Source organism: Acidovorax sp. MR-S7 (assembly GCF_000400995.2).
In the GTDB taxonomy this organism is placed as follows: Bacteria; Pseudomonadota; Gammaproteobacteria; order Burkholderiales; family Burkholderiaceae_C; genus MR-S7.
The window spans coordinates 1-86,229 of record NZ_DF239007.1 but is presented as its reverse complement, the minus strand read 5'-3'; the positions used below and the strand labels follow the sequence as shown (position 1 = coordinate 86,229).

At 69.2% G+C, this 86,229-nt stretch carries 82 protein-coding genes, 4 pseudogenes and 2 riboswitches; of the genes and pseudogenes, 26 read left to right on the top strand and 60 right to left on the bottom strand.

The features are described 5' to 3' along the window. Positions 1–79 precede the first annotated feature (79 nt). A complete protein-coding gene (locus tag AVS7_RS23290) occupies positions 80–904 on the bottom strand; it encodes a sensor histidine kinase (protein WP_020230353.1) in 825 nt (274 codons plus the stop codon). A gap of 10 nt (positions 905–914) precedes the next feature. Continuing rightward, on the bottom strand, positions 915–1,631 hold the full coding sequence (locus tag AVS7_RS23285; RefSeq protein ID WP_020230352.1) for a response regulator transcription factor: 717 nt from the start codon (positions 1,629–1,631) through the stop codon (positions 915–917). Positions 1,632–2,272: 641 nt separating this feature from the next. On the opposite strand from AVS7_RS23285, the gene AVS7_RS23280 reads away from it, so the two are divergent. The 4 genes from AVS7_RS23280 to AVS7_RS23265 all read left to right on the top strand — a co-directional run bounded on the left by AVS7_RS23280 (position 2,273) and on the right by AVS7_RS23265 (position 6,405). Further along, entirely contained in the window at positions 2,273–2,887 is a 615-nt protein-coding gene (locus AVS7_RS23280; protein WP_024002177.1) for a hypothetical protein, read from the top strand. A 63-nt stretch (positions 2,888–2,950) separates the two neighbouring features. Next, positions 2,951–3,370: a hypothetical protein gene (locus AVS7_RS23275; protein WP_020230350.1), complete on the top strand. Its 420-nt coding sequence runs from the start codon at positions 2,951–2,953 to the stop codon at positions 3,368–3,370. 89 nt (positions 3,371–3,459) lie between these two features. Beyond that, a complete protein-coding gene (locus tag AVS7_RS23270) occupies positions 3,460–5,163 on the top strand; it encodes a DUF4384 domain-containing protein (protein ID WP_144425169.1) in 1,704 nt (567 codons plus the stop codon). Between the two features lie 30 nt (positions 5,164–5,193). Beyond that, positions 5,194–6,405, top strand: a complete 1,212-nt coding sequence (locus AVS7_RS23265) for a tetratricopeptide repeat protein (RefSeq protein ID WP_020230348.1) — start codon at positions 5,194–5,196, stop codon at positions 6,403–6,405. Between the two features lie 67 nt (positions 6,406–6,472). Here AVS7_RS23265 and AVS7_RS23260 read toward each other — a convergent pair whose 3' ends face one another. The 29 genes and pseudogenes from AVS7_RS23260 to AVS7_RS23130 form a co-directional block, all read right to left on the bottom strand. Further along, positions 6,473–9,667, bottom strand: a complete 3,195-nt coding sequence (locus tag AVS7_RS23260; protein ID WP_020230347.1) for an error-prone DNA polymerase — start codon at positions 9,665–9,667, stop codon at positions 6,473–6,475. Next, the gene (locus AVS7_RS23255; protein WP_020230346.1) at positions 9,664–10,995 is read right to left on the bottom strand and encodes a hypothetical protein; all 1,332 of its coding nucleotides are present in this window, start codon (positions 10,993–10,995) and stop codon (positions 9,664–9,666) included. The genes AVS7_RS23260 and AVS7_RS23255 overlap by 4 nt, the downstream gene beginning before the upstream one ends. Further along, entirely contained in the window at positions 10,958–11,722 is a 765-nt protein-coding gene (gene imuA, locus AVS7_RS23250) for a translesion DNA synthesis-associated protein ImuA (protein WP_020230345.1), read from the bottom strand. The genes AVS7_RS23255 and imuA overlap by 38 nt, the downstream gene beginning before the upstream one ends. A 52-nt stretch (positions 11,723–11,774) precedes the next feature. Continuing rightward, a complete protein-coding gene (locus tag AVS7_RS23245) occupies positions 11,775–12,245 on the bottom strand; it encodes a DMT family transporter (RefSeq protein WP_020230344.1) in 471 nt (156 codons plus the stop codon). Between the two features lie 48 nt (positions 12,246–12,293). After that, complete coding sequence (locus AVS7_RS24800) at positions 12,294–12,986, bottom strand: helix-turn-helix domain-containing protein (protein WP_020230343.1); 693 nt, start codon at positions 12,984–12,986, stop codon at positions 12,294–12,296. An 8-nt stretch (positions 12,987–12,994) separates the two neighbouring features. After that, positions 12,995–14,326 carry an HD-GYP domain-containing protein gene (locus AVS7_RS23235; protein WP_020230342.1) on the bottom strand — a complete coding sequence of 444 codons (1,332 nt, stop codon included), beginning with the start codon at positions 14,324–14,326 and terminating at the stop codon, positions 12,995–12,997. Positions 14,327–14,657: 331 nt separating this feature from the next. Further along, a complete protein-coding gene (locus AVS7_RS23230) occupies positions 14,658–14,903 on the bottom strand; it encodes a DUF2274 domain-containing protein (protein WP_015914701.1) in 246 nt (81 codons plus the stop codon). Further along, positions 14,900–16,171, bottom strand: a complete 1,272-nt coding sequence (locus tag AVS7_RS23225; RefSeq protein ID WP_015914702.1) for a TrbI/VirB10 family protein — start codon at positions 16,169–16,171, stop codon at positions 14,900–14,902. The genes AVS7_RS23230 and AVS7_RS23225 overlap by 4 nt, the downstream gene beginning before the upstream one ends. A gap of 2 nt (positions 16,172–16,173) precedes the next feature. After that, positions 16,174–17,166 carry a P-type conjugative transfer protein TrbG gene (gene trbG, locus AVS7_RS23220; protein WP_015914703.1) on the bottom strand — a complete coding sequence of 331 codons (993 nt, stop codon included), beginning with the start codon at positions 17,164–17,166 and terminating at the stop codon, positions 16,174–16,176. Then, positions 17,163–17,867 carry a conjugal transfer protein TrbF gene (gene trbF, locus AVS7_RS23215; RefSeq protein ID WP_020230340.1) on the bottom strand — a complete coding sequence of 235 codons (705 nt, stop codon included), beginning with the start codon at positions 17,865–17,867 and terminating at the stop codon, positions 17,163–17,165. Before trbF ends, trbG begins: the two co-directional genes overlap by 4 nt. Before the next feature lie 11 nt (positions 17,868–17,878). Further along, positions 17,879–19,231: a P-type conjugative transfer protein TrbL gene (gene trbL / locus AVS7_RS23210; RefSeq protein WP_020230339.1), complete on the bottom strand. Its 1,353-nt coding sequence runs from the start codon at positions 19,229–19,231 to the stop codon at positions 17,879–17,881. Further along, on the bottom strand, positions 19,228–19,536 hold the full coding sequence (locus tag AVS7_RS23205; RefSeq protein WP_015914705.1) for a hypothetical protein: 309 nt from the start codon (positions 19,534–19,536) through the stop codon (positions 19,228–19,230). Before AVS7_RS23205 ends, trbL begins: the two co-directional genes overlap by 4 nt. Before the next feature lie 11 nt (positions 19,537–19,547). Further along, positions 19,548–20,303, bottom strand: a complete 756-nt coding sequence (trbJ, locus tag AVS7_RS23200; RefSeq protein ID WP_015914706.1) for a P-type conjugative transfer protein TrbJ — start codon at positions 20,301–20,303, stop codon at positions 19,548–19,550. Further along, a complete protein-coding gene (trbE, locus tag AVS7_RS23195) occupies positions 20,300–22,771 on the bottom strand; it encodes a conjugal transfer protein TrbE (RefSeq protein WP_020230338.1) in 2,472 nt (823 codons plus the stop codon). Before trbE ends, trbJ begins: the two co-directional genes overlap by 4 nt. A 14-nt stretch (positions 22,772–22,785) precedes the next feature. Beyond that, positions 22,786–23,058, bottom strand: a complete 273-nt coding sequence (locus AVS7_RS23190; protein ID WP_020230337.1) for a VirB3 family type IV secretion system protein — start codon at positions 23,056–23,058, stop codon at positions 22,786–22,788. Beyond that, entirely contained in the window at positions 23,055–23,432 is a 378-nt protein-coding gene (locus AVS7_RS23185) for a TrbC/VirB2 family protein (RefSeq protein ID WP_034691484.1), read from the bottom strand. Before AVS7_RS23185 ends, AVS7_RS23190 begins: the two co-directional genes overlap by 4 nt. After that, complete coding sequence (gene trbB, locus AVS7_RS23180; protein ID WP_020230335.1) at positions 23,429–24,478, bottom strand: P-type conjugative transfer ATPase TrbB; 1,050 nt, start codon at positions 24,476–24,478, stop codon at positions 23,429–23,431. The genes AVS7_RS23185 and trbB overlap by 4 nt, the downstream gene beginning before the upstream one ends. Continuing rightward, on the bottom strand, positions 24,475–24,939 hold the full coding sequence (locus AVS7_RS23175; protein WP_020230334.1) for a ribbon-helix-helix protein, CopG family: 465 nt from the start codon (positions 24,937–24,939) through the stop codon (positions 24,475–24,477). Before AVS7_RS23175 ends, trbB begins: the two co-directional genes overlap by 4 nt. Further along, positions 24,936–26,945, bottom strand: a complete 2,010-nt coding sequence (locus AVS7_RS23170; protein ID WP_020230333.1) for a conjugal transfer protein TraG — start codon at positions 26,943–26,945, stop codon at positions 24,936–24,938. The genes AVS7_RS23175 and AVS7_RS23170 overlap by 4 nt, the downstream gene beginning before the upstream one ends. Before the next feature lie 216 nt (positions 26,946–27,161). Then, the gene (locus AVS7_RS24195; RefSeq protein ID WP_024002173.1) at positions 27,162–27,389 is read right to left on the bottom strand and encodes an EexN family lipoprotein; all 228 of its coding nucleotides are present in this window, start codon (positions 27,387–27,389) and stop codon (positions 27,162–27,164) included. Positions 27,390–27,402: 13 nt separating this feature from the next. Further along, positions 27,403–27,588: pseudogene (locus AVS7_RS25320) on the bottom strand (LysR family transcriptional regulator); the annotation flags it as partial. Continuing rightward, positions 27,575–28,087 (bottom strand): annotated as a pseudogene (locus tag AVS7_RS23165) (nuclear transport factor 2 family protein); the annotation flags it as partial. The pseudogenes AVS7_RS25320 and AVS7_RS23165, both read right to left, overlap by 14 nt. A gap of 2 nt (positions 28,088–28,089) precedes the next feature. Then, the gene (locus AVS7_RS23160; protein ID WP_020230330.1) at positions 28,090–28,872 is read right to left on the bottom strand and encodes an SDR family NAD(P)-dependent oxidoreductase; all 783 of its coding nucleotides are present in this window, start codon (positions 28,870–28,872) and stop codon (positions 28,090–28,092) included. A gap of 4 nt (positions 28,873–28,876) precedes the next feature. Continuing rightward, complete coding sequence (locus AVS7_RS23155) at positions 28,877–29,413, bottom strand: DUF3833 domain-containing protein (protein WP_020230329.1); 537 nt, start codon at positions 29,411–29,413, stop codon at positions 28,877–28,879. Next, on the bottom strand, positions 29,410–30,729 hold the full coding sequence (locus tag AVS7_RS23150; protein WP_024002171.1) for an MFS transporter: 1,320 nt from the start codon (positions 30,727–30,729) through the stop codon (positions 29,410–29,412). Before AVS7_RS23150 ends, AVS7_RS23155 begins: the two co-directional genes overlap by 4 nt. After that, positions 30,726–31,286 carry a chalcone isomerase family protein gene (locus AVS7_RS23145; protein WP_020230327.1) on the bottom strand — a complete coding sequence of 187 codons (561 nt, stop codon included), beginning with the start codon at positions 31,284–31,286 and terminating at the stop codon, positions 30,726–30,728. The genes AVS7_RS23150 and AVS7_RS23145 overlap by 4 nt, the downstream gene beginning before the upstream one ends. Before the next feature lie 77 nt (positions 31,287–31,363). Continuing rightward, on the bottom strand, positions 31,364–32,584 hold the full coding sequence (locus tag AVS7_RS23140; RefSeq protein WP_020230326.1) for a cyclopropane-fatty-acyl-phospholipid synthase family protein: 1,221 nt from the start codon (positions 32,582–32,584) through the stop codon (positions 31,364–31,366). A gap of 2 nt (positions 32,585–32,586) precedes the next feature. Continuing rightward, on the bottom strand, positions 32,587–33,411 hold the full coding sequence (locus AVS7_RS23135; protein ID WP_020230325.1) for a DUF1365 domain-containing protein: 825 nt from the start codon (positions 33,409–33,411) through the stop codon (positions 32,587–32,589). An 8-nt stretch (positions 33,412–33,419) separates the two neighbouring features. Continuing rightward, positions 33,420–34,724 (bottom strand): NAD(P)/FAD-dependent oxidoreductase, encoded by a 1,305-nt coding sequence (locus AVS7_RS23130; RefSeq protein ID WP_020230324.1) that lies wholly within the window; start codon positions 34,722–34,724, stop codon positions 33,420–33,422. A gap of 118 nt (positions 34,725–34,842) precedes the next feature. Here AVS7_RS23130 and AVS7_RS23125 point away from each other — a divergent pair, with 118 nt between their 5' ends. The 3 genes and pseudogenes from AVS7_RS23125 to AVS7_RS25315 all read left to right on the top strand — a co-directional run. Beyond that, on the top strand, positions 34,843–35,817 hold the full coding sequence (locus tag AVS7_RS23125; protein ID WP_020230323.1) for a cobalamin-dependent protein: 975 nt from the start codon (positions 34,843–34,845) through the stop codon (positions 35,815–35,817). Positions 35,818–35,835: 18 nt separating this feature from the next. Next, the gene (locus tag AVS7_RS23120) at positions 35,836–36,438 is read left to right on the top strand and encodes a lipocalin family protein (RefSeq protein WP_020230322.1); all 603 of its coding nucleotides are present in this window, start codon (positions 35,836–35,838) and stop codon (positions 36,436–36,438) included. A gap of 13 nt (positions 36,439–36,451) precedes the next feature. Continuing rightward, a pseudogene (locus AVS7_RS25315) lies at positions 36,452–36,787 on the top strand (deoxyribodipyrimidine photo-lyase); the annotation flags it as partial. A gap of 468 nt (positions 36,788–37,255) precedes the next feature. On the opposite strand, the pseudogene AVS7_RS24190 reads toward AVS7_RS25315, so the two are convergent. From AVS7_RS24190 to AVS7_RS23080, 8 genes and pseudogenes are all read right to left on the bottom strand, one after another. After that, a pseudogene (locus AVS7_RS24190) lies at positions 37,256–37,438 on the bottom strand (hypothetical protein); the annotation flags it as partial. A gap of 739 nt (positions 37,439–38,177) precedes the next feature. Then, positions 38,178–38,528 (bottom strand): DUF2958 domain-containing protein, encoded by a 351-nt coding sequence (locus AVS7_RS23110; RefSeq protein WP_015914738.1) that lies wholly within the window; start codon positions 38,526–38,528, stop codon positions 38,178–38,180. 299 nt (positions 38,529–38,827) lie between these two features. Then, the gene (locus AVS7_RS23105; protein WP_015914739.1) at positions 38,828–39,220 is read right to left on the bottom strand and encodes a vacuolar-type H+ATPase subunit A; all 393 of its coding nucleotides are present in this window, start codon (positions 39,218–39,220) and stop codon (positions 38,828–38,830) included. Between the two features lie 275 nt (positions 39,221–39,495). Beyond that, positions 39,496–40,005, bottom strand: a complete 510-nt coding sequence (gene radC / locus AVS7_RS23100; protein WP_020230320.1) for a DNA repair protein RadC — start codon at positions 40,003–40,005, stop codon at positions 39,496–39,498. Positions 40,006–40,330: 325 nt separating this feature from the next. Next, a complete protein-coding gene (locus AVS7_RS23095) occupies positions 40,331–41,500 on the bottom strand; it encodes a YhcG family protein (RefSeq protein ID WP_024002167.1) in 1,170 nt (389 codons plus the stop codon). After that, the gene (locus AVS7_RS23090) at positions 41,497–42,696 is read right to left on the bottom strand and encodes a site-specific integrase (RefSeq protein ID WP_020230318.1); all 1,200 of its coding nucleotides are present in this window, start codon (positions 42,694–42,696) and stop codon (positions 41,497–41,499) included. The genes AVS7_RS23095 and AVS7_RS23090 overlap by 4 nt, the downstream gene beginning before the upstream one ends. A gap of 236 nt (positions 42,697–42,932) precedes the next feature. Further along, a complete protein-coding gene (locus AVS7_RS23085; RefSeq protein WP_024002166.1) occupies positions 42,933–43,571 on the bottom strand; it encodes a 3-oxoacid CoA-transferase subunit B in 639 nt (212 codons plus the stop codon). A 3-nt stretch (positions 43,572–43,574) separates the two neighbouring features. After that, positions 43,575–44,282 (bottom strand): CoA transferase subunit A, encoded by a 708-nt coding sequence (locus AVS7_RS23080; RefSeq protein WP_020230316.1) that lies wholly within the window; start codon positions 44,280–44,282, stop codon positions 43,575–43,577. 83 nt (positions 44,283–44,365) lie between these two features. Here AVS7_RS23080 and AVS7_RS23075 point away from each other — a divergent pair, with 83 nt between their 5' ends. Further along, positions 44,366–44,911: a PAS and helix-turn-helix domain-containing protein gene (locus AVS7_RS23075; protein WP_020230315.1), complete on the top strand. Its 546-nt coding sequence runs from the start codon at positions 44,366–44,368 to the stop codon at positions 44,909–44,911. Between the two features lie 91 nt (positions 44,912–45,002). Here the strand turns inward: AVS7_RS23075 and AVS7_RS23070 are convergent, their stop codons facing one another. Next, the gene (locus tag AVS7_RS23070; RefSeq protein WP_020230314.1) at positions 45,003–46,283 is read right to left on the bottom strand and encodes an NAD(P)/FAD-dependent oxidoreductase; all 1,281 of its coding nucleotides are present in this window, start codon (positions 46,281–46,283) and stop codon (positions 45,003–45,005) included. Positions 46,284–46,445: 162 nt separating this feature from the next. Between AVS7_RS23070 and AVS7_RS23065 the strand changes: the two genes are divergently transcribed. Further along, a complete protein-coding gene (locus tag AVS7_RS23065; RefSeq protein ID WP_020230313.1) occupies positions 46,446–47,897 on the top strand; it encodes a catalase in 1,452 nt (483 codons plus the stop codon). 19 nt (positions 47,898–47,916) lie between these two features. Here the strand turns inward: AVS7_RS23065 and AVS7_RS23060 are convergent, their stop codons facing one another. Next, on the bottom strand, positions 47,917–49,104 hold the full coding sequence (locus AVS7_RS23060; protein WP_024002165.1) for a beta-propeller fold lactonase family protein: 1,188 nt from the start codon (positions 49,102–49,104) through the stop codon (positions 47,917–47,919). Between the two features lie 106 nt (positions 49,105–49,210). On the opposite strand from AVS7_RS23060, the gene AVS7_RS23055 reads away from it, so the two are divergent. From AVS7_RS23055 to AVS7_RS23045, 3 genes are read left to right on the top strand one after another with little or no spacing between them, the layout of a single operon-like run. Beyond that, positions 49,211–49,975 carry an IclR family transcriptional regulator gene (locus tag AVS7_RS23055; protein WP_020230311.1) on the top strand — a complete coding sequence of 255 codons (765 nt, stop codon included), beginning with the start codon at positions 49,211–49,213 and terminating at the stop codon, positions 49,973–49,975. Positions 49,976–50,033: 58 nt separating this feature from the next. Further along, positions 50,034–51,257 (top strand): alpha-hydroxy acid oxidase, encoded by a 1,224-nt coding sequence (locus AVS7_RS23050; RefSeq protein WP_024002163.1) that lies wholly within the window; start codon positions 50,034–50,036, stop codon positions 51,255–51,257. 14 nt (positions 51,258–51,271) lie between these two features. Continuing rightward, complete coding sequence (locus AVS7_RS23045) at positions 51,272–52,261, top strand: tripartite tricarboxylate transporter substrate binding protein (RefSeq protein WP_020230309.1); 990 nt, start codon at positions 51,272–51,274, stop codon at positions 52,259–52,261. Positions 52,262–52,269: 8 nt separating this feature from the next. On the opposite strand, the gene AVS7_RS23040 is transcribed toward AVS7_RS23045, so the two are convergent. The 14 genes from AVS7_RS23040 to AVS7_RS22975 all read right to left on the bottom strand — a co-directional run bounded on the left by AVS7_RS23040 (position 52,270) and on the right by AVS7_RS22975 (position 65,452). After that, on the bottom strand, positions 52,270–53,295 hold the full coding sequence (locus AVS7_RS23040) for an amidohydrolase family protein (RefSeq protein ID WP_020230308.1): 1,026 nt from the start codon (positions 53,293–53,295) through the stop codon (positions 52,270–52,272). Between the two features lie 8 nt (positions 53,296–53,303). Then, a complete protein-coding gene (locus tag AVS7_RS23035) occupies positions 53,304–54,278 on the bottom strand; it encodes a tripartite tricarboxylate transporter substrate binding protein (protein ID WP_034691490.1) in 975 nt (324 codons plus the stop codon). 100 nt (positions 54,279–54,378) lie between these two features. Beyond that, complete coding sequence (locus AVS7_RS23030) at positions 54,379–55,101, bottom strand: IclR family transcriptional regulator (protein WP_020230306.1); 723 nt, start codon at positions 55,099–55,101, stop codon at positions 54,379–54,381. Positions 55,102–55,104: 3 nt separating this feature from the next. Then, on the bottom strand, positions 55,105–56,013 hold the full coding sequence (locus AVS7_RS23025; protein ID WP_020230305.1) for an SMP-30/gluconolactonase/LRE family protein: 909 nt from the start codon (positions 56,011–56,013) through the stop codon (positions 55,105–55,107). A 13-nt stretch (positions 56,014–56,026) separates the two neighbouring features. Then, a complete protein-coding gene (locus tag AVS7_RS23020; protein ID WP_020230304.1) occupies positions 56,027–56,902 on the bottom strand; it encodes an amidohydrolase in 876 nt (291 codons plus the stop codon). Positions 56,903–56,907: 5 nt separating this feature from the next. Further along, positions 56,908–57,864, bottom strand: a complete 957-nt coding sequence (locus AVS7_RS23015) for a tripartite tricarboxylate transporter substrate binding protein (protein WP_020230303.1) — start codon at positions 57,862–57,864, stop codon at positions 56,908–56,910. Positions 57,865–57,898: 34 nt separating this feature from the next. Then, entirely contained in the window at positions 57,899–58,867 is a 969-nt protein-coding gene (locus AVS7_RS23010) for a tripartite tricarboxylate transporter substrate binding protein (protein WP_020230302.1), read from the bottom strand. 23 nt (positions 58,868–58,890) lie between these two features. Further along, positions 58,891–59,877: a tripartite tricarboxylate transporter substrate binding protein gene (locus AVS7_RS23005; protein ID WP_024002161.1), complete on the bottom strand. Its 987-nt coding sequence runs from the start codon at positions 59,875–59,877 to the stop codon at positions 58,891–58,893. Positions 59,878–59,889: 12 nt separating this feature from the next. Continuing rightward, on the bottom strand, positions 59,890–60,879 hold the full coding sequence (locus AVS7_RS23000; RefSeq protein ID WP_024002160.1) for a tripartite tricarboxylate transporter substrate binding protein: 990 nt from the start codon (positions 60,877–60,879) through the stop codon (positions 59,890–59,892). Between the two features lie 26 nt (positions 60,880–60,905). Further along, on the bottom strand, positions 60,906–61,823 hold the full coding sequence (locus AVS7_RS22995) for an NAD(P)-dependent oxidoreductase (RefSeq protein WP_020230299.1): 918 nt from the start codon (positions 61,821–61,823) through the stop codon (positions 60,906–60,908). Beyond that, a complete protein-coding gene (locus tag AVS7_RS22990) occupies positions 61,820–62,506 on the bottom strand; it encodes a diguanylate cyclase (protein WP_020230298.1) in 687 nt (228 codons plus the stop codon). The genes AVS7_RS22995 and AVS7_RS22990 overlap by 4 nt, the downstream gene beginning before the upstream one ends. Positions 62,507–62,538: 32 nt before the next feature. Next, complete coding sequence (locus tag AVS7_RS22985) at positions 62,539–63,537, bottom strand: tripartite tricarboxylate transporter substrate binding protein (protein ID WP_020230297.1); 999 nt, start codon at positions 63,535–63,537, stop codon at positions 62,539–62,541. 22 nt (positions 63,538–63,559) lie between these two features. Then, entirely contained in the window at positions 63,560–64,441 is an 882-nt protein-coding gene (locus AVS7_RS22980; RefSeq protein ID WP_020230296.1) for an amidohydrolase, read from the bottom strand. A 30-nt stretch (positions 64,442–64,471) separates the two neighbouring features. Next, positions 64,472–65,452, bottom strand: coding sequence for a tripartite tricarboxylate transporter substrate binding protein (locus AVS7_RS22975; protein ID WP_020230295.1), 981 nt, complete (start codon positions 65,450–65,452; stop codon positions 64,472–64,474). A 121-nt stretch (positions 65,453–65,573) separates the two neighbouring features. Between AVS7_RS22975 and AVS7_RS22970 the strand changes: the two genes are divergently transcribed. Both AVS7_RS22970 and AVS7_RS22965 read left to right on the top strand, forming a co-directional pair. After that, the gene (locus AVS7_RS22970) at positions 65,574–66,332 is read left to right on the top strand and encodes an IclR family transcriptional regulator (RefSeq protein ID WP_020230294.1); all 759 of its coding nucleotides are present in this window, start codon (positions 65,574–65,576) and stop codon (positions 66,330–66,332) included. After that, entirely contained in the window at positions 66,329–66,952 is a 624-nt protein-coding gene (locus AVS7_RS22965; protein ID WP_020230293.1) for a tRNA-uridine aminocarboxypropyltransferase, read from the top strand. Before AVS7_RS22970 ends, AVS7_RS22965 begins: the two co-directional genes overlap by 4 nt. Before the next feature lie 749 nt (positions 66,953–67,701). Here the strand turns inward: AVS7_RS22965 and AVS7_RS22960 are convergent. Together AVS7_RS22960 and AVS7_RS22955 are read right to left on the bottom strand one after the other, a co-directional pair. Continuing rightward, the gene (locus tag AVS7_RS22960; protein WP_020230292.1) at positions 67,702–69,450 is read right to left on the bottom strand and encodes a phosphoethanolamine transferase; all 1,749 of its coding nucleotides are present in this window, start codon (positions 69,448–69,450) and stop codon (positions 67,702–67,704) included. A gap of 46 nt (positions 69,451–69,496) precedes the next feature. Next, positions 69,497–70,195: a phosphatase PAP2 family protein gene (locus tag AVS7_RS22955; protein ID WP_020230291.1), complete on the bottom strand. Its 699-nt coding sequence runs from the start codon at positions 70,193–70,195 to the stop codon at positions 69,497–69,499. Between the two features lie 89 nt (positions 70,196–70,284). On the opposite strand from AVS7_RS22955, the gene AVS7_RS22950 reads away from it, so the two are divergent. Together AVS7_RS22950 and AVS7_RS22945 are read left to right on the top strand one after the other, a co-directional pair. Beyond that, positions 70,285–70,959 carry a response regulator transcription factor gene (locus AVS7_RS22950; protein WP_020230290.1) on the top strand — a complete coding sequence of 225 codons (675 nt, stop codon included), beginning with the start codon at positions 70,285–70,287 and terminating at the stop codon, positions 70,957–70,959. Beyond that, positions 70,956–72,287: a HAMP domain-containing sensor histidine kinase gene (locus tag AVS7_RS22945; RefSeq protein ID WP_020230289.1), complete on the top strand. Its 1,332-nt coding sequence runs from the start codon at positions 70,956–70,958 to the stop codon at positions 72,285–72,287. Before AVS7_RS22950 ends, AVS7_RS22945 begins: the two co-directional genes overlap by 4 nt. On the opposite strand, the gene AVS7_RS22940 is transcribed toward AVS7_RS22945, so the two are convergent. Then, entirely contained in the window at positions 72,288–72,707 is a 420-nt protein-coding gene (locus tag AVS7_RS22940; RefSeq protein WP_020230288.1) for a thioesterase family protein, read from the bottom strand. A 185-nt stretch (positions 72,708–72,892) separates the two neighbouring features. Between AVS7_RS22940 and AVS7_RS22935 the strand changes: the two genes are divergently transcribed. From AVS7_RS22935 to AVS7_RS22920, 4 genes are all read left to right on the top strand, one after another. Further along, entirely contained in the window at positions 72,893–74,599 is a 1,707-nt protein-coding gene (locus AVS7_RS22935) for an electron transfer flavoprotein-ubiquinone oxidoreductase (protein WP_020230287.1), read from the top strand. A 164-nt stretch (positions 74,600–74,763) separates the two neighbouring features. Then, positions 74,764–75,732, top strand: coding sequence for an ABC transporter substrate-binding protein (locus AVS7_RS22930; protein WP_020230286.1), 969 nt, complete (start codon positions 74,764–74,766; stop codon positions 75,730–75,732). A 72-nt stretch (positions 75,733–75,804) separates the two neighbouring features. Further along, complete coding sequence (locus AVS7_RS22925) at positions 75,805–76,689, top strand: ABC transporter permease (protein ID WP_034691476.1); 885 nt, start codon at positions 75,805–75,807, stop codon at positions 76,687–76,689. Between the two features lie 11 nt (positions 76,690–76,700). Further along, positions 76,701–77,495 carry an ABC transporter ATP-binding protein gene (locus tag AVS7_RS22920; protein WP_020230284.1) on the top strand — a complete coding sequence of 265 codons (795 nt, stop codon included), beginning with the start codon at positions 76,701–76,703 and terminating at the stop codon, positions 77,493–77,495. 59 nt (positions 77,496–77,554) lie between these two features. Here the strand turns inward: AVS7_RS22920 and AVS7_RS22915 are convergent, their stop codons facing one another. Then, positions 77,555–78,010, bottom strand: coding sequence for an Lrp/AsnC family transcriptional regulator (locus tag AVS7_RS22915; RefSeq protein ID WP_020230283.1), 456 nt, complete (start codon positions 78,008–78,010; stop codon positions 77,555–77,557). A 303-nt stretch (positions 78,011–78,313) separates the two neighbouring features. On the opposite strand from AVS7_RS22915, the gene AVS7_RS22910 reads away from it, so the two are divergent. The 6 genes from AVS7_RS22910 (at position 78,314) to gcvP (ending at position 86,009) form a co-directional block, all read left to right on the top strand. Continuing rightward, the gene (locus AVS7_RS22910; RefSeq protein WP_020230282.1) at positions 78,314–79,285 is read left to right on the top strand and encodes a TRAP transporter substrate-binding protein; all 972 of its coding nucleotides are present in this window, start codon (positions 78,314–78,316) and stop codon (positions 79,283–79,285) included. Between the two features lie 68 nt (positions 79,286–79,353). Beyond that, entirely contained in the window at positions 79,354–79,848 is a 495-nt protein-coding gene (locus tag AVS7_RS22905) for a TRAP transporter small permease (protein ID WP_024002156.1), read from the top strand. Then, the gene (locus AVS7_RS22900) at positions 79,845–81,122 is read left to right on the top strand and encodes a TRAP transporter large permease (RefSeq protein WP_020230280.1); all 1,278 of its coding nucleotides are present in this window, start codon (positions 79,845–79,847) and stop codon (positions 81,120–81,122) included. Before AVS7_RS22905 ends, AVS7_RS22900 begins: the two co-directional genes overlap by 4 nt. 10 nt (positions 81,123–81,132) lie before the next feature. Further along, a riboswitch (glycine riboswitch) is annotated at positions 81,133–81,222 on the top strand. A gap of 15 nt (positions 81,223–81,237) precedes the next feature. Next, positions 81,238–81,354: riboswitch (glycine riboswitch) on the top strand. 43 nt (positions 81,355–81,397) lie between these two features. After that, the gene (gene gcvT, locus AVS7_RS22895; RefSeq protein ID WP_020230279.1) at positions 81,398–82,519 is read left to right on the top strand and encodes a glycine cleavage system aminomethyltransferase GcvT; all 1,122 of its coding nucleotides are present in this window, start codon (positions 81,398–81,400) and stop codon (positions 82,517–82,519) included. Between the two features lie 85 nt (positions 82,520–82,604). Then, the gene (gcvH, locus tag AVS7_RS22890; RefSeq protein WP_020230278.1) at positions 82,605–82,979 is read left to right on the top strand and encodes a glycine cleavage system protein GcvH; all 375 of its coding nucleotides are present in this window, start codon (positions 82,605–82,607) and stop codon (positions 82,977–82,979) included. A 129-nt stretch (positions 82,980–83,108) separates the two neighbouring features. Then, positions 83,109–86,009 carry an aminomethyl-transferring glycine dehydrogenase gene (gene gcvP, locus AVS7_RS22885; RefSeq protein WP_020230277.1) on the top strand — a complete coding sequence of 967 codons (2,901 nt, stop codon included), beginning with the start codon at positions 83,109–83,111 and terminating at the stop codon, positions 86,007–86,009. 72 nt (positions 86,010–86,081) lie between these two features. On the opposite strand, the gene AVS7_RS22880 is transcribed toward gcvP, so the two are convergent. Next, the coding region (locus AVS7_RS22880; RefSeq protein WP_020230276.1) for a tyrosine-type recombinase/integrase at positions 86,082–86,229 on the bottom strand (148 nt) is incomplete at its 5' end.

The following is an 86,229-nucleotide window of genomic DNA, read 5'->3' as shown; positions in this document are numbered from 1 at the left end:
ATGGCAAACCCACTCCGTCAACGCGTTGGCCCACATACTACCAACACAGATTTGTGACAGAGCCAAACAAAAAGCACACTTACCCCGGCACGCGCACCTGCACCGCCGTGCCGCCGCCCTCGGCCGGCGCGAGCCGCAGCGTACCGCTCACGCTGGCCGCCCGGCGGTGCATGCCCGCCAGCCCGTGGCCCGACGGCCCGTGCGGCGCATCCATCGGCAGGCCCCGGCCGTTGTCCGCCACCTCCAGCCGCCATTCGCCCCCCTGCGGCGGTCCCGCGTGGCGCAGGGCGATGCGCAGCAGCGATGCGCCCGAATGCTGCAGCACGTTGCTCACGGCCTCCTGCACGATGCCCGTGAGCGCGCGCGCGGGCGCCCCGGTGGGCACGGCCACGCCGTCGGGCAGCGCAATGTCCCAGGCCAGCGCGATGCCGCGCCGGTCCAGCGCGGGCTGGATGCGGTGCCGCAGCCGTGCCAGGCAGTCGGGCAGCGCATCGTCGTCCCCATCCATGGAGTCCACCAGCAGGCGCAAGTCGAGCAGGCACTGCTCCAGCGCCCGCATCAGCGGCTGCGCCGTGGGGTCGCGCGCATCCACCAGCGCCATGGCATTGACGAGCTGCGATCCCACCTGGTCGTGCAGGCCGCGCGCGATGCGCTGGCGCTCCTGCTTCAGCTCCGGGCTGGGGCGCACGCTGCGCCGGGGGCGCCAGCGCAAGGCGCGCGGGAGCTGCCCCACCAGCAGCCCGCCCAGCAACGCGGCGCCGCAGGCATTCACGATCAGCCAACGCTGCGCCGCGTCGCGCTCCAGGCCGTCGCCGAAGAACAGCAGCAGCAGATCCAGCGCCAGTTGCACCAGCCACAGGGCCACGCAGACCAGCGCGAATGCGGGGGGCTGGAGGGCGAGCACGGCGCAGCCTTCAGAACAGGCCGCGCAGCGAGGCGAAGCGCACGGCCTGCGCGCGCGTGCGCACCTGCAGCTTGCGGTAGATGCTCTTGATGTGCGTGTTCACCGTGAGGCCGCTGATGAGCAGCCGGGTGCCGATCTCCGTGCTGGTGTAGCCGCTGGCCACCATGCGCAGCACCTCCTTCTCTCGCTGCGACAGGCGCTCGGTTTCGTGCTCCGCGCGCCGCGGCGCATGCGCCGCCGCCGAGGCGCCATTGCCGTCGAAGCGCTGCAGCAGCCGGCGCGCCAGGTGGGGCGTGATGGAGGCGCCGCCGTTGGCCACCTGCAGCACGGCCTGCGGGTAGTTGCCGAACCACGAGTTCTTGACCAGGTAGCCCGTGGCGCCCAGCTCGAAGGCGTGCAGCACCTGGTCGTCGTTCTCCATGATGGAGATGACGATGGCCTCGGCCGATGGCCGGATGGATTTAATGTAGTCGATCAGCGAGAGCCCCTCGCCGTCGCCCAGGTGGATGTCGGCCAGCATCACGTCGAATTCGTGCTGCTTGATCGCGCGGCGCCCTTCGCGCACGCTGGCGGCCTGCGCGACCAGCAGCGTGCGCGCATCAGCCATGAGTTCCTGCGCGATCACCTGGCGCATGTGCGCGTCGTCGTCCACCAGCAGCACGCGCACGGGCTTGGCCGTCTGCCCCGCCAGGAAATCCGGCCAGATGACCGGCGGGCTCTGGTGCATGGCGAACGGCCCCTGGTCCGGACTGCTTCTCGCCAGCGGTCCCAGGCCGCAAGCGTTGGTTCCCATCGAGCTCAGCATGTGGATCTCCCGCGGCGCACTTGAAAAAAGCACACAACACACAGTCCTGCAACACCGCGGAGCCCGCCGTCCCTGGCCGCGCGGCAGCAGAAATTACACCCGATGACAAGCGGCTGTGCCATGCGGCCCCGCGGGAGTTACGCAATTCACATTTGGAAAACACCATGAACGCGGGAGGCGGCCGCCCCGCCGCCTTTCAACCCTGGGCGCACAGCGGCGCCGCGCGCTTCCATTCGCGGTGGGTGGAGGAAAACACATCCCCTTTTCGGAGATGCGAACGTTACAGAAAGACACTACCTTCGCGGCGCGCGGGTCTTGTCCATCTGTTTCCTCTCTCACGAGCCGCCTCGCGGCAGCGCACGGGAGCAGCAAAGGACCCGCAACCGGCTACCCCGTTTCGGAGATGTTTGCGGCGCGCGGCATTGCAGACACTGGAACCAGACAAAGGGCAGACCCGCCGGCAACGGCAGACCGCCTCCTTGTCCAGGCCAGCCGCGGCGCCGGTGATGTCCCCCGGGACACTGGACGCTCGGCTTTTTCGACACGTTACAGGAGAGACAGTCATGAAAGTTCTTGCATTCTTTGCCTTGAGCGCCGTGGCAACCGCAGCGATGGCAGTCCAGCCCGCCAGCACCATCACGCTGAGCGGCCCGTCCACGCAGAACACCAGTGTCAACGGTGCGACTCTCACGAACACCTCGGGTGCGCGCAACGAAGCGATGCAAAACGTCGCATCGAACGCCGGTCCCGTCCAGGTGTTCGCCGGCGGTTCGTCCAACCAGCAGGCCAACCTGAACGGCGGCACCGTGTCCAACGAAGCCCGGGGCGACGACGCCGTAGCTCGGCAGAACCTGGCCAGCAACAACGGCGCAGTGGAAATTAAGAGCTCCTCCAACCAGACCGTGAACACGAACGGCGGCACCCTGAGCAACCTGGCCGACGGCAGCGGCGCCAAGGCCACGCAGAACATCGCCTCCAACTTCGGGCACGTGGTGGTGGCCGCGGCCTCCAACCAGACCGCCAGCTTCAACGGTGGCGGCAGCGCCATCAACAAGGCACTGGGAAGCAACTCCTACGCCGTGCAGAACATCTCCTCCAACGATGCCTGCGCCGAAGACCCCTGCCCTGGCGGCAACTGCGCTCCCACCAAGCCCGGCAAGCCTAGCGGCAAGTGGTAAGCCCGGAGGCGCCGGGCCCGGCCGGGCTCCGGCGCCATGTCGATCCACAACAGGAGAGTCGCCATGGACAGCCGCATCATGACCCGCCTGCTGCTCGGCGCCTGGGCGCTGGGCATGGGCGCAATGGCACCCGCATGGTCCGCTCCCGGCGAAGACCCGGTGGTCCTGCAGAAGAAGGTGACCGTGCAGATGCAGCCCTGGGGGTCCGAGACCCGGTCGGGCTACATCAACTACAACAACGGCCTGGCCGCCTGGCAGCAGGCGCGCCTCACGCGCTACGTGGCCAAGGCCTTTTCGGGCGACACCACCGGCATCCTGACCGAGAAGGACGTGGTCAACGCCGTGGACACCAAGGGCTCCAAGGTGGTGTGCTCGCAGTCGGTGGGCAGCACTAGCGGCGCGGCGGCCCCCACGGGCGCCGGCGGCAAGCCTACCGAACAGGTGGTGGTGCTGCGCGGAGACCTGGTCAACATCTGCTGGTGAGCCCGTTCTCCCCTGGCTGGCGCCGTGCGGCACCCGGCGCTGGCCAACAGGGTCCGATCACGCTGGTGCAGGGAAGAGAGGGCCTTGCCATGAACACCCGCCGTACACCCCGGATGCTGTGGCTGCTGCTGGCGGGCACGCTGCTCGCCGCAGGCTGCACCACCCCCATGGACCCGCGCAAGGACTCGCGCCTGCAGAACGCCGCCTACACCACGAACCGGCCCGTGGTGCGGCCCACGCGCTCGGTGTCGAGCTTTTCCGATTCGCTGATGTGCATGGACCACATGCTGCGCGCCGCGCAGGTGCCCACCACGCTCATCACCAGCAAGCAGGTGATCGACTATTCCAGCCGCGTGCCCGTGGCGGCCAAGGACATGATCGTCACCGCCCTCTCGCAGATGTCGCGCGTGTCCAATGCCTTCCGCTACGTGGACTACGAGGTGGACATCGTGCGCCAGGACACGGTGCAGAACCTCACCACCATCCTGCTCAACAACAACCTCATGCAGTTGCAGCGCCCGGCGCTGTACGTCTCGGGCGCCATCGCCTTCGTGGACCAGAACGTGGTCACCAACCGCTTCGACGCCGGCACCTCCGCCAGCCGCCTGGACACGGGCTACAGCCAGAACCGCACGGCCACCGTCATCGGGCTGGAGATGCACCTGGGCGACTTCCGCACGCGCACGCTCATCCCGGGCCTGGACTCGGCCAACGAGGTGGTGATCGGCAGCGGCAGCCAAGGCCTGGACGTGGCCGGGCGCATCGGCAGCTACGGCGTCAACTTCAACGTGGGGCGCGACTACGCCCTGGGCGCGGGCGGCGCCATGCGCACGCTGATCGACCTGGCCACCATCGAGCTGGTGGGCAAGTGGGCGCGCGTGCCCTACTGGCAGTGCCTGACGCTGGACCAGACCCACCCCGACTTCCAGCGCCAGATGCGCGACTGGTACGACGAGAGCGGCGGCGTGGGCCAGGCGCAGCTGGTGCAAAGCTCGCTCATCGCGCAGGGCTACCTGCAAACGGGCGCCGACGTGCTGGCCATGGACTCGCCCGCGCTGCGCACCGCGCTCGCCCAGTTCCAGATCGACAACCTGCTGGTGCCCACCGGCGTGCTCGACTTCAACACCTACGAGCGCGCGATGCGCCACTTCGTCGCGCTCGGCCCCGACGGCGCGCTGCAGCGCGTGGGGTGGGGCCCTTCAGGCCCCACCGGCTCCATGGCCGAGGCCAAGGCCGGCGCCGCGCCCGTGCGCACCTCCAGCCTTTCGCTCACCGCCACCGCGCCTCCGCCGCGCGTGATCGACATGCAGCTCGAAAACACGCTGCCGCCCGGCATGGAGCCCACCTTCGAGGTCGGCGAGCAGATCTTCGTCTCGGCCACGGTGTCGCGCACCTCGCACATGTACTGCTACTTCGCCGACGCCGGCGGCAACGTGATGCGGCTCACGCCCAACATGGTCACCCCGCACTCGCTGGTGGCGGCCCACCAGTCCGTGCGCCTGCCCGACTGGCTGGTGCCCAACCCTGCGTTCATCATGGACGCCAGCCGCCCCGGCACCGAGCGCGTCGCCTGCTTCGCCTCGGAGTCCGACGCCATGCCCCGGCTGCCCGCGCCGCTGCAGGGCTCGGCACTGGTCAACATCCAGGGCTACCGCTCCATCGAGGACGTGGCCAACGCCTTCGGCCAGGGGCTGGGCGAAGGCGGCTACGTGCAGTCGGGGCTGCACTGGAAGGTCATCCCCAAGAAGGCCCAGCCCGCCCCGGCCACGGCGCCCCAGGCCGCCACGCGCTGACCCGCACGCACGCCGCTGGAGGACGCCGCCATGACGCCCGCCCCCCTTGCCGCCTGCACCGCGATGTGTGCGATCGGCATCGCCCTGCTGGCGCTGCCGGCGCGCGCCCAGGCGCGCGTCGAGCCCGTGCTGCCGCCGCCGATGGAGCCGGCCGTGCAGGCTGCTCCCGCGCCGCCGCAGCCCGCGGGGCAGCCCCAGCCCGCGGCCATCCAGCCGTCCGGCTCCGCCACGGCGCCGCGCATCCAGCCCTCGGGCAGCCCGCAGACCGACCCACTGCGCCTGCCCGAGCCGGACGATGCTGCCGCGCAGGCGCAGCTACAGAAGCTGCGCGCCTCGGCCCTGGCCAGCGCCCGGCGCGGCAGCAGCGCCGAGAAGGCAGCCGCGCGCAGCGCTTGGCTGCTGGGCCTGCTCTACCTGCACGGAGAGCGCGTGCCCCTGGACCGCCTGCAGGCCCAGCGCTGGTTCGAGCGCGCCCAGGCGCTGGGCGAGCCGCGCGCCAGCGCCGGGCTGGCCTGGTGCCAGATCGACGGCTGCCAGGGCCCGTCCAACCTCGCGGCCGCGCGCCCCTGGATCGCCCAGCTGCGCTCCGTGGACGCGGGCCTGGCGCTGCTGCTGGAATGGTGGGTGGAAGAGCGCCTGGCGCCCCTGCACGTGCCCCGCCCGCACGGCGGGCCGCAGGCGGGCGCCGACGCCCATGCCCAGCTGCTGCAGCGCGCCGCCCAGGCGGGCAACGCCGACGCCATCAACGAGCAGGGCCTGGCCCACCTGACCGCCGCGCGCCTGCCCGAGGCCATGGCACAGTTCCGCGCGGCGGCCGGCCGCTCGCCCGCCGCCGCCTCCAACGCGCGGCTGCTGGCCAGCCGGCTGCAGCAGCAGAGCGCGCCCTCCTCCACCGCGCCGCAGGCTGCCGACGAGTGGCTCGCGCAGGCGCGCCGCTACCACCGGGGCGACGGCGTGCCCTCCAACTACACCGAGGCCATCCGCCTCTACCAGATCGCGGCGGCCAGCGGCAGCCGGCCGGCCAAGCGCATGCTGGAGCTGATCTATTCGCGCCCCGCGCCGGGCGGCACGATCGACGTGGCCTGGATGCGGCAGCTCGCCACCATGGAGGTGTCGCCCGAGGGGTCGGTACTCACGCTGCAGGCGCCGCCCACGCCGCAGCTGTTCGTGCGGGACCCGACGCCGCTGTTCGTGCTGATTCCGCAGGAGTGGCGGGCGGGGCGGGCCGTGGGGCCGCGGTAATCATTCAAGTTCGATAGCTGCTCGCGCTTGCCGGACAAGCGTTTGCGCCCTTTTTTTCATTGGGCGGTCAGTGGAAGTCCCGGCTTCCCTCCAGCACGCCCGCCAGCCGCCCCAGCATGCCCGTCAGGTCCCGGCACCGCTGCAGCACCAGGTGCCGCACGGGCACCCCCGCCCCCGGCGCCCGGGTGCACTGCCACACGCCCTCCACCGCCAGCAGTCGCGAGCGCAGCAGCGCCTCCCGCCAGCGCTCCAGCAGCGCCGGCCAGACGATCACGTTGACCGGCCCCGTCTCGTCCTCCAGCGTGATGAACATCGTGCCCTGCGCCGAGCCCGGCCGCTGGCGCACGGTGACGATGCCGCACGCGCGCACGCGCCGGCCCTGGGGCGCGGCGCGCAGTTGCAGCGCGGTGGCGACGCGCAGGCGCGCGAGCCGCTCGCGCAGCAGGGCCAGCGGATGGCGGCGCAGGGTGAGGCCGGTGGCGGCGTAGTCGAACAGGATGTCCTCGCCCTCGGGCGCGGCGGGCAGCGCCAGCGCGGCCTCGCCGAAAGGCGCGTCCTGCAGCAGGGGCGGCGCGCGCAGCTGGGCGGCCGCGTCCCACATCTGCTGCCGGCGGTGGCCCGAGAGCGCGCGCAGCGCGTCGGCCGCGGCCAGGGCCTGCATCTCGTGGCGGTCCAGGCGGGCGCGCAGGGCCAGGTCTTCGGCGCTGGCGAAGGCGCCGGCCTCGCGCGCCTGCACGAGCCGCCCGGCCGCCGCCCGGCCCAGCCCCGCCACCAGCCGCAGGCCCAGGCGCACGGCGGGCTGCGGCGCGCGCACGCCGCGCATCGGCGCCAGGGGGCCTTCGAGCGTGCAGTCCACGCCGCTGGCCACCGCGTCCACGGGCAGCACGCGCACGCCGTGGCGGCGCGCATCCTGCACGAGCTGCGAAGGGGGGTAGAAGCCCATGGGCTGGGAGTCGAGCAGCGCGGCGAGGAAGCACGCAGGCTCGTGCCGCTTGAGCCAGCTGCTGGCATAGGCCAGCATGGCGAAGCTGTAGGCGTGGCTTTCGGGAAAGCCGTATTCGCCGAAGCCCAGGATCTGCTGGAACAGGCGGTCGGCGAATTCCGGCGGGTAGCCCGCACCCTTCAAGCCATCCTTGAGCTTGTCCTCGAAGCGGTGCACGCCGCCCTTGCGCTTCCACGCGGCCATGGAGCGGCGCAGCTCGTCGGCCTCGCCCGCGGTGAAGCCCGCGCCGTCGATGGCGATCTGCATCACCTGCTCCTGGAAGATGGGTACGCCCAGCGTACGCTCCAGCGCATCACCCAGATCCGGAAATTCGATAGGAAACTGCGCGTCAGGATCCTCTTTCCTCAACTGGCGGCGGCGCTCGCGCGCCTGCAGGTAGGGCTGCACCATGCCGCCCTGGATGGGCCCGGGCCGCACGATGGCGACCTGCACCACGAGGTCGTAGAACTCGCGCGGCAGCAGGCGCGGCAGCATGCTCATCTGCGCGCGGCTTTCGATCTGGAACACGCCCACGGTGTCGGCGCGGCAGATCATGTCGTAGGTGGCCTCATCCTCGCGGGGAATATCGGCCAGGTCCCAGCGCTCGCCGCGCAGGGCGGCGCGCGCGTCGAAGCAGCGGCGCAGCGCGCTCAGCATGCCCAGGGCGAGCACGTCCACCTTGAGCAGGTCCATGGCGTCCAGGTCGTCCTTGTCCCACTGGATGATGGAACGTTTGTCCATGGCGGCGGGCTCCACGGGCACGAGGCGCGTGAGCTTGTCCTCGGTGAGCACGAAGCCGCCCACGTGCTGGCTCAGGTAGCGCGGCGTGCCGCGCAGCGCGCGCGCCAGCTCCAGCCACAGCGCCGCGGTGTGCGCGTCCAGGGGCTCGCCCAGGCCGGCGGCCAGCGCCTGCAGATGGTCCTGCGCGTGCACGTCGTCGAACCAGTGGTGCTCCTTGGCGAAGGCGTCCACCAGCGCGGGGGCCACGCCCAGGGCCTTGCCCACGTCGCGCAGCGCGCTGCGCGTGCGGTAGGTGATGACCACGGCGGCGATGGCGGCGCGCTCGCGGCCGTATTTCGCGTAGATGTACTGGATCACCGTCTCGCGCTGGTCGTGCTCGAAGTCCACGTCGATGTCGGGCGGCTCGCCGCGCTCCCTGCTGATGAAGCGCTCGAACAGCAGGCGTGTCCGCGACGGGTCCACCGCGGTGATGCCCAGGCAGTAGCACACGGCCGAGTTGGCAGCCGAGCCCCGGCCCTGGCACAGGATGCCCTCGCTGCGCGCGTAGCGCACGATGTCGTGCACGGTGAGGAAGTACATCTCGTAGCCGCACTCCGCGATCAGCGCCAGCTCCTTGGCAAGCTGCGCGGCCACGCCCTCGGGCACGCCCTGCGGGTAGCGGCCGCGCGCGCCCTCCCAGGTGAGCCAGGCCAGGGTCTGGCGCGCGCTCATGCCGGGCAGCACGGTTTCCCGCGGGTAGCGGTAGCGGATCTCGCCCAGGCGGAAGGTGCAGCGCGCCGCCACCTCCAGCGTGGCCGCCAGCAGCGCCGGCGGGTACAGGCCCGCGAGTTCGGCGCGCGGGCGCAGGCGCTTTTGCGCATGGGGCTGCAGCGCGAAGCCGCACTGCGCCACGGGGCGGCCCAGGCGCACGGCGGTGATCACGTCCTGCAGCGGCTTGGCCTGGCGCGAATGCATGTGCACGTCGCCCGCGGCCACCAGCGGCAGGCCCAGCCGCGCGCCGGCCTGCGCCAGCGTGCGCAGCCACAGCGCGTCGTCGCAGGCGCCGTGCAGCTCCACGGCGAGCCAGCAGTTTCCATAGCCAAACAGGCCTCTGGCGCTTTCCAGGCAAGCGCAAGCAGCTATCAAATCGGAAGCATCCGGCAGCGCCTCGCGGCACGGCGCCAGCAGCAGCTCGCAGCCGCGCAGCAGCGGCCAGGGCGATTGCGCGTCCACGCGGTAGCCGCCCTTGCCGGCCCGCGCGCGCGCGGCGGTGATGAATTCGCACAGATCGCCCCAGCCCTGCAGGTCGCGCGCCAGCGCCACGATGCACAGGCCGCCCCAGCGGAACTCGCTGCCCGCGATCAGCCGCAGCCCCGGCGTGCGCGCCGCCGCGAGGTGCGCGCGCACCACGCCGGCCACGGAGCATTCGTCGGTGATGGCCAGCGCCGTGTAGCCGAGCCGGGCCGCCCGCTCCACCAGCTCGGCCGGGTGCGATGCGCCGCGCTGGAAGCTGAAGTGGGTCAGGCAGTGCAGCTCCGCATAGCCCGGCAGCGCCGTCATGCGTACACCCCCTGCAGGAACCAGCCGCCCGTGGCCCGGTCGCGGAACACCCAGACCCAGCCGGCCTCTGGGCCGTGGGCCACGAAGTAGTCGCGCTGCGCCAGGCCCTCCTCGGCCTCACCAGGGGCCTCCCACCAGCCGGCTTCCACGCGCTGCGGGCCGGCCAGCAGGCGCAGCGGCTGGCCGTGCAGGCAGGGGCGGTCGCCCCGCAGCGCCAGCGGGCGCGGCGGGCGCACCAGCCAGGCCGGCCAGGGCGTGCCCGCCTGGGCGCCCTCGGGCAGGGCTGGCGCGCCGCCGGCCGGGGCCTGCAACGCGGGCTGCCAGCGCTGCATGCGCTCGGGGCGGTGGTCTTGCACAGGCTCGGGCACCTGCACGCATTGCGGCCCCAGGCGGGCCGAGAGGCGCTCGACCAGCTGGTGCCAGGGCTCGCCCGGCTGCGCCTGCCCCTGCGGGGGCAGCAGGCTGGCGCTGTCTTGGGGCAGCGCGGCCGTCTGCAGGCTGCGCAGGGCTAGGCGGTCGGCGGGAGCGGCGAGGCGCTGGCGCGCCAGGCGCTCGGCCAGCAGCCGGCGCAGGTGGGCCGTGCCCTGCACGGCCTGGGCGGTGCGCAGCTCCAGGCGCTGCCAAGCGGGCAGGTCCACGCCGTCGATGCGGCGCAGGTCGTGGTGCCAGGCCACTTCGAGGGCCAGCACGCCCTGGTGGCGCGCGCGCAGCCAGCCCTGCAGCGCGTCGAGCAGGCGCTGGCCGGCCCACAGCAGCGCGTCGGCCGTTTCGGCACGCGCGGGTAGCTCCACCTCCAGGTCGAAGCGCTCGGGCAGCACGATCCAGTCCAGCGGCAGCGGCCTGTCGCCCCAGCCCTGGTCCAGCGCCTCCAGGCTGGCAGCGCCGAAGCGCCGGGCCACGCCCGCACGGGGCAGCGCACGCAGCGCGCCCCAGGTGCGGCAGCCCAGGTGCTGCAGCGCGCCGGCGTGCGGGCGCAGCGCCGTCAGCGTGGCGACGGGCAGGTCGTGCGGCACCCGCCAGGGCGCGGGGCGGCCCGCGCGCCGCAGGCGCAGCAGCGCCAGGGCCTGCAGGGCCGTGGACGCCTCGGCCCAGTCCCGGTCGCCGAGGTCGCCCGGACCGTCTCCGGAGGGCTGCGGCGCCTGCTGGCGCAGCAGCGCGCGCAGGGCGCCGCGCCCGCCCCAGAGGCGCTCGGTGCCGCTCACTTCGAGCAGCAGGGCCTCGTCCAGCAACGCCACGCAGGGCGTGAAGCGCAGCGCCCACCAGCCCTGGGCGCCGGCGGGCAGGCCGGCGTCAGCGGCCGGCGGCAAGTGCCAGGCCAGCCAGTGCATGGCTTTCCTCCCGGGGCGGCGCCATGCCCCACGCCGCCATCTGCGCCTGCCGGCGCCGCCAGGCCTGCGCCTGCAGGGCGGCGGCCAGCCGCTCGCCGCGTGCGGGCAGCGCCACGGGCTGCTCCAGCGGCGGCCCGCGGCGCTTGAGCACATGCACCTGCAGCACGTCGCCGCGCGCCTGCAGCCACAGGCGCAGGGGCGCGGGGCTGGTCTGCTGGCGCATGCCCTCGGGGCGCACGACCCACAGCAGCCGCTGCTGCTGCGCGGCCGCCAGCTGCAGGCGGCGCAGCATGGCGGCGCTGGCCTGCGGCAGCCAGGCGAGCACGGCCCGCACGTCGGCGCAGCGCAGCGCCTGCTCGCAGGCCCAGGCGGCGCCCGCATCCCTGCCGCCCGGCGCGGGATGCACGCAGCACAGCCGCTGCGCCGCGATGCCGGCCTGCCGCAGCGCGGGAGCGAACGGCTCCAGCGGCGGCGCCACGAGCACGGCGCGCCCTGCCCCGCCCGCCAGGTGGGCGGCCAGGGCGGGCGCCAAGAGCGTCCATTCGTGGTGCGCCTGGGGCGGCTGCAGCACCTCGCTCAAGGCGCCCAGGGGCCAGCCGCCGCCGGGCAGCTGCGCGTTGAGGGCCGCGTGGCCCGTGTCCACGGTGCGCTGCTGTGCGTCCGCCCAGGCCTGGCCCCGCCAGACGCCGGGCAGCGCGCTTGGGCAAAGGGTGGGAGGGGCGGACATTGCGACGAAAATACTGTATAAAAATACAGTCTACCACCGCGCCTGTGTCCTGTCATGCGCGCACGAGCACAACGCCCAGGACCAGCAGCGCACCGCCTGCCAGGCGCTGCCCGCTGATCGGTTGCCGCGCAAGCCCGAAGCCGCCGAAATGGTCGAGGAGCAGCGAGCCCGCCATCTGCCCGACGACGATCAGGGACAGCACCTGGGCCGCGCCCAGCCGGGGCACCATCAGGATCGCCACGGCAATGAAGAACGCGCCGAAGAGCCCCCCGCACCACGCGACCCACGACGCAGGCGCCGGCGTCAGGCCCGCCAGGGACAGGCCGGGGCCGGGCGCTGCCAGCGCGACCGCGGCCATCGCGACGCACCCGACGAGGTAGCTGACGAATCCCGCCCACCAGGGCGAGCCGAGCTGCGTGCGCAGGCTGGCGTTGAGCACCTGCTGCAGGGCCACGCTCATGCCCGCCAGGACGACGAGCAGCGAAGACAGGAGAGGCGGGATGGCGGGAAGGAAGGTTTTCATGCATTCAAGCGTAGGGACCGTCCCCGGCCCCGTCTTGAACGCATGTGATCAGGCGCGGAGATAGCGCCCCGGGCTCACGCCGAATGCCTGCCTGAATGCGCGCGTCAGGTGGCTCTGGTCGGCAAAGCCGGCGCCCGCCGCGGCGTCTGCGAGGGCGGCCCCGGCGCGCAAGCCGCTGCGCGCCAGGTTCAGGCGCTGCAGCAGCCTGTGCGCCTGGGGCGCAACGCCGTGCTGCGCACGGAACATCCTCGAATAGTGCTCTCGGCTGATGCCGCGCGCGTTGGCCGCCGCCGCCACGCTCGCCGCCGGTGCGATCCACAGGCGTTCCGCGCGGTGCTCCCGCACGTCCGCTGGCACCGCATCCGCGCACCGGTGCGCCTGGGCCAGCGCCAGCACGTCTTGCCAATCTCCCACCCGGCCCGCGCGCCAGGCGCGCTCCAGGTCCAGGCGCAGGGCATGTCCATGGCACCCGGGCGGAAGGTACAGGTTCACGCAGCGGACGCCCTGCTCCTCCGCGAAGGAGCGATGGATGGCCCCGGCAGGAATGCAGAGCGCCTGGCCCGCCTCCACGCGATGGAGGACGCCGCCCACGGCGATGCGCCGCCGTCCCTGCAGCACGAGCACCCACTGGTCTCCTTCATGGAAATGGGGCGGCAGGGCCACCTGCCGTCCGGCCACGGTGCCGATCTCCACCGCGTGCGCCGCCGCCGAGGGGCGCCAATAGGACCAGGCGCCCGCCATGCCGCCGATCAGGCCGCGGCAGGCTTCAGGCGCGCGGTGCAGGCGTCGTGCCAGTCGGCGACGGCGGCGTCGCCGATGTCGGCGCGCTCGGCCAGCTTCGGCCAGCGGCCGTGGGTGGCGTCGAGGATGACCTGCAGCTGCCACAGCGCCTCGCGCCCCAGCAGGGCCAGTTCGGCCAGGCTCTGGCTGTCGCCCTGCAGGTGGGGCAGCGCCTCGGCCTGCTGCTCGGGATGGGAGCCGGCCTCGTAGAGGGTCTTCTGCAGCGCGTCCAGCCGCCGCGCCACGAAGGCGCAGGCGCGGCCGGAATCGGCGGCCAGCCATTCGGGCGGCAGCGGGGCGCACAGCGATTCCCAGGTGCCGAAGGCGTCGGACAGCAGCGCGACGATGTGCTCCACCTCGTCCAGGGCCACGTCCACCTGGGCCTGCACGGCCTTGATCTGCAGCACGGGCAGCAGGCAGGCCACCAGCGCGGGGGGAAACTTGCGGTGGTTCAGCCGCAGGGTGAGCGACAGGCGCTGGGCGGGCGCGTCGTCGGCGTATTTCTCGAAGAAGGCCGTCGCCACCTCGGACACGAGCAGGATCTGGCCCATGGGCGAGATCTCCTCCCCGCGCATGCCGCGCGGATAGCCGCTGCCGTCCATGCACTCGTGGTGCTCGAGCACCGCCTGCTCGACGGACTTGGGGTAGAGGCCCTGCGAGCGCACCACCACCATGGCGGTGACCGGGTGGGCCGTGAGCTGCTTGCGCCCCACGCCCGTGACCTTGTGCGTGGGGTCGTGCCAGACCGGGTCCATGTGCAGCACGCCGATGTCGTGCAGTAGCGCCGCCGTCGCCAGCGGCACGCATTCGCGGTCGCTCCAGCCGCTCTTGATGCCCAGGTACACGGCCATCAGCATCATGCGCACGCTGTGCTCGAACAGGGCCGGGTGCTGCTCGCGCATGACCGTGAGCTTGAAGGCCAGCGGCGGCGGCAGCAGCAGGCCGCGCAGCGGCACCAGCAGCCGGTCGCGGGCGCCCTCCTCCAGTGTGTGGACCAGCAGGTAGGCCAGGGTGTCGCTCTCGCACTGCGCGCTGGCCAACTGCACGAGCGCGGGCACCGTGACCGCGTTGTCCACCGCGAGGTGGCTGTCGATGCGCCCGCGCAGCTTGTAGCGCACCAGCCGGTCGTAGAGGCGGCTGTCCACGCGCGCGCCCTTGTCCACCAGCTTGATGCCCTTGTCCGTGTAGATGGCCTCGTTCGTCACCACGTTGCAGCGGTCTGCCATGTCGGTGACGGCGCGCAGGTAGTGCGGGTTGTCTTCGGCGCCATCGGGGGCGAGGGTCTGCTCGGGGGCGTTCATGCAGGGGGAAATGTCAGCGGATGTTGCCGCCGACTATAACGGCGGCGCCCATGAAAAATGTCCGCTGTCAAGTCTTTCATGCAGACATGCAACGGGGCAAAAGGTCTTATGGGGTAATAGGTTAGGCTAGATTTCAGCCGTTGTGTGCTCTTGCTGCTTTTCGAGCTAGGTGCCGCATAGGCGCTTCGCGGTGGTAAGCGCAAGGGCACCGCAGCAGGCAAGGTCGCATCGGTCATCATAGTCCTGCACTTCCAGAAGGCTCCTCAAAAGCGAAAGCGCAGCCAGTGGGCTGCGCTTTCTTGGTGAGCGGATGGCGGATACGCTCGTATCGTCAACCCGACTTCGGCGGTGCGGCCTTGCTCCCGCTTCCCTTCCTGAATCCCCGGTCGCCGGCCATGAATGCCTCCAGCATGTGGGGAATCAACGTCGTGGCATCGACCGCCTCGCCATACGCCTGCGCGTGCAGCGCGGCGTAGCGGTCGAGGTCGGCCTTGAGGCTGGCCGGGCAGGAGAACGTGAGCTTCGTGCTCTCGGTCTTGGGCAGCGGCCCGAGCCGCAGCTTCTTGGTCGTGCTCATTGCATGGCCCCCCGCTGGAAGAACATCGGCTGGTACGGCCGCAACACCAGATCGCGGTTGACGATGATGCGCACCGGCAGGCCCGGCCGCTCGGTCAGCGTCGACTGGATGTTCATGTTGCGCCGGGTCATCTCCTGTCCGACCTGATTGATGCTGTCCTGTGCGCTGTCGCGCCCAGCGATCACGATGCGATTGCCGTTCTGCCGGTTCTCCGGCGCGGCCAGTTCGGCGCCCACGCCCAGCAACGTGGTCAGCGCCGCACCGGCAAAGACGCGATCCCAATGCCAATCGACGCCATCCTCCAGGCCGGCGTAGCCGGCAGGGTCGGTGCCCGCCAGGTTGTCGAGCTTCAGCGATGACGTGTCCGGCAGGATGACGCGGTTCCACACCACCTGCACGCGGCTCTGCCCGTAGCTCACCTGGCTGTTGTACTTGCCCAGGATGCGCGATCCCTGTGGGATCAGCAGGAACTTGCCCGTAGCCGAGTCATAGACCGGCTCCGTCACCGTGGCGATCACGTCGCCCGGCAAATCGGACTTGATGCCCGTGACCAGCGCCCCAGCCATCACCGTCCCGGCCATTACCTGATACGGCGAGGACGGCATTTGCAGATTGCCGGAATTGCGGGTTTCCGTAGAGCCGCCTTTCAGGAAAGCCTCTTTCTGGTCTTGCCGGTTCTGCACGGCGGTCGGGTCGGATGACTGGGCCGCCGTAGAGGCCGGGCCAGCGGCCAGCGGGTCGAAGCCCGCCAAGGCACTACCGGGCGCAGCCGCAGCGGCTTGCGCCGTGACCGGCGCGGTGGCCTTGCCTTGGTTGCCCGAACGGAAGAACACCGACGAACCCGCCGCTGCATCGGCCTCCTTGCGCCGGGCGTCCGCCGGATCATGTCCCGGCGGTGCGTAGGCTGGCGTCACCGGCTGTTGAGAATGCACGATGGCCGGGCCGAGGTCGCCCGGCAGCGCCGGCCCCAGCTCAGGCACCTTCGGCGGCAGCTTCGAGTAGTCGGCAGGCAGTCCGTCCAGCCCTTCCGACTTCGAGACGCGATCGACGTTGTAAAGCTCGGTCTGCTCGCCCGCCCCGCGCCGATGCGGCTGCAACGACCAAATCGTGGCCCCGAGCACTGCGACCGACAGGCCGCCGACGAGAATGGCCAGCGTGCGCCGGTTCAAACGTGTGACCGGGCGCGGCTGGGCGCGCAGCGCCACCGCTTCGGGCGCGACCTTGCCCGCCTGTGGCGCGGCAAGGTCTGGAGTGTCGTCCTGGCTCATGGTCAGTTCCTCCGCGTGCCGTCCGTGCGCTCGATCCGCACCACATCGCCCTTGTCTCCGCCCAGGCGCAGCTCGGCCGCGCCAAACAGCCGATCCACGATGTAGTACGGCGCGCGGAAGCGGTAGTTCACCAGTTGCCCGTCGCCCTGCGCGCCGATCACGAACAGCGGCGGCAACTCGCCTTGGGCAATGCCCGGCGGAAACTGGATGTAGACCTTCTCGCCGTCGTCGAAAGCGCGCAGCGGCTTCCAGGGCGGATTGCTGCCGCTGACGGCGTAGCGGAAACGGATCTTCTCCAGCGACAGCCCGGCATCGACTGGCGCGGCGGCATTGGCCACCTGCGACTGGCGCTGCAAGGCCAGCATCTTGTCCTTCGGATACTCCCAGGACACCGACGCCATCCACGTCTTCTCGGTCGAGGTCAGCTCCAGCAGGTACGTCCTACGGCTGGTCGTGATGACCAGATTGGTCTTGAGGCCCGAGCGGATCGGTTTGACCATCACATTGACGCGCAGCGCATCACCGCTGCCGCTCGATGTGTCGCCCACGATCCAGCGCACGGTATCGCCTGCGGCCACCGTCACCAGTTCCTCACCGGGCTGGAGCGCGATCACGGTCACGCGGCCCACGGCCGCATAGACCTGGTACAGCGCGCCATCCGTGAAGGGCCACACCTGAATCGCATTGACGTAGCCTTCGCGCGTGGGCGCAATGCGCGCCTCGGCGTTGGCGCGGGACACCCGCAAGGTTTCATCGGCGGGTTCTGCGGCGGGCTTGGCATCCGGCACAGGTTTCATCTGCGCCGGCATCGGCAGCACCTGCGGCACGGCCACCACCTCCACAGGCGCAGGCGGCTCCGGCAGTGGCTGGGCCTGCACCGGCTCATCGAGCGAAATGGACGGCGGCGGCTTGCCCTGCGTGGCGCAACCAGAGAACAGCACGGTCGAAGCCAGAAGCATCACCGGCAAGGCGGATTTACGGAAAAGATCATTCATGGTTTTGCTCCTTCGTTTCCTTCCAGTTCGCGGCTCCACGACAGGCCGTTGACGTAGATGCCCAAGGGGTTCTTGCGCAGGCGCTGCTCGGTACGCGGGGTTTGCAGCACCGTGGAAACCACCGCGTTCCAGCGTTCGGTGCGATCCAGCGCGCCGTTCACAAAGCGCGTCTCCGTCCAGCGCACGTTGAACGACGTGTCGCTGGCGCGGGTCACACTGGACACCTGCACCGTCACTGACTCCTTGCCGATGCGCGCGAACGGGTCATTCGTGCGGGCGTACTCGTTGAGCACGACCGCGCCTTTGTCGGTCGTGTAGTCGTAGGCATCGAGCCAGTTCTGCCGCACCACGATGGGGTCGATGGACAGCGAGCGCACCAAGCCGATGAAGCGGCCCAGGTGGTAGGCGATCTGCGCATCGCTGGGCTTGTAGGGCGTGGCGGCTTCGCCGACGGCGCGCACCTGGCCCGCGTTGTCCACCTCGATAACGTAGGGCGTGACGATGGACTGCGCCGAGCGCCAGACCAGCCCGCCCGCCATCAGCGCGGCCAAGGTGAGGCAGCCAAAGGCCATGAAGCGCCAGTTCTTCGCCTGCACGCGGGCCGAGCCGATGCGCTCGTCCCAGACCTGGGCGGCGGATTGGTACGGGGTAGCAGGCTGCGGCGTATCGGCGTAGCGCACCTGCGGTCGTTTGAATCGCATGGGAGTTCTCCTTATGAATCGGAATCGCGCAAGGTCGGGCCTTGGCTGGAGCTGCCACCGTCGCCACCGCGCAGCGTGTGGGCGGCGGTCGTCGCGGCATGGGTGAGCTGCTGCCTGCGATGCAGGCGCTTGGCCCAGGCAGGCTGCGCAGTGGATGGGGTTGGCTCGTTTGCCGCCTGCGCGGCCCCGGCCCCCGACGCCGATCCGGTGTCGTCGGGCCGGAAGGCAGCGGCGACACGCTCTTTCATCGAGCGTGCGCCCTCGGCCACCTTCTGCCCGGTCGCCTGCGCGCCGGTCTTGGCGACATTGCCGACACCAGCGGCAGCGCCCTTGAGGCCGCCGCCGGCGGATGCAGAACCCGCCTGAAACGCTGACCGTGCGCTGCTAGCCGCTCCGGTAGCGGCCCGCGCTCCGCTGCCGGCCAGCTTGGCGGCTGCGGGCGCCATGCGTGCCCCGGCGGCGACCGCGCCGCCGACGCCCGTGGCCGCAGCGCCCACGGCAACAGCAGCACCGGCCGCGCCCAGCGCGGCACCGGCCATCGCACCCGCGCCGAGCTGCGGGCCGCCGGACACCAGCCCGGTCGCAATGACCGGCCCGAAAATGCCCAAGGCCAGCAGCGTCAGCGAGGCCAGCATCACGACCACGGAGTAGTCGATGGATGGCTCGGCCGGCTGCACCTGAAACTCGGCGAACAGCCCGGAGCCGATGCCGACGATGACCGCGAGCACCAGCACCTTGATGCCTGACGACACCACGTTGCCAAGTACCTTCTCGGCCAGGAACGCCGTCTTGTTCCACAGCGCGAACGGCACCAGCACGAAGCCCGCGAGCGTTGTTAGCTTGAACTCGATCAGCGTGATGAAAAGCTGGATCGCCAGCACGAAGAAGCACAGCAGGACGATCAGCCACGCGAGGAACATCACGACGATGGGCGTGATGTTCACGAACACTTCGGGAAAGCCCGCCATGTCGCCGATCTGTTTCAGGATCGGCGCCCCGGCGTCGATGCCGACCTTCGCCAGCCGGCCCGGTTGCAGGAAGTTCTCCATGCTCAAGGTCGAGCCGCTGGCCGTCAGGCCCAGCCCGGCGAAGGAGCGGAACACGATGCCGACCAACCAGTTGAAGTTGCCGATGATGTAGGCGAAGGCGCCGACGTACAGCACCTTGCGGATCAGCTTGGCGATCACGTCCTCGCCCTGGCCGGTGGCATGGCTCATCGCCCAGAACAGCCCGGCGAGCGTCATGTCGATGACGATCAGCGTGGCGGTCAGAAACGCCACTTCGCCGTGCAACAGGCCAAAGCCCGAGTCGATGTAGCGCGAGAAGGTGTCGAGGAAGCGGTCGATGACCGTCACGTCGTTCATGGCGAGGCCTCCTGCCCAAGCAGAGCGACTGCCGCACCGCCATCGGCGGGTTCATCGAAGCTGGGTGGGATCGGCGGCAGGTCGGCCAGCGTCTGGTACTCGTCCGGCCCGGCCTGGCCCGAGAGAAAGCGCCGCAGGTCGGCTTGAGCCACCTGCGTGCAAAACGCGCCGTCGTGCGCGCGCAGCGCGTGCAGCCGGGCCGGGTCGGCGGCGAGCGCGTTCACCGGCACCTGCTGCGGCCGGTCACAGCCGGCCAGCACCAGCGCATGAACGGCGAAGGCAAACACGACGGGCGTGCGTTGCATGGCAGCCTCCGTCAGCGGTTGTAGAAATTGACGGGCTGCGGCGTGTACGGCGTGCCTTCACCCAGGAAACGGCGCGTCACCTCGCGTCCGCGCTCCGTGGCCGCCGCTTGCCGAGCCAGTTCCAGCGAGGCCGCGCGGTCTTGCGTGATCTGGAGCCGCTGCGTCTGGATGGACTGCTTGGCCTGCAAGGCCAGCAATTGGTTCATGGCCTGCATCGCTTGCAGCGCGCCCTCGGCCGACTGGCTCTTGCCCACGAGGTCGGCCAGCACGCTTTCGTCATCGCTCAGGTTCTGCGACGCCTGGGCCTGCATCTGCATGGTGGTTTGCAGGCCGTTGAGCGTGTTCTTCCAACGCTCCTGCGCATCGAGGTACATCTGATTGCCGCTCACCGTGGCGGCGTACTTCTCGGGATACAGACGCGCGAATTCGCGGTCGATGCTTGTCACGTCGTAGGCCAAGCCCTTGGCCTGCGCGATCAGTCGCTGGGTGGTCGCCAGGTTCTCGCGCAACTGGCCGACCACACTGGACGGCAGGCTGGCCAGATTGCGCGCCTGGTTGATGAGCATTTGCGCTTCGTTCTGGAGCTGGCGGATCTGGTTATTTATCTGCTCCAGTGTGCGAACCGCCGTGAGCGTGTTTTGCACCAGATTGGTCGGATCGAGCACGATGTCGCCGACGCCGAACAGCGCGTGCGCAGGCTGTGCGATGCCGAAGGCGAGCACGCAGGCAGCGGTCAGCGCGGCGAGTTTGGGGGTATGCAATTTCATGGTTGGTTCTCCTGGGGGTGGTCAGCGGTACGGAGGGAACCCGGCGCGAGGCCGGGGAACGAGGGCAGCAGGTCAGCCGCCCAATCGAGGCCGCGATGGCGCAGCCAGGCGCCCGCGAAGCCGGACACGCCAGCGTCCTGCGGCACGCGGCCAAGAACCTCATCAATGGCGCGCTGGTCTTGCGGCGTGGAAGCGCCCGCGAAGGCCAGCGTCGCCGGCCCCAGGTCGAGGTCGAACACGCGGTTGCCGAGGCGGGATTGGTAGTAGTAGTCGCGCTTGGGCTGCGCGGTGGCGACAATCTCGATCTGTCGGCTGTTGAGGCCGAAGCCTTCGTAGATCGTGCGAATCTGCGGTTCGGTCGCTTGCGGGTTCGGCAAGAAAATCCGACTCGCGCAGCTTTCGATGATTGCGGGTGCGATGGCCGAGTCCTTCACGTCCGCGAGCGACTGCGTAGCGAAGATGACGCTGACGTTCTTCTTGCGCAGCGTCTTGAGCCACTGGCGGATGCGCGCCGCGAATACCGGGTCATCGAGGAACAGCCACGCTTCATCAAGGATCAGCAACGTGGGCGCACCATCCAGCCGCTCCTCGAAGCGCGCGAACAGATAGCGCAGCACCGCGAGCACAGCGGCCTTGCTGTGCATCAGCTCCTCCATCTCGAACGCCTGCACGTCGGCCGTGCCGAGGCGGTCGTGGTCGGCATCCAGCAGCCTGCCGTGCGCACCGCCCAGGACGTAGGGCGCGAGTGCCTGGCGCAAGGTGTTCGATTGCAGCAAGGCCGTCAGGCCCGTCAGCGTGCGCTGCTCCACCGGCGCGCTGGCCAAGCTCCCCAGCGCAGACCAGATGGCCGCCTTCTCGTCCGGGCCGACGGCCGCGCCTTCGTGCAGCAGGCGGCCTTCCACCCATTCGCTGGCCCAGGTGCGGTAGCCCTCGCGGTCGATGCGAGCCAGCGGCTGGAAGGCGATCTCGTCATCCGCGCCCAGGTCGTAGTGCTCGCCGCCCATTCCCAGGATGGCCGCACGGATCGAGCGCCCCATGTCGAAGGCGAAGATGCGCGAGCCGCGATAGCGGCGGAACTGCATCGCCATCGTCGCCAGCAGCACCGACTTGCCCATGCCGATGGGGCCAACCACCAGAGTGTTGCCCACGTCGCCGATGTGCGTCACCAGTCGGAACGGCGTGGCGCCATCGGTGCGCGTCACGATCAGCGGCGGGCCGTCGAGGTGATCGTTCTTCTCCGGCCCGGCCCATACCGCCGACACCGGCATCATGTGCGCCAGATTCAGCGTCGAGACGATGGGCTGGCGCACGTTGGCGTATGCATTGCCGGGGAGCGAGGACAGCCACGCATCCACGGCGTTGAGCGCTTCGGGGATCGTCACGAAACCCCGGCCCTGAATCACACGCTCCACCATCCGCAGCTTCTCGTCGGCCACGGCGGCGTCCGCGTCCATGACGGTGACGGTCGCCGTCAGGTAGCCGAAGGCGACTTGATCGCTGCCCAGTTCCTGCAAGGCAGCATCGGCGTCGGCGGCCTTGTTGTTGGCGTCGGTATCGACCAGCGGGCTTTCCTGCTGGAAGATCGTCTCGCGCAGCAGCGCGATGACGTTCTTCCTTTTCGCAAACCACTGGCGGCGCAGGCGCGTGAGTTCTTTTTCCGCCTCGGCTTTGTCCAGGCACAGAAAGCGCGTACTCCAGCGATACGCGAAGCCCAGGCGGTTGAGGTCGTCCAGAATCCCCGGCCAGGTCGAGGTCGGGAAACCGCGCACCGACACCACGCGCAGGTGCTGATCGCCCAGCATGGGTGCCAGGCCACCGACCAGCGCGGAGTCAGTCAGCAGCGCGTCGATGTGGAACGGCACCTCGGGCACGCCCACGCGGTAGCGGCGCGTCGAGACGGTCGAATGCAGGTAGGTCAACGTCTGGCTGTCATCGAGCCACGCGATTTCCGGCATCACGCCATCGAGCAGGTCGAAGATGCGATCCGTTTCAGCGACGAAGGCGTGCAACCGTTCGCGCCAATCCACGCCTTCGGTGGGCCGGTTTTCATACAGCAGGCCCGCGGCGCGGGCACGGGATTCCTCGGACGGCAGGTAGGCCAGCGTCAGGTGATAGCTGCTCTCGAAGTGGTTGCCCGAATCCTCGAAAGCGGCGCGGCGTTCTTCATCGACCAGCCAGGACAGCGGTTCAGGGAAATCGGAGTGCGGGTAGTCGGCGGCAGACCGGCGCTCGGCTTCGATGAACAGCGCCCAGCCCGAACCCAGGCGGCGCAGCGCGTTGTTCAAGCGCGCCGACGTGGCGATCAACTCGCCTTGCGTCGCGCTGTCGAGGTCGGGGCCACGAAAGCGCGCCGTGCGCTGGAAGCTGCCGTCCTTGTTCAAGACGACGCCCGGCGCCACCAGTCCGGCCCAGGGCAGCCAGTCGGCGAGCAAGGCCGGGCGCTGGCGGTATTCGGCGAGGTTCAGCATCGCGGCGTCCTCCCCTACACGTCCAGCAACGGGCGGTGCTTGATGTGCCGCGCGAACACGGCCATGAACTGCGGATCGACGCGCGCGCCCCACATCGCCAGCGAATGGCCGACGATCCAGAGCACGACACCGGGAATCCACAGTTGCAGGCCCAGCCCGACAGCGGCGGCCAACGTGCCGTTGGCGATCGCCACGGTGCGCGGTGCGCCGCCTAGCAAGATCGGCTCGGTGAGCGAGCGATGCAGCGGCACCTCGAACCCGGCCGCGAAGGTGTCCGGGGCACTCATACGACGGCCCCGCCGGAGAAGCTGAAGAACGACAGGAAGAAGCTCGAAGCCGCGAACGCGATGGACAGGCCGAACACGATCTGGATCAGCTTGCGAAAGCCGCCCGAGGTATCGCCGAAGGCCAGCGCCAGGCCCGTGGCGATGATGATGATGACCGCGACGATGCGCGCCACCGGCCCCTGGATGGATTCGAGGATGGATTGCAGCGGGCCTTCCCAGGGCATCGACGAGCCAGCGGCCTGCGCAGTGCCCGCAAGCAGCAGCATGAAGGCAGCGAGCATCAAGCCTTGCATAGTCGGGCGAGCCAGGCCATCCAACCGCGCGGGCCGGGGAAGCGGATTTACAGAAATACGGAAAGCATCAACGTGCGTCATGGCAGTTCTCCAGAAAGGTCGAGGGATGGGGAAGTCGCCGCAGCGGATGCGGCATCGGGAAGTGGCGGCAGCTCGGGAAACGGTGTTTCCATCGCATCCGCCAGTCGGTAGCCCACGCCGTCGAAGCCGACGACGCGGGCGATGCTCTCGATGCGGCGCTTGCGTCCGCGCCCGGCGATGTGGATCACCACATTGACCGCTTCCGCGATCAGCGCACGGGGCGGGTTCACCGCCACTTCGAGAATCAGTTGCTCCAGGCGCAGCAGCGCGCCGAGCGCGGAGCCGGCATGGATCGTGGCGATGCCGCCCGGATGGCCCGTGCCCCACACCTTGATGAGATCCAGCGCCTCGGCGCCGCGCACTTCGCCAACGACGACGCGATCCGGGCGCAGGCGCATGGACGAGCGCACCAGCTCGGTCATGGACACCACGCCCGCGCGCGTGCGCAGCGGCACGTGGTCGCGGGCCGCGCATTGCAGCTCCACCGTCTCTTCGAGTACCAGCACGCGGTCGCCCGTCGCGGCGATCTCGGCCAGCAGCGCATTGGCGAGCGTGGTCTTGCCGCTGCTGGTAGCCCCGGCGATCAACACGTTCTGCCGCTCGCGCACGGCGCGAACGAGAAAGCCCGCCTGCGCGCTGGCCATCATTCCGTCGATGACGTACCGCTCCAGCGGAATCACGCCGATGGCGCGCTTGCGCAATGCGAAGGCCGGCCCCGGCGCTGCCGGCGGCAAGATGCCCTCGAAGCGTTCGCCGGTTTCGGGCAGTTCGGCGGACAGCAGCGGCTGGCCGCGATGTACTTCTGCGCCAACGTGGGCGGCGACAAGGCGGATGATTCGCTCGCCGTCGGCCTCGGACAGCTCCACGCCCATCGGCGCGCGGCCCGAGGACAGGCGATCCACCCATAACGTCCGGTCGGGGTTGAGCATCACTTCCACCACGTCCGGGTCTTCGAGCGCGGCAGCGATCAGCGGCCCCATTGCCGTGCGCAGCATCTGGATGCGGCGGTCGAGCGAGGTGGCGAAGGACGAAGGCGCGGCGCTCATGAGGCGCGCTCCTGCGCTTCGGCAACTGCCGCCGCGTCATCCATCCGCATCGGATCGGGATGCAGTTCCTCCACCACGTCGCGCACCAGGCTGCGTCCGCGCATCAGGTGACGGCCCAACTGCTCCACGAACTGCTCGAAGCGCGCCTTGCCCTGGGCGCGCGCCGCTTCTTGGTGCGCCTCGGGAACTGGCGCGCTGACCGTGAGGTAGTAGCGGATGAACAGCGCCAGCGTTTCGATGGCGATGTTCTGGTCGCGCTCCATGCGCTCGGCATGGCGCGACAGGCGATCAAGCCGCTTGGCGATGGCGGCCTCGCGCTGGTCTGCCGCGTCCGGCGATAGCCAGGACGCCAAGGCAGCGGCGACGATGGACGACTTGGACACGCCTTTCTTGGCGGCCAGCTCGTCCAGACGCTTGGCTTGCTCCGGCTGGATGAACAGGTTGAGGCGGTAGTGGCTCATAGCTCGATTCCGTCGTTGGGGTCGAGGGAAGCCAGCCGGGCCGTGCGCTGCATGGCCGGATCAAGCTGGCGAGGAAGGGGAAGCGGCAGGTCGTCGTCGTCATCGAGCAACCCGAGGTCGGCTGCGGACGCGGCCAGCTCGGGGTCGTAGGCGACGGCTTCGGAAAGTTCGGGCTGACGGCGCGGGCCGCCGTCGTCGGCCGAACCCAAGTGCTCCAGGTCATCAGTAGGTGCAGTGGCCGGTGCGGCAGGCACGGCGGGAATCGCCAGCCCGCTCCAGTCGTCGGCCCGCGAGGGCGGCACGTCGGCATAGCGCCCGGCCGCAAGTACGGGCGGCGGCAGCACCCGCCGCTTGAAATTGGTGTCCGCGTAGTAGCGCAGCTTCTTGGCCTTGATGGGCGCCACGCTGGACACCATCACCACGGCTTCGTCGGGCGGAAGCTGCATCACTTCGCCCGGCGTCAGCAGCGGGCGCGCGGTTTCCTGGCGCGACACCATCAGGTGCCCCAGCCACGGCGCGAGCCGGTGGCCCGCGTAGTTGCGCTGTGCGCGTAGCTCGGTAGCCGTGCCCAGCGTCTCGGAAATCCGTTTGGCCGTGCGTTCGTCGTTCGTCGCAAACGTCACGCGGACATGGCAGTTATCGAGGATGGAATGGTTCTGCCCATACGCCTTGTCGATCTGGTTCAGGCTTTGGGCGATGAGGAAGCTGCGGATGCCATAGCCGGCCATGAAGGCCAACGCCGTCTCGAAGAAGTCGAGGCGCCCCAGCGCCGGGAACTCGTCGAGCATCAGCAGGAGCTTGTGGCGGCGATCGATGCCGTCGGAGCCATCGAGCGATTCCGTGAGGCGCCGCCCGATCTGGTTGAGGATCAGGCGAATGAGCGGCTTCGTCCGCGAAATGTCCGAAGGCGGCACCACCAGATACAGCGACACCGGATGCTCGGCCGCAATCAGGTCGGCGATGCGCCAATCGCAGCGCGACGTGACTTCGGCCACCGTGGGATCGCGGTAAAGGCCGAGGAACGACATGGCCGTGGACAGCACGCCCGAGCGTTCGTTGTCGCTCTTGTTGAGGACTTCACGCGCCGCCGATGCGACGACCGGATGCGGCCCATCGCCGAGGTGCGGCGTGGTCATCATCCGATGCAGCGTCAGCTCGAATGGGCAAGCCGGATCGGAAAGGAAGTTAGCGACGCCGCGTAGCGTCTTGTCCTCGCCGGCATAAAGCACATGCAGAATGGCCCCGACCAGCAGCGCGTGCGAAGTCTTCTCCCAGTGATTGCGCCGCTCCAGCGCGCCTTCGGGATCGACCAGGATGTCCGCGATGTTCTGCACGTCGCGCACTTCATGCGCGCCACGCCGGACTTCCAGCAGCGGGTTGTAGGCTGCCGACTTCGCATCGGTGGGGTTGAACAGCAGACAGTGCGAGAAGCGCGAGCGCCAACCTGCGGTGATGCTCCAGTTCTCGCCCTTGATGTCGTGGATGACGGCGGACGCAGGCCAGCTCAACAAGGTCGGCACTACCAGGCCGACACCTTTGCCGCTGCGCGTGGGCGCGAAGGTCAGGACGTGTTCCGGGCCTTCATGGCGCAGGTACTGGCGATCATGCTGACCGAGGAACACGCCGGCCGGCTGCGTGAGGCCAGCCTTGCGAATGTCATCCGCGTTCGCCCAGCGTGCCGAGCCGTAGGTCGTGACCAAGCGCGATTGGCGCGAGCGCCAAATCGACATGCCGATGGCAACCAGCACGGCCACCAAGCCATTGCCGCCCGCGATGGCGCCGCCGATGTCAAAGACGCGCGGCGCGTAGGCATCGAAGAAGAACCACCACTCGAACAGCCGCCAGGGGTGATAGACCGGCGTACCGAAGAAGTCGAACCAGGGCGAGCCAAGGCGTAGCTGATAGCCCAGGGCGGCGGCTGTCCATTGTGTGGCCGCCCACACGCCGGCGATCACGATGCCGAATACCACGGCAATCTGACCGAACAGCACGTTCGTCCCTTGCATAACCTCGCCTCCGATCACGACACACGGAGGTGCCGCAGCACCGAGGATCAAGGCGCGCGGATAGGCCGGTCAAAGGCCGTTATGGCGGGAATTCAGGCCGAAAAAGCCAGATTTCTTGCAGGGGCGAAAGTAATAAAAACGCCGCAAGCGCGAGCGCATTGCGGCGTGGTTAGGTAACAGCGAGAAGTTTGTCGCTGCGAAACGACTGCGAAGGGACTACTTGGATTTTTGCTCGGGCCGATCCCCGAAGAAACGCCGATTGGCAGCTTCGGCGGCACGCACACAAAGTTCGTCGCCGACCTTTGTGCGATCTTCCTTGCATTGCCGTTGAATCTCCTTGATGCGCTCGGGATTGGCGACGAGCGTGTCCACGGTTTCCGAGGGGTGAGAGGGGCCGCATGCAGTCAAGGTGGCGGCCAACATCAGCAACATCACTTTGTTCATGGTTCCAGTCCTTTCATTGGATGGGGTAGGAGTCCTCGGCGTCGAGGCTATCCGCCGAATCAATGAAGGCCACTCGTTCGATGAACCGAGCCAGCACCTCGGAAGGCTCCGCATGGCTGCGCAGCAGATAGGTCGTGAGCATGGGGGGCGTGCCCGCCAGGCGTCGAGCCACGACACCTGGCTCGCGGCTGGAAGCGATAAGCATGGGGCACCTTGGTGGTTGAAGTAGCCGAGGCGGATCGGCGCAGCCAGCGCATCAGGCCGCCCAGCACGGGCAGTTTCTCGTACAGCTCCTGGGCGGCATCCCAATAGTCGCGGTGCAGCGCCACGCGGCCCTGGGCGTCAAAGCGCACCAGGGTGGCACCGTGGATGCATTGCTCCACCTGCGGGCGCCAGCGGCGCATGCGAAAGCGGAACTCCCAGCCCAGAAAGGCCTGGTCGCCCTGCACGATGTGCTGGGTGACGGCAAAACGGGGCTGATCCAGCGTGGCGAACATGTGCGCAAAAATCTGCGCGATGGCGGGCACGCCGCGCACGTCGTTGAAGGGGTCTTTGAAGTGCGCATCGCTCGCGTAATAGGCGTCCAGCGTGGCCAGGTGCGCCGGCGAGAGCTGCTCGTACAGCGCAATCAGCCGCTGGGTGGCGGCCTGCGCTGTGGCCTGGGTGTCGCCGCAAACGATCGGGGTGGAAACGCGCATGCTCAAAGCCCCGTGAAACGGTGCACCAGCGGGAAATACCAGCGGTACGGCAGGCAACGCATGAGCTTGAGCACGCCCGTGAAGCGCTTGGGAAAGTGCAGCTCGAACTGCCCCCGCTCCCATCCGCGCACGATGGCTTGTGCCGCCTGCTCCGGCGTGAGCAGTGCCGGCATGGAAAACTGGTTTTGCGCCGTCAGCGGGGTATCGACGAAACCGGGGTTGATCAGGCTGACGCCCACGCCCTGAGGGCGCAGGTCAAGAAACAGGTTTTCCGCCAGGTTAATCAGCGCCGCCTTGGTGGGCCCGTAGGCCAGGCTTTGTGGCAAGGCGCGCCAACCGGCCACGCTGGCCACCAGGCTCAGGTGCGGCGCGCGCCCAGCGCCGGCGGCCTGGAGCAACGCGGGCACCACGGCGGCCAGCACGTGCAGCGCGCCCGTAACGTTCACGCTCTGGTGCTGCAGCAGCTCGGGCAAGTCCAGCGCGCCAGCCGACATGGGGCGGTAGTGGCCGGCGCAGTAGCAGACCAAATCCAGCAGGCCGCCCGCCAACAGCTGCTGCGCCGCGCCGGCGACGGCCTGCGCGTCGGTCACATCCAACGCCAGCGCCTGGCTGCCGGGGTGCTCGCGCACGAAGGCATCGAGCAAGGCCTGCTGACGCGCCGACACGCACACCTGCGCGCCACGTGCGTGCAGCAGCGACGCGACCGCGCGCCCGATGCCGCTGGACGCACCGACCAGCCACACGCGTTGGCCGCGCCAGTCGGTGATGGGGGGGTTGAGGGGCACGGCGTTAGTCCTTGGTGAAAGACAGCAGCACCTCGCCCAGCGTGATGCCAAACTTGCTCATGGTGGCGCGGTTGAGCATCACCCGCTCATCGACCAGGAACATCCAGTCGTCAAACTGCACGTCGTAGTCCTTGCCGTCCACCGGCAGGCGCAGCGTGTAGTTCCAGCGGAAGGCGTTGCCCGATTCCTGCCCCTCGGCCTCGCCCACCACGTCGTCGGCACGGCCGGTGTAGCGGCCATCGGCGTGCTTGGTCAGGCGCCAGACGCGGCGCTGGGTGCTGCCGTCGGAATAGCTGAAGGCCTCGTCCAGCACGCCCTGGTTGCCCTCCCAGTGGCAGTCCATGACCACGATGAAGCGGCGCACCACCTCGCCGCCGCGCTTTTGAAAGATGCCGTGGGCGCGGATGCGGCCATTGAAATATCGATCCAGCTCCAGCTTGGGGCGCTGTTGGGCGTAGTCGCTCACCTGGGGGCTCGCGCAGCCGGCCAGCACAGCCGAGCCCGCGAGCAGGGCAAGCAAGACATGGCGGCGTGTGTTCATGGTGTCACTCCTTGGGGTGGGTTTCGAGAGGTGATCAACAGGCGATGCAGCAACCAGGCCGCCATCAGCTTGAGCGCGCACGGCAGCAGCGCATAAATCCATGCCAGGCGTTGCAGTGCCAGCGGATCCTGGCTGCCCGGCATGTAGCCCAGCCATTGCAGCAGCGGCAGCGTGGCCCCGGCGGCCAGCGCCAGGTTGAGCTTGGTGGCCAGGTTCCACCAGCCCAGGTAGGCACCGTCATTCGTTCCCTGTGCGCCGCTGCGCTCGATCAGCAAGGCCAGAAGTGCGCCGGGCACGGCCAGGTCGGCGCCCAGCGCCGCGCCCGACAGCACGCAGATCACGGCAAATGCCGCCACCTGCCCGCCCTGCAGCGCGGCCGCCCAGCCAAAGCAGGCCACCGCCAGCAACATGCCGGCCAGCCACGCCCGCTCCAGCCCGAAGCGGCGCACCACCCGCAGCCAACCGGGCATGGACAGCGCACCGCTGACGAAATACAGCACCAGGAACAGCGCAATCTGCGGCGACGTAGCCTGCAGCCGATCCTGGGCGAAGAACAACATCAGCGCGGCTGGTATGGCGCTGGCGATGCCATTGCACAGAAACACCGCCAGCAGACGGCGGAAGGGCGCCTGGGTCAGCGGCAGCCAAAGTTGGCGATAGCGCGGCTCCCGTCCCTCATGCCCCTCCTGCGGCGCGGCTGAAAACGGCGGACGCGGCGCCTGCCACAGCGCCAGCCAACCGGCCAGCAATGCCAGTGCGAACACGCCCAGCATGGTGCCCGCGCCCCAGGCCACCGAGAGCGCGCTGGCCGTGACCACGCCGAGCAGGCCCGGCCCCTCGCGCCAGGCCACGATGCGGCTGCGCTGCACGGTGTCACCCCCCAGGCGCACCCCCCAGGCCTGGTGGGCGATGACCAGCAGACTGTGCGCCAGGCAGGTGAACAAGAGGCCTGCCACCATCCACGCCGCCAGTGCCCCCGGCCCCTGCACCGGCGGAAAAAACAGCCCCGCCATGCCGCCGCCCAAGAGCAGCGCCGATGCGCCAACTACCCACAGCACGGTGTGCGCGGTGCGGCGGTACAACCGGTCGCTCAGGCGCCCGAGCAGCGGTTCGGCCCCGGCATCGATCAGCCGCACCAGAAGCAGCAGCGCCCCCACACTGGCCAGCGGCAGGCCAAGGTTGCTGGCGTAATAGTGCGGCAGCACCACGTACAGCGGCAGCGCGGCAAAGGCCAGCGGCAAGCCCAGCAGCCCGTAGGCCAGCCCGTCGCGCCAGGGCAGCACTTGCGAGGGGTTCCATGACAAGGGGTGGGTCATGGCCCGGCTCCTGGCTTGCGCGCCAGCAAGGCGCTGCGCAGGCCGGGTTCTGACGTGCGTGGCGACAGCCAGATGCCGAAAAAGCGGCGTGCCAGCTCGGCGTCGTCAATCGCACCCAGGGCCTGCTGGCCGCGCCACAGGCGCATTCCCAGGCCAGGCTGGTACAGGCCCGTGAGGCGCTCGCCCGGCTGCACGTCGGGCAGTACGGCGGCCAGCGCACTTTGCCAGCGCTGGGCCTGCGCTGGCGCCAGATCTCCCTGGCGCTCGATCTCCTCGATGGAGCGCTGGGCAATGGCGGCGCCGGTAAAGGCGCGGTGGTAGGTCAGCTCCAGGGCCAGGGCGTAGGCGCCAAAGTCGGCCGCTTCAAACTGCAGACCGGCCCACAGGCGCGCGTCGTAGATGCGCAGCCCGAAAAATCGCATCTGCCCCTGGCCCCACAGCGTTGCATCGGGCAGCGCCTGGTGTATGAAGGCGGGCGGGGCCGATGCGTCCGCTGCCGATACGCCAGGGCCCGCGCTGGCAACAGCCACCCCCATGGCCACCGCTGCGGCCAGCACGCGGACTCTCGCCAGGTAAATCAATGGTGAAATCAGGCGGTAAGGCATATGCATCAAGCGCTGGCAGCTATCATTTTTTAATTTTTCACCAATGTGTACTGCACCACATCGATGCTGCCGCTGTCGAAGGCGGCTTCGCAGTACGCGAGGTAGAACTCCCAGGTGCGCAGGAACTTCGCATCAAAACCCTGCGCCAGCACCTGGGCATGCTGCTGGGTGAACTGGCGGTGCCAGCGGCGCAAGGTCTCGGCGTAGTCGGCGCCAAAGGCCAGCTCCTCCACCACGCGCAGACCGGCCTGCTGCGCCGCCGCGCGAAAGCGCGCCGGGCTGGGCAGGCAGCCGCCGGGGAAGACGTACTGCTGGATGAAGTCCGTGCCCTGCACATAGCGCTCGAACAGCGCGTCGTCGATGACGATGCTTTGCACGCAGGCGCGCCCGCCCGGTTTGAGCAAGCGCGCCACGGTGCCAAAGTAGCTGGGCCAGTAGGCCTGGCCCACGGCCTCGACCATTTCGATGGAGCAGATGGCGTCGAACGGCGCGTCCTGGATGTCGCGGTAGTCCTGCAGGCGCAGCTCGGCCCGGGCCGCCAGCCCGGCGCGCTGCAAGCGCTGCTGGCCAAACGCCAGTTGCTCGTTGGAGAGCGTCACGCCGGTCACATGGGCCTGGAACTCGCCCGCCGCCATTTCGGCCAGCGCACCCCAGCCGCAGCCGATCTCCAGCACCCGGCTGCCTGCTTGCACGCCGGCGCTGTGCAGTGCGCGGCGCACCTTGGCATGCTGCGCGGCGGTCAAATCGCCCGCCAGGTCACCTTGGAACCAGGCGGACGAGTAATTCATGCTCGGGTCCAGCCACAACTGGTAGAAGGCGTTGCCCAGGTCGTAGTGGGCCTGGATGTTGCGCCGGCTGCCGGTGCGCGTGTTGCGGTGGAGCAGATGGCGCAGCCGGTAGGCCAGCCGCCCCCACCAGGCGCCGTACACCAGCGACTCCAACGCGTCGCGGTTGGCCATCAGCAGGCGCAGCAAGTCACCCAGGTGCGGCGAGCTCCAGTGCTGATCGATATAGCCCTCGGCCAGGCCGATGTCGCCCGAGCGCAGCACCGCGCCAAACACCCGCCAATCGTGCAGGCGCAGGCTGGCGTGCGGCTGGCTGCCCTGGCCCAGTTGCAGCGTGCTGCCGTCGGGCAGCTCCAGGTGCAGCGTGCCGTGCTGCAGGCGCTGCAGCAGGCGCAGGCCGTGGCGCGCAGGGGCCGGCAGGCCGGCTGGCAGTGGAAGTTGAAACGCGGTGGTGGTCGTGATCATGGTCAGTGGTCGGATGAAGATGAGCGGGAAGATGAACGGGACACAGGCATCGCCGGCGCCTGGGGCTTGGTGTGGAACGGCACCTGCTTGAGCCACAGCAGCAAGGCGTTCCAGAGAATGCGGGCCATCACGCCCAGCGTCAGCAGGGGGTAGCGCCACAGCGCGCGGCGGCGGCTGGCGGCGGTGAGCGGCTCCAGCCGCCCGGCCATGCCGGTGAGCAGCACGGGGCCCTCGGCGTCGTGGTAGTCGATGCGCACGCGCGCCGATTGCAGGCCGTCGGCCCCACTCCGGCGAAACTCAAAGCGGTAGCCGCCATCGATGGCGCAAAACGGTGAGACGTGGAAGGCCTTGCGCGCCCGCAGCTCCTGGCCGTAGTGCGGGTGGTCGAGCAGGTAGGCGTGGCGCTCGCCAAAGGTGTTGTTCACCTCGGCCACGATGGCGCGCAGGCTGCCGTCCTGGCGGTGGCAGTACCAAAAGCTCACCGGCTTGAAGCTGTAGCCCAGCACGCGCGGGTAGCACTGCAGCCAGATTTCGCCCTGCGCATCGGTGATGCCCTCGGCCTGCAGCAGCGTCTCCAGCCAGGCCAGCGCGCCGCCCTGGCGCGGGTTTTTGCCGCCGCCATGGTCGGCGTCGCGAAACGACAGCGCACCCGCGCGGTTGAGCGCCAGCACGCCCGCTGCCTCGGGCCGCCCGCGCAGCGTGCGCATGGGCAGCAGCAGAAAGAAGGTGGGCACGATGAAGCGGTGGCGGCGCGGGCGCAGCCGGGTGTGCCACACATGGCCAAAGCCGATGTGCGGCACGTTGCCCGCCGGGGCGGCCAGGTGCATTGCCGGGGTCATGCCGCCTCCCGCCGGCGCAGTTGCGCCAGCAGCGCATCGGCGGCGCGGTAGCCCGACTGCAGGCCATCCTCATGAAAGCCATAGCCCGTCCATGCGCCCGCAAACCAGGTGTGCTGCGCGCCTTGCAGCAGCGGCAGCTGCTTTTGCGCGGCCAGCGCCCCCAGGTCGAACACCGGATGGTCGTAGTCGAACGCGCCCAGCACCCGCGCCGGGTCGATGCCGCGCACGGGGTTGAGCGACACCAGCACCGGCTGCGCAAACGGCAGCGGCTGCAGGCGGTTGAGCCAGTAATGCAGGCAGACGCGGGCGGACTCCTGCGTGCCGTTGGCTGCGCGCTCGTAGTTCCATGCCGCCCAGGCGGCGCGGCGCCCTGGCATCACGCGGGTGTCGGTGTGCAGTACGGCGCGGTTGGGCTGGTAGCGGATGGCGCCCAACACCTGCTGCTCGGCGGCGCTGGGCCGCGCCAGCAGGCGCAAGGCCTGGTCGCTGTGTACGGCCAGCACCACGGCATCGAAGTGCTCCACGCCGCTGCCAGTGCGGATGAATACACCGGCGGCATTGCGCTCGATGCGCTCTACAGGGGTTTGCAGCCGCGCATCCAGGCCGTCCAGGATGGCATGCACATACTGCCGCGCCCCGCCCGCCACGGTGTGCCACTGCGGCCGGTTCTGCACCTGGATCAGGCCGTGGTTGTGGCAAAAGCGCACCATGGTGGCTACGGGAAAGCGCAGCATCTGATCGGTCGGGCAACTCCAGATACAGCCCAGCATGGGCAGGAAATACCAGTGGCGAAACGCCGCGCCAAAGCCGTGCTGGTCCAAAAACTCACCCAGCGGCTGGGCCAGCGCCTGCTCCTGGCCACTGTCGGCCAGCGCGGTGCAGAGGCGGTTGAAGCGCAGCAGCTCCGACAGCATCCCCAAAAAGCGCGGGCGCAGCAGGTTGCGCCGCTGGGCAAACACGGTGGCCAGGCTGGAGCCGCTCCACTCCAGCGCCCCGGCGCCCAACGCGCCCGCGCCCGGCACCTGGACGGAAAACGACATGTCCGACGCGGCCGTGGGCACCTGCAACTCGTCCAGCAGCGCGATCAAGCCGGGGTAGGTACGCTCGTTGAACACCAGAAAGCCGGTGTCCACCCCGTGCGTCACGGTTTGGCCATGCGCATCGGGCAAGGACACATCCACGGTGTGGGTGTGGCCGCCGAAGTAGCGACCCGCCTCGAACAGCGTGACCCGCGCCTGCCCGCGCAGCCGGTGTGCGGCCGCCAGGCCCGAAATGCCCGATCCAATGACTGCGACTTTCATGGACTTTTCCGATCCGTGATGCTTGCCCGTGCAGCACGGTTGCGCTGCTCCTGTGGCGTAATGTACTAGACAAGAACATTTTTGTCCTAGACAATTAAGCGAACCAGCCCCAATCGCCATGAATTCACTGACCCCTCCGACCGTCACGACACCGCCCGCGCCCGGCAATGCCGGGCTGCCGATTGCCGCTGTCGAACGCGAAACCGGCCTGGGCAAGGACACGCTGCGCGTGTGGGAGCGGCGCTATCGGTTTCCCACGCCGTCGCGTGATTCCTCGGGCGACAGGCTGTACAGCCTGGAGCAGGTGCAGCAGCTCAAGCTGATTAGCCGGCTGCTCGATTCCGGCTTGCGCCCTGGCAAGGTGGTCGGCCTGGGTCAGGCTGCTTTGCAAGACCTGTTGACGCAGCACGCCCCGGTATCGGCTGTCATTTTGTCCAAGACAATCATGGACAATGCAGGCGCTGATCCCCTGATTGAGGCGCTGCTTCACGCCATTGGCACGCACGACCCGCGCGCCCTGCGGCACGGCCTCAGCCATGCCCAGTTGCGCATGGGGCTGGCCCCCTTCGTGACCGATCTGGTGGCGCCGCTGACGACGGCGGTGGGCGAAGCCTGGGCGCAGGGGCGTTTTGAAGTCTTTGAAGAACATCTGTACACCGAGGTCATCACCGGCGTGTTGCGCCATGCCATCGCCTCGCTGACCCCGCAGCCCGTGCCACAAGGCCCCAAGGTGCTGCTCACCACCGTGCCGCAAGAGCAGCACAGCCTGGGACTGCTGATGGTCGAGGCGCTGTTGGCGCTGGAGGGCTGCACCTGTGTGTCGCTGGGCACGCAGACCCCGTTGACCGACATCGCCCAGGCGGCGCTGGCGCATCGCGCCGATGTGGTGGCGCTGAGCTTCAGCAACCTGCACAAGGCGGCCGTGGTGCAGACCAGCCTGCGCGAGCTGCGCGCCCAACTGCCGGCCACCACCGCACTGTGGGTGGGCGGCGCGTGTACCGCCCTACACCAATGGCCGCTGCCTGGCATCAGCGCCGTACAGCATCTGTCGGGCTTGCAGCCCTTGGTGGCGCAGTGGCGCCACGCCCATTGACCGAAGGAAGGATTGGCCATGCAGTTCATTGCACGCACGTTAGCCAGCGCACGCACCCCCCTGTCGCGCCGCCACCGCCTCGGGCTGCTGGCCCTGCTGGTGGTCGGCACTGGCCTGCTGCTGGCCGGCTGCGCCAGCACGCGCCCGCCGCCCGGCGTCACGGCCGTCACCCCTTTTGACGTACAGCGCTACGCGGGCCGCTGGTACGAACTGGCGCGGCTCGATCACGCGTTCGAGCGCGGTATGACCGATGTCACTGCCACCTACACCGCGCAGGCTGACGGCAGCGTGCGCGTGGTCAACCGCGGCTATGCGCCCGCCACCGGCCAGTGGCGCGAGGCCGTGGGCAAGGCCTTGTTCACCGGCGCGCCCACCACGGGCTCGCTCAAGGTATCCTTCTTCGGGCCGTTCTACGGCGGCTACCACGTCGCCGCGCTGGACCCGGACTACCGCTGGGCGTTGGTGCTGGGGCCGGACACCAACTACTGCTGGATTCTGGCGCGCGACAAGCAGCTGCCCGCCGCGCAGCGCGACGCCATCGTGGCGCGGGCGCAGGCGCTGGGCGTCGATACCTCGTCGCTGATCTGGGTACCGCACGAGCGCCAGGATCCCGCACACTGAGCGTAAGCAGGCCATGGCTTACACCGTCGTCTGGTTCAAGCGCGACTTGCGGGTACACGACCATGCCCCGCTGGCACATGCCGCCGCGCACGGCCCGGTGCTGTGCCTGTACGTGCTGGAGCCCAGCCTGTGGGCGCAGCCAGACAGTGCGCTGCAGCACTACCAGTTTCTGCGCGAGAGCCTGCGCGACCTGGCGCAGCAATTGCGCAGTTGCGGCGCGCGGCTGCAACTGGCCGTGGGCGAAACGCCCGAGGTGCTGGCCCGGCTGTACGCGCTGCAGCCCTTTGCGCGCCTGGTATCGCACGAGGAAACCGGCAATGGCGCCACCTATGCCCGTGACCTGGCCGTGGCCCGCTGGTGCCGCCGGCAGGGCGTGGCCTGGCAGGAATGGCCGCAGCACGGGGTGGTGCGGCGCCTTCCCTCGCGTGAGCAGTGGCACGGCCTGTGGCAGGCGCATATGCAGGCACCCTGCCTGCCGCCGCCGCTGCCGGCGAGCCTGCGATCCGTTTGCTTACCGTGGCGCGACACGTGGCCCGCACCGGAGACCATGGGGCTGTCTGATGCCCACGACCCGCCCCAGCGCCAGCGCGGTGGGCGCGCGCCGGGCCAGCAGGTGCTGCATGACTTTCTGCACGCACGCGCAGCCTTTTACCGCGGCGGCATCTCGTCGCCGCTGACGGCGCCCACGGCTTGCTCGCGCCTGTCGCCCTATCTGGCGCTGGGCTGCCTGGGCATGCGCGAAGCGGTGCAGGCCACGCAGCAACGGCAAGTGCAGCTCAAGTTGCAGGACGCACAGCAGGCGGCGCATGTACGCCAAGCCTTCCTTGCGCAGTTCGGTCAGCACGGCGGCGGTGGGGATGTAGGCGTACCGCTGCGAACGGCTCTCATGCGGCGCGTCCGCGAAGATGGACGGCGCTACGCGGTGAATCTGGTCATCGGTCAGCGGGTAATCGCTGCGCAGCGAGGGGGAGCGGGAAGCGAAACGGGATGCGAGTTGCATGGTCTTTCTCCTGACGAAAAGGGTTTGCTGTTCAAGCCGCACACCGGATTCCTAGATTCGGAGCCCAGCCTTTCGGCTGTTCTGTGCGGTTGGCACGAGGAACCCGGTTGGCCCTGTTGCCACCGTCTTTCCTGAGTTCATCGCCCGCGACGGTCAGGAGCGCGCGAACGGGTGCCGTCAAGGAAACAAGCGCGGGGTGGGTGCGGCCCGCAGGCGCAGCCGAGGACACGGCCCTGCGCGCCTTGACGGCGCACGGGCGCGGGCTACAGTCGCGGACAAGGTGATGAAGTCAGGGAAGACGGCTGGACATGGCAACGGCCTTCCCACACGCCGACCGCACGGCAAGCGAAGCGCGCAGGCCCGAAGCTGGAAGCCGGGCCGGAGGCGTCAGCCGAGCGGAGCGAGGGAACGATGGAAGCCCGACAGGGGCGAAACCCCGCAGGGGGGTCGATGCGCAGCACGACAGCGCGACCGGCCATCTCGCAGGGGGCCGGGGACGCCCGGACTTCAATGCTTGATGCACAAGCTCATGTGCTAGTCATCGGGAAACAGGTTCGACAGCGACTGCCGTGGTCTGGCCGATCCGGCGTAGCCGGGTCGGCGGTGTTCAGGGGCGCCAAGCCTGCGCGGCGGGGATAGCCCGCAGGGCTTTCCCCTGGAGAGCAAGTCGAAGGCGCGCAGGCATCGCGCCTCGTGGGCGCGATGCGAAGGGGCGTCCCGCGACGCCCCCAGGGCCGGGTCAGACGATGACCCGCCCGGCCAGCCGCTCATCGTGCGCATAGGCGCTCAACCGCTTCTCGGCCCGAAAAGACAGGTCGCGCTCAATCGGCAGGCCCAACCCGCCGCGCACCGTCGCCAGCTCACCCAGGCTGACCCAGCCAATTTCCGGCTCACCCAGCCCCAGGTCGTAAAGGCCGAAGGCGTGGTCGTGGTCATCGGGATCAATCTCGGTCAGCAGCCAGGTCGCGCCAGCATCCGGCGTGAACAGCTTGACCATGGGGGCCGGATCGAAGTCCGGGTTCTGCAAGGATTCGCGGCCATTGGCCAGCAGCACGATGCGCTGCTCGTCGGTGATGAGTGCGTGGTTCATGGTGAACTCCTGAAAGGTTGCCGGGCGGAATTGCCCGACCCTTCCGGGGCACGGCGCAGCGCAAGCAGTCAGGGGGCAACGACGGCCGCCAGGACGCAAGCGCCCTCGGCGCGCAGCCCTTGACGGCGCGAACGCCGTGGCACGATGAAGGGAACAGCAAGCCGCCACCCTCCAACAAAGGCACGGACTGGCAAGCGAAGCGCGCAGCGCCGCAGGCGCGGAGGAACCGGCACCGGGCGCAGCAGAAAAAAAGTGCGCCGCCCCCGCAGGGACGACGCACCGAAGGCTGTCCGGCGCGATCAGTTCGCCGCCGATGCCGTCATCGACTGCAACTGGTCGATCACGCCAGGCTCGACGAACACGCAAGCCTGCTCGTCCGCGATCGGCACGTTGAACATCTGCGCGAACACCGTGCGCCGCAGGTGCGCCAGCCGCCCCGTCCGGTACGCCTGCTCGGGCTTCATGCGGCCACCGGCCTGCGAACCGCTGCGCTGCGGATCGCATTCGACCAGCGCGACGAAGCCATCGTCGGCCAGCTTCCGATGCTCGGGGCACAGACCCCAGCCGGTCGCCGTATGGCGCTCCATGCTCGCGCGCAGGCGCTTGTCCAGCAGGATGGCGCCGGTATCGAACGCCGTGCCGCAAACGAGGCAAACATGCTGTTCGAGTGAAACGTGTGATTTGTCGTTCATGACGATCTCCGGTTGCACGGGCGGAATTGCCCGGAACCGTCGCCAGCACGGCGCAGCGCAAGCAGTCAGGGGTCGCAGACGGCCGCCAGGACGCCAGCGCGCAAGGCGCGCGCCGCCCTTGACGGCGAGAACGCCGTGATACGGTGAAGGGAACAGCAAGACCGCCTCCCTCACACCTCCATGCTCCTCGGCTTTCGGCAAGCGAAGCGCGCAGGCCCGCGCGGGCCGGAGTTGCGCTGCCGGACGCAGCAAAAAGGGGGCTGAAGCCCCCTCGGTCAGATCAGGCCGCGTTCGGCGAATGACGTGGTGCTGCTGCCCGTGACGACGATGTGATCCAACGTGCGAACGTCCACCAGCGCCAGCGACTCCTTGAGCCGCTGGGTCAGCGCCCGGTCGGCCGCGCTTGGCTCCGGGTTCCCGCTCGGATGGTTGTGCGACACGATGACCGCCGCCGCATTGAGCCGCAGTGCCTCCTTGACCAACTCGCGCGGGTACACCGATGCACTGTCGATGGTGCCGCGAAACATCTCTGTGTATTCGATCAGGCGATGCTGCGAATCGAGGAACAGCACCGCAAAGACTTCGTGCTCGTAGCCGGCCAGCTTGGCGCACAGGTACTCCTTGACCGCCGCCGGTGAAGTGAACGAGGCACCGCGCTGCATCTTGTGCTCGATGGCCTGGCGCGCGGCCTCCAGAATCTGGTCAGTCGTCGCCAGCAGGTAGCGGCCCTGCGCATCACGCACCATCAGCGAGGCATCGAACGAGGAAAAGGACAGTTGCGACATGATCGTGCTCCGGTTGCTCGGGCGGAATTGCCCGGAACCGTCGGGAGCACGGCGCAGCGCAAGCAGTCAGGGGTCGCAGACGGCCGCCAGGACGCAAGCGCGCACCCGCGCGCGCCGCCCTTGACGGCGAGAACGCCGTGATACGGTGAAGGGAACAGCAAGACCGCCTACACCCCGCCCACTGCACACACCCGCCTTTGGGCAAGCGCAGCGCGCAGGCCCGAGAGGGCCGGAGGCGCCAGGGATCAAAGCCGGATGGCCGCGATTCGGCACGAAGCGCGGGGCGCAGCCCGAGAGCCCGACGGCGGCACGCCGGGACGCCCGGTTATTGCCGGAGCTTCTTGGGCTGCCTCACCACACGCGACTCCAGCAAGCGCCGCGTGGTTTCCAGCTCTTTCTGCAACAGCTCGGCATCTGGCAACACGGTACGGTAGTTCGCCGCCATCACCTTCGTCGGCAAACCTTCCAAGGCATACCGCGCCAGCGCATGGCCCTTGTCAGCACAGAGAATCAACCCCACGGGCGGGTTCTCATCGGGATAGGCCCAATGCTCCTTGGCGTAGTTGCAATACATGTCCATCTGGCCCACGTCCGCATGGGTCAGGCTGCCCAGCTTCAAGTCGATGATGACCAAGCAACGCAACTTGCGATGGTAGAACAGCAGATCGACCCGATACCAGGTCTGGTCAATGCGCAAGCGCCGCTGCCGGCCGACGAAGGTGAAGCCTTCGCCCAGCTCCAGCAGAAAATCCTCCAGCCGCTGGATCAACGCGGCCTCCAGATCGGATTCCGAATACTCGTCCTTGAGATTCAGGAACTCCAGCACATACGGATCTTTGATCGCGTCGTCGGGCGTGACGGCATCCTCGGGCCTCGCCACCGCTCCCTTGACCAGCATCGCCGCCTTATCCTTGGACAAGGCGGTGCGCTCGTAAAACTGGCTGCCAATCTGCCGGTCAAGCTGGCGCACGCTCCAGCCGCCGCGCAGTGCCTCGGCTTCGTAGAAGCGCCGGGCATGGTTGTCCTTGACCACCAGCAGCCGCACATAGGCCGACCACGGCAGCGTGAACACCTGTGCCAGCTCGGCGAGGCTCAATTTCCCAGACACTGTCTGGGATTTCTCGTCGGGCAGCTCGTTGTCCAATTTCCCAGACAGTGTCTGGGAAATCTCGGAGACAGGGTATGCGAGGAAGAACCGCCGCATGTTCTCCAGGTTGTTCACGCCAAAGCCCCGCCCAAACTGCGCGGTCAAATCAGTGGACAGTCGCTCCATCAACTGCTCACCGTAACCCGCACGTCGTTTGCCCTGTTGCTCGGCCTCCACTATGCGGCGGCCAATCTCCCAATAGCTCGCCGTCATCAGCGCATTGACGCTGCGTGCCGCCGCCTGGCGCGCAGCGCCAAGCAGCTCCACGATGCCGCTGTGGATGCCGGCGTAGCCGGCAGGCAAAGCGGCGGGTGCGGCTCCCGCCGCCGCAGGCGTCTTCTTGATCATGCTGCCACCTCTGCGGGACGTTGCGCCTCGGTGATCGTCTTGCGCCGGTTCGCCACCAGTTCAGCCGCCTTGCGCACCGGATCGTCCTCGGTGTGGACGTAGCGCATGAACATCGCCACGGTCTTGTGCGCCGTCAGCGCCATGCCGACCTTGACCGGGATGCCCGAGTTGGCAATGTCGGTCGCAGAACGGTGGCGGATACCGTGCGTGCCGACGTGCGTGGCGCCCGCCGCCTTGAGGGCGCGGCTCCAGCCGTTGTAATACTCGCCCGTGGTCAGATGCTTGCCCGGATGGCTTGGAGACGGCAGCACGTAGGGAATGCCTTCCTGCCGTGGCGCCGTTGAGAGCAGCCGATAGGCTTCCTCGCTCATGGGCTTGGACATGCCACCCGTCTTGCTGTCCGGCCAGACCACGCGGCGGTTGTCCATGTCCACCCAATCCCATTGGAGCGTCACGATTTCGGAGCGGCGGCCGGCGAACTCGAATTGCAGACGGATCGCCAGCGGGATGACGTAGTTCTCCAGACCCTCGGCTTCGATGTGCTCCAGTCGCCGAAACAGCTTGCCCATGTCCTCGTCGCTGATGAGGTGGGTAGCCCTGCCGTTGGGATACATCGGGACGTGGCGGCAAGGGTTGGTGCCGTCAGGCCGGTGGCCCCACACCTCGGCCAGGTTGAACATCTTGCGCATCACGCTGAAAGCACGGTTGGCCTCGGCGGGCTTGTGGGCCATCTTCTTCATCGCCGTGGCCACGTCCGGCCGCTTCACGTCCTGAACCTTCAAACGGCCCAGCATCGGAACGATGCAGCGGTCGATGACGGCCTGATACCCGCGCTGGGTGCTGGGCTTGTTGCGCTGCTTGGAGTAGTCCTCCATGAACTTGGTGCACAGCTCCTTGACCGTGGGGGCTGAACGGGCGGCGGCCTTGGCCGCGCTGGGGTCGCCGCCCCGGCGCACCTCGGCCAGCCATTCCTGGGCCAGCGAACGGGCCTGCTCGACGGTCAGTTCCCCGTACAGGCCCAATGCGGGCTTGCGCCGCTCGCCGGCGTTCGTGCGGTACTGGAGCATGAACACCTTGCGGCCCGCTGGTGTAATCTTGCACAAGAAGCCGGGCACCAGCGTGTCCCGGAGTTCGACGGCTTGCGCCTGCGGTTGTGCCGCATCGACTGCGGACTTAGTGAGCTTGATTTTCGCCATGATGACTCCTCGGAAAGACCGGATTCCCAGGAGCCTTGTAGGGGCCAGCAGAGGGGAAGCCAGGTCAGGTTTCGGAAAGCACCGGCATATGTTGAACTCGCCTAAGTTATTGATAAACCTGCTGTATCGGGCTTCGGCGTAGTCCAGCGAAGTTCGGTGCTGGAGTCATGGTGAAATGAAAAAAGCCGGGCATGCGCCCGGCTTCCCGGCTCGGGCCCGCAGGGCCCGCAACCCTCTCAGCGCAGCAGCGTCACGCCGGTCTTGGACTGCACCTCGTCGAAGCCCACGTCCGGCGCCAGTTCCACCACCTTCAGGCCCTGGGGGGTGACGTCGAACACGCCCAGGTCGGTGATGATGCGGTCCACCACGCCCACGCCGGTCAGCGGCAGCGTGCACTGGGGCAGGATCTTCAGGTCGGTCGTGCCGTCCTTCTTGCGGGCCACGTGCTCCATGAGCACGATCACGCGGCCCACGCCGGCCACGAGATCCATGGCGCCGCCCATGCCCTTGACCATCTTGCCGGGGATCATCCAGTTGGCCAGGTCGCCGCGCTCGCTGACCTGCATGGCCCCCAGGATGGACAGGTTGATCTTGCCGCCGCGGATCATGGCGAACGACTGGTCGGAGCCGAAGATGGACGAGCCGGGGATGGTCGTCACCGTCTGCTTGCCGGCGTTGATGAGGTCGGCGTCCACCTGGTCCTCGGTGGGGAACGCGCCGATGCCCAGCATGCCGTTCTCGGACTGCAGCCACACTTCCTTGTCGCCCGTGTGGTTGGCCACCAGCGTGGGAATGCCGATGCCGAGGTTCACGTAGAAGCCGTCCTGCAGCTCTTGCGCCGCGCGTGCGGCCATCTGGTCTTGGGTCCAAGGCATGGTTCAGGCTCCTGCTTTTTCGGTGATCGTGCGCTTCTCGATGCGCTTCTCGGGCGTAGGGTTGTGCACGATGCGGTGCACGTAGATGCCCGGCAGGTGGATCTCGTCGGGCTGGAGCTGGCCCAGCTCCACGACCTCCTCCACTTCCACGATGCAGACCTTGCCGCAGGTGGCGGCGGCGGGGTTGAAGTTGCGCGCCGTCAGGCGGAACTGCAGGTTGCCGGAGGTGTCGGCGCGCCAGGCCTTGACCAGCGACACGTCGGCCACGATGGAGCGCTCCATCACGTAGGTCTGGCCGTCGAACTCGCGCAGCTCCTTGCCTTCGGCCACCTGCGTGCCCACGCCGGTCTTGGTGAAGAAGGCGGGGATGCCGGCGCCGCCCGCGCGCATCTTCTCGGCCAGGGTGCCCTGGGGCGTGAACTCCAGCTCCAGCTCGCCTGCGAGGTACTGGCGCTCGAACTCCTTGTTCTCGCCCACGTAGCTGGCGATCATCTTCTTGATCTGGCGCGTCTCCAGCAGCTTGCCCAGGCCGAAGCCGTCGACGCCCGCGTTGTTCGACGCGATGGTCAGGTCCTTGACGCCGCTGTCGCGCAGCGCCTCGATCAAGGCCTCGGGGATGCCGCACAGGCCGAAGCCGCCGACGGCCATGAGCTGGCCGTCGGCGACCACGCCCTTGAGCGCCTCGGCCGCGGAGGGATAGAGCTTTTTCACTGCGTGTCTCCTGGTTTGGGGGTATTGAATGCGCTACGATACTACGTACCCCCTTAAGTAGTTTTCCCTAAATAGTTGTACCCATGGACGTTGCCGACTACCGCCTGGCCTTCGAGATGGCTCCCGTGGGACTGGTGATCTCGCGCAACCGCACCATGGTGGACTGCAACCGCCACGTGTGCGAGATGTTCGGCGCCTCGCGCGAGCTGCTCATTGGCCAGTCCTTCCGCATCCTCTACCCCACGGCCGACGAGTACGAGCGCCTGGGCAAGCGCATGGAGCCCATCCTGAACGCCAAGGGCCACTACGCCGACAACCGCATCATGAAGCGGGCGAGCGGCGAGATCTTCTGGTGCCACGTGTCGGGCCGCGCGCTCAACCGCGAAGACCCGCACTCCTCGGGCATCTGGAGCTTCGAGGACCTGAGCGCCCAGCGCCCCGTGCGCGCCGAGCTCACCGCGCGCGAGCGCGAGGTGGCCGCGCGCCTGCTGGACGGCATGACCTCCAAGGAAATCGGCCGCGCGCTGGACATCAGCCACCGCACGGTGGAGATCTACCGCGCGCGCCTGATGCGCAAGTACAACGCCTCCACGGCGGCCGACCTGGTGCAGAAGCTCATGGCTGGTTGAGAAACGAGAGCTGCCTGCGCTTGCCAGGCAAGGGTTTCAGGGTGAAATCACCTTCAAACCCTTGTACAGCAAGCGCGAGCAGCTATCGTTTTCAGTGCAGCTTGAGCCGCCCCGAGACACGCTGCTGCAGCAGCCGCGCCAGCGCCAGCACCGCCGTCTTGCCCAGCCCGAGGATGGCGCGGTGGTGGTTCAGGTGCAGCGAGATGTACATCCACTTGGCGATCAGCCCCTCGACGAAGAAGTTGCGCCCGGCCAGGCCCCCCATCAGGTTGCCCACGCCCTTGTTCTCGCCCAGCGAGACGAGCGAGCCGAAGTCGCGGTACCGGAACGGCTCGGCCACCTCGCGCTCGTTCAGCAGCGCGACCAGCACGCGCGCCAGGTAGTCCGCCTGCTGGTGCGCGGCCTGCGCGCGCGCCGGCACCGTGCGGCCGTCCACCCACGGGCAGGCGGCGCAGTCGCCCAACGCCAGCACGCCGGGGGCGGAGGTGTGCAGCCGCTCGTCCACCACGAACTGGTTGAGGCGGTTGACCTCCAGCCCCAGCGTGGCGTTCATGTCGGCCGCCTTGATGCCGGCGGCCCAGACCACCATGTCGGCCTGGATCTCGCCCGCGGAGATGACCAGCACGCCCGGGCGCAGCTCCAGCACGCGCGTGGCCGTCATCACCCGCACCTGCTTGCGGCGCAGCGCCACGGCGGCCTGGCTGGAGATGCGCTCGGGCAGGCCGCCCAGGATGCGCTCGCCCGCCTCCACCAGCGTCACGTCCAGGCGGAAGCGCTGGCTGCTGCCCAGGCTCTCCAGCAGCTCGGCATGGGCTTCGAGCAGCTCGGCCGACAGTTCCACCCCCGTGGCGCCCGCGCCCACGATGGCGATGGACAAGGCGCGCGCCTCGGAGAAGGAGGCCCGTGCGCAGGCGCTCAGCCAGTCGGCGTGGAAGCGCTGCGCGTCGCGCACGTTCTCCAGCAGGTAGGCGTGCTCGATACCCGGCGTGCCGAAGGCGTTGGAGCCGCTGCCCAGCGCCAGCACCAGGCGCGTGTAGCTCAGCGTGCGCGCGGGCACCACCTCCTCGCCGCGCGCGTTGTGCAGGGCCGCCAGGGCGAGCGTCCTGCGCCCGGCATCCAGCCCCGCCAGCTCGCCCATGGCGAAGCTGAAGTGGTTGCGTCGCGCCAGCACCGTGTACGAAAGTCCCTCCTGATGCACATCAAGCGTGCCGGCCGCCACTTCGTGCAAGGTCGGCTTCCAGATATGGAACGCGAACCGGTCCACCAGCAGCACGCGCTCGCGCCCCTGGCGCGGCCCGAGCTGGCGCCCCAGCCGCGCCGCCAGTTCCAGCCCGCCCGCGCCGCCGCCCACGATCACGATGTCGAAATGCATGCGCCCATCCTTTCCTTGCATGCAGTGTAGAAGGCAGCGGCTATGGCGGCGTTGCAGAAATTCAATGGCTTTTGTCTTGCCCTCAACATAGTAAATGGCAATAATTTTCTACAAATAAATAGTTGTTATCTATTTATCGCCACTGAAAGAAGGAGTACGACCATGACCCACCGCCTCACCACCGCAGCCGGCGCGCCCGTCGCCAACAACCAGGACTCGCTCACCGCCGGCCCGCGCGGCCCCATGCTGCTGCAGGACCTGTGGCACCTGGAGAAGCTCGCCCACTTCCACCGCGAGGTGATCCCCGAGCGCCGCATGCACGCCAAGGGCTCGGGCGCCTACGGCACCTTCACCGTCACCGGCGACATCACGCGCTACACCCGCGCCAAGGTGTTCTCCGATGTCGGCAAGCAGACCGATCTGTTCGTGCGCTTTTCCACGGTAGCGGGCGAGCGCGGCGCGGCCGATGCCGAGCGCGACATCCGCGGCTTCGCCGTGAAGATGTACACCGAGGAAGGCAACTGGGACCTCGTGGGCAACAACACGCCCGTGTTCTTCTTCCGAGACCCGCTCAAGTTCCCCGACCTGAACAAGGCCGTCAAGCGCGACCCCTACACCAACCTGCGCAGCCCCGAGAGCAACTGGGACTTCTGGACCGGCCTGCCCGAGGCGCTGCACCAGGTCACCATCGTGATGAGCGACCGCGGCATCCCGCGCGGCTACCGCCACATGCACGGCTTCGGCTCGCACACCTACAGCCTCATCAACCAGGCCGGCGAGCGCCACTACGTGAAGTTCCACTGGGTCTGCCAGCAGCGCATCGAGAACCTCTCCGACGCCGATGCCGCCCAAGTGGTCGCAAGCGACCGCGAAAGCAGCCAGCGCGACCTGCTCGAAGCCATCGACCGCGGCGACTTCCCGAAGTGGAAGCTGTGCGTGCAGATCATGACCGAGGAGCAGGCGCAGACCTACCGCTTCCACCCCTTCGACCTGACCAAGGTGTGGAGCAAGAAGGACTACCCGCTCATCGAAGTCGGCGTGATGGAGCTCAACCGCAACCCCGACAACTACTACGCCGAGGTCGAGCAGGCCTCGTTCGCGCCGAGCAACCTGGTGCCCGGCATCGGCCCCTCGCCCGACCGCATGCTGCAGTCGCGCCTGTTCTCGTACTCCGACGCCGCGCGCTACCGCCTGGGCGTGAACCACCACCAGATCCCGGTGAACGCGCCGCGCTGCCCCGTGGCCCACTACCACCGCGACGGCGCCATGCGCGTGGACGGCAACTTCGGCCGCACCATCGCCTACGAGCCCAACACCAAGGGCGAGTGGCAGGAGCAGCCGCAGTACGCCGAGCCCATCGAGAAGCTCTACGGCGACGCCAGCCGCTGGAACTACCGCGAGGACGACGCCGACTACTTCACCCAGCCCGGCGACCTGTTCCGCCTGATGACGCCCGAGAAGCAGCAGCTGCTGTTCGAGAACACCGCGCGCGCCATCGCGGGCGTCTCGCAGCACATCGTGGACAAGCACATCGCGCACTGCACCCAGGCCGATCCGGCCTACGGCGCGGGCGTGAAGGCCGCCATCGAGGCGCAACGCGCAGGCAAGCTGTAAACGCGGCAGCCGGGGGCGCTCAGCGCTCCCCGTCCTGGCCGCTACCGGCCCAGAAAAGCTGCCCGGTCCCGACCGGCACCGCAACGTGATCGAGCGGCGCCAGGCAGCCGTCATGGCCTATGCGCAAGATGCTGAAGCCAGCCGGGCAGTCCTCGACGCCCGCGTCCGTGCGCCGCTGGCTGGCCTGCCGCAGGGCAGCCACCAGCAGCCGGCCGCCCTGCGCGATGGCGATGCAGCGCGCGTGCAGGCCGTGCAGCGGCGTGGTCTGTATCCGTACCGGCTCGCCCGTGCGCGCATCGAGCCGGAAGACCACGATGCTGTTTTCGCCACCCGCCCAGACCATGTGGGGCCCATCCGGCACCACGGCGTGCGAGCGGTTCACCGCATAGGCGAAGCGGCCGTTGGGATGCAGTTCCAGCGCACCGGCGAGCTGCGGGCGGTGGATGCGCTCCGGGTGCTGCAGCATGCCCACGGTGCAGGCCGGCTGCGCGGCGATACGGCCCTTGCAGACCTGGAACATGGCCAGCGCGTTCTGCCGCTCCAGCACGGCATACATCCAGGGCGCCGTGGGATGGAACGCGCAGTTGCGCGGACCGAAACCGAAGCCGCCCCGTGGCGAGACCACTTGCACGAGCCTCGCCTGATCCTGCTCGATGCGCAGCACGCGCAGCGATCCGGGATTCTCGGCACCCTCCGCCGTGGCATCGTCGCCGCGGCAGGTCAACAGCACCTCATCGCTGCCGGGGACGGGCAGGATCTGGTGCGGGAACCAGCCCACGAGATCCGCCCCTTCCCAATGGCCGATGCATCGGTCCACCCTGCCCTTCCCGTCCAGCGCATGCACGCTCAACGCGGCGGGCAGGTTGTAGGCGATGAGCAGCCGATGCCCTGCAAGATCGAGCGCCGCATGGATGGGCCGGTGCGGCAGCGCGATGGGCTCCATCAGCATGCGCATCGCCCCATCCACGGCGACCAGCGCCAGCCGGTGCCGGTCGCCCCGGCTGCCCACGCCGCCATTGCTGCAGGCCACGTACAGCAGCGCACGCGCGGGGTCGAGGCAGGCGTACTGCACGTTGCAGGGCATGGCCAGCGCGGCGATCTCGCGCATACGGCCGTCCGCATCCAGTGCGTAGCGGATCAGTCGGTCGCCGACTGCCGCGAAGAAGTATTCCTCACCCCCGGCCAACGATGGGGAAGTGCCCGCCACGAACGTCTCCTTGCAAAGATATGCCCAGCAATGATGGCGATACCCATCCCGCCTGCCAATCCGTTACGCATTGCGTAACACCCTGCCGCATGGCTACCATGCCTCCATGTCCACACGCCCGCTGCTCCAGCCAACCAGTGGCACACCGCCAGAACTGTCCCGCGACCACGTGCAGGCCGTGCACCGCGCCATGTGCATCCTCACCGCCTTCCACGGCGACGAGCAGTTCCTGCCGCTGGCCGAGCTGGCCCGCCGCACCGGCATGCACAAGCCCACGGCGCTGCGGCTCGCTCGCACGCTGGCGCTCTCGCGCTTCCTGGTGCAGCGGGGGGACGGCGCGTGGCGGCTGGGCCCTTCCGCGGGCTGGATCGGCTCGCGCTACCAGGCCCAGTTCGACGTGGAATCGGCCATCGAGCCCATCCTGCGCCAGCTCTCCGCGCTCACCGGCGAAAGCGCCTCGTTCTACGTCTACGAAGGCAATTTGCGCAGCTGCCTCATGCGCTGCGACGGCCCCACCGCACGGCCCGACCATCCCCGCTCCGGCGAGCTCCTGCCGCTGGAACTGGGCGCACCCGGCCGCGTGATCCTCGCGGCCCTCGGCCAGCCCGGCGACATGTACGAACGCATCCGCCGCCGCGGCTACCACTACGCGCGCGCCGAGCGGGCCACCGGCGCGGCCAGCGTGGCGGCGGCCGTGCGCGGGGCACAGGGCATGGTGCTGGGCGCCATCAGCACCTCCGGCCCCGTGGAGCGGCTGACCATCGCCTTGCTGCGCCGCCACGCGCCGCACACCGTGGCCGCAGCGCGGCAGCTGGGCACGGCGCTCGGCGGCATGCCGGCCACGGCGCTGCGCGCCACCTGGCACCCTTGACCTCCTCGCCATCACGCATTGCGTAACGCATTGCGATGGCCGGCGGCGCAGGTTTCCAATGCGCCCCATGACCCAGAACCCGCCCCGCCAGCAGCTCGGCCCCGCGCCGAACGCCCGCAGCCACCTGCCGCCCCGCCTGCGCGGCATCCTCTCGCTGGGCGACCTCGAAGCCGCCGCCCGGCGCGTGCTGCCGCGCCCCATCTTCGGCTACCTGCAAGGCGGTGTGGAGGACAACGTCACGCTGCAGGCCAATGCCGCCGCCTTCCGCCAATGGCTGTTCCGCACCAACGTGCTGGTGGACGTCTCGCGCCGCGACCAGGCCACCACGCTCATGGGCACGGCCTACCGCGCGCCCTTCGGCATCGCGCCCATGGGCCTGTGCGCGCTCTTCGCCTTCGAGGGCGACCTGGCCCTGGCCCGCGCCGCCGAGGCCGCCGGCATTCCGTTCGTGCTGAGCGGCGCGTCGCTGACCCCCATGGAGCGGGTCGCGCAGGCCGCGCCCACCTGCGGCTGGTTCCAGGCCTACATTCCCGGCGAGCCCGCGCACATCGAGGGGCTGGTGCAGCGCGTCACGCAAGCAGGCTTTCGTACGCTGGTGGTGACGGTGGACACCGCCACGCTCGCCAACCGCGAGAACAACGTGCGCGTGCGGTTTTCCACGCCGCTGCGCCCCAGTCTGCGCCTGGCCTGGGACGGCCTGGTCCGCCCGCGCTGGCTGCTGGGCACTCTCGCCCAGACGCTGGTGAAGAACGGCATGCCCCACTTCGAGAACGCCGGCGCCGGCCGGGGCGTTCCCATCATCTCGCGCAGCGTGGTGCGCCAGTTCGGCCTGCGCGACCACCTGAACTGGGAACACCTCGCCCTCATCCGCCGCCTGTGGGCGGGCCGGCTCGTCGTCAAGGGGCTGATCTCGCCGGACGACGTACGGCGCACCGAGCAGGCCGGCGCCGACGGCGTGATCCTCTCCAACCACGGCGGCCGGCAGCTCGACGGCACGGCGCCGCCGCTGCGCACCGTGTCCGAAGCAGCTCGCATGAAGGGCAGCATGGCGCTCATGCTCGACAGCGGCGTGCGCCGCGGCACCGACGTGCTCAAGGCCCTGGCCCTGGGCGCGGACCACGTGTTCGTCGGCCGCCCCATGGCCTATGCCGCCGCGGTGGGCGGGCAGGCCGGCGTGGCCCACGCCATCGGCCTGCTGTACGACGAGATCCACCGCGACATGGCCCTGCTGGGCGTGTCCTCGCTGGCCGAGCTGAACGACGGCCACCTCATCCCCGCTTGAAGAAGGAGACTTCCATGCAAACCACCCTCACCCGGCGCGCCGCACTGGCGGCTACGCTCGCCACGGCATTCGGCCCGATGCCCAACGCACTGGCCCAGCCCGGCGGCTACCCCGCCCGGCCCGTCAAGGTCATCGTGCCCTTCGTGCCCGGCGGCAATGCCGACAGCACCGCGCGCATCTTCGCCGAGGCCTACGGCCAGCGCCTGGGCCAACCTTTCGTGATCGACAACCGCGGCGGGGCGGGCGGCATGATCGGCACCTCGCAGATGGTGCGCTCCGAGCCCGACGGCTACACCCTGCTCATGGGCACGACCGGGCCCATCGTCTCCAGCTGGCAGATGGCGGGCAAGGCGGCCACGTATGGCCTGAAGGACATGAAGCCCGTGGCCCTGCTCACGCTGGTGCCGGGCGTGCTGGTGGTCAATGCCGGCTCGGCCCTCAAGACCTGGCAGGACTTCGCGGCCCATGCCAGGGCCCGCCCGGGCGAGCTGCGGATCGGCCATCCGGGCAACGGCACGGCGGGCCACGTCAACATCCTGCAGATGCAGAAGGCGCTGGGCACGCAGTTCGTGATCGCCGGCTACAAGGGCGCCGGCCCTGCCGTGCAGGATCTGCTGGGCAACCAGCTCGACGCCGTCGCTACGGATCTGCCCTCGGCCCTGCAGTTGGTCAAGGGCGGCAAGCTGCGCGCGCTGGGCGTGGTTTTCCCGCAGCGGGTGCCTTCGCTTCCCGGCACACCCACCATGGCCGAGGCGGGGCAGCCCGAGGTGGACATCGCCCCCTTCACCGCCGTCATGGCGCCGCGCGCCGTGCCCCAGGCCGTGGTGGACAGGCTCATCGAGACCAACGACGCCGTGCTGGCCGACGCCGCCACGCGCAAGCGCGTGGAAGACATCGGCGGCGTACCGACCAGGATGGCAACGGCGGACTTCGAGAAGTTCCTGGCGCGCCAGGCCGAGACCTACGCCGGGCTCATCCAGTCGGGGCTGCTGACGGCGGAGTGAATCCTGCGTCAGCGCCCCTGCCCGCGCAGCAGCGCATCCAGGCGCGGGTACACGCGGCGCGCGTTCTGCTCGAAGAGCTTGTGCCGCTCGGCGTCGCAGACGCCCTGCACCGCATCCACGTAGCGGCGCGTGTCGTCGAAGTTGAAGCCGGTCTGGGGATCCACGCCCTTCACCGCGCCGAAGATCTCCGAGGCGAACAGCACGTTGTCCGCCGGGATCACCTTCAGCAGCAGGTCGATGCCCGGCTGGTGGTACACGCAGGTGTCGAAGAACACGTTGCGCAGCAGCTCCTCCATCGGCGGGCGGTTCAGTTGCTGCGCCAGCCCGCGGTAGCGGCCCCAGTGGTAGGGCACGGCGCCGCCGCCGTGCGGGATCACCAGGCGCAGCGTGGGGAAGTCCTTGAACAGATCCGACAGCACGAACTGCATGAACGCGGCCGTGTCGCCGTTCAGGTAGTGCGCACCCGTGTGGTGGAAGTTGGGGTTGCACGAGCAGCTCACGTGCACCATGCCGGGCACGTCCAGCTCCACCATCTTTTCGTAGAGCGGGTACCAGTAGCGGTCCGTCATCGGCGGGTCGGTCCAGTAGCCGTCCGAGGGATCGGGGTTGACGTTGCAGCCCACGAAGCCCAGTTCGTTCACGCAGCGCTCCAGCTCCGCGACGCATTGCGCCATGCCCGAGCGCGGCGACTGCGGCAGTTGGCACACGGCGGCGAATTCGTGCGGATAGAGGTGCGTCACGCGGTGGATCAGGTCGTTGCAGGCCTGCGTCCAGTGCCGGCTGGTCACCGCGTTGCCCACGTGGTGCGCCATGGCGCCGGCCGTGGGCGAGAAGATCGTCATGTCCACGCCGCGCAGGCGCTGCGTGGCGAGCTGGTTCGGCTCCAGGCTGGCGCGGATCTCGTCGTCGCTGATGCGCACGTCCGGGCTCAGTGCGGGCGCGCCCGGCTCCGCGAGCAGCGCCACCTGCCGCGCGCGGTAGTCGTTGAGCGCCTTGGGCGCCGTGGTGTAGTGGCCGTGGCAGTCGATGATCATGGACGGGCTCAGTTCAGTTCGATACCGGATTCGCGGATCACCTTGTCCCACTCGGCCGATTCCTTGCGCGTGCGCTCACCCAGTTCCTTGGCCGAGGTCACGTGCAGGTCCACGCCCTGGGCCTGCAGCCGGTCGTCGAACGCCTTGTCGGCGGCGAGCGCCGACAGCGCCTTGCCGAGCCGGGCGATGACCGGCGCGGGCGTGCCCGCCGGGGCGTAGAGGGCGTACCACGTCGTGTACTCGAAGCCGGGCACGCCGGCCTTGCTGATTAACAGAATGTCCTTGTACGCGGGCGACGGCGAGGGCCCGGTGACGCCCACCACGCGGATCGCGCCCTTGTCGATCATGCCCTTCATCGACGGCAGGCTGCTGAACATGGCCTGCACCTCGCCCGAGGCCAGGTCGGTCATGGCCTGCGACGTGCCCTTGTAGGGCACGTGCCGCGCCTCGATGCCCGCCGCGCGCTTGAACAGCTCGGCGCCCAGGTGCGCGAGGCCGCCCACGCCGGCCGAGGCGAAATTCACCGCGCCCGGATGCGCCTTGGCGTAGTCGGTCAGCTCCTTCACCGTACGCACGGGCAGCTTGCTCGATACCACCAGCACGTGCGGGCTGGTGGTCACCATGCCCACGGGGGCGAGCTGGGTGAGGATGTCCACGCGGTTCTTGGCCAGCAGCGGCTGGATCACCACGTTGCCCGATGCCGCGAACAGCAGCGTGTGCCCATCGGCCGGTGCGCGCGCCACGGTGTTGAGAGCGGGCACGCCGGCGCCGCCGCCCATGTTCTCCACCACCATGGACTGGCCCAGGTCCTTGCCCAGCGACTGCGCCATCTCGCGCGCGATCACGTCGGCCGGGCCGCCCGCGGCGAAGGGCACGATCACGCGGATGGGCTTGGCGGGGTAGGTGTCCGCCTGGGCCATGGCCTGCGGGGCGATCAAGGCTGCGCATGCGCACAGGGCTGCGCCGAATACGGCTCGCTTCATCATCACGGTTTGTCTCCTGAGGGCCCTCCACGTGGGGCCGCGGCGCGATGGTAGGAACGATGCGGCGCGCTGCGAAGCGCGTTACGGCAGGCGTAACGGGTCAGGGATGCCAGATCGAGCGCAGCGCCGCCACCGACACGCCGCCCAGCTTCCACGACAGTTGCGCCGCCGCGCGCACCACGTCGGGGGCGCAGGCCTGCAGCAACTCCTGCGTCAGCCGCTCGATGGGGCCGGAGATGCTTACCGAGCCCAGCACCGCGCGCTGCGCGCCCTGCACCGCCGCCGACACGCTGGCCGCGCCCGCGCTGCGCTCGCCACGCGTGATGCTATAGCCCTCGCGCCGGATGCGGTCGTAGACGGCGCCGCCCTCCCCCAGCGCGGCCAGGATCACGCGGCCCGCTGAGCCCCGCTCCAGCGGCAGCAGCTCGCCCGGACGCACGTGGCGGCGTATGCCGCGCGGCCCCTCGCAGCGCAGCAGGCAGCTGCGGATGTTGTCCTCGTAGACATGGAACGAGGCGCTCTCGCCCGTGGCGGCCGACAGCTCCATGAGCTGCGGCTCGATGATGGCGTTCACGTCGAACTGCGCCTGGTAGCGCGCCCCGAGCGCACCCGCGCTCGGCCCCAGCCGCCACGCGCCGTCGGCGCGCTGCACCAGGAAGCCCTCGGCCGCCAGCGTGCGCGCCAGGCGCAGCACCGTGGGCTTGTGCATGCCGGTGCGCCGCGCCAGCTCGGCCAGCGGCACGAAGGCCTCGTCGCCCGAAAACGCCTTGAGCACCGCTAGCGCCCGCGCCACGGATTGCACCTGCTCCAGGGTGCCCGGCATGGCTCAGTGCAGCGAAAGGCCCGGCGCGTCCATCGCGGCGCGCAGGATGCGGCCGTGCGTGGAGTCGGTCACGTAGAGCGTGCGCCGGTCGGCCCCGCCGAAGGCCAGGTTGGTGGTGGAACTGCCCGGCACGCCACGCAGCACCTGCACCGGCTCCGCGCGGCCGTTGAGCACCCAGACGTAGCCCAGGCCCGGGTTGGCGACGAGCACGCGGCCCTCGGCATCCACCGCCAGCCCGTCCGGGCCGCTGGGGCCGTAGGACGTGAAGAACTGGCTCACCTTGGCCACGCTGCCGTCGGGCAGCAGCGGCACGCGCCACACGCAGTTGCCGCGCGTGACGGCCAGGTACAGCACGCGCTCGTCGGGCGACAGCGCTACGCCGTTGGGGCTGGGCACGTTGGCCAGCAGCAGGTCGAGCTGGCCGTTGGGCCGCAGGCGATACAGGCGCCCGCTCGGCTCGTGCAGGCCGCTCTGCCCCTGATCGGTGAAATACAGATTGCCCTGACTGTCGAAGATCAGGTCGTTCACGCCCTTGAAACGCTCGCTGTTGCGGCGCTGCAGGTACGGCGTGACCTTACCCGTCGCCACATCCAGGCGCATCAAACCGTTCTTGTAGTCGGTGATGAGCAGCGTGCCGGCATCCAGGAACTTCATGCCGTTGGGCTCGCCGTCGTACTCGGCCACCAGCGTCCACACGCCCTGCGGGTCGATGCGGAAGATGCGCCCCCAGGGGATGTCGGTCACGTAGAGGTTGCCGGCCTCGTCGAACACCGGCCCTTCGAGGAACGAATCGGCCACCGCGCCGCCGCGGTTGGCATCGGCCCAGTCGCTGCGCTCGCGGCGGCGCAGCGCTTCGGGCATGGACGTGAACAGCTCCAGTTCACGGACCTGGGGGGCTTGCAGCAGAAACATGGCGGATTCCTTTTCAAAAACCGTAGAGGCGCGCCGGGTTGTCCACGAGGATGCGGTCCATCGCCGCGTCCGTGCCAGCCCAGGCTTGCAGCAGATCCACGAGGTCGGCATCGTTCACCGTGCCCGGCGCCTCCGTGGTATGCGGCCAGTCGCTGCCCCACACCAGCCGCTCGGGCGCGGCCTGCACCAACGCGCGGCCCAGCGGCAGCGTATCGGCATAGCTGGGGCCGTGCACCGTGGAGCGCATGTACGCACCCGAGAGCTTGACCCAGGTGTTGCCACCATCCAGCAGCCGGCGCAGCGCGCCATAGGCTGCGGCGGCCGGCCCCTCGGCCGGGTCGATGCGGCCCAGATGGTCCACGACCAGCGGCACGGGCAGCGCGGCGAGCACGCCTGCCAAAGCCACGATCTGCTCCGGGTGCATGAAGACCTGGATGTGCCAGCCTTCCAGCCGCGCCACCTTGCGGGCCAAGGTGGTCAGCATGTCGGGCGTGGTTTCGCCCCACGACTGCGGCGTGACGAAATTCACGCGCAGGCCGCGCACGCGGCGCGCGTGCAGGCGATCCAGCTCCGCATCGCCCACGCCGTGCGTCACCACGGCCACGCCGCGCGCACTGTCGCCGAACTGGTCGAGCGCATCGAGCGTGCAGGCGTTGTCCGTGCCGTAGGTCGAGGGCGTCACCACCACCGTGCGCTGCGTGCCCAGGCGCTGCTGCAGCAGCCGGTAGGCGGCCACGGGCGCATCGGGCGGCGTGCGCTTCCAGTGCGGCGACGGGGCGAAGCGCGTGTCGAAGATGTGCATGTGGCTGTCGCACGCCAGCGGCGGCAGCGTGCGCGCGGGCCGGTTCAGGCCCACGGAATGCGGCACGGGGGTGGAGAGCGGAGGCATGGCGCTCAGTCCAATTTAATGTGGCCCTTGCGCACCACCTCGCCCCACTTCGCGTCTTCCTTCTTGAGGAAGGCGGCGAACTCGGCCGGCGTGGAGCCGATGGGCTGCGCGCCCAGGTCGGCCAGGCGCTGCTTCACCTCGTCCTCCTGCAACACCTCGACCAAGGCCTTCTGCAATTGCGCGGCAATGGGCGCGGGCGTGCCTGCGGGCACGAACATGCCGTTCCACTCATACGCCTCGTAGCCGGGAATCGCGGCCTCGGCCACCGTGGGCACGTCGGGCAGGCGCTTGGAGCGCTCGGGCGCCGACACGGCCAGTGCGCGCAGCTTGCCCGATGCCACCAGCGGGTACGACGCGGCGATGGTGCTGAACATGAAGTCCACCTGCCCGCCCATGGTGTCGGCGATGGCCGGGCCGCCGCTCTTGTAGGGCACGTGCACCATGTCCAGGCCGAGCTTCTGGCGGAACAGCTCGGAGGCCAGGCGCTGCACCGTGCCGCTGCCGCCCGAGGCGAAGTTGAGCTTGCCCGGCTCGGCCTTGGCCTTGGCGATCAGCTCGCCGACGTTCTTGAACGGCGAGTTGGCCGGCACGATCAGCATGTTGGGTGCCAGCAGCACCAGCGACAGCGGCTGCAGCGCATCTGCCGCGTACGGCATCTTGGGGAAAAGATGCGGGTTGATCGAGTACGGCGTGGCGTCGTAGAGCATGGTGTAGCCGTCGGCCTGCGCCTTCGCCACGTAGCTCGCGCCGATGGTGCCGCTGGCGCCAGCCTTGTTGTCCACGATCACGCTGCCGCCCAGCCTGGTGCCCATGCGGCTGGCGATCACGCGGGCCACGGCATCGGCCGCGCCGCCCGGTGCATAGGGCACGACGATGGTGATGGGGCGCTCGGGGAACGCGGCGTGCGCGGCCAGGGTGACACAGGCGCAGGCGGCCAGCAAGTATTTCTTGAGGGATTTCATGGAGTCTCCGGATAAAAAAAGGAATAAGGGGCCGTCACTGCTTGTCGATGCCGACCTTGGCCGCCACGGCCTCCCACAGTTGGGCATCGGCCTTGAGCTTGTCGGCGAAGGCCTTGCCGCTCACCACGCCGGGCACCGCGCCCAGGTCGTCGGCGAACGACTGCACGTCGGCGCTGGCCATGGCGGTGGCGATTTCCTTGCGCAGCTTCTCCAGCACCGGCTCGGGCGTGCCCTTGGCGGCCCACAAGCCCGTGAAGTTGACGACCTTGTAGTCCGGCGCGCCCGCCTGCGCGAAGGTGGGCACGTCGGGCAGCGCCTTCAGGCGCTGGTCGCCGCTCACGGCCAGCAGGCGCACCTTGCCGCCGCGCACCTGGCCCATCACGCCGGGGGTGGAGGCGATCTGGAAATCGATGGTGCCGCTCAGCAGCGCCAGCGTGGCCTCGCCCGCGCCCTTGAACGGCACGTGCGTGGCCTTCAGGCCGCTGGCGCCTTCCAGCGCCACGGTGGCGAAGTGCGGCATGGTGCCCGCGCCGCCGGTGCCGTAGTTGAGCTTGCCCGGGTTGGCCTGCGAGTACGCCACCATGTCGCCCAGTGTCTTGAACGGCGAGTTGGCGGCCACCACCACCGCCGTGGGCGCGAAGTTGAAGCCGGCCACGGGCACCAGGTCGTGCGCGTAGTCCCACGGCAGCTTCTTGAAGACCTGCGGCAGGATGGAGTACGTGGTGTCGTTGGCCATGAGCGTGTAGCCGTCGCCCGGCGCGCGCGCCACCTGCGTGGCGCCGATGGTGCCGGTGGCGCCGGCCTTGTTCTCCACGTAGAAGCTCTGGCCCGTCTGCTCGGTGAGCTTTTGCGCGATGCGGCGCGTCACCTGGTCCACCGCGCCGCCGGGCGGGTACGGCACGACGATCTTGACGGGCTTGTCCGGGTAGGTTTGCGCCTGGGCACCTGCAGCGACACACGCCAGCGCCAGGGCGGCGCACAAGGGGAAATGCATGCGGTTCATGGAATCCGTCTCCTTTCCGGGTTTCAGTCGGCTTTGAGGTCGAGCTCCCGCGCGATGCGGGTGTAGGTAACTGCCTCTCGGCGCACCTGCTCGGCGAACGGCGCGCCGCACAGCGACGCGGCCTCCAGGCCCAGACCGCGCAGCTTGTCCGCCGTGACCTGGCTCTTGGCGAAGGCCGCCGCTGCGCTTTCGAGCGCTTGCACGATGGAAGTCGGCACCCCCGCCGGGGTCAGCACGCCGTACCACGCATCGGCGGAGAAATCGCCGCCGCCGGCCTCGGCGAAGGTGGGCACCTGCGGCAGCAGCGCCGAGCGCTTGGGCGACGCCACGGCCAGCGCCGTGAGCTTGCCGCCCTCGACCTGCGGCAGCACCGAGCCCAGCGTGGCGAACGAGCTGTCGAGCTGCCTGCCCATGAGGTCGTTGACGACAGGCGCCGCGCCCTTGTAGGGCACGTGGTTGAGCTTGAGGCCGTTGGCGCGCGCGAACAGCTCGGTGGCGAAGTGGCCCGAGCTACCCACGCCAGGCGTGCCCGCCGTCACGCGGCCGGGCTCTGCGCGCGCCTTGGCGACGTAGGCGGCCAGCGTGCGCGCCTGCATCGCCGGGCCCACGACCAGCACCGTGGGGCTGGTGGCCACCGTGCACACGGGCTGGAAGGACTTCACCGCGTCGAACTTCACGCGGTCGCCGTAGAGCGCCGGGATCATCGTGTGGTTGGTGGCGCCGAACAGCAGCGTGTAGCCGTCGGCCGGCGCCGTGGCCACGGCCTGCGCGGCCAGGATGGTGTTGGCGCCGGGCTTGTTCTCCACCACGAAGGGCTGGCCGAGCGCGCGGCTCGCGTGGTCGGCGAAGGCGCGGGCCACCACGTCGGTGGGGCCGCCGGCGGCGAAGCCCACCACCAGCTTGACCGGCTTGGAGGGATACGCCTGCGCGAAGCAGGCGCCGGACGCTACCAATACGGTAGCTGCCAGCGCTTGCCCCACAAGCGCTAGAGGCCGATTTGGCTTGAACATGATGAGTCTCCTTCAATCCATGCGGATGCCGCTCGTGCGGATCACGGCGGCCCACTTGGCGGTTTCGGATTGCACGAAGGACTTGAACTCCTGCGCGCTCGATCCCACGCCCTGCACGCCCAGTTCGGCGAAGCGCTTCTTCATCTCGGGGCCGGCGACGATGGCGCGGCTCTCGGTCTCCAGGCGCTGCAGGATGGGCTGCGGCGTGCCGGCGGGCGCGAACAGGCCGTTCCACTCGTTGACCTGGAAGCCCTTCAGGCCCGACTCGGCCACCGTGGGCACCTGCTCCCAGCCCGGCGTGCGCTGGGCCGAGCTGATGGCCAGCGCGCGCAGCTTGCCGCTCTTGACGAACGGGCCGCTGGCCGTGGTGGCGCTGAACATCAGGTCCACCTGTCCGCCGATCAGGTCGGTGAGCGCGGGCGCGCCGCCGCGGTAGGGGATGTGTGTCATCGACACCTTGGCGCCCTGCTTGAACAGTTCGCCCGCCAAGTGCTGCGCGCCACCGTTGCCGGCCGATGCGTAGGTCAGCCGCCCCGGCTTGGCCTTGGCGGCCTGCACCACGTCGTCCACGGTCTTGAACGGCGAGGCGGCGGGCACCACCAGCAGCAGCGGCGCCTGCATGACGAGCGAGATGGGCGCGAAGTCCTTGGCCGCGTCGAACGGTAGCTTGGCGAACAGGCTGGGGTTGACGGTGAAGGCCGTCGCGTCCAGCAGCAGCGTGTAGCCATCCGCCGGTGCCTTGGCGACGGCCGCCGCGCCGATGGTGCCGCTGCCGCCGGGGCGGTTGTCCACCACCACCTGCTGGCCCAGCCGATCCGAGAGCTGTGTGGCCAAGAGGCGCGCGGTGTTGTCGGCGTTGCCGCCGGCCGGGTACGGCACGACGAGCTTGATGGGACGCTCGGGCCAGTTCTGCGCCTGTGCCGGCAGGCCGATTGCTACCAAAAAAATAGCTGCCAGCGCTTGGCTGGCAAGCGCTAGACGCCTTTTTTTATTGAATTGCACGTTTGTCTCCTTGGGAATCACGGCAGTCAGCGGTTCAGCACCGCCAGCGCGTTGCGCGCCGCGCCCAGGCCCATGTTCACGTAGGCGTCGCTCGTCACGCCGCCGATGTGCGGGCTGAGGATGAAGCCTGGCTGGTGCTGGAACGGGTGGCCGGCGGTCATGGGCTCGACGGCGAAGCTGTCCAGCCCTGCCATGCGCACCTGGCCGCTCTGCACGGCGGCGAGCAGCGCCGCCTCGTCGATCAGGCCGCCGCGCGCGGTGTTCACCACGATCACGCCCTGCTTGCAGCGCGCGAGCGTGTCGGCATTGAGCAAACCGCGGTTGTCATCGGTCAGCGGGCAGTGCAGCGAAACCGCATCGCTCTCGCGCCAGATCGTTTCCAGATCGGCGAGCTGCACGAAGTCCGGCAGGTTCTTGGCGAACGGATCGAAGCCCAGCACGCGCATGCCCAGCGCATCCACCATCTTCGCGAAGCGCAGGCCGATGGCGCCCAGGCCGATGAGGCCGATGGTGCGTCCGCCCAGCTCCAGGCTCTTGTGCGTGGCCTTGTCCCAGTGGCCGGCGTGCATGCGCTCGTTGAGCTGCGGCACCGACTTGGCGCAGGCCAGCAGCAGCGCCAGCGCCTGCTCGGCCACGGCGGCGGCGTTGGCGCCCACGGCGGCCACCACCTCGATGCCGCGCACCTGGGCCGCCACCTTGTCGATGGTGTCCGTGCCGCTGCCGTGCTTGGAGATGACCTTGAGCGCGGGCGCCGCGTCCATGGCCGCCGCGCCCACCTTGCTGTAGCGCACGATGATGGCCACGGGGTTGTGCTGGCGGCACAGGGCGACGATGTCGTCTTCCGTGGGCGTCTTGCCCGCGTAGACGATGTCGTAGTCGGTCAGCAGCGCAAGTGCCTGCGGCGCGAGGTCGGCCGCCGTGATGAGGATGGCGGGGCGGCTCACAGGGCTTCCCCTTCTTTCAGCACGCCGGCGGCGCGCAGCGCGGCGGGCAGCCACTTGGAGGCCGTGTCGCCGCGTGCGATGGCTTCGATGCGCGCGGCCTCGTCGGCCACCTTCTTCACGGCCAGGGCCATCATCGCGGGCGCCTTGGCGCGCTCGATCACCACCACTCCGTCGGCATCGCCCACCACGAGGTCGCCGGGGTTCACCACCGTGCCGCCGCAGGAGATGGGATGGTTGATGCGGCCGGGCACGAACTTGGTCGGGCCGGCCGGGTTGAAGCCCGCGCTGAACACGGGGAAGTCCAGCTCCAGCAGTTCCAGCTTGTCGCGGATGGCGCCGTCCACGATCACGCCGCCCAGGCGCAGCTTCTTGCAGGCGCTCATCATCAGCGTGCCCATGAGGGCGGCGGTCTGGTCGCCCTTGCCGTCGATCACGAGGATGTCGCCCGGCTGCGCCAGCGCGATGGCCGCGTGGATCATCAGGTTGTCGCCGGGGCGCACCTCGACGGTGAACGCGGGGCCGGCGAGCTGCATGCGCTCGTGCACGGGCGCCACGCGGGCGTGCATGGTGCCGCGGCGGCCCGCCACGTCGGCGAGGATGGCGGCCTGGAAGCCGGCGGCCTGCTGGACGACTTCGGCGCTCACGCGCTGGATGTCACGGACGATTTCGGGGAGTTGGCTCATGGTGGTTCCTTGGGTGGAGAAGAGGGAGAAATTCAGTCGGCCTTGATGTTTCCGCCCTGGATCACCTTGGCCCATTTGGCGGAGTCGGCGCGCTGCAGGTCGCCGAGCTGCTTGGGCGTGCCGCCCGCGAGGGTGATGCCCAGCTTGCCGGCCAGTTCGGTGACGGCGGGGTCTTTCAGTGTCTTGGCGATCTCGGCGTTCAGCCGCTGCACGATGGCGGCCGGGGTCTTGGCGGGCGCGAACACGGCGTGCCACTGCTCGACCACGAAGTCCTTGAAGCCCGACTCGCCCATCGTGGGCACCTGGGGCAGCGCCGGCAGGCGCTGGGCAGACGTGACGGCCAGCGCGCGCAGCTTGCCGGCCTGGATGTGCGGCAGCGCCGCGGCGGCGGGCGCGAACAGGAACTGCACCTGCCCGCCCAGCGTGTCCTGCAGCGCGGGCGTGTCGCCCTTGTAGGGCACGTGGATGAAGCGCGTGCCGGTCTGCTGCTGCAGCAGCTCGGCCTGCATCTGCAGGATGGTGCCGTTGCCGCCCGAGGCGTAGGCCAGCTGGCCCGGCTGCGCCTTGCCCGCAGCGACGAGGTCGGCCACGCTCTGGAACGGCTGGCCCACGGCCGTCACGAGGATGTGCGGGATCGTGCCGATCGTGATGACGGGCTCGAAGCCGGCGATGGGGTCGTAGGGCAGCTTGCCCATCAGGTGCGGCGCGATGGCCTGCGGCCCGATGGTGGTGCCCAGCAGCGTGAGGCCGTCGGGCTGGGCGCGTGCGACGAAGGCCGCGCCGATGGTGCCGGTGGCGCCGGGCTTGTTGTCCACGATCACGTTGGTGGCCAGGAGAGGGCCCAGGCGCTGGGCGATGTTGCGCCCCAGCACGTCGGTGCTGCCGCCGGCCGGGTACGGCACCACGTAGGTGATGACCTTGCCGGCGGGCCACTCCTGCGCGAGCGCGGGGCCGGCAGCGAGCGTGGCGCCTGCGGCGGCCAGGGTGGCCAGCACGCTGCGGCGCGTGGCGGAAAAATGCGGTGCGTTCATGGAATGCGTCTCCTGTCTGGGTTCAAAGAGGGGGAAAGCCGTAGAGCGCCTGCGGGTTGTCCACCAGCACGCGCTGCGGCGAAACGCCGGCCTGCCGCAGCCAGTCGTGCAGGCGGTCGATCTGCCGGGCGTCGTCGGGCATGGGCTGCACGCCGGCCGACGCGGTGGCGTGCGGCCAGTCGCTGCCCCACACCACGCGCCCGGGTGCGCAGCGCAGGTAGCTCACGGCGAGCGGGTCGAGCGCGGGGTCTTCCACCGTGTGGCGCGCGCTCACGATGTAGCCGCCCGAAAGCTTGATCCACGCGCGCCCGCGCTGCAGCAGTTCGCGCAGCAGCGCATGCGCCGCCTGCCCTGCCCCGCCGGGCGCAGACACGGGCGGAATACGCCCGAAGTGGTCGAACACCACTTGCACGGGCAGGCGCCGCAGCACGTCGCCGTGCGCCGCGAGCAGTTCGGGCGCCATCAGCAGTTGCAGGTGCCAGCCCAGCGGCGCGATGCAGCGCGCCAGCGGCTCCAGCAGGTCCGCAGTGCCCGATACGCCCAGCGACAGGTTCAGCCGCACGCCGCGCACGCCCAGCGTGTGCAGGCGGCGCAGCTCGGCCTCGCTCTCGGCGCCCGCGATCACGGCCACGCCGCGCGCCTGGGGGCCGAGCGCGGCCAGGCCGTCCAGCATGCAGCGGTTGTCGGTGCCGTAGGTGGAGGGCGTGACCAGCACCACGCGCGTAGTGCCGATGCGCCGCTGCAGCGCCTGGTAGTCGCGCGCAGAGGCATCGGGCGGCAGCAGCTTCGCGCCGGGGGCCGCGGGGTAGCGGCCGTCGTAGACGTGCACGTGGCAGTCGCAGGCACCGGCGGGCAGCGCGGCCTGTGGCCGCTGCCGGCCGGCGGAGAAAGGCACGGTCTCCATGGCCTTCTCGCGCGGTGGCGTCGATGCCGGTCAGTCCAGGCTGGCGCCCGAGTCCTTGACGATCTTGCTCCAGCGCGGCACTTCGGCGCGCAGCAGCTGGTCGAACTTCTGCGAGGTGCCGCCGAGCACGTCGCCGCCTTCGGAGCGCAGTTTTTCGGCCACGTCGGGCTGCTTCAGGGCCTCGTTGATGGCCTTGTTGAGCTGCTGCACGATGGCGTCGGGCGTGCCCGCGGGCGCCAGCACGCCGTACCAGGAGATGGCCTCGAAATCCTTGTAGCCCGACTCGGCCAGCGTGGGCGTGTCCGGCAGCTGGGCCGAGCGCTTGAGCGACGTGACGACGATGGGCCGCAGCTTGCCGTTGCGCACCTGCCCCAGCAGCGTGGGCACGGCGGACATGTACAGGTCGATATTGCCGCCCACCAGGTCCGTCATGGCCTGGGAAGCGCCCTTGTAGGGGATGTGGCGCAGCTTGATGCCGGCCGCGTTCTCGGCCTGCTCGCCCGCCAGGTGGGCCACGGTGCCGTTGCCCGAGTAGCCCAGCGTGATCCCGTCGGGCTTGGCCTTGGCGGCGGCCACGAGGTCGGCGAAGGTCTTGTAGGGCGTGTTGGCGGGCGCGGCCATCACGATGGGCGCGGACGACACCAGCGCCACCGGCACCAGGTCCTTGAGCGGGTCGTAGGGCAGCTTGGAATAGAGCGAGGGGTTGATCGCCAGGTTGCTGGTCTGGCCCATGACCAGCGTGTAGCCGTCGGGCGCGGCCTTGGCCGCCGCATCCACGCCCAGGTTGCCGCCCGCGCCGGGGCGGTTGTCCACGATCACGTTCCACTTGTTCGTGTCGGCCACCTTCTGCGCGACGGTGCGCGCGATCATGTCCGTGCCGCCGCCAGGCGGGAACGGAACGATCAGGCGGATCGGCTTGACGGGATAGGCGGCTTGCGCCAGTGCGCCGGTGGCGGCGGCCAGGCCGAGGGCGGCCGCGCACAGGGAGCGCGAGAACGTGCGGATGAGCATGGGTTGTCTCCTGGTGGGTGGTGAAGCGGATGCCGGGCATGCTTTCCGGCATTGGGGCGCGACTTTAGGCAAACGTTTCAACCCATACAATTGTGTTTCGCACAACGCAACGCATTGCGCCATGAGCAACCCTCCTGCCCCCCCGAAATCCGACGGCGGCGGCGTGACCGCCGTCACCCGCGCGCTGCAACTGCTGGAAGCCTTCGCCCTCGGCGAATCGCGCCTGTCGCTGGCCGAACTGAGCCGCCGCGCGGGCCTGCACAAGACCACGGTGCTGCGCCTGGCGCGCACGCTGGCGCAGTCGGGCTACATGGTCCAGCGAGAGGACGGCGACTGGCGCCTGGGCCCGGCCGCCGGCTGGCTGGGCGCGCGCTACCAGGCGGGCTTCGACGTGCAGAACGTGCTGGAGCCCGCGCTGCGCGAACTCACGCAGGCCAGCGGCGAGAGCGCGGCCTTCTACGTGCGCGAGGGCAATGTGCGCACCTGCCTCGTGCGCGTGGAAGGCCCGCAGGCGCTGCGCCACCACGCGCGCATGGGCGAGGGGCTGCCACTGGACAAGGGCTCGCCGGGCCGCGTGATCCTGGCGTTCTCGGGCGAGCCCGGCGCGATCTACGAGCAGATCCGCCAGAAGGGCTACCACTGGTCCATCGGCGAGCGCGAACAGGGCGTGGCCACCGTGTCGGCGCCCGTGTTCGGCATGCACTGGCGGCTGATGGGCTCGGTGTGCATCTCCGGCCCCGCCTCGCGCCTGCCGGCCGAGCGGCTCGAAGCGCTGGCGCAGACGGTGATCACGGCGGCCAACCGCCTGTCCTACGCGCTCGCGGGCAACGCGGCCGCACCCTCGCCCAGCCAGGTGCGGCCAACGCAGTGGCATCCATGAAACGCCCTGCGTGCGCGCGCTGCCTGCGCCCCGCCACGGCCTGCCTGTGCGCCGCCGTGCGGCCCGTGGCGCATGCGGTGCAGGTGCTGGTCCTCATGCACCCGCAGGAGGCAGGCCATGCCAAGAACACGGGGCGGCTGCTGCACCTGTGCCTGCCGGGCAGCCGGGTGATCGCGGGCGAGGCGTTCGATCCTGCCATGCTGGCGCAGCCCTGGCACGCGGCCGACCCGCCGCGCCACGCATTGCTGCTCTACCCGCCCACGCCGCCCGATGCGCAGCACCCCATGCACCCCGCACCCGCCCTGCCCCTCGAATGGCTGGCCGAGCCCGCGCGCCTGCGCCTGGTGGTGCTGGACGGCACCTGGCGCAAGAGCCGCCGCATGCTCTGGGCCAACCCCGCGCTGCAACGGCTGCCGCGCCTGGCGCTGGACGATGTGCCGCCTTCGCGCTATGCCATCCGCAAGGCGCATGCGGCGCACCAGCTCAGCACGCTGGAGGCCGTGGAGTGCGCGTTGCGCCGGCTCGAACCCGGCAATGCTGCCATCGCTGCGCTGGGGGAAGCGATGCAGGCGTTCATGGAGATGCAGCGGGGGTATTTCTTCAAAAACCATAGCTGCTAGCGCTTGCCTACTGGGGGCTGGATGGATATTTGGCTACTTAGTTGTTTTGATGTTGCTGGCCGGGACTCGCCCCGGCGGGCGACCTCCTTTTCTTGCTCGTGCAAGAAAAGGAGGCAAAAGAAGCACGCCCCAAGTCTGCGACCCCTTCGCTGCGCTGCGGGGCAACCTGTGTCGCAACGCTTGCGGGGTGCGCCGCAGAACTCACTGCGCGCCTGCGGCGCTCCGTTCAAACAACCGCGGCGAGTCAGTTCACGAAGCATGGGCGCTTCGACGCCCATGCACACCCCGCAAGCATTGCGCCCCAGGCGCATACAGAAGGGGTGGGGACGACACGGGCCATCGCTGCGCTCGGCCCCCAACGCGCAGGCGCTACGCGCCGCGAAGGCCAGGCCAAGCGCAGCGATGGCCCGGATCGTCCCCCACCCCTGTGGCTGCGCCTGCGGCGAGGGGCTTGCGGGGTGGCATGGGCGTCGCAGCGCCCATGCTTCGTTGTCTGGCTCGCCGTGGTTGTTTGAACGGAGCGCCGCAGGCGCGCAGTGAGTTCCACGGCGCACCCCGCAAGCCCCTCGCCGCAGGTTTGCCCCGTAGCGCAGCGAAGGGGTCGCAGACTTGGGGCGTGCTTCTTTTGCCTCCTTTTCTTGCACGAGCAAGAAAAGGAGGTCGCCCGCCGGGGCGAGTCCCGGCCAGCAACATCAAAACAACTAGCCAAGACTCAAAAAGAATAGCTGCCCGCGCTTTTCACATAAGCGCTACAGCCCATTTCCACCCCTACACCCCGCAAAGGCATCCAGCACAGGCCGGTAGGTAGGCGACCGCACATCCAGCACACCCAGCACCGTGTGGTAGAGATGGTCGTGCGTCAACGCCGCATCGCCCCCCGCGCGCAGGCAGGCGGCAGACAAGCCCTCGCGGCGCGCGAGCGATGCGTCCAGCCACGCCACCATGGGCACGTGCTTTTGCACATCGGGCGCCACGCTGTAAGGCATGCCGTGCAGGAACAGCCCGTACTCGCCCAGCGACTCGCCGTGGTCGCTCAGGTACAGCAGGCCCGTGTCGTAGCGCGCCGACTGGGCGCGCAGCCAGTCGATGGTGCGCCCCAGGAAGGCGTCGGTGGCGGCAATGGAGTTGTCATAGGCGTTGACCAGCTCGCCATGCGCGCAGTTGGCCAGCACCTCGGTGCGGCACTCGGGCAGGAAGCGCTTGGTCTGCGCGGTGGAGCGCTTGTAGTACGCCGGCCCGTGGCTACCCATCTGGTGCAGCACCAGCAGCACACCCCGCGCACGCTGCTCGGCAGGCAAGACAGCCAGGCGCTCGTCCAGGCCGTGCAGCATCGCCTCGTCGCCGCATTCGCCGCCCGGGCACAGGGCGGCACGCGCCTCGCGCGGCAGGCCCTCGGAGGCGAAGGCGTTCGGCACGCGGTCGCACACGCCCTTGCAGCCGGACTGGTTGTCCAGCCAGAGCACGGCCAGGCCGGCGGCCTGCACCACGTCCAGCAGGTTCTCGGTATCGTCCTTGCGCGACTCGAACGCCTCCTTGCCCAGCGGCGAGAACATGCACGGCACCGACGCCAGCGTGCTGGTGCCGCACGAGCGCACGTTTCGCCAGCTCAGCACGTCGCGCGCCGCCAGCGCGGGCGTGGTGTCGCGGCCGTAGCCGTTGAGGCCGAAGTGGTCGGCCCGCGCCGTCTCGCCCACCACCAGCACGAACAGCAGCGGCCGCGCGCCGGCCGCATGCGTGGCGCCCAGCGCCGCACCCTGCGCCATGGGCAGCAGCACGCGGTTGCGCGCCAAGGCAGGCCGCACGGCGGCGGCGGCCGTGGAATACAGGCTGGCCAGCGGGTTCATGAGGTAGCGCAGCTGGGGGTGGTTGCGCATCAGCGGCGCCAGGTCGCGCGCGGTGGCCGCCACCGTGCCCGCCGCCATGGCCAGCGCCAGCACCAGCAGCCCCGCGTTGCGCCCCGCCTGGCGCAGCGGCCGCATGGCGGGGATGCGCAGGCGCAGCAGCCACCAGGTGGGCAGCAGCATCACGGCCGCCACGGACACCAGCATGCGCGGGCCGATCAGGTCCGCCGCCTCGCGCATGTCGGTCTGGAGCACGCTGGCGGCCATGCCGGGGTCCATCACCACGCCGTAGGTCAGCATGTAGTGCTGCGCCAGCGCAGCCACCAGCGCCACCAGCCACCAGAGCAGCTTCATTCCGCGCGTCCAGGCAGTGAACGCCAGGATGGCCGCCATGCCGCAGGCGACCAGCACCGCCAGGGCCGCGCTGGTGCGCAGCACGGCACCCGGCCCACCGCCGATGCGCGCCACCTGCAGCCACAGCGGCCAGTTGGCCGCGAGCACCAGGTACAGCGACAGGCGCAGCACCGCCTGCTGGGCCGACAGCGGCGCGGCCATCCAGCCGTCGATGCGGCGCAGGCAGGCCTGCAGCGGCTGGATCAGCCTGTGGTGCGCGGAGAAGGGGGAGGCGTTGGCGGGAGCGGCGGCGAAACGGAGCATCGCGCCATCGTCTTTTCCGGCGCTGAAGCGCCGCTGAATGCCGCGCTCAGGTTCCGTTCAGCTTTGTATCCGCCATGGCGGGGGCGCGCCGCCAGGCCTGCACGGCCTCCTCCACCAGCAGCCCCGCCACCCAGCAGGCCCAGGCCGACCAGAGCGTGTGGCTCATGTAGTGCGCGCCGCGCACCTGCTGCGCCAGCCCCAGCACGCAGCCGAACGCCAGCGCCGCCGCCAGCCAGGGCCCTGCCAGGCGCGGCACGGCACGGCGCAGCACGAACCAGCCGGCCACGAAGCCGAACCCCGCCGAGGCATGGCCCGCCGGGAAGCAATGCCCCGGCCCCTGGTCGTACACGCCCCAATGCCAGTGCGACACATAGCGCGCCACGCCGCCGAACTCCGCCAGGTCCCACGGGCAGCTCGTGGCCGACAGCCGCTTGAGCGCGGTGACAGCCACCATCGCCAGGACGACGGAGAGAACGAGCTGGCGCCGGTCCGCCGCCGGCAGCGCGCGCAGAAAGCCCCAGGGCCGCCAGACGCCCCACGCCAGCGCCAGCACCGCGGCCGTGCTGAGGGCGCGCGGCAGCTTGTGCAGCAGCAGCACGAAAGCCGGCTGGCCGCTCCAGGCAAAGCCCTGGGCGGTGCCGAACAGGCGGGCCAGGGGCAGATCGAGGCCCGAGGCATCCCAGGCAAGGAGGGGCACGAGCAGCAGCAGCGTCAGCGCAAGCCTGCGCCGGGAAGAATGGAGCATGCGCGCGAGCCTAGGAGCCGCGCCTGAACGCCCCCTGAACGGGCGCCCCACTACACTCGCCGCTGGCAAGACAACCCCTCGGAACCCCCATGCGTGTGCTGCTGGTCGAAGACGATCTGGCCCTGTCCGACGCCGTGTGCGGCTACCTGCGCGCCAAGGCCTTCGTGGTGGACGCTGCGCCCAGCCTCGCGCAGGCCGGCGCCCTGCTGCGCACCGCCCGCTACGCCGCCGTGCTGCTGGACCTGCACCTGAGCGACGGCGACGGCCTGGCCTTGCTGCCGCAGGTGCGCGCGCTGCAGGAGCGCCCCATCGTCATCGTGCTCACCGCGCGCGACCAGGTCAGCGACCGCATCCGCGGGCTGGACGCGGGCGCGGACGACTACCTCATCAAGCCCTACGACCCCGGCGAGCTGCTGGCGCGCCTGCGCGCCGTGGAGCGCCGCCGCGGCGCCGCCGACGCACCGGTGCTGGCGCTGGGCGACCTGCAGATCGACCTGGCACGCGAGCAGGTGCGCCGCGCCGGCGTGCCCATCGCGCTGACGCACAAGGAATGGGCCCTGCTGCGCGTGCTGGCCACGCGCCCCGGCCGCATCCACACGCGCGAGAACCTGCAGGACGCCCTCTACGGCTGGGGCGACGAGACCGACAGCAACACGCTGGAGGTGTTCATCAGCCGCCTGCGGCGCAAGCTCGGGCGCGAGCACATCGAGACGCTGCGCGGCCTGGGCTACCGGCTGGCGCTGGGCGGGCCGGGCGCCGCATGACCACCTCCACCCTGGCGCACCGGCTGGCGCGCGCGCTGGTGCTGCGGCTGGCCCTGGTATGGGTGCTGTGCGTGCTGGCCGTCGCCTTCTATTTGAACCACGAGATCGAGGAGAACTTCGACGCCGAGCTGGCCGAGAGCGCGCACCGCATGTTCGACGTGGCCATGTTCCAGCTCCAGCGCGCCGCGCCCGGCGCTGCCGCGGGGCAGCCGGTGATCGCCGACGAGCCGCTGTTTCCCGACGCGCCGCTGGTCTACCAGATCGCGGATGCGCAGGGCAACGTGCTGCTGCGCTCGCGCCAGGCCCCCGCGCAGGTGCTGGCCACGCCCCTGGCCCCAGGCTTCCACGACACGAAAGAATGGCGCCTGCACGTGGTGCGCCACCCTCGGCAGGCGCTCTTTTTCCTGCTGGCCGACCCGCTGTCGGAGCGCAACCACGAATGGCGCGAAACCCTGCTGGTGCTGCTGGTGGCCGCCGTCATCGCGCTCGCGGCGCTCGCCTGGGCCCTGCCCGGCGTCGCCACGCGCGAGCTGAAGGTGCTGGAGCGGCTGCAGCGGCAGATCGGCGAGCGCGGCGGCGGCGACCTGCGCCCGCTGGCGCTGGCGGGCCTGCCGGCCGAGCTGCAGGCCGTGGGTGAAGACGTGAACCTGCTGCTGGAGCGCCTGGACCAGGCGCTGGACGTGGAGCGCGCGCTGGCCGCCAACGCCGCCCACGAGCTGCGCACCCCGCTGGCCACCGCCCGCCTGCGGCTGCAGACCGCGCTGGAGCACGGCCTGCACCGCGCGGACGTGCAGGCCGCCGTGGATGCGCTGCAGACCCTGAGCCACCGCACCGAGAAGCTGCTGCAGCTCTCGCGCGCCGAATCCAGCGCGCCCCTCGCCCGCCATCCCGTGGACCTGGCCCGGCTGGCCGCCACGGTGGCGCAGGAGTTCTGGCAGGAGGAGCGCGCGGCCGACCGGCTCGACCTCACCACGGCCGGCGAGGCCGGCGCGCCCATGGCCCTGGGCGATTTCGACGCCCTGGCGATCGCGTTGCGCAACCTGGTGGAAAACGCGCTGAACTACGCACCCCGGAGCCCCGTGGAGATCGTCGTGGGCCCCGGCCCCGTGCTCGCGGTGCGCGACCACGGCCCCGGCGTGGGGCCCGACCGGCTGCAGACCCTGCAGCAGCGCCACGTGCGCCAGAGCGCGGACCGCGCGGGCTACGGGCTCGGACTGTCCATCGTGGCCACCATCGCGCACAAGCACGACGCGCGGCTCACGCTCACCTCCCCGCTGGAGGGCCGCAGCAGCGGCTTCGAGGCGCGGCTGGTGCTCCAGCCCGCATAGTCACTCCACCACCGCGCGCAGCCAGCCGGGCAGCGTGGCCGCCTTCTGCAGGGGAAAGTCCACCCAGATGACCGTGGCCCCGCCCGCGGCGCACACCACGCCGGGCTCGGCGGCGCGCTCCATGGTCGCCCAGGTCTCGAACGTGGTGCGGCCCGGGTCGCTCACATACAGCTTGAGCAGCACCTCGTCCGGGTAGGCGAACTGGCGGTGGAAGTTGCAGAACGCGTTGACCACCACCGGCCCCTGGCCCTGCGGGCCGGGGTTGCAGCCCACGGACACCATCCAGTCGATGCGCGCGGTTTCCATGTAGCGGAAGTACACCGCGTTGTTCACGTGGCCCATGGCGTCCATGTCGCCCCAGCGCACGGGAAAGCGCGTTTCCAGGACCAGCTTCTTGCGTTCGGGAATGTCTATCTTCATGGGTCAGGGTGTGCGTGGGCGCCCGGGCGCACGGCGCGCGGCCGTTGTCTCCCCTGCGGCACAAAATGGAACGATCGTGCGATTTTCTGCAGCAGCGGTGAATACAATCGGCCGCAAGCCGGACTGCCGCTCCCCGCGGGGCCGTTCGCACGTTTTCACAATTATCGAAGCGAAAAGAGACACCCATGACGAACGACGAGATCCTCAGCACCTACGGCCCGCGCGAAGCCATGGAATACGACGTGGTGGTGGTCGGGGGCGGCCCGGGCGGGCTGGCCACGGCCATCCGCCTCAAGCAGATGGCCGCAACGAACGGACAGGACGTCTCCGTCGTCGTGCTCGAAAAGGGCTCCGAACCCGGCGCGCACATCCTCTCGGGCGCCATCATGGACCCGCGCGCGCTCACCGAGCTGATCCCCGACTGGAAGGCCAAGGGCGCCCCCCTGAACCAGCCCGTGACCGACGACGCGATGGTCTTCCTGGGCGAGCAGTCGTCGCTGCGCACGCCCAACTTCGTGCTGCCCGAGTGCTTCCAGAACCACGGCAACTACATCGTCAGCCTGGGCAACGTGGTGCGCTGGCTGGCCGAGCAGGCGGAGAGCCTGGGCGTGGAGATCTTCCCGGGCTTCGCCGCCGCCGAGGTGCTCTACAACGACGACGGCTCCGTCAAGGGCGTGGCCACCGGCAACATGGGCGTGGGCAAGGACGGCGAGCCCACCGGCGACTTCCAGCTCGGCATGGAGTTGCACGCCAAGTACACCATCTTCGCCGAAGGCGCGCGCGGCCACCTGGGCAAGCAGCTCATCGCGCGCTACCAGCTCGACGAGGGACGCGACCCGCAGACCTACGGCATCGGCGTCAAGGAGCTGTGGGAGATCGACCCCAAGCGCCACCAGCCCGGCTTCGTGCTGCACACCGCCGGCTGGCCCATGGACAGCAAGACCTACGGCGGCGCCTTCCTCTACCACATGGAGGACAACAAGGTCACGCTGGGCTTCATCACCGGGCTGGACTACAGCAACCCCTACCTGAGCCCCTTCGAGGAGATGCAGCGCTGGAAGACGCATCCCAACATCCGCTGGTACCTGGAGGGCGACGAATCCAAGGGCATCAAGCCCGCCAAGCGCCTGGGCTACGGCGCGCGCGCCATCACGGCCGGCGGCCTCATGAGCCTGCCCAAGTTCGTGTTCCCCGGCGGCGCGCTGGTGGGCTGCGACGCGGGCTTCCTGAACGTGAGCCGCATCAAGGGCAGCCACGCCGCCATCAAGACGGGCATGCTGGCCGCCGAGGCGGCCTACGAGGCCATCACGGCCGGCCGCCAGCACGACGAGCTAGCCGCCTACCCCCGCGCCTTCGAGGCGAGCTGGCTCTATACGGAACTCAACAAGGCCCGCAACTTCAAGGCCTGGTTCAAGAAGGGCCTGTTCACCGCCACAGTCATGAACGGCATCGAGCAGTTCGTGCTCAAGGGCCACATCCCCTGGACGCTGCACCGCGACACGCCCGACCACGCCTACCTCAAGCCGGCGGCCGAGTGCAAGCCCATCGTCTACCCCAAGCCCGACGGCAAGCTGACCTTCGACCGCCTCTCCAGCGTGTTCATCAGCAACACCAACCACGCCGAGGACCAGCCCGCGCACCTCACGCTCAAGGACGCGAGCGTGCCGGTGAACGTGAACCTGGCGAAATACGCCGGCCCCGAGGCGCGCTACTGCCCCGCCGGCGTGTACGAGTTCGTGCCCGACGAGGCCCAGGGCGGCAATGCCCAGCGCCTGCAGATCAACGCGCAGAACTGCGTGCACTGCAAGACCTGCGACATCAAGGACCCGACGCAGAACATCGTCTGGGTCACGCCCGAGGGCGGCGGCGGGCCGAACTACTCGGGCATGTGAGCGCCGACCGCTATCCAAAAGATAGCTGCTAGCGCTTTCTGCATGGGCGCAAGCGGTCGATCCGGTCTTCAACCCGTGCCCAGGCTGCCCAGCCTGTAGACTTGCGCCCCGTCCGCCCCGCATCCCGGGGCGGCCCCTCAGACCACATTGGAGATGGAATAGAAATGAAGAGCTTGTCCTGGGCGCCGCTGGGCGCATTCGCACTGGCAATCGCCGCCCTCGCCCCCGCAGCCCACGCGCAGCAGAAGTCCGTGGCCATCACGGCCATCGTCGAGCACCCGGCCCTGGATTCGGTGCGCGACGGCGTGAAGGATGCCCTCAAGGCCGCCGGCTTCGAGGAAGGCAAGAACCTCAAGTGGCAATACCAGAGCGCGCAGGGCAACACCGGCACGGCCGCGCAGATCGCGCGCAAGTTCGTGGGCGACAAGCCCGACGCCATCGTCGCCATCGCCACGCCCTCGGCCCAGGCCGTGGTGGCCGCCACCAAGAGCGTGCCCGTGGTGTTCTCCGCCGTGACCGACCCCGTGGCCGCCAAGCTCGTCAAGAGCTGGGAGCCCTCCAAGACCAACGTGACCGGCGTGTCCGACCTGCTGGCGCTGGACAAGCAGATGGACCTGCTCAAGCAGGTCGTGCCCGGTGCCAAGCGCGTGGGCATGGTCTACAACCCCGGCGAGGCGAACTCGGTGGTGGTGGTCAAGGAACTCAAGGCGCTGCTGCCCAAGCTGGGCATGACGCTGGTGGAAGCCTCCGCCCCCCGCTCCGTGGACGTGGGCAGCGCCGCACGCTCGCTGATCGGCAAGGCCGACGTGATCTACACCAACACCGACAACAACGTGGTCTCGGCCTACGAGGCGCTCGTGAAGGTGGGCCAGGAGGCCAAGCTGCCGCTGGTCGCCTCCGACACCGACAGCGTCAAGCGCGGCGCCATCGCCGCCCTGGGCATCAACTACCGCGACCTGGGCGAGCAGACCGGCCGCATGGTGGTGCGCATCCTCAAGGGCGAGCAGCCCGGCGACATCAAGCCCGAGATCAGCACCAAGATGGAGCTGTACGTGAACCCCGGCGCCGCCGAGAAGCAGGGCGTGAAGCTGCCCGAATCGCTGGTGAAGTCCGCCGTCCAGGTGATCCAGTAAAGTCGCAAGACTTGTAGACGCAGGAGCCGCATGCGGCTCCTGTTTTGTTTTCCCCGAACGCCGCCGCTGTCCATGTCACTCTTTTCCCTGCTCGGGGCCGTCGAGATCGGCCTGATCTTCAGCCTCGTCGCGCTGGGCGTGTTCATCTCGTTCCGGCTGCTGCGCTTTCCCGACCTGACGGTGGACGGCAGCTTCCCGCTGGGCGGCGCGGTCTGCGCCATCCTGATCTCCTCGGGCACCAACCCCTACGTGGCCACTGCGGCCGCAGCGGCGGCGGGCGCGGTGGCGGGCCTGGCCACGGGCTGGCTCAACGTGCGCCTGAAGATCATGGACCTGCTGGCCTCCATCCTCATGATGATCGCGCTGTACTCCATCAACCTGCGCATCATGGGCGGGCCCAACGTGCCGCTGATCAACGACGACACGCTGTTCACCCTGCTGCAGCCGCCGGGGCTGGAGGACTACTGGTCGCGCCCCCTGCTGCTGCTGGTGATCGTGGTGGCGGCCAAGCTGGCGATGGACTGGTTCTTCTCCACCGAGCGGGGCCTGGCCATCCGCGCCACGGGCTCCAACGCGCGCATGGCGCGCGCACAGGGCATCAACACCGGCGCCATGGTGCTGCTGGGCATGGCGGTGTCGAATGCGCTGGTGGCGCTGGCCGGCGCCCTCTTCGCGCAGACGCAGGGCGGCTCCGACATTTCCATGGGCATCGGCACCATCGTCATCGGCCTGGCGGCGGTCATCGTGGGCGAGAGCATCCTGCCCTCGCGCAAGCTGGTGCTGGCCACGCTGGCCGTCATCATCGGCGCCATCGTCTACCGCTTCTTCATCGCGCTGGCGCTCAACAGCGACTTCATCGGCCTCAAGGCGCAGGACCTGAACCTGGTCACCGCCGTGCTCGTGACCATCGCACTCGTCATTCCCCAGCTCAAGCGCAAGCTGGCTGCGCGCCGCTGAAAGGAATCGCCATGCTGATCGCCCAAGACCTGCACATCACCTTCAACCCCGGCACGCCCATCGAGACGCGCGCGCTACGCGGCATGTCGCTGGACATCCCCGCGGGCCAGTTCGTTACCGTGATCGGCTCCAACGGCGCGGGCAAGTCCACCTTCCTCAACGCCATCTCGGGCGACCTGGGGGTGGACACCGGCCGCATCGCCATCGACGGGCAGGACGTGACGCGCCAGCCCGTGTGGGCGCGCGCCCAGCGCGTGGCGCGCGTGTTCCAGGACCCGATGGCCGGCACCTGCGAAGACCTGACCATCGAGGAGAACATGGCCCTGGCCCAGCAGCGCGGCACGCGCCGCAGCCTGCGCGGGGCCGTGAAGCAGTCCGAGCGCGCGCTGTTCCGCGACCGCCTGGCGACGCTGGGCCTGGGGCTAGAAAACCGCCTGACCGACCGCATCGGCCTGCTCTCGGGCGGCCAGCGCCAGGCCGTGAGCCTGCTCATGGCCGCGCTGCAGCCCTCGCGCATCCTGCTGCTGGACGAGCACACCGCCGCGCTCGACCCCCGCACGGCCGACTTCGTGCTGCAGCTCACCGCGCGCATCGTGTCCGAGAACCAGCTCACCACCATGATGGTCACGCACAGCATGCGTCAGGCGCTGGACGTGGGCCAGCGCACGGTGATGCTGCACCAGGGCCAGGTGGTGCTGGACGTGTCGGGCGACGAGCGCGCGCGCCTGGATGTGCCCGACTTGCTGAAGATGTTCGAGAAGGTGCGCGGCGAGAAGCTCGCCGACGACGCGCTGCTGCTCGGCTGAAGCTCCCCTTTTGATAGCTCCCAGCGCTTGTCAGGCAAGCGCTAGAGGCCAATTTTTCTCTAAACCCCGAGCGGCAGGTCGGCCTTCTTCAGCGTGCGCAGCACGAAGCTGGAGCGGCTGTGGCGTATGCCCTTGATCTTGTAGAGCTTCTCGCGCAGCAGGCGCTCGTAGTCGCGCGTGTCCTTGACCACCACGCGCAGCAGGTAGTCGTAGTCGCCCGAAACAAGATGCGCCTCCACCACTTCGGGGATGCTCGCGAGCACCTCGCCGAACTTCTCCAGCGTGTTGTCGGAGTGGCTGTCCAGCGTCACCTGCACCAGCACCGTGTCGGCGAGGTCCAGCGCCTGCGGGTTGAGGCGCACAGTGTAGCCCTCGATCACGCCGGCCTCTTCCATCTTCTTGATGCGGCCCCAGCAGGGCGAGGGGCTCAGGCCCACGGCGGCGCCGATCTCCTGCAGGCTGGCACGTGCATCGGCCTGCAGGACGGAGAGGATTTTTCGGTCGAGGCGGTCCATGCGCCCGATTATTCCTTCAGAGCGCGTTCTGCAGAAAAATTTTCTGCAAATGCATAAACATAGGAGAAATTCAGCAAATCCATCCGCCACGTGGAACGCATACTTGCTGCATCAAGGCGCTCTTACCGGGGCGCACGACATTGACGAGACCCCGCCCGGTTACCGCCGGGCGGGGGCTTGGCAAGACCTCCCTTCCCTGCTCTCTTCGCCACCATCCCAGCAGAAACCCGGATGGCGATGGCCATGCTGCACCGCCATAATTTTCCCGTAATTATGGATTCACGCACATCGACAGGAGAGAGCATGCAATTGACCAAACTCGCGCTGGGCCTGGGCTTGGCACTGGGTATCACCGCCACCGCCTATGCGCAAACCACCATGCGCATCAGCATCTCGGTGGCGCAGAACTCGCACCAGGGCGTAGCCATCGACACCTTCGCCAAGGAAGTCGAGAAGCGCACCGGCGGCCGCTACAAGATCCAGACCTTCTACAACGGGTCGCTGGGCGGCGAGCGCGAATCCATCGAGTCCGTGCAGCTCGGCACCCAGGAGCTGGCTTTCAGCTCCACCGGCCCCATCCCCAACTTCGTGCCCGAGACCAAGATCCTGGACGTGCCCTTCCTGTTCCGCGACAAGGCGCATGCGCGCGCCGTGCTCGACGGCCCGATCGGCCAGGACCTGCTGGCCAAGTTCGACGCCAAGGGCTTCAAGGCCCTGGCCTGGGCGGAAAACGGCTTCCGCCACATGACCAACAGCAAGCGCGACGTGAAGGGCCCCGAGGACCTCAAGGGCCTGAAGATGCGCACGATGGAAAACCCCGTGCACATCGCCGCGTACAAGGGCTTCGGCATCATCACCACGCCCATGGCCTTCCCCGAGGTGTTCACCGCCCTGCAGCAGGGCACGGTGGATGGGCAGGAGAACCCGCTGCCCGTCATCATCTCGGCCAAGTTCGACCAGGTGCAAAAGCACCTGTCGCTCACCGGCCACGTGTACTCGCCCTGCATCTTCGTGATGAACAAGGCAGTGTTCGACAAGCTCTCGGCCGCCGACAAGCAGGCCTTCCTCGAAGCCGCCAAGGAAGGCACCAAGGCCAACCGCGCCCGCGTGGACGAGGACGACGCCAAGGGCGTGGCCGACCTGCGCTCCAAGGGCATGACGGTGATCGACGACCTGGACAAGTCCAAGTTCGTTGCAGCCCTGGCCCCCGTGAACGCGCAGTTCGAGAAAGATTTCGGCAAGGCCAACCTCGACAAGATCCGCAACTACAAGTAAGCTCTTGCCGCTTCATTTTCGATAGCTATTCACGCCCGCCGGTATAGCGCCAGCGGGCTTTTTCTTTCATGAAAAACGCCTTTCTCACATTGGAACGCTGGAGCACCGGCATCGCCATGGCGGGCGCCTGCGCCATGCTGGCGATCGCCTCGGCGCTCGGCATGTTCCAGATCCTGATGCGCTTCGTCTTCGAGGAACCCGCCGAATGGACCGAGGTGCTGATCCGCTTCAGCCTCATCTGGATGGTGTTCCTCGCCATCCCCCTGGCCTTCCGCCAGGGCGCCATGGTCAGCGTGGACGTGCTCTACCGCTGGAGCCCGCCCGCCATCCGCCGCGTGCTCGACTGGGTGGTGTGCCTGGCTGCGCTCGCCCTCATCGGCGTGCTGATCTGGTGGGGCTGGGACTACGCCCAACGCGGCGGCGTGCAGACCATGGCCGGGCTGGAGTCGGTGTCCATGTTCTGGGCGTATCTCGCCATTCCGGTGGGGGGGCTGTTCTGCATTCCCGGCATCGTGGGCAACCTGCTCGACCCGCGCCGTGAAGAACTGGAGACCGCGCAATGACCGCCGTGATGATTTCGACCATGGTGCTGTGCTTCGCGCTCACCATTTCCGTGGCCGTGTCCATCGGCCTCGCGTCCATCCTGGGCATCCAGGCGGCCAATGCCAACATGCTGATCGCGGTGAAGGAGATGTTCACCTCGATCAACAAATTCCCGCTGGCGGCCATCCCCTTCTTCATCCTGGCGGGCAACCTCATGGAGACCGGCGGCATCTCGCGCCGGCTCGTGGAGTTCGCCAAGAGCATCGTCGGCGGCGTGCAGGGCGGCCTGCCCATGACCTGCGTGCTCACCTGCATGATCTTCGCGGCCGTGTCGGGCTCGTCGGTGGCGACCACCTTCGCCATCGGCGCCATCCTGATTCCCGCGCTCATCAAGCACGGCTATCCCACGAGCTACGCCGCCGCGCTGCAGGCCACCAGCGCCGAGCTGGGCGTGATCATCCCGCCGTCCATCCCCATGATCCTCTACGGCGTGAGCGCCGAGGTGTCGATCGGCGAGCTGTTCATCGCCGGCTTCGGCCCTGGCATCCTGATCAGCGGCGCGCTCATGCTGTTCGTGTGGGTGTATTGCAAGTGGAAGGGCTGGGGCAAGCATGACGGCGACGGCCGCATGCCCTTCGGCAAGGCCCTGCTGCAGGCCGGCTGGGCGATGCTGATGCCCGTCATCATTCTGGGCGGCATCTACGGCGGCGTGTTCACGCCCACCGAGGCATCGGCCGTGGCCGTGTTCTATGCGCTGGTGGTCGGCATGCTGATCTACCGCGAAATCGGGGTGAAGGACCTCTACGCCATCCTGCGCAAGTCGGCCATCTCGTCGGCGGTGATCATGTTCATCATCGCCAACGCCGGGCTGTTCGCCTTTCTCATCACGCGCGCGGGCGTGCCCGACGCCATCGGCCGCTGGCTGCAGGAGGTCCTGCAGTCGCCCGCCCTCTTCCTGCTGGGCGTGAACGCGTCGCTGTTCGTGATCGGCATGTTCATCGAGACCAGCGCCGCCATCATCGTGCTCGCGCCCATCCTGGCGCCGGTGGCGATGCACTTCGGCGTGGACCCGGTGCACTTCGGCCTGATCATGGTGGTGAACCTGGCCCTGGGCATGATCACCCCGCCCTTCGGCGTGAACCTGTTCGCGGCCTGCACGGTGGCGCGCATCTCGCTGGACCGCATCGTCGGCCACCTGCTGCCCTTCGTGGGCGTGATCCTGGCGTGCCTGCTGGTCATCACCTACGTGCCGTCGATCTCGCTGTTCCTGCGCGACCTGGTGTACGCGCGCTAGCGGCTAGAATCACATCCCGCCAGGAGAGAGCTTCTCCAGGGAAGCCGCCGAAGGCGCAGGCAGCAGCCGAACGCTCAGGCAAAAGGACTGGCGACACGCCCGCAGGGATGCGGGCGTTTCCCTTGCTGGAGAGAGGCCGCAGCACAGCATGCGGCCCACCGAAGGAGCAAGCCCCGCGACATGCCATGCAGGCGGGGTGAATCTCTCAGGTAAAGCGGACAGCGGGGCAAATCGGCGATCGAGAGATCGCTCCACCATTTGCCTTCGCCACTGCCATGTCCGATCTGCTCACCACCCCCCTCAATGCCCTGCACATCGAGCTGGGCGCCCGCATGGTGCCCTTCGCGGGCTATTCCATGCCCGTGCAGTACCCCTCCGGCCTGATGGCCGAGCACCACCACACGCGCACGGCGGCGGGCCTGTTCGACGTGTCGCACATGGGCCAGCTCCACTTGGTCGGCCCCGATGCCGCGGCCGCGTTCGAGACGCTGATGCCCGTGGACGTGGTCGACCTGCCCGTGGGCAAGCAGCGCTACGGGCTGCTGCTGAACGACGAGGGCGGCATCATCGACGACCTGATGTTCTTCAACCAGGGCAACGACACGCTGTTCGTGATCGTCAACGGCGCGTGCAAGGCCGGCGACATCGCCCACATCCAGGCGCGCATCGGCCAGCGCTGCGAGGTGCGACCGCTGCCCGACCAGGCCCTGCTCGCGCTGCAAGGCCCGCAGGCCGCCACGGCGCTGGCGCGGCTCGCGCCCGGCGTGGAGCAGCTGGTGTTCATGACCGGCGGCCACTTCACCATCGCCGGCGCGCCCTGCTTCGTCACGCGCAGCGGCTACACGGGCGAGGACGGCTTCGAGATCTCCGTGCCCGCAGCCCAGGCCGAGGCCCTGGCGCGCGCGCTGCTCGCCCAGCCCGAAGTCAAGCCCATCGGCCTGGGCGCGCGCAACTCGCTGCGCCTGGAGGCCGGGCTGTGCCTGTACGGCAACGACATCGACACCACCACCACCCCGCCCGAGGCCGCGCTGAACTGGGCCATCCAGAAGGTGCGCCGCACGGGCGGCGCGCGCGCGGGCGGCTTTCCCGGCGCGGACAAAGTGCTGGCGCAGATCGACACCCCCGCCAGCCTCGCGAGGAAGCGCGTGGGCCTCATCGCGCTGGAGCGCGTGCCCGTGCGCGAGCACACCGAGCTGCAAAGCGAGGACGGCCAGCGCATCGGCGAGGTGACCAGCGGCCTGCTGGGCCCCACGGCCGACAAGCCCATCGCCCTGGCCTACGTGGCGCCCGCCTTCGCGGCCGTGGGCACGCGCGTGAACGCCATCGTGCGCGGCAAGGCCGTGCCGATGGAGGTGGCAGCCACCCCCTTCGTGCCGACGCGCTACTACCGCGGCTGACAAACGCGGCCGGCAAGCGCGGCTAAAGTGCACGCTGGCCTTTCTCGAATCCCTCTTTTTCTTCCCACTTTCTTACGGAGCCCCCATGAGCATCCAGTTTTCCAAGGACCATGAATGGATCAACGCCGCCGACCCGGCAGCGGCCGTCGTCGGCATCACCGTCCACGCGCAGGATGCGCTGGGCGACGTGGTGTTCGTGGACCTGCCCGCCGTGGGCACCACCTTCGCGCAGGGCGACGTGGCCGGCGTGGTCGAGTCGGTGAAGGCCGCGGCCGACGTGTACATGCCCGTGGCCGGCGAGATCGTCGAAGTCAACGAGCAGCTCCGCGCCGATCCGTCGCTGGCCAACAGCGACCCGCTGGGCGCAGGCTGGTTCTTCAAGGTGAAGCTGGCCGACGCCGGCCAACTCGACGGCCTGATGGACGAAACGGCCTACACCGCCTTCGCCGCCAGCGCCTGAGCCCGTCACTTCAAAAACCATAGCTGCTCGCGCTTCTCAGTCAACGGTTTCAGCGTAGAACGCACCTGAAACCCGCGAATATCAAGCGCAAGCAGCTCCTTTTTCCATAGCCCTCGAGATCGGTCCCCCATGCAGATGCCCGCCGCCCTGCCCCTTGCCGCGCTGGAAAACGCGGCCGAATTCCAGCCCCGCCACATCGGCATCGACGCCCAGGACGAAGCGCACATGCTGTCGGTGATCGGCGAGGCCTCGCGCCGCGCGCTCATCGACTCCATCGTGCCGCGCTCCATCGCGCGCGCGCGGCCCATGGACCTGCCCGCCCCGGCCACCGAGGCACAGGCGCTGGCCGAGCTCCGGGCCATCGCGGGCAGGAACCAGGTGCTCAGGAGCTTCATCGGCCAGGGCTACTACGGCACGCACACGCCCGGCGTCATCCTGCGCAACATCCTGGAGAACCCCGCCTGGTACACCGCCTACACGCCCTACCAGGCCGAGATCTCGCAGGGCCGCATGGAGGCGCTGGTCAACTTCCAGACCATGGTGTGCGACCTGACGGGCATGCCGATCGCCAATGCCTCCATGCTCGACGAGGCCACGGCCGCCGCCGAGGCCATGACGCTGGCGCGCCGCTCTGTCAAGGCCAAGGGCAGCGCCATCGTGGTGAGTGGCGACGCGCACCCGCAGACCATCGAGGTGATGCAAACCCGTGCCGCGCCGCTGGGCCTGTCGGTCAAGCTCGCCAACTCCGCCGCCGAGTGGGACGCCGCCATCGCCGCCGATGACTACTTCGCCGCCCTGATCCAGTACCCCTGCAGCAGCGGCTGGCTGATGGACTGGAGCGCCGAGGTGGACAAGATCCACGCACGGGGCGCTGCCGCCATCTTCGCCGCCGACCTGCTGGCGCTGGCGCTGCTGAAAACGCCGGGCGAAATGGGCGCCGACATCGTCGTGGGCACCACGCAGCGCTTCGGCATGCCTATGGGCGCGGGCGGCCCGCACGCCGCCTACATGGCCTGCCGCGACGAGTTCAAGCGCAGCCTGCCCGGCCGCCTCGTCGGCGTGAGCGTGGACGTGCACGGCCAGAGCGCCTACCGCCTCGCGCTGCAGACGCGTGAGCAGCACATCCGCCGCGAGAAGGCCACCTCCAACATCTGCACCGCGCAGGTGCTGCCCGCCGTCATCGCCAGCATGTACGCCGTCTACCACGGCCCCGAGGGCCTGGCGCGCATCGCGCGGCGCGTGGCGCGCTTCACGGCCATTCTGAGCCGGGGCCTGGCGCAGCTCGGCTACGCCGCGCAGCACCACACCACGGCGTTCGACACGCTGTGCCTGAAGACCAACGGCGCTACCGATGCGATCGCCGCCCGCGCAGTCGCCAAGGGCGCCAACCTGCGCAAGGCCTGGGGCGACTACCTGTGCATCTCGCTGGACGAAACCACCACGCGCGCCGACATCGAGCTGCTCTGGAGCATCTTCGCCAAGGACGGCCAGCCGCTCCCCGGCATCGAAGCGCTCGACGACGGCAACGACCTCATTCCTGCCGAACTGCGCCGCACCAGCAGCTTCCTCACGCACCCGGTGTTCAACACGCACCACAGCGAAACCGGCATGCTGCGCTACATCCGCGCACTGAGCGACAAGGACCTGGCGCTGGACCGCAGCATGATCCCGCTGGGCTCGTGCACCATGAAGCTCAACGCCACCAGCGAGATGATCCCCATCACCTGGCCCGAGTTCGCCCAGGTACACCCCTTTGCGCCGGCCGACCAGCTCGCGGGCTACCGCCAGCTCGATGAACAGCTGCGCGCCTGGCTGTGCCAGGCCACGGGCTACGCCGGCGTGAGCCTGCAGCCCAACGCCGGCAGCCAGGGCGAATACGCGGGCCTGCTGGCCATCAAGGCCTACCACGCCGCGCAGGGCCAGGGCCACCGCACCGTCTGCCTGATCCCCAGCAGCGCCCACGGCACCAACCCGGCCAGCGCGCAGATGGTGGGCATGCAGGTCGTCGTCACCAAGTGCGACGAGAACGGCAACGTGGACATGGCCGACCTGCAGGCCAAGTGCGAGCAGCACAGCCAGAACCTCGCCTGCGTGATGATCACCTACCCCAGCACGCACGGCGTGTTCGAGACGCAGGTCAAGGAGCTGTGCCAGATCGTGCACCAGCACGGCGGGCGCGTGTACGTGGACGGCGCCAACATGAACGCCCTGGTCGGCGTGGCCGCGCCCGGCGAGTTCGGCGGCGACGTGAGCCACCTGAACCTGCACAAGACCTTCTGCATCCCGCACGGCGGCGGCGGCCCCGGCGTGGGCCCGGTGTGCGTGGTCGAAGACCTCGTGCCCTACCTGCCCGGCCACGCCACTGCGGGCCTGGCAGGCGGCACCGGCGCCGTGGGCGCGGTATCGGCCGCACCGCTGGGCAACGCCGCCGTGCTGCCGATCTCGTGGATGTACATCCGCATGATGGGCGCCGAGGGCCTGACGGCCGCCACCGAAGCCGCCATCCTCAGCGCCAACTACATCAGCGCGCGCCTCAAGGACCACTACCCCACGCTCTACGCATCGGCCAACGGCCACGTGGCGCACGAGTGCATCCTGGACCTGCGCGGCCTGAAGGAAACCAGCGGCGTGATGGCCGAGGACGTGGCCAAGCGCCTGATCGACTACGGCTTCCACGCACCCACGCTGAGCTTCCCCGTGGCCAACACGCTCATGGTGGAACCCACCGAAAGCGAAACCCTGGCCGAGCTGGACCGCTTCATCGACGCGATGATCGCCATCCGCGAGGAGATCCGCCAGGTCGAGAGCGGCACCTGGCCGCAGGACGACAACCCTTTGAAGAACGCGCCGCACACCGCCCCCAGCCTGCTCGCGGGCGACTGGGCCCACCCCTACACGCGCGAGGCCGCCGCCTACCCCGTGGCCAGCCTGCGCGGGGCGAAGTACTGGAGCCCCGTGGGCCGCGTGGACAACGTGTACGGCGACCGCAATCTGTTCTGCAGTTGCGTGCCGGTCAGCGAATTGGCGTAAAGCGCGCCAAACCAGCGTCGCCATGGCGCTGCCCTAGCAAACAACAAAGGCCCGTCACCGGGCCTTTGTGCTTTACAGGGCATCGAGCGGGCTCAAAATGCCCCGCCCGCCCTTGTTGAGCACATGCGTATAAACCATGGTGGTACTCACATCGGCATGGCCCAGCAATTCCTGCACCGTGCGGATGTCATAGCCCGATTGCAGCAGATGCGTGGCAAAC

Excerpts from the sequence above, each read along its gene's own strand:
- AVS7_RS23285 (WP_020230352.1), bottom strand. The coding sequence starts at position 1,631 with ATGCACCAGAGCCCGCCGGTCATCTGGCCGGATTTCCTGGCGGGGCAG.
- AVS7_RS23280 (WP_024002177.1), top strand. The coding sequence starts at position 2,273 with ATGAAAGTTCTTGCATTCTTTGCCTTGAGCGCCGTGGCAACCGCAGCG.
- AVS7_RS23275 (WP_020230350.1), top strand. The coding sequence starts at position 2,951 with ATGGACAGCCGCATCATGACCCGCCTGCTGCTCGGCGCCTGGGCGCTG.
- AVS7_RS23270 (WP_144425169.1), top strand. The coding sequence starts at position 3,460 with ATGAACACCCGCCGTACACCCCGGATGCTGTGGCTGCTGCTGGCGGGC.
- AVS7_RS23265 (WP_020230348.1), top strand. The coding sequence starts at position 5,194 with ATGACGCCCGCCCCCCTTGCCGCCTGCACCGCGATGTGTGCGATCGGC.
- AVS7_RS23260 (WP_020230347.1), bottom strand. The coding sequence starts at position 9,667 with ATGACGGCGCTGCCGGGCTATGCGGAGCTGCACTGCCTGACCCACTTC.
- AVS7_RS23255 (WP_020230346.1), bottom strand. The coding sequence starts at position 10,995 with ATGCACTGGCTGGCCTGGCACTTGCCGCCGGCCGCTGACGCCGGCCTG.
- imuA (WP_020230345.1), bottom strand. The coding sequence starts at position 11,722 with ATGTCCGCCCCTCCCACCCTTTGCCCAAGCGCGCTGCCCGGCGTCTGG.
- AVS7_RS23245 (WP_020230344.1), bottom strand. The coding sequence starts at position 12,245 with ATGAAAACCTTCCTTCCCGCCATCCCGCCTCTCCTGTCTTCGCTGCTC.
- AVS7_RS24800 (WP_020230343.1), bottom strand. The coding sequence starts at position 12,986 with ATGGCGGGCGCCTGGTCCTATTGGCGCCCCTCGGCGGCGGCGCACGCG.
- AVS7_RS23235 (WP_020230342.1), bottom strand. The coding sequence starts at position 14,326 with ATGAACGCCCCCGAGCAGACCCTCGCCCCCGATGGCGCCGAAGACAAC.
- AVS7_RS23230 (WP_015914701.1), bottom strand. The coding sequence starts at position 14,903 with ATGAGCACGACCAAGAAGCTGCGGCTCGGGCCGCTGCCCAAGACCGAG.
- AVS7_RS23225 (WP_015914702.1), bottom strand. The coding sequence starts at position 16,171 with ATGAGCCAGGACGACACTCCAGACCTTGCCGCGCCACAGGCGGGCAAG.
- trbG (WP_015914703.1), bottom strand. The coding sequence starts at position 17,166 with ATGAATGATCTTTTCCGTAAATCCGCCTTGCCGGTGATGCTTCTGGCT.
- trbF (WP_020230340.1), bottom strand. The coding sequence starts at position 17,867 with ATGCGATTCAAACGACCGCAGGTGCGCTACGCCGATACGCCGCAGCCT.
- trbL (WP_020230339.1), bottom strand. The coding sequence starts at position 19,231 with ATGAACGACGTGACGGTCATCGACCGCTTCCTCGACACCTTCTCGCGC.
- AVS7_RS23205 (WP_015914705.1), bottom strand. The coding sequence starts at position 19,536 with ATGCAACGCACGCCCGTCGTGTTTGCCTTCGCCGTTCATGCGCTGGTG.
- trbJ (WP_015914706.1), bottom strand. The coding sequence starts at position 20,303 with ATGAAATTGCATACCCCCAAACTCGCCGCGCTGACCGCTGCCTGCGTG.
- trbE (WP_020230338.1), bottom strand. The coding sequence starts at position 22,771 with ATGCTGAACCTCGCCGAATACCGCCAGCGCCCGGCCTTGCTCGCCGAC.
- AVS7_RS23190 (WP_020230337.1), bottom strand. The coding sequence starts at position 23,058 with ATGAGTGCCCCGGACACCTTCGCGGCCGGGTTCGAGGTGCCGCTGCAT.
- AVS7_RS23185 (WP_034691484.1), bottom strand. The coding sequence starts at position 23,432 with ATGACGCACGTTGATGCTTTCCGTATTTCTGTAAATCCGCTTCCCCGG.
- trbB (WP_020230335.1), bottom strand. The coding sequence starts at position 24,478 with ATGAGCGCCGCGCCTTCGTCCTTCGCCACCTCGCTCGACCGCCGCATC.
- AVS7_RS23175 (WP_020230334.1), bottom strand. The coding sequence starts at position 24,939 with ATGAGCCACTACCGCCTCAACCTGTTCATCCAGCCGGAGCAAGCCAAG.
- AVS7_RS23170 (WP_020230333.1), bottom strand. The coding sequence starts at position 26,945 with ATGCAAGGGACGAACGTGCTGTTCGGTCAGATTGCCGTGGTATTCGGC.
- AVS7_RS24195 (WP_024002173.1), bottom strand. The coding sequence starts at position 27,389 with ATGAACAAAGTGATGTTGCTGATGTTGGCCGCCACCTTGACTGCATGC.
- AVS7_RS23155 (WP_020230329.1), bottom strand. The coding sequence starts at position 29,413 with ATGAACACACGCCGCCATGTCTTGCTTGCCCTGCTCGCGGGCTCGGCT.
- AVS7_RS23150 (WP_024002171.1), bottom strand. The coding sequence starts at position 30,729 with ATGACCCACCCCTTGTCATGGAACCCCTCGCAAGTGCTGCCCTGGCGC.
- AVS7_RS23140 (WP_020230326.1), bottom strand. The coding sequence starts at position 32,584 with ATGATCACGACCACCACCGCGTTTCAACTTCCACTGCCAGCCGGCCTG.
- AVS7_RS23135 (WP_020230325.1), bottom strand. The coding sequence starts at position 33,411 with ATGCACCTGGCCGCCCCGGCGGGCAACGTGCCGCACATCGGCTTTGGC.
- AVS7_RS23130 (WP_020230324.1), bottom strand. The coding sequence starts at position 34,724 with ATGAAAGTCGCAGTCATTGGATCGGGCATTTCGGGCCTGGCGGCCGCA.
- AVS7_RS23125 (WP_020230323.1), top strand. The coding sequence starts at position 34,843 with ATGAATTCACTGACCCCTCCGACCGTCACGACACCGCCCGCGCCCGGC.
- AVS7_RS23120 (WP_020230322.1), top strand. The coding sequence starts at position 35,836 with ATGCAGTTCATTGCACGCACGTTAGCCAGCGCACGCACCCCCCTGTCG.
- AVS7_RS23110 (WP_015914738.1), bottom strand. The coding sequence starts at position 38,528 with ATGAACCACGCACTCATCACCGACGAGCAGCGCATCGTGCTGCTGGCC.
- AVS7_RS23105 (WP_015914739.1), bottom strand. The coding sequence starts at position 39,220 with ATGAACGACAAATCACACGTTTCACTCGAACAGCATGTTTGCCTCGTT.
- radC (WP_020230320.1), bottom strand. The coding sequence starts at position 40,005 with ATGTCGCAACTGTCCTTTTCCTCGTTCGATGCCTCGCTGATGGTGCGT.
- AVS7_RS23095 (WP_024002167.1), bottom strand. The coding sequence starts at position 41,500 with ATGATCAAGAAGACGCCTGCGGCGGCGGGAGCCGCACCCGCCGCTTTG.
- AVS7_RS23090 (WP_020230318.1), bottom strand. The coding sequence starts at position 42,696 with ATGGCGAAAATCAAGCTCACTAAGTCCGCAGTCGATGCGGCACAACCG.
- AVS7_RS23085 (WP_024002166.1), bottom strand. The coding sequence starts at position 43,571 with ATGCCTTGGACCCAAGACCAGATGGCCGCACGCGCGGCGCAAGAGCTG.
- AVS7_RS23075 (WP_020230315.1), top strand. The coding sequence starts at position 44,366 with ATGGACGTTGCCGACTACCGCCTGGCCTTCGAGATGGCTCCCGTGGGA.
- AVS7_RS23070 (WP_020230314.1), bottom strand. The coding sequence starts at position 46,283 with ATGCATTTCGACATCGTGATCGTGGGCGGCGGCGCGGGCGGGCTGGAA.
- AVS7_RS23065 (WP_020230313.1), top strand. The coding sequence starts at position 46,446 with ATGACCCACCGCCTCACCACCGCAGCCGGCGCGCCCGTCGCCAACAAC.
- AVS7_RS23055 (WP_020230311.1), top strand. The coding sequence starts at position 49,211 with ATGTCCACACGCCCGCTGCTCCAGCCAACCAGTGGCACACCGCCAGAA.
- AVS7_RS23050 (WP_024002163.1), top strand. The coding sequence starts at position 50,034 with ATGCGCCCCATGACCCAGAACCCGCCCCGCCAGCAGCTCGGCCCCGCG.
- AVS7_RS23045 (WP_020230309.1), top strand. The coding sequence starts at position 51,272 with ATGCAAACCACCCTCACCCGGCGCGCCGCACTGGCGGCTACGCTCGCC.
- AVS7_RS23040 (WP_020230308.1), bottom strand. The coding sequence starts at position 53,295 with ATGATCATCGACTGCCACGGCCACTACACCACGGCGCCCAAGGCGCTC.
- AVS7_RS23035 (WP_034691490.1), bottom strand. The coding sequence starts at position 54,278 with ATGAAGCGAGCCGTATTCGGCGCAGCCCTGTGCGCATGCGCAGCCTTG.
- AVS7_RS23030 (WP_020230306.1), bottom strand. The coding sequence starts at position 55,101 with ATGCCGGGCACCCTGGAGCAGGTGCAATCCGTGGCGCGGGCGCTAGCG.
- AVS7_RS23025 (WP_020230305.1), bottom strand. The coding sequence starts at position 56,013 with ATGTTTCTGCTGCAAGCCCCCCAGGTCCGTGAACTGGAGCTGTTCACG.
- AVS7_RS23020 (WP_020230304.1), bottom strand. The coding sequence starts at position 56,902 with ATGCCTCCGCTCTCCACCCCCGTGCCGCATTCCGTGGGCCTGAACCGG.
- AVS7_RS23015 (WP_020230303.1), bottom strand. The coding sequence starts at position 57,864 with ATGAAATCCCTCAAGAAATACTTGCTGGCCGCCTGCGCCTGTGTCACC.
- AVS7_RS23010 (WP_020230302.1), bottom strand. The coding sequence starts at position 58,867 with ATGAACCGCATGCATTTCCCCTTGTGCGCCGCCCTGGCGCTGGCGTGT.
- AVS7_RS23005 (WP_024002161.1), bottom strand. The coding sequence starts at position 59,877 with ATGTTCAAGCCAAATCGGCCTCTAGCGCTTGTGGGGCAAGCGCTGGCA.
- AVS7_RS22990 (WP_020230298.1), bottom strand. The coding sequence starts at position 62,506 with ATGAGCCAACTCCCCGAAATCGTCCGTGACATCCAGCGCGTGAGCGCC.
- AVS7_RS22985 (WP_020230297.1), bottom strand. The coding sequence starts at position 63,537 with ATGAACGCACCGCATTTTTCCGCCACGCGCCGCAGCGTGCTGGCCACC.
- AVS7_RS22980 (WP_020230296.1), bottom strand. The coding sequence starts at position 64,441 with ATGGAGACCGTGCCTTTCTCCGCCGGCCGGCAGCGGCCACAGGCCGCG.
- AVS7_RS22975 (WP_020230295.1), bottom strand. The coding sequence starts at position 65,452 with ATGCTCATCCGCACGTTCTCGCGCTCCCTGTGCGCGGCCGCCCTCGGC.
- AVS7_RS22970 (WP_020230294.1), top strand. The coding sequence starts at position 65,574 with ATGAGCAACCCTCCTGCCCCCCCGAAATCCGACGGCGGCGGCGTGACC.
- AVS7_RS22965 (WP_020230293.1), top strand. The coding sequence starts at position 66,329 with ATGAAACGCCCTGCGTGCGCGCGCTGCCTGCGCCCCGCCACGGCCTGC.
- AVS7_RS22960 (WP_020230292.1), bottom strand. The coding sequence starts at position 69,450 with ATGCTCCGTTTCGCCGCCGCTCCCGCCAACGCCTCCCCCTTCTCCGCG.
- AVS7_RS22955 (WP_020230291.1), bottom strand. The coding sequence starts at position 70,195 with ATGCTCCATTCTTCCCGGCGCAGGCTTGCGCTGACGCTGCTGCTGCTC.
- AVS7_RS22950 (WP_020230290.1), top strand. The coding sequence starts at position 70,285 with ATGCGTGTGCTGCTGGTCGAAGACGATCTGGCCCTGTCCGACGCCGTG.
- AVS7_RS22945 (WP_020230289.1), top strand. The coding sequence starts at position 70,956 with ATGACCACCTCCACCCTGGCGCACCGGCTGGCGCGCGCGCTGGTGCTG.
- AVS7_RS22940 (WP_020230288.1), bottom strand. The coding sequence starts at position 72,707 with ATGAAGATAGACATTCCCGAACGCAAGAAGCTGGTCCTGGAAACGCGC.
- AVS7_RS22935 (WP_020230287.1), top strand. The coding sequence starts at position 72,893 with ATGACGAACGACGAGATCCTCAGCACCTACGGCCCGCGCGAAGCCATG.
- AVS7_RS22930 (WP_020230286.1), top strand. The coding sequence starts at position 74,764 with ATGAAGAGCTTGTCCTGGGCGCCGCTGGGCGCATTCGCACTGGCAATC.
- AVS7_RS22925 (WP_034691476.1), top strand. The coding sequence starts at position 75,805 with ATGTCACTCTTTTCCCTGCTCGGGGCCGTCGAGATCGGCCTGATCTTC.
- AVS7_RS22920 (WP_020230284.1), top strand. The coding sequence starts at position 76,701 with ATGCTGATCGCCCAAGACCTGCACATCACCTTCAACCCCGGCACGCCC.
- AVS7_RS22915 (WP_020230283.1), bottom strand. The coding sequence starts at position 78,010 with ATGGACCGCCTCGACCGAAAAATCCTCTCCGTCCTGCAGGCCGATGCA.
- AVS7_RS22910 (WP_020230282.1), top strand. The coding sequence starts at position 78,314 with ATGCAATTGACCAAACTCGCGCTGGGCCTGGGCTTGGCACTGGGTATC.
- AVS7_RS22905 (WP_024002156.1), top strand. The coding sequence starts at position 79,354 with ATGAAAAACGCCTTTCTCACATTGGAACGCTGGAGCACCGGCATCGCC.
- AVS7_RS22900 (WP_020230280.1), top strand. The coding sequence starts at position 79,845 with ATGACCGCCGTGATGATTTCGACCATGGTGCTGTGCTTCGCGCTCACC.
- gcvT (WP_020230279.1), top strand. The coding sequence starts at position 81,398 with ATGTCCGATCTGCTCACCACCCCCCTCAATGCCCTGCACATCGAGCTG.
- gcvH (WP_020230278.1), top strand. The coding sequence starts at position 82,605 with ATGAGCATCCAGTTTTCCAAGGACCATGAATGGATCAACGCCGCCGAC.
- gcvP (WP_020230277.1), top strand. The coding sequence starts at position 83,109 with ATGCAGATGCCCGCCGCCCTGCCCCTTGCCGCGCTGGAAAACGCGGCC.